The organism is Mucilaginibacter sp. cycad4, assembly GCF_034263275.1.
In the GTDB taxonomy this organism is placed as follows: domain Bacteria; phylum Bacteroidota; class Bacteroidia; order Sphingobacteriales; family Sphingobacteriaceae; genus Mucilaginibacter.
Genome location: NZ_CP139559.1, coordinates 6,919,409 through 7,034,751, shown reverse-complemented (window position 1 = coordinate 7,034,751; position 115,343 = coordinate 6,919,409). Strand labels below are relative to the sequence as shown.

The 115,343-nt window shown below is 42.8% G+C and carries 123 protein-coding genes (2 of these 123 running past the window's edge); 41 read left to right on the top strand and 82 right to left on the bottom strand.

The window, feature by feature from the left end:
- On the bottom strand, positions 1-523 hold the start of the coding sequence (gcvP, locus tag SNE26_RS29145) for an aminomethyl-transferring glycine dehydrogenase (RefSeq protein ID WP_321557312.1). It extends 2,369 nt beyond the left edge of the window; only the first 523 of its 2,892 coding nucleotides appear in the window; its start codon is at positions 521-523; the stop codon falls past the left edge of the window.
- A gap of 128 nt (positions 524-651) precedes the next feature.
- Here gcvP and SNE26_RS29140 point away from each other — a divergent pair, with 128 nt between their 5' ends.
- On the top strand, positions 652-4,143 hold the full coding sequence (locus SNE26_RS29140; protein ID WP_321557311.1) for a gliding motility-associated C-terminal domain-containing protein: 3,492 nt from the start codon (positions 652-654) through the stop codon (positions 4,141-4,143).
- A gap of 162 nt (positions 4,144-4,305) precedes the next feature.
- On the opposite strand, the gene SNE26_RS29135 is transcribed toward SNE26_RS29140, so the two are convergent.
- From SNE26_RS29135 to SNE26_RS29120, 4 genes are all read right to left on the bottom strand, one after another.
- Entirely contained in the window at positions 4,306-5,037 is a 732-nt protein-coding gene (locus tag SNE26_RS29135; protein ID WP_321557310.1) for a pyridoxine 5'-phosphate synthase, read from the bottom strand.
- A gap of 70 nt (positions 5,038-5,107) precedes the next feature.
- Positions 5,108-5,470 carry a hypothetical protein gene (locus SNE26_RS29130; RefSeq protein ID WP_321557309.1) on the bottom strand — a complete coding sequence of 121 codons (363 nt, stop codon included), beginning with the start codon at positions 5,468-5,470 and terminating at the stop codon, positions 5,108-5,110.
- Complete coding sequence (locus SNE26_RS29125; protein ID WP_321557308.1) at positions 5,461-5,694, bottom strand: hypothetical protein; 234 nt, start codon at positions 5,692-5,694, stop codon at positions 5,461-5,463. The genes SNE26_RS29130 and SNE26_RS29125 overlap by 10 nt, the downstream gene beginning before the upstream one ends.
- A 379-nt stretch (positions 5,695-6,073) precedes the next feature.
- On the bottom strand, positions 6,074-6,985 hold the full coding sequence (locus SNE26_RS29120; RefSeq protein WP_321557307.1) for a serine hydrolase: 912 nt from the start codon (positions 6,983-6,985) through the stop codon (positions 6,074-6,076).
- A 325-nt stretch (positions 6,986-7,310) separates the two neighbouring features.
- Here SNE26_RS29120 and SNE26_RS29115 point away from each other — a divergent pair, with 325 nt between their 5' ends.
- The 4 genes from SNE26_RS29115 (at position 7,311) to SNE26_RS29100 (ending at position 11,867) form a co-directional block, all read left to right on the top strand.
- Complete coding sequence (locus SNE26_RS29115; protein WP_321557306.1) at positions 7,311-7,769, top strand: hypothetical protein; 459 nt, start codon at positions 7,311-7,313, stop codon at positions 7,767-7,769.
- Positions 7,770-7,925: 156 nt separating this feature from the next.
- Complete coding sequence (gene lpxK / locus SNE26_RS29110; protein ID WP_321557305.1) at positions 7,926-8,969, top strand: tetraacyldisaccharide 4'-kinase; 1,044 nt, start codon at positions 7,926-7,928, stop codon at positions 8,967-8,969.
- The gene (locus tag SNE26_RS29105; RefSeq protein WP_274986791.1) at positions 8,953-9,768 is read left to right on the top strand and encodes a purine-nucleoside phosphorylase; all 816 of its coding nucleotides are present in this window, start codon (positions 8,953-8,955) and stop codon (positions 9,766-9,768) included. Before lpxK ends, SNE26_RS29105 begins: the two co-directional genes overlap by 17 nt.
- The gene (locus SNE26_RS29100) at positions 9,768-11,867 is read left to right on the top strand and encodes a putative porin (protein WP_321557304.1); all 2,100 of its coding nucleotides are present in this window, start codon (positions 9,768-9,770) and stop codon (positions 11,865-11,867) included. The genes SNE26_RS29105 and SNE26_RS29100 overlap by 1 nt, the downstream gene beginning before the upstream one ends.
- A 198-nt stretch (positions 11,868-12,065) precedes the next feature.
- Here the strand turns inward: SNE26_RS29100 and SNE26_RS29095 are convergent, their stop codons facing one another.
- The 3 genes from SNE26_RS29095 to SNE26_RS29085 form a co-directional block, all read right to left on the bottom strand.
- The gene (locus SNE26_RS29095; protein ID WP_321554928.1) at positions 12,066-12,941 is read right to left on the bottom strand and encodes an IS3 family transposase; all 876 of its coding nucleotides are present in this window, start codon (positions 12,939-12,941) and stop codon (positions 12,066-12,068) included.
- 29 nt (positions 12,942-12,970) lie between these two features.
- Positions 12,971-13,351, bottom strand: a complete 381-nt coding sequence (locus SNE26_RS29090) for a hypothetical protein (protein WP_321554927.1) — start codon at positions 13,349-13,351, stop codon at positions 12,971-12,973.
- A 122-nt stretch (positions 13,352-13,473) separates the two neighbouring features.
- Positions 13,474-13,842 (bottom strand): glyoxalase superfamily protein, encoded by a 369-nt coding sequence (locus tag SNE26_RS29085; protein WP_321557303.1) that lies wholly within the window; start codon positions 13,840-13,842, stop codon positions 13,474-13,476.
- A 227-nt stretch (positions 13,843-14,069) separates the two neighbouring features.
- Between SNE26_RS29085 and SNE26_RS29080 the strand changes: the two genes are divergently transcribed.
- The 5 genes from SNE26_RS29080 to SNE26_RS29060 all read left to right on the top strand — a co-directional run bounded on the left by SNE26_RS29080 (position 14,070) and on the right by SNE26_RS29060 (position 22,861).
- The gene (locus SNE26_RS29080) at positions 14,070-15,104 is read left to right on the top strand and encodes a histidine kinase (protein ID WP_321557302.1); all 1,035 of its coding nucleotides are present in this window, start codon (positions 14,070-14,072) and stop codon (positions 15,102-15,104) included.
- A complete protein-coding gene (locus tag SNE26_RS29075; protein ID WP_321557301.1) occupies positions 15,101-15,805 on the top strand; it encodes a LytTR family DNA-binding domain-containing protein in 705 nt (234 codons plus the stop codon). Before SNE26_RS29080 ends, SNE26_RS29075 begins: the two co-directional genes overlap by 4 nt.
- Positions 15,806-16,263: 458 nt before the next feature.
- Positions 16,264-19,065, top strand: coding sequence for a TonB-dependent receptor (locus SNE26_RS29070; RefSeq protein WP_321557300.1), 2,802 nt, complete (start codon positions 16,264-16,266; stop codon positions 19,063-19,065).
- A complete protein-coding gene (locus SNE26_RS29065) occupies positions 19,056-19,868 on the top strand; it encodes a DUF4249 family protein (protein WP_321557299.1) in 813 nt (270 codons plus the stop codon). Before SNE26_RS29070 ends, SNE26_RS29065 begins: the two co-directional genes overlap by 10 nt.
- Positions 19,869-20,353: 485 nt before the next feature.
- Complete coding sequence (locus tag SNE26_RS29060; RefSeq protein ID WP_321557298.1) at positions 20,354-22,861, top strand: outer membrane beta-barrel family protein; 2,508 nt, start codon at positions 20,354-20,356, stop codon at positions 22,859-22,861.
- A 202-nt stretch (positions 22,862-23,063) separates the two neighbouring features.
- On the opposite strand, the gene SNE26_RS29055 is transcribed toward SNE26_RS29060, so the two are convergent.
- Positions 23,064-24,872 carry a DNA mismatch repair protein MutS gene (locus SNE26_RS29055; protein ID WP_321557297.1) on the bottom strand — a complete coding sequence of 603 codons (1,809 nt, stop codon included), beginning with the start codon at positions 24,870-24,872 and terminating at the stop codon, positions 23,064-23,066.
- Positions 24,873-24,935: 63 nt separating this feature from the next.
- Between SNE26_RS29055 and rlmH the strand changes: the two genes are divergently transcribed.
- The 8 genes from rlmH (at position 24,936) to SNE26_RS29015 (ending at position 29,254) form a co-directional block, all read left to right on the top strand.
- Positions 24,936-25,409, top strand: coding sequence for a 23S rRNA (pseudouridine(1915)-N(3))-methyltransferase RlmH (gene rlmH, locus SNE26_RS29050; protein ID WP_321557296.1), 474 nt, complete (start codon positions 24,936-24,938; stop codon positions 25,407-25,409).
- A 150-nt stretch (positions 25,410-25,559) separates the two neighbouring features.
- On the top strand, positions 25,560-26,498 hold the full coding sequence (locus SNE26_RS29045; RefSeq protein ID WP_321557295.1) for a cation diffusion facilitator family transporter: 939 nt from the start codon (positions 25,560-25,562) through the stop codon (positions 26,496-26,498).
- A 66-nt stretch (positions 26,499-26,564) separates the two neighbouring features.
- Positions 26,565-26,846 (top strand): hypothetical protein, encoded by a 282-nt coding sequence (locus SNE26_RS29040; protein WP_321557294.1) that lies wholly within the window; start codon positions 26,565-26,567, stop codon positions 26,844-26,846.
- 24 nt (positions 26,847-26,870) lie between these two features.
- A complete protein-coding gene (locus SNE26_RS29035; RefSeq protein WP_321557293.1) occupies positions 26,871-27,149 on the top strand; it encodes a hypothetical protein in 279 nt (92 codons plus the stop codon).
- A gap of 35 nt (positions 27,150-27,184) precedes the next feature.
- Positions 27,185-27,592 carry a Dabb family protein gene (locus SNE26_RS29030; RefSeq protein WP_321557292.1) on the top strand — a complete coding sequence of 136 codons (408 nt, stop codon included), beginning with the start codon at positions 27,185-27,187 and terminating at the stop codon, positions 27,590-27,592.
- Complete coding sequence (locus SNE26_RS29025; protein WP_321557291.1) at positions 27,585-27,866, top strand: hypothetical protein; 282 nt, start codon at positions 27,585-27,587, stop codon at positions 27,864-27,866. Before SNE26_RS29030 ends, SNE26_RS29025 begins: the two co-directional genes overlap by 8 nt.
- Before the next feature lie 122 nt (positions 27,867-27,988).
- Positions 27,989-28,447, top strand: coding sequence for a hypothetical protein (locus tag SNE26_RS29020; RefSeq protein ID WP_321557290.1), 459 nt, complete (start codon positions 27,989-27,991; stop codon positions 28,445-28,447).
- 87 nt (positions 28,448-28,534) lie between these two features.
- Complete coding sequence (locus tag SNE26_RS29015) at positions 28,535-29,254, top strand: hypothetical protein (RefSeq protein WP_321557289.1); 720 nt, start codon at positions 28,535-28,537, stop codon at positions 29,252-29,254.
- Positions 29,255-29,303: 49 nt separating this feature from the next.
- On the opposite strand, the gene SNE26_RS29010 is transcribed toward SNE26_RS29015, so the two are convergent.
- The 5 genes from SNE26_RS29010 to SNE26_RS28990 all read right to left on the bottom strand — a co-directional run bounded on the left by SNE26_RS29010 (position 29,304) and on the right by SNE26_RS28990 (position 31,752).
- A complete protein-coding gene (locus tag SNE26_RS29010) occupies positions 29,304-29,696 on the bottom strand; it encodes a type II toxin-antitoxin system HicB family antitoxin (RefSeq protein ID WP_321557288.1) in 393 nt (130 codons plus the stop codon).
- Positions 29,689-29,952: a type II toxin-antitoxin system HicA family toxin gene (locus SNE26_RS29005; protein ID WP_321557287.1), complete on the bottom strand. Its 264-nt coding sequence runs from the start codon at positions 29,950-29,952 to the stop codon at positions 29,689-29,691. Before SNE26_RS29005 ends, SNE26_RS29010 begins: the two co-directional genes overlap by 8 nt.
- Positions 29,953-30,118: 166 nt before the next feature.
- Positions 30,119-30,625 (bottom strand): DUF5606 domain-containing protein, encoded by a 507-nt coding sequence (locus SNE26_RS29000; RefSeq protein WP_321557286.1) that lies wholly within the window; start codon positions 30,623-30,625, stop codon positions 30,119-30,121.
- Positions 30,626-30,705: 80 nt separating this feature from the next.
- Entirely contained in the window at positions 30,706-31,143 is a 438-nt protein-coding gene (locus SNE26_RS28995) for a peptidylprolyl isomerase (protein WP_112575798.1), read from the bottom strand.
- A gap of 297 nt (positions 31,144-31,440) precedes the next feature.
- Positions 31,441-31,752 carry a hypothetical protein gene (locus SNE26_RS28990; protein ID WP_321557285.1) on the bottom strand — a complete coding sequence of 104 codons (312 nt, stop codon included), beginning with the start codon at positions 31,750-31,752 and terminating at the stop codon, positions 31,441-31,443.
- Between the two features lie 279 nt (positions 31,753-32,031).
- On the opposite strand from SNE26_RS28990, the gene SNE26_RS28985 reads away from it, so the two are divergent.
- Positions 32,032-33,213: an asparagine synthetase B gene (locus tag SNE26_RS28985; RefSeq protein ID WP_321560062.1), complete on the top strand. Its 1,182-nt coding sequence runs from the start codon at positions 32,032-32,034 to the stop codon at positions 33,211-33,213.
- A gap of 31 nt (positions 33,214-33,244) precedes the next feature.
- Here the strand turns inward: SNE26_RS28985 and SNE26_RS28980 are convergent, their stop codons facing one another.
- The 5 genes from SNE26_RS28980 to SNE26_RS28960 form a co-directional block, all read right to left on the bottom strand.
- Positions 33,245-34,783 carry a serine hydrolase domain-containing protein gene (locus SNE26_RS28980; RefSeq protein WP_321557284.1) on the bottom strand — a complete coding sequence of 513 codons (1,539 nt, stop codon included), beginning with the start codon at positions 34,781-34,783 and terminating at the stop codon, positions 33,245-33,247.
- 192 nt (positions 34,784-34,975) lie between these two features.
- Positions 34,976-35,851: a succinate--CoA ligase subunit alpha gene (gene sucD / locus SNE26_RS28975; RefSeq protein ID WP_321557283.1), complete on the bottom strand. Its 876-nt coding sequence runs from the start codon at positions 35,849-35,851 to the stop codon at positions 34,976-34,978.
- 463 nt (positions 35,852-36,314) lie between these two features.
- Positions 36,315-37,541: a C4-dicarboxylate transporter DctA gene (gene dctA / locus SNE26_RS28970; RefSeq protein ID WP_321557282.1), complete on the bottom strand. Its 1,227-nt coding sequence runs from the start codon at positions 37,539-37,541 to the stop codon at positions 36,315-36,317.
- Positions 37,542-37,672: 131 nt separating this feature from the next.
- Complete coding sequence (locus tag SNE26_RS28965; RefSeq protein WP_321557281.1) at positions 37,673-38,452, bottom strand: hypothetical protein; 780 nt, start codon at positions 38,450-38,452, stop codon at positions 37,673-37,675.
- 338 nt (positions 38,453-38,790) lie between these two features.
- Positions 38,791-39,591, bottom strand: a complete 801-nt coding sequence (locus tag SNE26_RS28960; protein WP_321557280.1) for a hypothetical protein — start codon at positions 39,589-39,591, stop codon at positions 38,791-38,793.
- Between the two features lie 422 nt (positions 39,592-40,013).
- Between SNE26_RS28960 and SNE26_RS28955 the strand changes: the two genes are divergently transcribed.
- Positions 40,014-42,956, top strand: a complete 2,943-nt coding sequence (locus tag SNE26_RS28955) for a class I tRNA ligase family protein (RefSeq protein ID WP_321557279.1) — start codon at positions 40,014-40,016, stop codon at positions 42,954-42,956.
- Between the two features lie 154 nt (positions 42,957-43,110).
- Here SNE26_RS28955 and SNE26_RS28950 read toward each other — a convergent pair whose 3' ends face one another.
- The 5 genes from SNE26_RS28950 to SNE26_RS28930 form a co-directional block, all read right to left on the bottom strand.
- Positions 43,111-43,464 carry a VOC family protein gene (locus tag SNE26_RS28950; protein ID WP_321557278.1) on the bottom strand — a complete coding sequence of 118 codons (354 nt, stop codon included), beginning with the start codon at positions 43,462-43,464 and terminating at the stop codon, positions 43,111-43,113.
- 10 nt (positions 43,465-43,474) lie between these two features.
- Complete coding sequence (locus SNE26_RS28945) at positions 43,475-43,825, bottom strand: MmcQ/YjbR family DNA-binding protein (protein ID WP_321557277.1); 351 nt, start codon at positions 43,823-43,825, stop codon at positions 43,475-43,477.
- Between the two features lie 136 nt (positions 43,826-43,961).
- Positions 43,962-44,342 carry a DUF1801 domain-containing protein gene (locus tag SNE26_RS28940; RefSeq protein WP_321557276.1) on the bottom strand — a complete coding sequence of 127 codons (381 nt, stop codon included), beginning with the start codon at positions 44,340-44,342 and terminating at the stop codon, positions 43,962-43,964.
- 99 nt (positions 44,343-44,441) lie between these two features.
- Positions 44,442-44,990 (bottom strand): hypothetical protein, encoded by a 549-nt coding sequence (locus tag SNE26_RS28935; RefSeq protein ID WP_321557275.1) that lies wholly within the window; start codon positions 44,988-44,990, stop codon positions 44,442-44,444.
- On the bottom strand, positions 44,980-45,546 hold the full coding sequence (locus SNE26_RS28930; protein WP_321557274.1) for a hypothetical protein: 567 nt from the start codon (positions 45,544-45,546) through the stop codon (positions 44,980-44,982). The genes SNE26_RS28935 and SNE26_RS28930 overlap by 11 nt, the downstream gene beginning before the upstream one ends.
- 145 nt (positions 45,547-45,691) lie before the next feature.
- On the opposite strand from SNE26_RS28930, the gene pruA reads away from it, so the two are divergent.
- Entirely contained in the window at positions 45,692-47,329 is a 1,638-nt protein-coding gene (pruA, locus tag SNE26_RS28925) for an L-glutamate gamma-semialdehyde dehydrogenase (RefSeq protein ID WP_321557273.1), read from the top strand.
- Positions 47,330-47,587: 258 nt separating this feature from the next.
- Here the strand turns inward: pruA and can (SNE26_RS28920) are convergent, their stop codons facing one another.
- From can (SNE26_RS28920) to SNE26_RS28900, 5 genes are all read right to left on the bottom strand, one after another.
- Positions 47,588-48,244: a carbonate dehydratase gene (gene can, locus SNE26_RS28920; RefSeq protein WP_321557272.1), complete on the bottom strand. Its 657-nt coding sequence runs from the start codon at positions 48,242-48,244 to the stop codon at positions 47,588-47,590.
- A gap of 20 nt (positions 48,245-48,264) precedes the next feature.
- A complete protein-coding gene (locus SNE26_RS28915) occupies positions 48,265-49,017 on the bottom strand; it encodes a YoaK family protein (RefSeq protein ID WP_321557271.1) in 753 nt (250 codons plus the stop codon).
- Between the two features lie 266 nt (positions 49,018-49,283).
- Entirely contained in the window at positions 49,284-50,000 is a 717-nt protein-coding gene (can, locus tag SNE26_RS28910) for a carbonate dehydratase (RefSeq protein WP_321557270.1), read from the bottom strand.
- A 13-nt stretch (positions 50,001-50,013) separates the two neighbouring features.
- Complete coding sequence (locus SNE26_RS28905; RefSeq protein WP_321557269.1) at positions 50,014-51,618, bottom strand: SulP family inorganic anion transporter; 1,605 nt, start codon at positions 51,616-51,618, stop codon at positions 50,014-50,016.
- An 80-nt stretch (positions 51,619-51,698) separates the two neighbouring features.
- Positions 51,699-52,031, bottom strand: coding sequence for a hypothetical protein (locus SNE26_RS28900; RefSeq protein ID WP_321557268.1), 333 nt, complete (start codon positions 52,029-52,031; stop codon positions 51,699-51,701).
- 151 nt (positions 52,032-52,182) lie between these two features.
- Here SNE26_RS28900 and SNE26_RS28895 point away from each other — a divergent pair, with 151 nt between their 5' ends.
- The gene (locus SNE26_RS28895) at positions 52,183-53,679 is read left to right on the top strand and encodes an acyl-CoA carboxylase subunit beta (protein WP_373695608.1); all 1,497 of its coding nucleotides are present in this window, start codon (positions 52,183-52,185) and stop codon (positions 53,677-53,679) included.
- A gap of 265 nt (positions 53,680-53,944) precedes the next feature.
- Positions 53,945-54,379 carry a GNAT family N-acetyltransferase gene (locus SNE26_RS28890; RefSeq protein WP_321557266.1) on the top strand — a complete coding sequence of 145 codons (435 nt, stop codon included), beginning with the start codon at positions 53,945-53,947 and terminating at the stop codon, positions 54,377-54,379.
- On the opposite strand, the gene SNE26_RS28885 is transcribed toward SNE26_RS28890, so the two are convergent.
- The gene (locus tag SNE26_RS28885) at positions 54,354-55,250 is read right to left on the bottom strand and encodes a DUF6340 family protein (RefSeq protein WP_321557265.1); all 897 of its coding nucleotides are present in this window, start codon (positions 55,248-55,250) and stop codon (positions 54,354-54,356) included. The two genes, SNE26_RS28890 and SNE26_RS28885, sit on opposite strands and share 26 nt — an antisense overlap.
- A 312-nt stretch (positions 55,251-55,562) precedes the next feature.
- Between SNE26_RS28885 and SNE26_RS28880 the strand changes: the two genes are divergently transcribed.
- Together SNE26_RS28880 and SNE26_RS28875 are read left to right on the top strand one after the other, a co-directional pair.
- Positions 55,563-56,678, top strand: coding sequence for a M42 family metallopeptidase (locus SNE26_RS28880; RefSeq protein WP_090534250.1), 1,116 nt, complete (start codon positions 55,563-55,565; stop codon positions 56,676-56,678).
- Between the two features lie 103 nt (positions 56,679-56,781).
- Positions 56,782-57,684 carry a sugar phosphate nucleotidyltransferase gene (locus SNE26_RS28875; protein ID WP_321557264.1) on the top strand — a complete coding sequence of 301 codons (903 nt, stop codon included), beginning with the start codon at positions 56,782-56,784 and terminating at the stop codon, positions 57,682-57,684.
- 74 nt (positions 57,685-57,758) lie between these two features.
- Here SNE26_RS28875 and SNE26_RS28870 read toward each other — a convergent pair whose 3' ends face one another.
- Positions 57,759-58,145, bottom strand: a complete 387-nt coding sequence (locus SNE26_RS28870; RefSeq protein WP_090534246.1) for a hypothetical protein — start codon at positions 58,143-58,145, stop codon at positions 57,759-57,761.
- An 883-nt stretch (positions 58,146-59,028) separates the two neighbouring features.
- On the opposite strand from SNE26_RS28870, the gene SNE26_RS28865 reads away from it, so the two are divergent.
- Both SNE26_RS28865 and tnpA read left to right on the top strand, forming a co-directional pair.
- On the top strand, positions 59,029-61,293 hold the full coding sequence (locus SNE26_RS28865; protein ID WP_321557263.1) for a glycoside hydrolase family 31 protein: 2,265 nt from the start codon (positions 59,029-59,031) through the stop codon (positions 61,291-61,293).
- A 55-nt stretch (positions 61,294-61,348) separates the two neighbouring features.
- On the top strand, positions 61,349-61,810 hold the full coding sequence (gene tnpA / locus SNE26_RS28860) for an IS200/IS605 family transposase (protein ID WP_321557262.1): 462 nt from the start codon (positions 61,349-61,351) through the stop codon (positions 61,808-61,810).
- A 217-nt stretch (positions 61,811-62,027) separates the two neighbouring features.
- Here tnpA and SNE26_RS28855 read toward each other — a convergent pair whose 3' ends face one another.
- The 3 genes from SNE26_RS28855 to dnaK all read right to left on the bottom strand — a co-directional run bounded on the left by SNE26_RS28855 (position 62,028) and on the right by dnaK (position 65,481).
- Positions 62,028-62,963, bottom strand: a complete 936-nt coding sequence (locus tag SNE26_RS28855; RefSeq protein WP_321554647.1) for an IS3 family transposase — start codon at positions 62,961-62,963, stop codon at positions 62,028-62,030.
- An 8-nt stretch (positions 62,964-62,971) separates the two neighbouring features.
- Positions 62,972-63,373, bottom strand: coding sequence for a hypothetical protein (locus tag SNE26_RS28850; RefSeq protein WP_321555051.1), 402 nt, complete (start codon positions 63,371-63,373; stop codon positions 62,972-62,974).
- Positions 63,374-63,585: 212 nt separating this feature from the next.
- Positions 63,586-65,481 carry a molecular chaperone DnaK gene (gene dnaK, locus SNE26_RS28845; protein WP_321557261.1) on the bottom strand — a complete coding sequence of 632 codons (1,896 nt, stop codon included), beginning with the start codon at positions 65,479-65,481 and terminating at the stop codon, positions 63,586-63,588.
- A gap of 261 nt (positions 65,482-65,742) precedes the next feature.
- Here dnaK and SNE26_RS28840 point away from each other — a divergent pair, with 261 nt between their 5' ends.
- The 4 genes from SNE26_RS28840 (at position 65,743) to SNE26_RS28825 (ending at position 67,541) form a co-directional block, all read left to right on the top strand.
- Entirely contained in the window at positions 65,743-66,033 is a 291-nt protein-coding gene (locus SNE26_RS28840; protein WP_321557260.1) for a hypothetical protein, read from the top strand.
- A gap of 81 nt (positions 66,034-66,114) precedes the next feature.
- The gene (locus SNE26_RS28835; protein WP_321557259.1) at positions 66,115-66,321 is read left to right on the top strand and encodes a DUF2683 family protein; all 207 of its coding nucleotides are present in this window, start codon (positions 66,115-66,117) and stop codon (positions 66,319-66,321) included.
- Positions 66,309-66,569, top strand: coding sequence for a Txe/YoeB family addiction module toxin (locus SNE26_RS28830; protein ID WP_321557258.1), 261 nt, complete (start codon positions 66,309-66,311; stop codon positions 66,567-66,569). Before SNE26_RS28835 ends, SNE26_RS28830 begins: the two co-directional genes overlap by 13 nt.
- A gap of 474 nt (positions 66,570-67,043) precedes the next feature.
- The gene (locus SNE26_RS28825) at positions 67,044-67,541 is read left to right on the top strand and encodes a GNAT family N-acetyltransferase (RefSeq protein ID WP_321557257.1); all 498 of its coding nucleotides are present in this window, start codon (positions 67,044-67,046) and stop codon (positions 67,539-67,541) included.
- 190 nt (positions 67,542-67,731) lie between these two features.
- Here SNE26_RS28825 and rplQ read toward each other — a convergent pair whose 3' ends face one another.
- The 35 genes from rplQ to SNE26_RS28650 form a co-directional block, all read right to left on the bottom strand.
- Positions 67,732-68,283, bottom strand: coding sequence for a 50S ribosomal protein L17 (rplQ, locus tag SNE26_RS28820; RefSeq protein WP_176627929.1), 552 nt, complete (start codon positions 68,281-68,283; stop codon positions 67,732-67,734).
- A gap of 161 nt (positions 68,284-68,444) precedes the next feature.
- Positions 68,445-69,437: a DNA-directed RNA polymerase subunit alpha gene (locus tag SNE26_RS28815; protein WP_321557256.1), complete on the bottom strand. Its 993-nt coding sequence runs from the start codon at positions 69,435-69,437 to the stop codon at positions 68,445-68,447.
- Between the two features lie 192 nt (positions 69,438-69,629).
- Positions 69,630-70,238: a 30S ribosomal protein S4 gene (gene rpsD, locus SNE26_RS28810; protein WP_321557255.1), complete on the bottom strand. Its 609-nt coding sequence runs from the start codon at positions 70,236-70,238 to the stop codon at positions 69,630-69,632.
- A gap of 67 nt (positions 70,239-70,305) precedes the next feature.
- A complete protein-coding gene (gene rpsK, locus SNE26_RS28805) occupies positions 70,306-70,695 on the bottom strand; it encodes a 30S ribosomal protein S11 (RefSeq protein WP_090529224.1) in 390 nt (129 codons plus the stop codon).
- 134 nt (positions 70,696-70,829) lie between these two features.
- Positions 70,830-71,207, bottom strand: coding sequence for a 30S ribosomal protein S13 (rpsM, locus tag SNE26_RS28800; RefSeq protein WP_090529226.1), 378 nt, complete (start codon positions 71,205-71,207; stop codon positions 70,830-70,832).
- 90 nt (positions 71,208-71,297) lie between these two features.
- Entirely contained in the window at positions 71,298-71,414 is a 117-nt protein-coding gene (gene ykgO / locus SNE26_RS28795) for a type B 50S ribosomal protein L36 (RefSeq protein ID WP_022833269.1), read from the bottom strand.
- A 4-nt stretch (positions 71,415-71,418) separates the two neighbouring features.
- Positions 71,419-71,637, bottom strand: a complete 219-nt coding sequence (infA, locus tag SNE26_RS28790) for a translation initiation factor IF-1 (protein ID WP_022833270.1) — start codon at positions 71,635-71,637, stop codon at positions 71,419-71,421.
- A gap of 64 nt (positions 71,638-71,701) precedes the next feature.
- Entirely contained in the window at positions 71,702-72,493 is a 792-nt protein-coding gene (gene map, locus SNE26_RS28785; RefSeq protein ID WP_121233547.1) for a type I methionyl aminopeptidase, read from the bottom strand.
- A 6-nt stretch (positions 72,494-72,499) separates the two neighbouring features.
- Positions 72,500-73,843 (bottom strand): preprotein translocase subunit SecY, encoded by a 1,344-nt coding sequence (gene secY, locus SNE26_RS28780; protein WP_321557254.1) that lies wholly within the window; start codon positions 73,841-73,843, stop codon positions 72,500-72,502.
- Positions 73,844-73,848: 5 nt separating this feature from the next.
- Positions 73,849-74,295, bottom strand: a complete 447-nt coding sequence (gene rplO, locus SNE26_RS28775; RefSeq protein ID WP_090529235.1) for a 50S ribosomal protein L15 — start codon at positions 74,293-74,295, stop codon at positions 73,849-73,851.
- 4 nt (positions 74,296-74,299) lie between these two features.
- Positions 74,300-74,479: a 50S ribosomal protein L30 gene (gene rpmD / locus SNE26_RS28770; protein ID WP_022833274.1), complete on the bottom strand. Its 180-nt coding sequence runs from the start codon at positions 74,477-74,479 to the stop codon at positions 74,300-74,302.
- 6 nt (positions 74,480-74,485) lie between these two features.
- Positions 74,486-75,004, bottom strand: a complete 519-nt coding sequence (gene rpsE / locus SNE26_RS28765) for a 30S ribosomal protein S5 (RefSeq protein WP_090529238.1) — start codon at positions 75,002-75,004, stop codon at positions 74,486-74,488.
- Positions 75,005-75,016: 12 nt separating this feature from the next.
- Positions 75,017-75,367 (bottom strand): 50S ribosomal protein L18, encoded by a 351-nt coding sequence (gene rplR, locus SNE26_RS28760; RefSeq protein ID WP_090529241.1) that lies wholly within the window; start codon positions 75,365-75,367, stop codon positions 75,017-75,019.
- Between the two features lie 5 nt (positions 75,368-75,372).
- Positions 75,373-75,930, bottom strand: coding sequence for a 50S ribosomal protein L6 (rplF, locus tag SNE26_RS28755; protein ID WP_321557253.1), 558 nt, complete (start codon positions 75,928-75,930; stop codon positions 75,373-75,375).
- A 17-nt stretch (positions 75,931-75,947) separates the two neighbouring features.
- Complete coding sequence (gene rpsH, locus SNE26_RS28750; protein WP_121233544.1) at positions 75,948-76,346, bottom strand: 30S ribosomal protein S8; 399 nt, start codon at positions 76,344-76,346, stop codon at positions 75,948-75,950.
- A gap of 144 nt (positions 76,347-76,490) precedes the next feature.
- Entirely contained in the window at positions 76,491-76,760 is a 270-nt protein-coding gene (rpsN, locus tag SNE26_RS28745; protein WP_091215973.1) for a 30S ribosomal protein S14, read from the bottom strand.
- A complete protein-coding gene (gene rplE / locus SNE26_RS28740; protein ID WP_091215970.1) occupies positions 76,753-77,316 on the bottom strand; it encodes a 50S ribosomal protein L5 in 564 nt (187 codons plus the stop codon). Before rplE ends, rpsN begins: the two co-directional genes overlap by 8 nt.
- On the bottom strand, positions 77,316-77,645 hold the full coding sequence (gene rplX / locus SNE26_RS28735) for a 50S ribosomal protein L24 (RefSeq protein ID WP_090529257.1): 330 nt from the start codon (positions 77,643-77,645) through the stop codon (positions 77,316-77,318). Before rplX ends, rplE begins: the two co-directional genes overlap by 1 nt.
- Before the next feature lies 1 nt (position 77,646).
- Entirely contained in the window at positions 77,647-78,015 is a 369-nt protein-coding gene (rplN, locus tag SNE26_RS28730) for a 50S ribosomal protein L14 (protein WP_090529260.1), read from the bottom strand.
- A gap of 1 nt (position 78,016) precedes the next feature.
- Complete coding sequence (gene rpsQ / locus SNE26_RS28725) at positions 78,017-78,277, bottom strand: 30S ribosomal protein S17 (protein ID WP_321557252.1); 261 nt, start codon at positions 78,275-78,277, stop codon at positions 78,017-78,019.
- A 19-nt stretch (positions 78,278-78,296) separates the two neighbouring features.
- Positions 78,297-78,506 carry a 50S ribosomal protein L29 gene (rpmC, locus tag SNE26_RS28720; RefSeq protein WP_090529266.1) on the bottom strand — a complete coding sequence of 70 codons (210 nt, stop codon included), beginning with the start codon at positions 78,504-78,506 and terminating at the stop codon, positions 78,297-78,299.
- A 124-nt stretch (positions 78,507-78,630) separates the two neighbouring features.
- Positions 78,631-79,053, bottom strand: a complete 423-nt coding sequence (gene rplP / locus SNE26_RS28715; protein WP_090529269.1) for a 50S ribosomal protein L16 — start codon at positions 79,051-79,053, stop codon at positions 78,631-78,633.
- Between the two features lie 50 nt (positions 79,054-79,103).
- Positions 79,104-79,976: a 30S ribosomal protein S3 gene (gene rpsC / locus SNE26_RS28710; protein WP_090529273.1), complete on the bottom strand. Its 873-nt coding sequence runs from the start codon at positions 79,974-79,976 to the stop codon at positions 79,104-79,106.
- 6 nt (positions 79,977-79,982) lie between these two features.
- Positions 79,983-80,411: a 50S ribosomal protein L22 gene (gene rplV / locus SNE26_RS28705; RefSeq protein WP_321557251.1), complete on the bottom strand. Its 429-nt coding sequence runs from the start codon at positions 80,409-80,411 to the stop codon at positions 79,983-79,985.
- A gap of 6 nt (positions 80,412-80,417) precedes the next feature.
- Positions 80,418-80,684 (bottom strand): 30S ribosomal protein S19, encoded by a 267-nt coding sequence (gene rpsS, locus SNE26_RS28700; protein WP_022832979.1) that lies wholly within the window; start codon positions 80,682-80,684, stop codon positions 80,418-80,420.
- On the bottom strand, positions 80,684-81,511 hold the full coding sequence (gene rplB / locus SNE26_RS28695) for a 50S ribosomal protein L2 (protein ID WP_321557250.1): 828 nt from the start codon (positions 81,509-81,511) through the stop codon (positions 80,684-80,686). The genes rpsS and rplB overlap by 1 nt, the downstream gene beginning before the upstream one ends.
- Positions 81,512-81,519: 8 nt before the next feature.
- Positions 81,520-81,810: a 50S ribosomal protein L23 gene (rplW, locus tag SNE26_RS28690; RefSeq protein ID WP_090529282.1), complete on the bottom strand. Its 291-nt coding sequence runs from the start codon at positions 81,808-81,810 to the stop codon at positions 81,520-81,522.
- Between the two features lie 2 nt (positions 81,811-81,812).
- Positions 81,813-82,445: a 50S ribosomal protein L4 gene (gene rplD, locus SNE26_RS28685; protein WP_321557249.1), complete on the bottom strand. Its 633-nt coding sequence runs from the start codon at positions 82,443-82,445 to the stop codon at positions 81,813-81,815.
- A gap of 1 nt (position 82,446) precedes the next feature.
- A complete protein-coding gene (gene rplC / locus SNE26_RS28680) occupies positions 82,447-83,064 on the bottom strand; it encodes a 50S ribosomal protein L3 (RefSeq protein ID WP_121233538.1) in 618 nt (205 codons plus the stop codon).
- Positions 83,065-83,456: 392 nt separating this feature from the next.
- The gene (locus SNE26_RS28675; RefSeq protein WP_321557248.1) at positions 83,457-84,023 is read right to left on the bottom strand and encodes a hypothetical protein; all 567 of its coding nucleotides are present in this window, start codon (positions 84,021-84,023) and stop codon (positions 83,457-83,459) included.
- Positions 84,024-84,107: 84 nt separating this feature from the next.
- The gene (locus SNE26_RS28670) at positions 84,108-84,338 is read right to left on the bottom strand and encodes a hypothetical protein (RefSeq protein WP_321557247.1); all 231 of its coding nucleotides are present in this window, start codon (positions 84,336-84,338) and stop codon (positions 84,108-84,110) included.
- A gap of 161 nt (positions 84,339-84,499) precedes the next feature.
- Complete coding sequence (locus SNE26_RS28665; protein WP_321557246.1) at positions 84,500-85,966, bottom strand: hypothetical protein; 1,467 nt, start codon at positions 85,964-85,966, stop codon at positions 84,500-84,502.
- Positions 85,967-86,087: 121 nt separating this feature from the next.
- Positions 86,088-87,800, bottom strand: coding sequence for a hypothetical protein (locus tag SNE26_RS28660; protein WP_321557245.1), 1,713 nt, complete (start codon positions 87,798-87,800; stop codon positions 86,088-86,090).
- 404 nt (positions 87,801-88,204) lie between these two features.
- Positions 88,205-89,656 carry a glycosyltransferase family 39 protein gene (locus SNE26_RS28655; RefSeq protein ID WP_321557244.1) on the bottom strand — a complete coding sequence of 484 codons (1,452 nt, stop codon included), beginning with the start codon at positions 89,654-89,656 and terminating at the stop codon, positions 88,205-88,207.
- A 526-nt stretch (positions 89,657-90,182) separates the two neighbouring features.
- Positions 90,183-92,192, bottom strand: a complete 2,010-nt coding sequence (locus tag SNE26_RS28650; RefSeq protein ID WP_321557243.1) for a hypothetical protein — start codon at positions 92,190-92,192, stop codon at positions 90,183-90,185.
- Positions 92,193-92,339: 147 nt separating this feature from the next.
- Between SNE26_RS28650 and SNE26_RS28645 the strand changes: the two genes are divergently transcribed.
- Positions 92,340-92,561, top strand: a complete 222-nt coding sequence (locus SNE26_RS28645; protein WP_321557242.1) for a hypothetical protein — start codon at positions 92,340-92,342, stop codon at positions 92,559-92,561.
- A 646-nt stretch (positions 92,562-93,207) separates the two neighbouring features.
- Here the strand turns inward: SNE26_RS28645 and SNE26_RS28640 are convergent.
- The gene (locus SNE26_RS28640) at positions 93,208-93,627 is read right to left on the bottom strand and encodes an OsmC family protein (protein WP_321557241.1); all 420 of its coding nucleotides are present in this window, start codon (positions 93,625-93,627) and stop codon (positions 93,208-93,210) included.
- Positions 93,628-93,766: 139 nt separating this feature from the next.
- Positions 93,767-94,138, bottom strand: coding sequence for a hypothetical protein (locus SNE26_RS28635; RefSeq protein WP_321557240.1), 372 nt, complete (start codon positions 94,136-94,138; stop codon positions 93,767-93,769).
- Positions 94,139-94,477: 339 nt separating this feature from the next.
- Between SNE26_RS28635 and SNE26_RS28630 the strand changes: the two genes are divergently transcribed.
- Together SNE26_RS28630 and SNE26_RS28625 are read left to right on the top strand one after the other, a co-directional pair.
- Complete coding sequence (locus tag SNE26_RS28630; RefSeq protein ID WP_321557239.1) at positions 94,478-94,945, top strand: SRPBCC domain-containing protein; 468 nt, start codon at positions 94,478-94,480, stop codon at positions 94,943-94,945.
- 263 nt (positions 94,946-95,208) lie between these two features.
- Positions 95,209-95,766, top strand: coding sequence for a hypothetical protein (locus SNE26_RS28625; protein ID WP_321557238.1), 558 nt, complete (start codon positions 95,209-95,211; stop codon positions 95,764-95,766).
- A 272-nt stretch (positions 95,767-96,038) separates the two neighbouring features.
- On the opposite strand, the gene SNE26_RS28620 is transcribed toward SNE26_RS28625, so the two are convergent.
- Positions 96,039-97,298, bottom strand: a complete 1,260-nt coding sequence (locus SNE26_RS28620; protein WP_321557237.1) for a prephenate dehydrogenase — start codon at positions 97,296-97,298, stop codon at positions 96,039-96,041.
- A gap of 130 nt (positions 97,299-97,428) precedes the next feature.
- Here SNE26_RS28620 and SNE26_RS28615 point away from each other — a divergent pair, with 130 nt between their 5' ends.
- Entirely contained in the window at positions 97,429-98,175 is a 747-nt protein-coding gene (locus tag SNE26_RS28615; protein ID WP_321557236.1) for a hypothetical protein, read from the top strand.
- Positions 98,176-98,404: 229 nt separating this feature from the next.
- A complete protein-coding gene (locus tag SNE26_RS28610; protein WP_321557235.1) occupies positions 98,405-99,028 on the top strand; it encodes an NUDIX hydrolase in 624 nt (207 codons plus the stop codon).
- 457 nt (positions 99,029-99,485) lie between these two features.
- On the opposite strand, the gene SNE26_RS28605 is transcribed toward SNE26_RS28610, so the two are convergent.
- The 4 genes from SNE26_RS28605 to SNE26_RS28590 all read right to left on the bottom strand — a co-directional run bounded on the left by SNE26_RS28605 (position 99,486) and on the right by SNE26_RS28590 (position 102,708).
- The gene (locus SNE26_RS28605; RefSeq protein WP_321557234.1) at positions 99,486-100,169 is read right to left on the bottom strand and encodes a carboxypeptidase-like regulatory domain-containing protein; all 684 of its coding nucleotides are present in this window, start codon (positions 100,167-100,169) and stop codon (positions 99,486-99,488) included.
- A gap of 210 nt (positions 100,170-100,379) precedes the next feature.
- A complete protein-coding gene (locus tag SNE26_RS28600; protein ID WP_321557233.1) occupies positions 100,380-101,366 on the bottom strand; it encodes a LiaI-LiaF-like domain-containing protein in 987 nt (328 codons plus the stop codon).
- Positions 101,367-101,370: 4 nt separating this feature from the next.
- A complete protein-coding gene (locus tag SNE26_RS28595) occupies positions 101,371-101,970 on the bottom strand; it encodes a PspC domain-containing protein (protein WP_321557232.1) in 600 nt (199 codons plus the stop codon).
- Between the two features lie 33 nt (positions 101,971-102,003).
- A complete protein-coding gene (locus SNE26_RS28590; RefSeq protein ID WP_321557231.1) occupies positions 102,004-102,708 on the bottom strand; it encodes an SDR family oxidoreductase in 705 nt (234 codons plus the stop codon).
- 167 nt (positions 102,709-102,875) lie between these two features.
- On the opposite strand from SNE26_RS28590, the gene SNE26_RS28585 reads away from it, so the two are divergent.
- The 5 genes from SNE26_RS28585 to SNE26_RS28565 all read left to right on the top strand — a co-directional run bounded on the left by SNE26_RS28585 (position 102,876) and on the right by SNE26_RS28565 (position 107,771).
- Positions 102,876-103,607, top strand: coding sequence for an ABC transporter permease (locus SNE26_RS28585; RefSeq protein ID WP_321557230.1), 732 nt, complete (start codon positions 102,876-102,878; stop codon positions 103,605-103,607).
- Positions 103,604-104,356: an ATP-binding cassette domain-containing protein gene (locus tag SNE26_RS28580; protein ID WP_321557229.1), complete on the top strand. Its 753-nt coding sequence runs from the start codon at positions 103,604-103,606 to the stop codon at positions 104,354-104,356. Before SNE26_RS28585 ends, SNE26_RS28580 begins: the two co-directional genes overlap by 4 nt.
- A 135-nt stretch (positions 104,357-104,491) precedes the next feature.
- Positions 104,492-105,382 (top strand): class I SAM-dependent methyltransferase, encoded by an 891-nt coding sequence (locus tag SNE26_RS28575; RefSeq protein WP_321557228.1) that lies wholly within the window; start codon positions 104,492-104,494, stop codon positions 105,380-105,382.
- A gap of 119 nt (positions 105,383-105,501) precedes the next feature.
- Positions 105,502-106,575 carry a hypothetical protein gene (locus SNE26_RS28570; RefSeq protein WP_321557227.1) on the top strand — a complete coding sequence of 358 codons (1,074 nt, stop codon included), beginning with the start codon at positions 105,502-105,504 and terminating at the stop codon, positions 106,573-106,575.
- Between the two features lie 182 nt (positions 106,576-106,757).
- Positions 106,758-107,771 carry a Gfo/Idh/MocA family oxidoreductase gene (locus SNE26_RS28565; protein WP_321557226.1) on the top strand — a complete coding sequence of 338 codons (1,014 nt, stop codon included), beginning with the start codon at positions 106,758-106,760 and terminating at the stop codon, positions 107,769-107,771.
- 233 nt (positions 107,772-108,004) lie between these two features.
- Here the strand turns inward: SNE26_RS28565 and SNE26_RS28560 are convergent, their stop codons facing one another.
- The 6 genes from SNE26_RS28560 to SNE26_RS28535 form a co-directional block, all read right to left on the bottom strand.
- Entirely contained in the window at positions 108,005-108,850 is an 846-nt protein-coding gene (locus SNE26_RS28560) for a metallophosphoesterase (RefSeq protein ID WP_321557225.1), read from the bottom strand.
- 95 nt (positions 108,851-108,945) lie between these two features.
- On the bottom strand, positions 108,946-109,512 hold the full coding sequence (locus SNE26_RS28555) for a cupin domain-containing protein (RefSeq protein ID WP_321557224.1): 567 nt from the start codon (positions 109,510-109,512) through the stop codon (positions 108,946-108,948).
- 361 nt (positions 109,513-109,873) lie between these two features.
- The gene (locus SNE26_RS28550; RefSeq protein ID WP_321557223.1) at positions 109,874-110,695 is read right to left on the bottom strand and encodes a glycerophosphodiester phosphodiesterase family protein; all 822 of its coding nucleotides are present in this window, start codon (positions 110,693-110,695) and stop codon (positions 109,874-109,876) included.
- A 6-nt stretch (positions 110,696-110,701) separates the two neighbouring features.
- A complete protein-coding gene (locus tag SNE26_RS28545) occupies positions 110,702-111,799 on the bottom strand; it encodes an alkaline phosphatase family protein (protein ID WP_321557222.1) in 1,098 nt (365 codons plus the stop codon).
- Positions 111,800-111,865: 66 nt separating this feature from the next.
- Positions 111,866-113,476, bottom strand: a complete 1,611-nt coding sequence (locus tag SNE26_RS28540; protein WP_321557221.1) for a SusD/RagB family nutrient-binding outer membrane lipoprotein — start codon at positions 113,474-113,476, stop codon at positions 111,866-111,868.
- 17 nt (positions 113,477-113,493) lie between these two features.
- Positions 113,494-115,343, bottom strand: partial view of a SusC/RagA family TonB-linked outer membrane protein gene (locus SNE26_RS28535; protein ID WP_321557220.1) — the 3' portion only. The gene runs 1,447 nt beyond the window's last position; only the last 1,850 of its 3,297 coding nucleotides appear in the window; its start codon lies off the right edge, out of view; it ends in the stop codon at positions 113,494-113,496.

The window sequence follows — 115,343 nt, the reverse complement described above, 5'->3', positions numbered from 1 at the left end:
CCTCCGAAACGAAGAAAACGTTGGCATTGCTGTTTTTACGCAGGCTGTATTGCATAAACATCGCTTCGGCTGCGGCTGTACCTTCGTCGAGCAAGGATGCGTTGGCAATCTCCATACCGGTAAGGTCAATAACCATGGTTTGGAAATTTAGCAAAGCCTGCAGGCGGCCCTGTGCAATTTCGGCCTGGTATGGGGTATATTGCGTGTACCATCCCGGGTTTTCAAGAATGTTGCGCTGAATAACGCCCGGTACAATTACATCATAGTAGCCTTTACCGATAAAAGACTTAAAAACTTTGTTTTTTGAAGCCGTTTGTTTCAAGGTGTTCAGGTAATCGAACTCGCTTTTTGCCGCGGGCAGGTTAAGCGGTTTGGTAAGCCTGATCTTTTGCGGTATGGTTTGCCCTATTAATTCATCAAGTGAGTTTACACCGATGGTTTTTAACATTTTGGCCGTGTCGGCCGCACTTGGAGCAATGTGCCTCGACTGAAACTGCTCCTGATAGGTTGTATTCAACTTCATGAATTAATCGTCCCTCTTAAATTTACCGCAAAGGTACGATTTTGCAACATGAGTAACAATTAGCTAATATGATATTGACAGTGTATTTACAGGAAAAAAATGTATTTTGCAGCTGATTACCTAAATCAATGTTTATTAATAAATTATCACTTTTAGTACTACTAATATCGATCTTGTTTTGCAATGTGGCCTTAGGTGCTACATTTACAGTAACCAGCAATGCCGATACCGGCCCTGGAACCCTGCGTGAGGCTTTAACAAACGCCGCGGCCAATGGCACCGCAACGCCTGACATCATTCAGTTTAAATTACCGGGAACACTTGTATCTGACCGAACCATCAGGTTGAAAAGCCAGTTGCCTGCAGTAACTTCAAATTTAGTAATTGATGGTACAAGTCAGCCCGGTATAGCCTTCGGCGTATCTGATGCAAGGGTTATTATCGAACCTGAGACTTCCCCAGCCTACTTTAACTGCCTTTTCATTAACGGTGATATTAACAGCGGCGGGGTAACTGCAAAAAGCATCGGGATTTATGGATTATATATCCGCAATTTTGCCCGCGTTACCAGCTTTGCCAATCCCGATCTTGGGCAGGGATCAGGCATTGTGATCCAGGGCGATGCTTCGGCTATTATAATAGGCGCGCCGGGTAAAGGCAATGTAATATGCGGCAACATCAACGGCATTGTTAACAACTCTTATTATTATAGTACCGGGCTTGCCGACATTCTCATTCAAAGCAATATCATAGGTTTATTGGATGATGGTTATACCGCCGCAAGCAATATCAACGGTGTTAGCCTGGTATTGAGTAAAACAGCAACTATAGGCGGTACAAACGCTAACATGGGCAATATTATATCGGCCAACGTTACTAACATTAATATCATTCGCGGATATAATTTCAATGTTACCCCAAGCGTTGTTGACATTCAAAACAATAAAATAGGTACGGATTATACCGGGAAAAAAGATTTTAAAAACATCCTGCTGTTTCAGCAGAGCGCCTTTATCAAAGCATACGGCATTAATGTAACCACCGATTATACCACCGTGAACATCAATGCCAATATTATTTCCGGGCAGCGTTATTGCGGCATTTATATTGAACGGGCCACATTCAATATCACCGGCAACAAAATTGGTACAGATATCACTGGTACCGCCAACCTCGGGAATGGCGAAGGCATCAGGGCCGGCGAGAGCTCATCGGGTACCATTGGCGGCCCGCTCGCTACCGATAAAAATTACATTGGCTATAATCAGTACGGCATCGAAGCCCTTAACAGTGCTCATACATTAATAACCCGCAACAGCATTTTTTGCAACAGCGACTATGGCATAAGTGCCATCAGTAATTATTATACGGTTCCGTTTGTACAGGTACTTAATTTTGGCAGCACAGCGGTATCGGGTATAGCGACGCCAAACTCGGCCATCGAGCTTTTCTTTTCGGACGATTGCGGAACGATATGCCAGGGTAAAACCTATATTACTACCGTACAGGCTGACGGGAGCGGTAAGTGGTCTTACTCGGGGGCTATCAGCAAGGCTGTGATAGCCACGGCTACCGATGCCAATAAAAACACCTCCCCGTTTTCATCCTTAGTGATTAGGGAAAGTGACATTGTAATAAAAAATTACACCTGTGCGTACCAGGGCAGCATTGCCATACAGCAAAACCGGAGCGGCCTGTTATATCATTGGGATAAAAAGGAGCAAAACGGCAGCCTTACATCGGTTGGTGATGGCCAGAGTATCAAAAACCTTTTACCAGGCACTTACCAGTTAACAGCACAATATCCTGGCGGCTGCCAAAAAGTTACGCAGCTTTTTGAGGTAAAAGATTCAAGGATCAAAATACAGAATGTAATTGTGCCGGTACCGGAATGCCGCCAGAAACAATTTCCGTTTGATGTGAACTTTACAGGAGGTACAGGTAATATCACTTTCGCGTGGAAAGATAAGAATGGCAACATTGCAGCAACAACCAAGTCGGCTTCTTTACCCGAAGGCACGTACACCGTAACCATTTATGACGAGGCCAGCTGTGCTGTAACCTCAAGCCCGGCTGTAACTATTAAAGCCAAACCAGGTCCTGATTATGACCTTTCAACCATGGCGGTAAAGCCTGCCCGATGCGGGGTGGCCGACGGGAGCATAAAAAACATTACAACTATAGTAGGTATTGGTACACTTACCTACAAATGGCTTGATGCTGCGGGCAAAACCGTTAGTACTTCAAAAGATCTGACAGGCGTGAGAGGCGGTACCTATACCCTCGTACTGATGGATCAAAGTGAGTGCAGCCCATATTCCACCCCGCCGATATATATTTCGGAAACAAATTCGGTAATAATTTATGACGGCTTTATTACTCCGGCTAAATGTGGTGAAAATAATGGTTCGATAACCGGTGTTGGATATCAAAATGCAAATCAATTGCAATGGTACGATCCGCAAGGTAATCCGATACCTACCAACCCGGCAAACCTGGATATATTTAACCTCGCCGATGGCACATACCGGCTGAACGCGTTAAATACTAACACACAATGCAGTAATGATAAATATTTTATTGTTAACCGTTTGGCACCAGAGGTATTTACCATTAAAAATCTTATTAACACACCTACTACCTGCGGGCTCAACAATGGCAGTCTGCATATTGATTTTGAGGGAACTATAAAGCCAGGTTCTTATCAATGGGTTGATGCAGCCGGCACAACACTAAGTTACGGTACTGATGTTCCAAACGCCGCCCCCGGTTCATATACGCTTCATGTAACTGATAAAAATGGATGTGCTTCTGTGCTCGGTACCTGGGCAATACAGGCAACCCCTTTGTTACAATTTTCGGCAAATAATGCCCCGGTAGCCAAAACAGATGAGTGCGATCAGCTATTGGGCAGCATCACAGGCATTGATGTTTCCGGCGGTGTGCCTCCATATAAATTTATCTGGACGGACGCCACGGGCAATACCGTGGGGAACGATAAAGATTTAATAAATGTTGGCAAAGGAACTTATTCATTGACAGTTACAGATAACACTACCTGTGCAATACCGTTGCCATACACCAAGGAGATAGGCAACCAAAAATTTATTCCCGACGCACCGGTATTAAACGACCAAAGGATCTGCCTGCCCGGAAAAGTGGGCCTGTCTGTTTTAAACAAAACTCCAGGCATGTATAACTTATATGCCGAGGCTACATCAACAACGCCGCTTCAAACCAGCAATACCGGTAATTTTGAAGTATTAACAACCGAAACCAGCGATTATTATATCTCATACAGCATAGGGTCATGCGAAAGCCCGCGCACCAAAACACATATTGAAGTTGTATTGGTCGACGTAAGATTCCCCAATACCATAACCCCTAACGGTGATGGTATAAATGATTACTGGAAGATAGAAGGCCTTGAAAAATTCCCAGGCACCTTAGTTCAGATCTTTAACCGTTACGGAAAAAAGGTATTCGAGTCAAGAGAGTACGCCACGCCATTTTCCGGGCAGTTGAATGGCTGGCTGCTGCCTTCCGGGGTGTATTATTATATCATTAACCTCAATACACCTTGTAAATTACTATCGGGCAACCTTACATTGATCAGGTAGTTTTTAATAGCCCGCTGCTTCTAATTGTAACAGGCTATTATATTATTAAAAAAAGGATATGCTCATCCTTTCAATGGTACGCAAAACGGACGTGAATTGCCAGGCGGCAACTATTATTATATCATTAATCTAAGCTCCGGTTGTGGCTTATTATCAGGCAGTTTAAGCATTATCCGTTAGCGATAATTGCCTTAGGTACATTTGTATTGTGTTTTCCAGACCATAATACAAGGCATCGCTTACCAATGCATGGCCAATACTTACTTCCAGCAGGCCCGGTATATTTTCGGCAAAATATTTCAGGTTATGCAAATCAAGATCATGCCCGGCATTAATGCCTAAACCGGCTTGCTGTGCGGCTTTTGCAGCCTCAATGTAAGGAGCAATAGCTAATTCTCTGCCCTGGTGATAATGGGTGGCGTAACCTTCGGTATAAAGCTCAATACGGTCGGTACCGGTTTTAGCGGCGCCTTCAATCATTTCGGGCAGCGGGTCAACAAAAATAGAAACCCGGATCCCGGTGTTTTTAAATACTGCTATCATATCCTTTAAATAATGATAGTTGGTGATGGTATCCCAGCCATGATTTGAGGTGATCTGGCCCAACACATCGGGCACCAGGGTAACCTGTTCGGGCTTGTTAGCCAGCACCAGGTCAATAAATTTTTGTTCCTGGCAATTACCTTCAATATTAAATTCGGTGGTAACAATTTTTTTGAGCTCAAACACATCATTATAGCGAATGTGGCGCTCATCGGGACGCGGGTGCACGGTGATTCCCTGTGCGCCAAAACGTTCACAATCTTTAGCAACCTGGATCAGGTCGGGGTTATTACCACCGCGCGAATTACGCAAAGTGGCTATTTTGTTGATATTGACAGATAGACGGGTCATATTTCAAAGTTATATATCATTTAGATAAAATGCCCGATATATTTAACTTTAGGCTATGTTTTTAACCTTGTTATAAACCTTTATCAAGTGCGTCCAGCTGCGCCCAAATTTTATGCTTATAGGGCTGCGGGGACGCTTCAAAATAAACTGCAGCAATATCACTACCGGGTTTTACTTTTTTAACATGAATACGGAAGTTAAGAATCAGCGGATTTTGTGTCATATAATCAGTCATTTCGGCTTTACCTTCAAAAGCCTGGGTATCGGTATCACCTGCTTTAATATTTTGAAGTTTTACCTTTACAGGTGTGGCAACTGCGGTATCAATTTTTGCCTGTTTTAAATTGCTTTTTACCAGGCCGCTATAATAATCATGCAGGTATTTTTCAAGCTGTGCCCTGGTAAAAGTAGTCTTATCAGTAATTATCCACAAAAAAGCATACGTCCAATAACCATCAGCTCCCTTTTTAGCCCATTCAGGTGAAAAGCGGATATCTTCAGTACCCTTACAGTTGCAAATTGCGGAGGCAACGCAAATGTTTCGGTATGCCAGTTTTCAGGAACCAGCAATGGATATACCGGCGCAATTTGCTGACCATAACCGGCGCATTTCAATAATATAATTAACAAGCAGGTAAAGAGTATTTTAACACGCATAACAGTTTAGATTTTACAATTAAAGTTACGCTAAAGAAACCCGGTTATCTGTTAAAAAAGGTTAAGGTTATTGCGGGAAAATAAAAGCCCCATAGCACTCGCTGCATGGGGCTTTAAACCTAAACCTTATCACAAATCCGGGTTTGGACACCCGTAATTGAACTGTAAATGTAAACATGATTTTTTATAACTGTATCGCGTTTGTTACAATTTAATTCTTTTGCATCATATAGCATCCATTTATATAAATCTCATATTTTTTTACATTAATTTAACGGTATATTCACAATAGAAACCTGCGTCAATCTTATTTGAATACGGAACACATCTCTCTCAGGACTTGCACGATAAGAACAAGCTATGACCTGTTAAATATTTTTTACTCATTCAACATAAACTTGTCAACCCCATCTGCCGGCTGCCATTTATCCGCAGGTTCAAAATAATGCCAAAGCAGGGCCGATATCTTTTTGATCAGTAATCCGGCCTCGTTATTGGGAGTCCAGCTGGTATCTGTATTGTGATTAGTGATGATCGAAAACACATAATCGCCATGCGGGGCATTAACAAGTACCGTTTCTGAGCGCGATTCATCAACTGCACCCTGTTTAGATATGGTATGCACATAAGGTGGAATTTGCGATAACGCATGCTCATCCCAATAAATGCGGCCCATGTTCCGGTACATCCTTTCGCTGGCTGCCGGGCTTACAGCCTTGCCTTCGCGGATCATGGTGAACAGGCGGCACATTTCGCGCGGGGTGCTTACCCCCCAGCCGTAGATCTTACGAATGGCCTCCCTGCCCGGCACACGCGAATTTACCCGCATTACCTTAAAGCCATTTTGATTGAGCCAGTTGTTGATATAATCACTTCCCACCAGCTTTTGCAGCCACAGGCTTGCCGTGTTATCGCTCATGGTGATCATGAGCATAGCCACCTTACTTAGCTGCACGGTGTCTTTATCTTTGAATGAGCCCAGCAAGTCTTCACCTGCATAAAGCAATGAATCGCGGTAAACTAATTTTTGATTATACTTCAGCTCACCCTTCTCTATTTTATCCATTACTCCGCATTGAATGCTCACTTTGATCATGCTGGCCGTAGGGAATAAGGTGTCGGCATTGATCTCTGCTGTTTTACCTGTTTTTAGGTTATGTACATAGACGCCAACCTGGCCCCGAAAATCTTTGACAGCTTCTTTCAATTTAGCGGTAAGTTTACTATCGGTTTGTGCAAACGCCGGTGCAGCTAACATTATCAACAACAATAAGGTAAGTTTATGTTTCATGGAATGTGTGATCTAAAAAATGAAAATACGAATTTTAATATAACAGGCATCATCCGTTATTGATGCCACAGGGAAATCGCGTAAAAAACATTATAGAAGAATTAAAAGCAGATAAGCGAAAAATTTACACACTAATTTTTCCGAATTATCCGAATTACACGAATCTTTAATATAGAAAGAATTTTAATTCGATTAATTGTGGCATACCTGCAAGGCAATTCGTGTCAAAATTTTCCTCCGCAATTTCTTCGAATAACCACAATTATTTAAAAGCAATTTCCCAAATTGATGGCATTTCTATATTTGCTAAAACATCAGTCAACCCATGAACCAGTTTGTTGATATTACCAATCGCAAAGTGCTGTACCGCTTACTGCTTAACCTTCAGCCCGAAGCAGCACCGCTTTGGGGCAAAATGAAACCACAGCAAATGATTGAACACCTTATTGACCAGGTTCAGTATACCAACGGTGTAAAAATGCCAACCTGGGATGGCCCGGATGATAACACAGCTGCGCGTAAACAGGCTGCCATTTATACCGATGCCGAAATACCCCGTAATATCTTTTTAGAACAATTGGCTGATACCTTAATCTACCCCAACCTCGAAACAGCCATTAATCAATTAATGAAAGAGCTGGATACTTTCGACAGGTATTTCAACACGAATGATGTTAAAGTAATTCATGGCGCCTTTGGCCCTATGGATTATTATGAGTGGATCATATGGCACGGCAAGCATTTTACACATCATTTAAAACAGTTTGGGGTGATAGGCTCGTAGTAAATTGGTATCAAATATTAACTTTGCTGTTCTTCAGAAAATTAAAAGAAGAAATGCGTCATTGCGAGGTACGAAGCAATCGCGAACTCTACAGAGCGGACCTGTAATTTGGGGATTGCTTCGTACCTCGCAATGACGGGTTGAGAAAAATCATATATGAAATTCCTCCGCTGGCTTTTAATACCTTTTTCGCTGATTTACGGCCTGGTTGTGGGTATCCGTAACTGGTGTTATAACCGGAGAATCTTTAAAAGTACCGGGTTTGATATGCCGATAATTGTAGTCGGCAATCTTGATGTGGGTGGAGCGGGCAAAAGCCCTATGACCGAATATTTGATCCGGTTATTGAAGGATAGTTATAAAATAACTACACTTAGCCGGGGCTACGGCCGTGCAACCAAAGGTTTTTTATTAGCTTCTGCCGAAAGCAAAGCATCCGATATAGGTGATGAGCCTACACAGTTCAAACATAAATTCCCGAATCTTGATGTAGCCGTTTGCGAAAAGCGGGTGGAGGGTGTAGAACAGTTGAAAGACGATCATGATGTTATTATTTTAGATGATGCCTACCAGCACCGCGCACTTGAACCGGGCATGAGCATTTTGCTTTTTGATTACAGCCGGGTTAACGAACCTCACTTCCTGCTGCCGGCAGGTAACCTGCGCGAATCGTTCGGCGGGCGTAAAAGAGCTGATGTGATCATCATTAGTAAATGTCCTGCTTCGCTTAGTGACCTGGAACAGGGCCGGGCGATTAAACGGATCAAACCGTATCCGCACCAGTCGCTGTTTTTCACCACCATAAACTATCTGCCTGCGCAAACTATGGATGGGACACCGGTTATAAATACTATTGATAATCAAACCACGGTTTTCCTGCTTACGGGGATAGCTAATCCAAAACCATTATTAGCCTATCTCAAAAAGCAAACGCAACTGGTTGTTCATCATAATTATCCCGACCATCACCGTTTTAGCTTAAAAAATATCAGTAAACTTGCCGATGAATTTTCGGCCTGTTCATCACAAAAAAAAGTGATCATCACAACAGAAAAGGATGCGCAGCGTTTAGGGGAACAGGACCTGCTTCCGATGGTTAAAAAACTGCCCATCCTGGTGCTGCCTATAGGCGTTAGTTTTTTAAATAACGGGCAACAACAATTTGACGAATTAGTACAAACATATGTTAGACAATATTGAAGGCACCGCCCGGTACATCAAAAACCGGATAGGCGATTTTGAACCCGAAGTGGGTATAATTTTAGGTACCGGCCTTGGCGGCCTGGTAAAAGAAATTGAGGTTGAAAAACAGCTGATGTATTCTAACATTCCTGATTTTCCTATCTCAACGCTTGAGTTTCACTCGGGCAAGCTTATTTTTGGTACCCTTGCAGGCGTTAAAGTTGTGGCCATGCAGGGCCGTTTGCATTATTACGAAGGCTACAACATGCAGCAGATCACTTTCCCGGTTAGGGTGATGAAATACCTGGGCATTAAAACGCTGTACGTATCAAATGCCAGCGGCTCGCTTAACCCCGATTTTAAAAAGGGCGACCTGATGATCATTGAAGACCATATTAACCTGCAGCCTCAAAACCCGCTGGTTGGCCGCAATTATGAAGAGCTTGGCCCACGGTTCCCGGATATGAGCGAGCCTTACCGTCATGATATGATCGAAAAGGGCTTAGCCATCGCTCAGAAAAATAACATCACCTGCCATAAAGGCGTTTATGTAGCGGTAACCGGCCCTAACCTGGAAACCCGTGCCGAGTACAAATACCTGCGCATCATTGGCGGCGACGCCGTTGGTATGAGCACTGTGCCCGAAGTTATTGTTGCTAACCACATGGGCATCCCAACGTTTGCTATTTCGGTATTAACCGATGAGGGCTTCCCTGAAATATTGAAGCCGATAACGTTAGAAGAAATCCTTGCCATTGCTCAGGAAGCCGAACCTAAAATGACCCTCATACTTAAAGAACTGATAGCCGGTAATTAATGCGCCAAAAGCTCAAATATATTTTTTTATTGCTGATGTGCTTATCGGTACACACTGCTTTTGCGCAGTATGGTAACCGTACCAATCCGCGTAACCTGCCTACCCGTGATACAGCCCGCCGACAGGAAAAACAACTGACCGACGATCAGCTCTTGGACAGTTTGCGCCGTAAAGAAGAAAACAAAAAGGACTCGGTGGTTTTTAGTTCTAAATTTATCCGTGTTACCAATGAGCGTTTGCTGAACGACAGCACGCAACTGTTTCCGATTGATACCGGCATAACCAGCTTTGAAATCTACAGTCCGCTTATTGATCCGCGCAGCCCACGGATCCATTTAGGTAATATCGGCCTGTCACAACGGCCTTTGCTTTTTGAGCCCAGCAGGACCATAGGCTTTGACCTGGGTTTACATGCACTGGATATTTATGCACTGAAGCCGCAGGATATCAATTACTATAATACGCGGGTACCTTATACCAAGCTTACGTTGTACAACGCCTTTGGCGGTTCGGCCATCCAGTTGTTTAATATCGTCCATACCCAAAATATAAAGCCTAACTGGAACATCGGCTTTAATCTTAATTTCAACGGGTCGAAAGGCTTTTACAACTTTAATAATGTACTGGGGCAAAACGTGAGCGATTTGAATGCCTCCATTTTTACCTGGTACGAATCAAAAAGCAAACGGTACAACCTGTTAGCCAACCTGTTATTTAATAACCTTAAAGCTCCCGAAACAGGCAGCATCCTCAACGATTCGGTATTTACCAGCACCAATGTAAACAATGCATTTTCAAAAGACAGGGCGGCTGTGCGCCTCCCTTACAGCTACGAAAACTGGAACGATAAAGGGCTTTACATTAAACAATTTTACTACTTAGGCCGGATAGATAGCTTGAATAAGGGAAAGGATAATTCAAAGATCCTGCCTACCCAGCGCGTATCACATACCCTTCATGTATCAAATAGCAGGTACCTGTATAAACAAAGCGGTGTTGACACCTATAACGTATTTCCCGATTATTATTACAGTAATAACCGGTCGCGCGATTCAACAGTCGTGACACATATTCAAAATGAGTTTTCCTATAGCTTTTACCTCCGCAGTAAATCTGTAAAATTTGTTAAGAATGAGTTGAAGCTTGATCTGGGCCTTGTGCATGATTTTTATTCATACAACCAATATGTTAGCGACACCACCCTTAACGAGTATGGCGCAAAATATGTTCACCAGGACAAAGTGCAGCACAATACTTTCCAGGATATTACACTTAAAGCTAAACTTGGTTACCGCTTTAGCGACCGTATTGCGCTCGACGCCGATTTCAGGCAGATTGCCCAGGGCCGGGATTTTGGCAACTACCTTTATGATGCCAAACTTACCCTGGCAGGCGGTAAAAAAACCGGAAAGATCATTTTAGAAGCTTATTCGCAAAACAGCTCTCCGCCGCTGGTTTATAACAACTGGATCTCCAATCATTATATTTTTCATAATGATTTCAGTAATCAAAAAACAACCAGCGCATCGTTTAACTACATTAACAATGCCCTGCAAATTGATTTAAAGGCCGAATACTTTTTGATCAGCAATTACCTGTATTTTACAGCGCAGGATGGCGGTACTGATGTCCGTCCGGCTCAACTTAACAACTCTATCAACCTGTTAAAAGTAAGTTTGGGTAAAAACTTTACTTACCGGAGCCTGCATTTTGACAACTACGTGGTATATCAAAAAACCGATTATCAAAACACGCTTCGCACGCCGGAAGTATATGCTTACAGCAGCTTATATGTTAACAGGGTTTTGCTTAATGTACTGCATGCCAGTATGGGTATAAATGGAAGGTACAATACAGAATATGTTGCCTCTTCATATGCCCCAGGCCTGGGCCAGTTTTATAATGGCGCAAACGTTACGTTTTCATCCTATCCGATATTTGGTGTATTTTTCAAAGCAACCTTGCAGCGTACCAACCTGTTTGTTGCTTATGATTATATCAACCAGCGCGCCTGGAGCAAAGGCTATTACACGGTTAACCGTTACCCACAACAGGATGCCATCTTGAAATTCGGCGTTTCATGGACATTTTATAATTAATAAAGAATCCTATCCAGTTCAAAAAAAATGTCATTTCCTTTGGTCTAACAAGAGAACCTTTTCTGGCGCAAGTCTTGTGCGGCAGGAATGCGGGTAGATGACTTGTGCCTTTGGGACTGTATCGTCCTAAAATAAGTTTACAGTTTAATTGATTAATCCTGCTATAGGTTTACATTATTGATTAGTCCTAAAATAGGTTTACAGATTGACATTTTTTGAATTATAATAACTTTTCCAATTTCGCTGTACAGATAGGTTATTTTGATGTACGATCTCAGGTGTAAGCATATTGCAACTCATGTGAGGCCTTAGCTTATTATAAGTGTTTACAGACTTAGCTAAAAGTTCCATAACCTGGTTTTTATCATTAAGTATATGATGTTCCAGGTACTCCTGTTTCATTATTCCATTTATCCGTTCCGCTACTGCGTTCTCTAAAGGGTCTCCGTTTTCGGTCATGCTGATGATTATTTCATTGTCCTGTAATAGCTTTACATAATCATAGCTACAGTACTGAACACCTCTGTCTGAATGATGTATTAAGCCAGTCAAAGGCTGGTCACTTTCTTTAATGGCCATTTGTAAAGCACTAAGTGTGTGAACTGCATCCAGTGTATCAGCGGCATGATAGCCGACGATCTTTTTACTATAGGCATCCGTTATAAAACTGATATAAACGAATCCCTTCTTTGTCCTGTAGTAAGTGATATCTGACACCCATATTTCGTTCACTTTAGTCGGAATAATTTCTCTTATGCAATTAGGATATTTTCTTAGCCAATGAAAAGATTGAGTAGTATGTATGCGCCGCCTTTTCTTTCTAACTAACAAGTAGTGAGCAGCAAGCAGATCAAAAAGCGCATCCCTGCCCATTTTTATCCGGTGCTCAAGCAAAAAAGGCTGCAGCAAAACATAGAGTTTTTTACCGCCAATAATCGGATGTATGGCCCTTATTGCCCGGACCTCATTTAATAATATTTCCTGCTCAAAGCTTATCGCTTCTGTCTCCCAAAAATGCTGGTAATAGGCCTGCCGGGTAACTCCAAGTAAACAACAGCACTTCACCAGGCTCATCCCAGGGTAGCTGTCTTTAATCTCACGGATTACTTGGTATCGGACTTTTTTCGGATATTGATCTTAAGATCTCTTTCGGCCACTTCTATCATTTTACGATAAAGCTCCTTCTCCAGCAATGCATCTTCAAGTTGCTTTTTTAATAACTTAATTGATGCGCTGTTTTCGGCCGGGACATCCTGATCTTTCTTGGTTGGCATATCATTCGAAGATACATAAATTGTTTTCTTCATCTCCAATCCGAATGATTTGAGCCAAAACGCAATACGGCTATTGCCTAATTTGTATTTCCTTTCAATCGTTGTTCGGCTTTCCTGACCTTCTAAATATTCTTGACAAACTTTACGCTTAAACTCCTCGCTGTACTGGCTTTGCCATTTGCTGCCATACACTTTTGAATATCTTTCCATTTTTGTTTACTGTTGTGTAAACCTATTTTAGGACAAGACAGACTAACGAAAGCACAAGTCACCCGCCCTCTAACCACTACACAAGACTTGCGCTAAAAAAAAGGATAAAAAGAAAAATCAACCTACCCCTTCAATTCCTCACTAAATGTTAGCCTGTTGCCAAAAGGATCATGAACGGTCATGGTGATAGCCTTGTCATTCCATTCAGGCACTTCCAAACCCGGGCGATTGTATTTGTATTTTTTGGCGATGAGATGGGCGTGATAATCCCTTAGCTCGCTAAAGTCATCAATAGCTATGTGGCTGCCGGGACTGGCATCGCCATGATGTTCGGAGAGGTAAAGCACAACATCGCGCAGGGAAATTTGGATGTATACCGGCACACCTTCGGGTTTGTGTTCCCAATCGGTTTTAAAGCCAAGCCAGTTGATATAAAATTCAATGGCTTTATCGTAATCAAAAATTCGGAGGATGGGTTTTGTTATCGACATAGGTAATTAATTGTTAAACAAATTTAACGGAAAATGCTGCCGTTTTTATACGGCGAACGTGCTTGTTTTCAATCAAAGCCCTCAAATGTTAACAGATGTTAAATATGCCCTGAAAAGCTTAGCAAATTAGGTTTCCATACAACAGATACCGTACTTTCGTCGGCACATTTTACCCCCTCGTCTATTATATTAAGTGGGGGTTTAAAATGAGGCTACCTTAGCATGATATGTTTAAACGGATAAAGCCGGCGCTGATTATCGAAGTTTGTATCCATCTGTTATTTTGGGCGTTGATCATTTTTACGCCCATCATTTCCAGGCCGGATATGCGCGGCTTTCCGCAGCCTGCTTTTTCGCTGGGGCACATTATCAGTTTTAATCTCGTGCTCGCGGCCGAATTTTATCTGAACGCTTTTTTCCTTATTCCCAGGATCTTAAAAAACAACATCTGGTTTTACTTTTTTGCCTTGCTTGCCTCCTTTGTGGCGTTTAATATAATACTGATGGAAGTACGGCATTATTTCCCCGTGCCTCATTTCCCGTGGATGGGGCAACATCATCGTCCTCCGGGGCCGTTCCTGGTTATTTTCCCCTTATTATCAGTTACCGCCGGAAGCTTTGCCTATCACTACCTGGCCGACCAGTTTAAGGCTATCAATAAAAAAAAGGATATAGACAATGCTTCGCTGATCTCTGAACTGGCATTTTTACGTTCGCAGATCAGTCCGCATTTCATTTTTAATGTGATCAACAGCGCGGTAGCGCTTTCGCGTTTAAACCCTTCGGCAGTTGAGCCTACATTGATCCAGCTTTCCAGGCTGCTCCGGTATATGCTTTATGTAACCGATGCCGAAAAAGTTACGCTGTGCCAAAAGGAAGACTACCTGCGCAGCTATATCGAATTGCAGCAACTCCGTTTCCGCGACCAGGTGAAGATCAGTTTCAGCTCTGATATTAAAGCTCCTGAAAAAAGCATTGAACCCATGCTGCTGATCCCGTTTGTGGAAAATGCCTTTAAGCATGGCACGGGCGATATTGAGTCGCCGGCCATAGCCATCACACTTTTTACCGATGAAAAGAACCTTCGCTTCAGCGTACAAAATGTATACAACCCAACTGAAGGCAGTAAGGATAATGCCTCGGGTATTGGCCTGGCTAATGTTAAACGCCGGCTTGAACTATTATACCCTGGCAAACACAACCTATATATCAATAAAAACGAGCAGGCTTATATAGTTATGCTGCAATTGGAACTTAAATGATGCGATGTTTAATAATTGACGATGAGCCGCTTGCGCTCGACCTGCTGGAAGACAACCTCAAACATGTGAACACCATACAGGTAGTAGCCCGGTGCCGTAACGCAGGTGAAGCGATCATAGCCATGCAAAAGGAACAGATCGACCTTATTTTCAGCGATATATACATGCCCGGCATCAATGGGTTACAGTTGGTCAGGAGTTTGACACAGAAGCCCATGGTGATATTTGTTACTGCCTACGAAAAATTTGCGGTGGAAGGCTTTGAGCTTGATGTGGTTGACTACCTGGTTAAGCCTGTACCCTTAGACCGCTTTTTAAAGGCCTGCCACAAAGCGCTCGATTTGTACGAGCTTCGCCGCAGTTATGTACCGCAGCCTACAACAAAAAACCATTTCTTTTTGCATGCTGATTATAACCTCGTTAAGATCAGTTTTGACCAGGTTGAATACATTGAGGGCTTGAAAGATTATATTAAAGTACATCTCATCAATCAGCAAAAACCGGTATTATCCCGTATCAGCCTCAAAGCTATCGAGCTGCAATTACCCCCGGACCAATTTTTCAGGGTACATAAGTCATACCTCGTAAACCTCGACCATGTATCGCAGATGCGCCGCGCCCGCATCAAACTCATCAATACGGAGATACCGTTAAGTGATGGTTATCGTGATGTGATCAACAGGATGATCGGGAAGGTGTAAGCAAACAGGTGTGAGTGTTTAAATCCCTGGACTCAGAAGTTGAAATAACATCTCCATGCCGTCATGCTGAACTTGTTTCAGCACCCCACAAGAAAGGTAGGCGATTTGCTTAGCATGTGGCTTAGCGAGTGAGGTGTTGAAACAAGTTCAACACGACGATAATTTTTTTATTATGTAATTAGGTAGCGCGGTGTGGCAATCGCATACTATACGGGGCGGCTCTGCTTCCGTGCGATTGCCGCGCTGCGCTCGCAATGACATTCTTTATAAGCATTTTCCCATATCGCTGCGTCAAAACCTGCCACTATCACTAACAACTGTCATTTATCTCTGCTAACCACCAATCCCCCTACCACACATCCTGCCGTCTGGTCGACACAAAGCCTCCCATGGTCGATTTTATTTGAGGCACATCAAAACAAGGTGCAATTTCGGCGCTGAAGAAAATATACCCCTACATGAAGAAATTTTCCTTATTGTTAATATCCACCCTTGTATTGTGCGGTACGGTGGCCCATAGTCAGCAAACGCAGCAAAAACTTAAAAAGATTGTGGTTAACCATTTTTTTTCATGTCCGCTTGATGAGCTCTTTGATACACTGGCCATGAATTACAAGGTCCGCATCGTGTTTGAACGTGAGCCCTTGCATGAAATGGATATTGTTGAGCATTTTTTTGAAGAGCCGCTGAAAGAAGTAATTGCCAAAGTTTGCAATGAGAACAGTTTACATTACTGGATAGAATCAAGCGGCACCATCTATATCCTTCAAAACACCGACGACCTGGCGCGGCTTCAAAAACTCAACAAACTCTCATTGCAGGCAGCCAATGCAGTAAAGGCCAAAGAGATTGAGGCCCCCAAAGCTAAGCCCAAACATTTCCTGGTCAGTATTAACGGCCGGGTGATTGACCAGCAAACGGGCGAGTCGCTACCCTCCGCAACGGTGAAGATCAGGGGGACCGACCTGAATGTGATGACCAACGCCGACGGCTATTTTACCATGTTCAGGGTACCTTCAGATACATCGGTAGTGGAGGTTTCATATACGGGATATCAAACCGACTATTTCAGGCTGAGCAGCGAAAAGCTGAATTCGCCGCTGATCTGTGGTTTGTACTCATCGCTCAACAGCTTAAACGAGGTTACCATTACCGGTAAAAAAAGCGGCGTTATGAATACCGATAGCAGGCAGGTTGGCGTGTTACAGCTTTCGCCGGCCAATTTAGATAAGCTGCCAACTATGGGCGATAAAGATGTACTGCGGGCCTTCCAGCTGATGCCCGGCGTAAGTGGCACCAACGAGTCATCATCAGGTGCATACGTACGCGGCGGTACGCCCGACCAAAATTTGGTTGTGCTGGATGGTTTTACCATTTACCAGGTTGATCACCTGTACGGCTTTTTTAGTGCTTTTAATGCCAGTGCAATTAAAGATGTGCAGTTGTATAAAGGCGGCTTTACGGCTAAGTATGGCGGCAGGCTTTCGAGCGTTACCGAACTTAACGGCAAGGAAGGGAACAAGAACGAAACCAATATCGGCACCGATTTGAGTTTACTAAGCGCCAGCGGTTACCTGGAAACGCCGCTGTCGGATAAGTCGACCTTGCTGTTAGCGGTAAGGCGCTCGTACCAGGGGCCATTTTATAATAAGATCTTTAACCAGTTTAATCAAACTACTACCACACAGGGCGGCGGTCCGGGAGGTGGCGGTGGCCGGGGTGGCTTTGGCGGCGGAGGTTTTGCCAATCAAATTACCCCAAGCTCCTACTTTTACGATTTTGATGCCAAGTACACGTACAGCATCAGTCAAAAAGATAAGGTATCATGGACCTTATACACAGGTACCGATAAAACAGATAACAGCAGGGAACTGGGCCTGCCATCATTCCTGTCGTCGGGCAGCAGCGGCATTAACATAACCGACTATACCAAGTACGGCAACCTGGGCAGCAGTATCAAATGGTTCAGGCAATGGAATAAGAAGTTATATTCAAACAACTACATTACTTACTCATCGTACTTTAATGACAGGAACAGGAGCACCTCGGGCTTTTCACAGATCGACACCAACGGGATCTCGCATACGCTGAGCAACGGCACGCTTGAAACCAACAACCTGAAGGATGTGAGCTATAAATCTGAATGGGAATGGACAGTCAGTAACAAATATAAGCTGCTCTTCGGTGGTTTTGCATCCTACAAAAAAATAGATTACGAGTATACCCAAAACGATACCAGCAAGCTCATTAACCAGCATAATAATGCCATGCTGGCCGGCTTTTATACCGAGCTGGCAATCGACCCAAACAATAAATTCCATATTCAGCCGGGTTTGCGCACCAGTTATTTTGGCCCTACATCCAAGCCTTACTTTGAACCAAGGCTCTCGGCAAGTTATAACCTTACCGATAAATTTACCATAAAAGGCGCAACCGGGCAGTTTTACCAGTTTGAGAACCAGGTGATCCGCGAGGATATTTTAGCCGGGAACCGTAATTTCTGGGTACTATCCAACAACAGCAATATCCCCGTTGGCATGGCAAGGCATTTTATATTAGGCACCAGCTATGAAACTGATGAGCTTTTGTTCAGCGTTGAAGGATACTACAAAACACTCAGCGGTCTCACGCAGTACACCGTAAGGCAAACGCAGCCTGCCGGTGGTTTCAGGATGGATCCAAACCAAAATCAAACACAAAGTGTGACCGAAGATTTTTACCAGGGAACGGGCCGTGCTAAAGGCGTTGAGTTTTTGGTGCAGAAAAAAATGGGACGTTATACCGGATGGATCAGCTATACCCTTGCACAGGCTCAAAATAAATTCTCAGCTTTTGGCACTGATTATTACGCCGCAGACCAGGATGTACGCCATGAGTTTAAATCCATCAATATGTACCATTACGAGCGCTGGAACTTCGCCGCTACCTTCCTGTTCAGTACCGGGCACCCTTACACGGCCCCGCTATCCAGCTACACCATTAAAACGGTTGATGGCAACAGCATCACTTACCTCAACATCAGCGACAAAAATGCCGAACGTTTGCCGGCCTATCACCGGCTGGACATGTCGGTATCATATGATCTGCTGAAGATAGACGGGCATAAAATAGGATCGATAGGCTTGTCGCTGTTTAACGTTTACAATCATACCAATACCTGGTACCGCGAATACCAGATGCAAAACAACCAGGTTATCACCACCGATGTTAACTACCTCGGCTTTACCCCTAACGTTACATTAAGCTTAAGATGGAAATAAAAACACACATACGATATATATGCCTCGCATTAATAGCCGGCTGCCTGATGATGGCATCGGCCTGCAAAAAAAACTCTTCTGATACAGATGCGGTAAACAAACCGGTTGTTGAAGCTTACCTTGTTGCGGGGCAACCACTGTCGCTAAAAGTCTATCAGCAAAAAGACCTTACCGATACAGCTACTTACGGATCCGCCATTACCGGGTTGACAATCAATGTAAGCAACGGTATACAGACGGTAAAACTTACCGAAGGAACAAACGGTACTTACACATATGCTGATGCCTCATTCATAACTGCAGGTAAAACCTATTCCATGCAGTTTACCTACAACAACAGCAATGTGAGTGCGTCAACAGTGATGCCCGGCAAACCAATTGGGTTTAAACTGACCGACACCGTGTTCCATGAGCCTAATACGCTTGACCAGGCTTATAATGATAAGGTGCGTGCTACCATCACCTGGACCAACCCCGATTCGTTACAGCATATGTTGCTTTTCAAAAACACCGACAGTAATCCTTTTGAGATCATAGCGGTAAGGAACAACAGGAACCCAAGCTTCGAAATCAATACCGAACGGGCCTCGACATACAGCATAACACAAACCACTTTCAAATACTACGGGGCTTATAAAGTAATATTGCTGAGGGTAAACGATGAATACATTAATATATTAACCAGCAATACCCGTGGCAGCTCGCAAAACCTGGTAAATACCCCAACCAATGTTGTTAACGGGCTTGGCATTTTTACCGCTATGCAGGCAGATACATTGAATTTGAAGGTAACAACGGAGTAAAATCCCACGTTTCATCTGCTGGCGCAAGTTTTGTGTGGTTGCCCGGGCCGGGGCCCACTTATGCCTTCTCCTAAAAAAAGCGTTGAATCCAGCCCTACGAAATTCTAAAAACTGCGTAGGGCTTCAACCGCTTTGTCATTTCCCCTTACTCTGCTGGCGCAAGTCTTGTGTAGCTGCCCCGGGCCAGGCTGACTTGTGCCTTCTCCTAAAAAACGACGTTGAATCCAGATTTACGAAATTTCGAAACTTCGTAAATCTTCCCTGGCGTTGTCATTTATTTCCCTAAGTTGTATCACTCGCAATTGACATGATTCTTATCATTGTCACCCATCGCAAATCCCTCTTTTTAATCCCCCATTGTAAAATCCGCGGTTACATCATGGTAGTGTAACTTATACATTACAAATGCACTATTTGTAAAAAAATAAAAATTCAGCATGTAACATTTAAAGTATTTTCGCCTCCAATTACCAAAATAATACTAAATGAAACGTTTTTACATACTTATTGCATTGTTCTGCTTCGCGTTATCGGCCCGGGCCCAGTTTGGTGTGGGGGGCGGGGGAGCTACCACAACCGGCAGAATATCAGGCACTATCATTGACTCACTTACCAAAAAACCAATGGACTATGCTTCGGTTGGTTTATATCGCAGCGGAGGCAAATCGCCAATTACCGGTGTTGTAACTGATGATAAGGGTAACTTTAAATTAGACAATATAAAGCCGGGCGTATATAAGCTGGCTATCTCATTTATTGGTTATCCAACTAAATATATCGATCAGGTAACCACTACCCCATCAAAACCCGATGCTAAACTTGGCCAGGTACTATTGGCCCCAAGCTCACACGCGCTTAAAGAAGTTTCCGTAGTTGGCCAGGCCGCATTAATCGAAAATAAGATCGATAAGATAGTTTATAACGCGGAGAAAGATCTTACTGCTGCTGGCGGTAACGCTACCGATGTGTTACAAAAAGTGCCTTTGGTTGCCGTCGACCTTAACGGTAACGTATCTATTCGCGGTGACCAGAATGTACGCGTATTGATCAATGGCAAGCCATCCGGCGCTACATCGGCCAGCTTATCAGATGTGTTAAAAACCATCCCTGCCGATCAGATCAAGAGCATCGAGGTGGTAACTTCGCCATCGGCAAAATATGATGCCGAAGGTTCGGCCGGTATTTTGAACATTATCACCAAGCAAAAAAATGTTTCGGGTATCAGCGGCTCAATCAGCGGTGGTGTTGGTACACGTCAAAACAACGGCAACGCCAATATCAACTACAACCACAACAGGTTAAGCTTATCGGCAAACGTAGGTGGTAATGCTACATGGCCGCAAACATCCCTTACATCAAGCGATCAGGACTTTTTCTTTAACGACCCAACGCAGCACCGTTCACAAACTTCAACAGGTACCAGCCGTGTTAAACGCCATGGTATCATTGGTTCAGCATCGGCCGGGTATGATTTTAACGCGTTTAACAATTTGCGTACGTCAATCCGTTTAAACCAGGGCGGTTTTGATCCTAACAGCAAAACCGACTATACCCGTACTTATTATTATGATCCAACGCTTAATAACGCTTATCAAAGCAATAATATAGGACATAACTCATTTGGCGGCTTTGACTGGAATGTTGATTATACGCACAAGTTTAAAAAAGAAGGCCATGAGTTAAGCTTATCTACCCAATGGAGCCACAGCAAAATTGTGACAGATTACACCACCTATTTTTTCAATACCGATGAATTTCAAAACCTGAAGAATAATATCGACGGAAAGAATAATGAGTACACCATACAGGCCGATTACGTTTTGCCAATTAACAAAGTACTGAAGCTGGAAGCCGGCGGTAAAAACATTATCCGGAGGATAAAAAGCGTTTCGGATTATTTCAATCCCGGCGGTGATAGTTTTGTTTATGACCCTGTAAATTCAAATAAATATAACTATAATCAAACTGTTTGGGCCGGTTACTCGGTATTAACGGTTACCCTGCCTAAAGGTTATTCAATACTTGCCGGTGCAAGGCTCGAAAATACCGATATCCATGGTGAACCGATAAACGATTTACAGAGCCTGCAACCGTTTGATCAAAACTATAATACTTTTATACCAAGCTTAACCTTGCAAAAAGCGCTTACCCCAACCCAAACCATCAAACTGGCATACAGTAAACGTATAACAAGGCCAAGCCTGCAATTTTTGAACCCGTTTGTGAACAAGAGCAATATTACTGCACAAACAGTAGGTAACCCGTTACTTGCGCCCGAGGTTTCACAAACTGTTGAATTAGGCTATAACACATTCATTAAATCGTCGGTAATTAACTTATCGGCATATTATAAACATACAACAGGTTTAATTGAAGGTTTAGTAACTAACCTGCCCGAAGACCAGGAGGGTACCATAACTACCTATCAAAACATAGGTACTAACAACTCTATAGGTGCAAGTTTCTTCGGTTCGGTTACTCCGTTTAAAATCCTGACCATTCGCGGTAGTATCAACGCTTATACTTATAAGCCAACTGCTATTAACCAGTTAACTCATGAGCAAACACAAACCTCAACCTATTTTCAGTACAATGCGTTTTTGAGCGCCCAGGTTACTTTGCCAAGTGGTTTTATTGCCGAGAGCTTTGCAGTTCAAAACTCGGCACGCCGTACCATCCAGGGTTCAAACCCATCGTTCAGCATATTTGGTGTGGGAGTTAAAAAACAATTCATGCAGAAGAAAGCTTCTATCGGTATTAACGCCATTGAGCCGTTCAGTACCTATAAAAACTTCAATACCGATTTAAAAACGCCAACATTTACACAAAGCAGCAAATTTGCGTTCCCATTCCGTTCGTTTGGTGTAACGTTTAGCTACAGCTTCGGTAAATTAAGTTTCAGCAACCCGCAACAGCAAAAAAAAGGCATCAACAATGATGACATGAAACAAGGCGACCAGGGTGCCGGCGGTTCACCTACAGGAGGCCGATAGTTTTGTTTAGAAATCAAGTATAGAAGTCAAGACTTTTAGAATAAAGAATCAAGATAAAAGAGCCGGGGGCGTAAATGCTTCCGGCTCTTTTTCTGAACCGGGATTTTTTGGGGGGGGGATTTTTTTGATTCCGGGGATTTTGTCTGAAACTGACAAAGGAAAATCCTATAATCAAAAAAGTCCCCCCAAATCCCTGTTCAGGTTACTCTTCCCCTACCTCAATCCCTATCTGCCTAAGCAACAACGAGGCATTAAAAGTTTTACACTCGCCATGTTTGATCTTGTAATCAAACAGCATTTCGCCGTTCACTACCTGGATATCAAAATAAAAGTTACGTACGTAATCAGGATATTTGGTTTCGAGCTGAGCTATCTGCAAATCGTGAGTAGCTACCATACCCACTGCATTTTTGCGGATGAGTTGCTCGATAACCGCCTTTGAGCCGAGGTATTTATCAACCGAATTGGTACCCCGCAGCATTTCATCTATCAGGAAAAATACTTTCGGCTCATTTTCAACGGCAGCCAGCAGCATTTGCAGGCGGTCGAGCTCGGCTTTAAAGGTTGAAGTACTTTCATTGAGCGAATCTTTAATGCGCATGTAGCTGATCATGGTGATCACCGAAACCTGCATACTTTTGGCGCAAACAGGTGCACCGCTTAAGGCCAGCACGGTATTAATACCCACCGTACGCAAAAAAGTACTCTTACCGGCCATATTTGATCCGGTGATGATATCAACTTTAAAAGTATCATCCAGCTCGTAATCATTTTCGATGCGCTTAGCGGCATCAATAAGCGGATGGGCGATGGCATTGGCAGTAAGGGTATAGCCGGGCCTGTCGTCAATTACAGGAAAACTCCAATCCGGGTAGTTTACGGCTAAACCCGCCAGGCTCAGGAGTGATTCAAATTCGGCGATGACATCAAAAGCGGCTTCAAGGCTGTCCTGGTTTTGCCGTTTCCAGTTTTCGATGGCGATGATCTGGCGGATATCCCACAAAAAAAACAAGTTGAGTACAAAGCCAATCAATAGGTTAAGATGATAATTAAGCTTGTTGATCAACTCCCCCAGTTCTTTTATTTTGGCTGATGTTTTATCCGTTTTTAGCTGTTGTGCTAATACACTGCTATAGGTAGCCTGCCATTGCTGGTCTTCGATACACTTAAATACACCGGCATAGTTGGCTAAAGTATCGCCAATTTTACCGGCAATAAGATCGGCTTTGCGGATGTAGGCTGCTTTTGAAAACACCACACCCATATTAAACAAGCCAACCACAATGGCCGCAAGTTTTGCCGGGGAATAAAAATAAGCAACTACCAACAATGCCGTAAACAGGTAAGGAGCTATTTTGGTATAAGCGGCAAGCCATTTTTCGCCGGGCATATCAAGCGGGATGTGCAGGTATCTGAACAGGTTTTTAAGCTGGTTCACATCCTGCTTTATGGCAAAAATGAGCCGGGTTTGCAGATCGAGCTTCCAGCTGTTTTTGGCGGCTATTTCTTTAACGGCTTCCTGCCTTTGCAATACGGCTTGTTTGCATGCCGGGGCATTAAGCCAGCCGGCCAGTTTATTATTACCCGGTGTGGTAGCTGCACGGTTAATGAGCTGATACAAGGATGCATTACCGTAAATGTCCAGGTCGGAAGTATAAAAGTGTTTATCGTTGCCATAGCGTGCGCCATTGTTGTAGATATTGCCGTGGGTTTGGATACTGGCTATTTCGTTTTCATTCACCTGTTGCAGGTCGTCATAATACTGTTTCTGCTTTTCAAAAGTACTTTGGCGGGCTACCAGCCAGGCAAAGGCAAAAACCAGCAGTACAAAGGCTATAGCAATAATGCTGAAATTGTCGAAATGAATGGCGAAGGCTATAGTTATAGCCACCATGGCAAAAATGCCAAGCCTCAGCAGCGAATAGGTATTGGCGAGCTTTTTATGTTTGGCGGCTTCGGTGGCGGCGAGGCTTGCTCTTTGGGTATAATCGTTTATAATTGTTTGTTCCATGTGCAGATAAATTCAACCAAAATAAACACATATATTTTAAATAAACGTTTATTTGTTTCAGATATGAAGATCACGTTCCTTACCGTTGGAAAAACTGAGGATGCCTACCTGAAGGAAGGCATTGATAAATATGTAAAACGGCTAAAACACTATACCAAACTGGAGCTTGCCGAAATTCCCGAGCTTAAGAACACCAAAGCCCTGAGCCCCGAACAGCAAAAGGCCAAAGAGGCCGAGCTGATCCTCAAGAAAATCACCCCGCTTGATTTTGTGATCCTGATGGATGAGAAAGGCTCCGAATTTACTTCAACCCAGTTTGCGGCTTATATCAACAAAAAGGAAGTTACCACATCGGCCAACTTAATATTTATCATAGGCGGGCCTTATGGTTTTGATGCTTCGGTTTACCAGCGGGCCAATGATAAGATCTCCCTTTCGCGCATGACATTTTCGCACCAGATGGTACGCCTGTTTTTTGTAGAACAACTGTACAGGGCTTATACCATTATGAAGGGGGAGCCTTACCATCATGAATAGAAGCCCCTCTAAATCTCCCCTGAAGGGGAGACTTTAAAAAGCCTTTTAAGCCCTCTCCCTTTAGGGGAGGGTTTGGGTGGGTTTATGAACAACACATGAATCCGCACATCTAAAATCTGCACATCTAAAATCTTTCCCTACCTTTGCTAAATGTCAGCAGGTCACGATCATTCGCACTCACATTCGCACGGGCATCATCACCATGACCATGCCCCTAAGCTTGATCATTTAAATTCGGCTTTTATTTGGGGAATTGTGCTTAACTCGGTGTTTGTGGTGGTTGAGGCTATTACAGGTTTTGTTACCCACTCTTTGTCCCTGTTAACCGACGCCGGCCATAACCTGAGCGATGTGGCCTCGCTTGCGCTGGCTTTGCTTGCCTTTAAGCTCACCAAAGTGAGCGCCAACAGTAAGTATACTTACGGCTATAAGCGGTCGACCATCATCGTATCTTTTTTTAACGCGGTAATATTATTTGCAGCCGTTGGTTTTATTATTTATGAGGCTATTACGCGCTTCATGAACCCCGAAACGGTATCGGGCGGTACCATGGCATGGGTTGCTTTTATAGGCATTGGCATTAACGCTTTTACGGCCTGGCTTTTTGTTAAAGATAAAGATACCGACCTCAATATTAAAGGCGCTTACCTGCACATGGCTGTTGATGCTATAGTATCCTTTGGAGTTGTGATATCAGGTATTATCATATACTTTACCAAACTGTACTGGATTGACAGCGCAGTGAGCCTTGTAATAGGTTTTGTGATATTACGCGGCACCTGGAGCCTGCTTACAGCCAGCCTGCGTTTGGAAATGGACGGCGTGCCTGCCGAAATGGACCTGGATAAGATCAAAGCCGAACTTAAAAAAGCCAAAGGCGTGGTTGATGTGCACCATATGCACGTTTGGGCACTCAGCACTACTGAAAATGCGCTCACTGCCCACCTGGTGATCAACCCCGATTCAATGGCCAATTTTGATAACATCAAGCATGATCTCCGTCACCGGTTGGAGCATCTGGATATCAGCCACAGCACTTTTGAACCCGAATTTTCGGAAGAAGAATGTAAGCAGCCGGAGTGCTTGTAGGTTACTTCTTCCTATTTCATAAAATCCCCCATTTTCTTATTTTTAAGGTAAAACAATTACCTGAAAATGTGCAAAGCCAAAACCTTAAAAGTACTTTCCGTTATCACCTTTCTTGAAATCATCGGGATGTTAATATGGCCAATTATATTGGGATGGGGCCAGCTTATGAGTTCTGCCGGGCTGCTGCTTTCTGTAATATTTATTTTTCCGCTTATTTACTATGTTGTTTTTATCATATTCCTGTCCCGCTATGCACAAAGAGAAGCGCAAGATCAGAACATCGGACTTGTGATATTTTTAAATGTGCTGCCTGTTATGGTGCTTCTTTATGTTTTGGATGTGTTTTGATATACTATAATAACTATCTGTGAAATGACTGCGACGAAGTTTACGAGATATTGGTTTGAGTTTGAATTTAGCCACAATATTCCGCCTGGATTAGGGTATGGATGTGGTATAACCGCATACAGTTATGACGATGCGCTTGGGATACTTAGCCGTGACGTATTTAAAGGCGGTATCCCTACTATAAAAAACCTAACCGAAAATATTGATGTTTCTACGCTTGACGCCGGGCATGTTTTACCAAATATCCTGCCGCCCACTTCGAGGGGAGTTTGGTTTCCATATGGATATAAAAATTTTAAATAATTCTTGCTACCTTGAAAGCGATTATTTAACCTGTCATGAAATCAACCCGAAGAAAATTCATAACCACTACAGCGGCACTGGCCGCAGGTACAGTTACTGCCTCGGCAATATCCCTGAAAGAACAAAAAGAAGAATGGCCGATAGTCCACCATGTATTTTTCTGGCTTAAAAACCCCAGCTCGGTAGAAGACCGGGATAAATTAGCAGCAGGCGTTAAAACCCTTGCCAAAATTGAAACCGTTCGTAAACTGCGCGTAGGCATTGTGGCCAGTACAGAAAAACGCGATGTAGTTGATAATTCATGGGCAGTGTCTGAACTGATGTTTTTCAGCGACCTGGCCGGGCAAGCCACGTATCAAACCCACCCTATCCACCTGGAGTTTATCAAAAACTGCAGCCACCTTTGGGAAAAGGTTATTGTTTATGATGCGATGGATGTGTAATTTCAAAAAACTATTTACCGCGAAACAAGTCCTTACCGACATTATTGCTCCGGAGGAAACGCCACTTTTAAAAAGAAGGCCAGCGCCCGGCGCAATAAAAGAAGCGTTGAATCATCCTAACGGTTGGGTGTATGAAATAGACGCCACCTTTGAGCATGATGCAAACGTGCCGTCGCAAGCTATTAAAGGTGCGTGGAAGGTGGATTCAAAAGGAATAATTGAAGGCGATTTTATTCCCAATCCTAATTATTTAGATCTAAAGCCAGGTATTTGAATTTCATCATGAAAACAAAATACTTAGTTTATTTCATAAACATTTTTTTGATACCGGGTGGGTGTAACTTTATTTTAAGCTGCTCCAATCCTAAACCTATTGCTTTACAACGGCTAAAAAGTATGAATAGGGCCAAGCTTGATAGTATTAAAGGCGAGGTATTAAGAAGTTATAGGGATACCATTAAAGTGGATAGCACAGAAATAGCAGATAATGGTGATACTATATCGGTAAAATTCAGGCATTACTGTAGTTATGATAATAAAATAAGCATACCACAGGAATATCTGGATATTTATGGAATCTCGAAATTTCAAACTCACGACTTTATATCGGAAGTAGAATTTAAGATCAATTCCAGAATAATTTATAAAGGTGTTATAAGTAAAAGTGATTTTAGCAGGACTATCACCGGCGAGCTAAAAAAATATGGTGTGCTCTATTACTCTCCCGATCTGAGTATATCGGGAAAACAACTATCCATAGATTATAATATAAGCATGCCTTTATCCGGAGAAGGTTGGGGGTATACCATTAGTATAGACTCAACCGGCAAAAAGCTTACTGGCGCGCTTGATTAAGATGCTTAACACATTCTTAACCAAATTTTCCAAACCAATCATTTATGTTTTAGTTAATTAATACAGTTAACCAAAACACTAAATGATATGAAAGTTAAACACCTGGCCATTTGCCTTGCTATTTGGGGCTTCACATTCCATTTAAGTACTACCGCCGATGCAAAAAACGGAGGCGCGCATCACAAATCAATTATTGCGGCCCCGGCCGTTGAAGGATGGTATTTCAGAGCTGTAAGTGGTTATCCTGCTGCCATTGCCTTTGAACCCGTAGTATTATTCAAAAACGGTGAGTACTTTGATGTTGGCGATGAGCCAATTGAAACGCTGGATGTTTCAGCCGCCAAAAGCAGCCGCCCCAAAGCCTGGGGAACCTGGAAAAAAACGGGCGCAACTTTTTATCTCACTAATAACGAAGGAAAAACGTATGACTATAAATTAGGCGCCGGCAATTGGTTTCCGGCCTATCCATATACAGGCAATATCAAGCTGAAAAAAGGATATGAAAAAGTGAGCGGTGGCGATTATGGCAACGGCACAAATGCCCTGGTCATCAAAAAGATCAATTTTATTGATGATACCCATTTTACCCAAGGATCAAACGGAGGCATCATGACACCTGCTGCCAGTGCCTGGAAAAAGACCGGGGGAAAAGGCGGCACCTATAAAATATACGGCAACACCATCGAATTGAATTACGGTAGTAAAGTGATCAAAAAATCATTCGCACTTGGTGCTTCGGGCTCACCTGCACACCCAACCAATACCATGATATTTATTGGGGGCGATGCTTATACTGACACTGAATAGGAGAAGAAGTTATCTAAAACAAAAAAGCCGATTACCCGGCTTTTTTGTTTTAGACCATCTCAATTATCTCTTTATCTCCTTCAGCAGATCTTTTGATTACCTGTTCCTTGCGTTGCAACGCAAAATGCATAGCCATTTTAACAAATTCATTTAAGGTGATATTATTAATAGCTGCAAATATTGATGCCTCTTTATGCAATACTGAAGGAACACGGACATTAAATGTACCTTTATATGTTTTGTCTGGTGATTTACCAATAGTGCTACAGGTATCGATATAGTCTTCAACAGCCTCTTCAAATGCAGCTTTAAGTTCTTTTACAGATGTGCCTTCAAAGTTAACCAAATCATTGATACCTAAAATTTTACCATGAAACACCTCGTCATCGGCACTAAAATGTACCGATGCGTAGTAGCTTTTATACTGTATGATATCATTCATCTTTTAAATGCCCTTTCACCTTTAAATGTTCAATAATTTCCTTTATTGCGTAGCCCTTTACGATGTTGGCGGGGTGAGGTTTATGAAGCGTTATAATATTCTTGTTTTCGTCAACAAATCTTCTTCTTGATCCTCCGGTTTTCCCACCCTTTAACTCTTCGTACCCAAAAGAATTTAATACTTTGACCAATTCATCCCATGTAAAATCTTTAGGGACAGATAATAGACGAATGATTAGTTTTTCGTGTCTTGACATTGTCTTTTGATAATGCTTTTTTATTTATCATAATAATCCCCTTTCTACATATCTATAGGTAATTCCTTCAACAGTTGAAGTAAAATATAAAGTTAATAATAACGCCGCTTTTTTGCAACTAATTTTTAGTTGCAAAAAAGCGGCGTTATTTCACAAAAAAAGCCGATTATTCGGCTTTTTTTGTGGCTTTTTTAGCTTTTGCTTTTGGGGCAGCAGGTTCGGCTTCCGGTTCAGCACTTACTGCTTCGGCAACCGGCTCTTCTGCAACCGGGGCAGGTGCCTGGGTTGGATCGGCCTCTTCAAAAATCGGAAGCGGCTTTAATATCTGGAACCAGGCTATTACCTTTTTAATATCCGATGAGTAAACCTTTTCTTCATCATGATCTGGTGCTACTTCGTAAAAGAAGGTGCGTAATGCTTTGCCGTCGGCTTTAACATCAGGTATGTTTGATGCCGATTTCATACGCTCAAGCACATCAGTTAACCTGATATCATCCTCAACACCAAAAATGGTGATCTCACTTAAAGCAGCTAATTTGGCTGTAGAAAGGTTGGCTATCAGCTTTGTTTTCTGTGCATCTAAACTTTCCAGCACGTAGCCGGTTTTGTTTTGTGCCAAAGCTTTCCATAAACCCGGTTTTCCTGATACTGATACAATTCCCTGTAAATTCATATATTTTTTGTTGGTCGGATTGATGAAGCGGATGACTTACCATAATAACAGGCAAATCATCCGCCCTATCAACTATTCACTTAATCCTCTATAACTTCGATAGTTAAAATCTTGTCTCCCTGGCGAATAGCGTCAACTACCTCAACATTTTCAATCACTTTACCAAAAACGGTGTGGTTACGGTCAAGATGAGCAGTGTTGTCGCGGCTGTGACAAATGAAAAACTGCGAACCGCCTGTGTTGCGGCCTGCATGAGCCATTGAAAGCACACCACGGTCATGGTATTGATTGTTGCCGGTAAGCTCGCAATCAATTTTGTAGCCTGGGCCACCTGCACCGGTACCGGTTGGGTCGCCGCCCTGAATCACAAAATTAGGGATAACACGGTGAAAGATCACGTTATCATAAAAGTTTGATTTTGCTAATTTTTTAAAGTTAGCAACGGTATTAGGGGCATCCTGATCGTAAAATTCTACGGTCATGTCGCCTTTTTCGGTTTTGATTATTGCTTTGCTCATGTTTTTGTTTTTTAGAAAACAGTTGGCAAAGGTAATAAAATTGAGGATTAAAGAAAAAGGTAAAAACTGAAAGGTAAAAGGCGAAAAGAGGTGCAACAACATTGACTACCACGGTGTAAATGTCATGGTAAGCGTTTTCTCTTTAGGCGAGTAACTGATCTCGCCTTTCCTTTTTGAATCAAACATTTTGATCTCCGAAATTGGCTTTTTATAATCTTTGCCAAGTTCGGCTAATTGGGCAAAAAACCAATCGAGCCCCTCCGGGTCGCTCAGCGTATTGGCAAACCAGGCCAGTTTTTACAGTTCTATCAGGTTTACCTTTTCATCAGGTTTGAAAACATAAGTCCACTTTACTATCATAAGTTCATCAGGCTTGCCAATTAGCTGGGCCTGGCTTCCGTTGGCATCAACAGCAACAAAATTGGGCAGCAGGCTGATATCTGTGTCTTGTTTAAAAACAAGGTCTTTATCAGCTTCTGTGAGCTTTTTTATTAGCACATCGCGGTTAAGCCGCATTCCTGCATTGCTACTTTGAGCATGCACAGGCAAACAGGATATTAACACAACAACGGCAAGGAAGATATTTTTAATAATAACAGATAAGCTCATTTAAGGCAAGGATTTTAACAGCACCATAAAACTAAAACAACCCGCCCGATACCAGAAGCCCCGATGTGTTAAAATTGGTTAAAATACATTAGCCGTTTATTCGTTACATTTGATAACCCGGCAGTAAACAAATCATCAAGGATCGTGAATAACCAATCAGGCAACAAACACTTTTCACCTCTTACCTTTCGTCTTTTACTTATAAAGCTAAAGTTCCTTTTACCCTTCGCCTTTTACCTTTTACCTTTTACCTCAAGGGCCGCTTCTATATTAATCCCTATGGATGATGAGCAGAAAGACCATCTCAAATCATACGGAATAGCTTTTTGGGTGCTCAAAAACGGCGAAGAAGTTGATTGGCTGCTTAACTATCGTGGTGGCAGCTTCATGATGAAGTACGGGCAAAAAGTTGAGGAAGAATGCAAGATCCGCGGGGTGAGCTACGAAGTTATTGCCGACGCCAAAGCAAACGAAATTATTACCGAAGTAAGCGATCCATCAGTAAATATGGACCTGGTTAAACTGGAGAAAGCCCCACGGATGGCGGTTTATTCGCCAAAAAACAAACTGCCCTGGGATGATGCCGTTACGCTGGTTTTGAAATACGCCGAAATTCCGTACGACGTAGTTTACGACGAAGAGGTGATCCACGGCGAACTGCCTAAGTATGATTGGCTGCACCTGCACCATGAGGATTTTACGGGGCAGTACAGTAAGTTTTACGGAGCCTTCCGTTATGCGCAATGGTATACTGATGATATCAAGATCCAGGAGGCTATGACCCATAAGCTGGGCTTCAGCAAGGTATCAAAAATGAAACTGGCCGTAGCCCAAAACATCCGCGATTTTTGTGCCGGCGGTGGCTTCCTGTTTGCCATGTGCTCAGGTACCGATACCTTTGATATCGCCCTATCCGCTGCAAATACCGATATCTGCGAGCGCATGTTCGACGGTGATGCCGCCGACCAGGACGCGCAATCCAAACTCGACTTTAGCCAGACTTTCGCTTTCCAGAATTTTACACTGGACATGAACCCCATTTCGCACTCTTTCAGCAATATCGATGTTACCACAACCCGCCAGGTTGACCGTACCCGTGATTTCTTTACGCTGTTTGATTTCTCGGCCAAATGGGATGTAGTGCCCAGTATGCTTACGCAGGATCATGATAAGGTGATTAAAGGATTTATGGGCTTAACTACGGCCTATAACAAAAGCATGCTCAAACCCGGCGTTACCATCATGGGCGAAATGAAAACCGGCAACGAAGCCCGCTATATTCACGGTGAATATGGCAAAGGTCAATGGACATTTTACGGCGGCCATGATCCTGAAGATTACCAGCATGCTGTAAATGACCCACCGACGGATTTAAAGCTCCATCCCAATTCACCCGGCTACAGGCTGATATTGAACAATGTACTTTTCCCGGCAGCTAAAAAGAAAAAACAGAAAACCTGATTTTAATTCACTCACATTTCGAAGGATAATCTTATTGTGCTACATCAAAATGAAACTCCTGCACCAACGGCGGGTTTTCAGGTGTAAGGGTAAAACTCACCCTGATGTTGCCATTTTCGCATTTGATAATAAAATATCCGCGTAACTGGTTTTCGGCAACTACATTGCCCGTGCTTATTATTTTACCTTTTTTGGCGAAGGTTTCGGCGGCGGTAGCTTTCAGTTTATCCGGGAAATAATCCATGAAAAAATTATCAGCAAAAATGCCGCTTTCCTTAGCTTTGCTCCAGTCAGCTATAACCTTAAGCAGGTCGTTTTTACGTTGCTCCAATATGGCAGAAGCCGGAAGCTGCCTTGGTTTTATGCCCGAAAGCGCGAGTAAGGTATCCAGCGCCTGGGTATTAGGGTAACCTGCGCGGGCATAGGTAAGGTTAGCGAATGATACTATTCCTATCCCATACTCCGGCAAAATGTTCCATTGGCTACCAAAACCAGGCAAGCCACCGGTGTGGCCAATGTATACCCGGTTATCACAATCCTTAGCCCAGCGCAACCCATAAGCATAGGCACTTACATTGGGACAAGGCCTGCCGGTAGTGGTTTTGGCATTCACGGTTAAATAATTCACATCCCATGGATATTGCATTTCGCGGATAGAGCTGCGCTTTACCGGCAGGGTTTCGGCATCGTTGCGGGGTGGCCAAGCATCCATATGTATGGCCATGTATTTGCTAAAGTCCTCAATGGTTGTGATGAGGCCGCCCATAGCTCCGTACGCGCCATCATGCAGCAAAGGTTGCTCAATCCACCGGCCGTCAAGCCAGCGGTAACCATGGGCCAGTTTGTTTTCGGGCACTTTAGTATATTCCCAGTAGGTATGGCTCATACCCAAAGGCTTCAGGATATTATCCGCAATGTATTGTTCATATGTTTTACCCGATACTTTTTTGATGATATATCCCAGTGTAGCAAAACCAAGATTACTGTACTCATAGCCCTGCCCCGGATTATTGGAAAAGGATATGCCTTTTTTATATAGCGCCAGCAGTTCGTTGTCAGTTACGGCAAGCTGTCTGTCTCCCCAGGGGTTATCTTCGGGGTATCCTGCCGTATGGGTAAGCAGATGCTTTATGGTAACCGGAATGGCATCCCTGGTCAAATATTTCAATCCCTTCATTTCAGGGATGTACAGGTAAGCCGGATCATCCAGTTTAAGTTTGCCTTCATCCCTGAGTTTGAGGATAGCCATAGCGGTGAGGCTTTTGGTCATGGAAGCGATCCTGAAATCGGAGGTGGAATCCGCTTTTATCTTAGCGTCGATATCGGTATACCCCAAGCCCCCCGTATGCACCAGCTTACCATCAACCACAATGCCATAAACCAGCGCAGGCCAGTGATTGTCTTCAGCGTACTTCTTATACAATTGATCAATGACCGGAAAGGTAGCCTGGATCTTTTTCAACCTTTCGGGATCGGTGAAGGTTGCAGGTTTGTAGGGTTGGGCAGAGGCTATAAAGCCTATTGCAACTAACAGGATGGTATTAGCAAGCTTAGGTAAATTGTTGACCATATACATAGGTACGAAAAAATTGCCTGAACCTGAATTTGCAGGACCAAAGAATCTACAGATTTATCCTACCTGCTATTCAATTTACGCTTGTTTGTAATGAGCCCAAAAGTTTTTCCAAAACAAAAAATCCCGGCCAATCATAACCGGGATTTTAATATATTTTCTTGCCTCCCCCTTTAGGGGGCCGGGGGGCTATAACTTAGCCAATTCTTCTGCCATGGCAGCACCAATTTCGGCTGGTGATTCAACCACGCGGATGCCGCATTCGGTCATGATCTTCATTTTAGCAGCAGCAGTATCGTCAGCACCGCCAACAATAGCACCAGCGTGGCCCATACGGCGGCCCGGAGGCGCTGTTTGGCCAGCAATGAAACCGACAACCGGTTTAGTACCGTTTGCTTTGATCCAGCGGGCAGCATCAGCTTCCATGTTTCCGCCAATTTCACCAATCATGATAATGCCATGAGTTTCCGGATCGTTCATTAATAATTCAACAGCTTCTTTGGTTGGCGTACCAATAATCGGGTCGCCGCCAATACCGATAGCAGTAGTGATACCCAAACCGGCTTTAACCACCTGGTCAACCGCTTCATAAGTTAAAGTACCAGATTTTGAAACCACGCCAACATTACCTTTTTTGAAGATAAAGCCAGGCATGATACCAATTTTGCTCTCATCAGCAGTGATGATGCCAGGGCAGTTAGGACCAATCAGGCGTGCATCCTTATCGGTAAGATATTCTTTAACCGCAATCATATCCTTTGTAGGGATACCTTCAGTAATACAAACAATAACCTTAATGCCGGCTTCGGCAGCTTCCATAATGGCATCCGCACCAAAAGCAGGAGGTACAAATATGATCGATACATCGGCACCGGTTGCAACAACGGCATCTTTAACCGTGTTAAAAACCGGCCTGTCTAAATGGGTTTGACCGCCTTTACCCGGTGTAACACCACCAACTAACTGAGTGCCATAAGCAATCATTTGCTCAGCGTGGTATGAACCCTCTTTACCGGTGAAACCTTGTACAATAACTTTTGAATCTTTATTTACGAGTACACTCATTGGTTTTTTCGTTTTAGTACGGCAAAGCTAAAGTTTTTGCCCGAATGTCAAACCCTATTGTAATCTAAATTTATATGTTAACATAAAAGTGACTTTAGAGGTGATTGAGGAGGTAGCAGGTTGCAGGAATAAGCGCTGTTAAATAGTTCCTGACATGGCCGGCAAAGATGATATTGTAAGGTACCTGCTTAAGATTTCTTTTACGACTTAGTGCCTTTGCGGGGGCTAAATCATCTTCGATATTGATCCGGGCGTTGCCTTCGGCCCAGGCTATCCGCTCATACGCCTGCGGGCATTACGCTCATTGGCCGGTATCCGCTACTATCCTTAACGCTGTCTGAACCAGGATTTATGAGATTTGCCGGATTTTGAGATTGAACAGGAAGGGAAATCCCGAAAATCAAAAAAATCCGTCAAATCCCGGTTCAGACAAAATCCGAAATTGAAAATCCGAAATCCGAAATCATTCCCTTGGGGCAAACTCTCCCTCACTCTTCGCAATCACAATCGTGGCCACGCCATTGCCAATTACATTGGTAATAGCCCGTGCTTCCGACATAAACCTGTCAACTCCTATCAATATCGCCAAACCCTCAACCGGGATTATTTTAATGGCAGTAAGCGTACTGGTAAGCACAATAAAACCGCTCCCCGTTACGCCTGCAGCTCCTTTGGAGGTGATCATCAGGATGCCGATAATAGTGAGCTCCTGCCCCAGCGAAAGCGGGATATTAAACACCTGCGCCAAAAATATCACGCACATGGAAAGGTAAATGGTAGTGCCATCCAAATTAAAAGAATAACCTGTAGGGATCACCAGCCCTACTACCGATTTGGAACAGCCAAATTTTTCCAACTTCTCCATCATGGCCGGCAAAGCCGATTCGGACGAGGATGTCCCCAGCACGATCAGGACCTCCTGCCTGATATACTTCAGGTACTCCCAAAGACTGAATTTAAACAGCCTGCAAATAATATTCAATACCACAAATATGAACAGGAACATGGTCAGATAAACCGATCCCATCAACAGGGCCAGCGGCTTCAATGTTTGGATGCCATATTTGCTCACCGTAAAAGCCATCCCTGCAAAGGCCCCTATCGGCGCCACCTTCATCACTATCTTCATGATATTAAAAAACACTTTCGAAAGCTTATCAAATAGCTGGATAACCGCTTCGCCGTTTTTACCCATCCTGCTTAACCCGAAGCCAAACAGTATCGCAAAAAACAGGATCTGCAAAATATCCCCCTTGGCAAAAGCCTCAAACATGTTTGAGGGAACAATATGGGCAATAAAATCGCCCCAGTGCATTTCGGCGGCAGCTTTTTCGTACACGGCTAATTTGCCGGTATCCATTTTTGCTGCATGGTTTTCAAAGCCGGCGCCGGGTTTAATAATATTGGCTACGGTAACGCCGATGATAAGTGCAAAGGTGGTTACGATCTCGAAATATAACAAAGCTTTACCACCTACCCTGCCCACTTTTTTCATATCGCTCATGCCGGCAATACCCAGTACAATGGTTAAAAATATGATAGGAGCAATGAGCATGGTTATGAGACTGATGAATGTTTTGCTGATGAGTTCGGCAGTTGGGGCAAATCCTTTGACGTATAAGCCGGCCACTACCCCAAGGGCAATGGCAATAAGTACCTGGAAAGTTAGGTTTGATAAGAGGCGTTTCATAATTCCCCCCGGCCCCCTAAAGGGGGAGCAACAGGTTGGGACGGCAATATAATAAGTTATTGTTTCAGGCACAAAAAAGCCCCGTACCGGAAACCGGCACAGGGCATAATTGATTGATTGAAAGATCGTGATTATGCAGGTGTTGATTTACCGGTCAGTAAATCAATTAAGAAAATTTTATTAAGGAAAGTTAACTTAGCCTTGTGGTTGCCCAAAAAAACAATGGTGCCGCTATAATCCCAGCCCCCGCCGTTTGTTTTTCCTTCCGAACGGAAAGTAGCTGTACCGCTGCTGATATCAAAGTTATCATTGCCGTGTACATAAAGGTTAGTGAACACGTAAGTATTGTGCACCCTGCTAAAGGTTTTGTATTTAGTATACTCGTTATCAACATAGGCTTTCATTGGGCCATCAAGCGAGAAGTTTGAGTTATTGGTGTTAAGGCCCCTAACTTTATATTTCTGCACAATATTATAAACGAATGAATAACCCGGGCCGCTGCCTACCGTGTTTAGTGAATCAACCGAATCGTAACCAACAGTTTTGTTTCCGTCGCAAATAAAATAATATTTGGTACCGCCTGTTTTGGTAGCTTTTAAAGTATCGCCCTGGTTAAATACACGGTTCAGGCTGGTATCAATATAAAAACCACAACTATAAGTACTCTGTACTTTAAGCTTCGATGTTGAAGCATTGGTTGAGGGGGTAACACCGTCGTTAAGGCTGGCCCCTCCAAATGAACCGGCTAATGATTTTGCAAGGTTATCTGCAATTGCCGAGCTGGCTACATTATCGCTTGCTTTTACAGTTGACGGATCGGATTTTACATTGATTCCTGTTTTTGTACAGGCCGAATAAAGAACAGCCACACCTGCTAATAAAGGTAATATACTGCGTAGTTTTAGTTTCATAAACGTGATATCAGATAAAGTTTAGATCTCTTTGCCTCATTGGGCAACAAGCATACCACAGGCAAAATAATTCGCCAAAAAATGCCGTGATCTCTGCTTTAAGGCTCATTTTCCATGTTTTTAATAAAGCACTTTCGGTTTAATAATGCCGATAACCATGCAAAACAAAAAATACCCATCACTGGCTTTCCCCGTTTCGAGGAACGGACATGTAGAAAATATTCCCCATTTTCATCAAATAGGCAGATTATAAAAACCATGCCGTATTTAAAAATGCAACATAAAAAAGCCCTGCATCCGGTTAAGGAGCAGGGCTCTTCATATATTTTAAAACCGGGTTAGTTAACTTCACCGGTCATCAGATCGGCAGTATAAACAGTACCGTCGATAGTGATCTTAGCTTTATGACCGCCCAAAAACGTTATCGTCCCTTTATAGTTCCAGGTATTTTTTCCTATATTTCCTTTACTCGAAAAGGCAGCACTTCCGCTTAAAATAAAATCAGGGTCTTTTGTAGGATCAACAACAATTGATTTAAAATTGTAGTTAAACGTGCCTTCAACATTTGGCTGGTCTGTTGTAGGCTTGGTATAGTTAACCCTGGCATAATAATTCACGGGGCCATCAAAAGAGTATTGCGCGTGTTCAACGCCCGGATTAAGGCTTCTAAGTATCAGGTTTTCACCCATTCTTAAAACCATTGTAAAATCGCTGCCTGCCATAGTCATATTTAAACTATCGTTAGCGGTAACACCCGAAGGTACTCCGTTAGTGCAGGTAAGCTCATATTTTACCTTAGCCCAGATATCAATTTTTGAAGTATCGCTTTGATCCAGGTTAAATGTTATCGTGGTATCCATTTTAGCGCCGCACTGTGGCTGAGGGTCAACAGACTGTACTTTGATCTTACCTTTTTTGTTCAGGGAAAGATCGGTTGGCATACTTAACCCGCTCTTAAAATCAAACCCGCCGTTTTCGGGGTTAAAAATACCGACAAGGCTTTGCGCTATCTGCACACTCGCTTCTTTTTTACTTACTGTACTTTGATTGGTAGGCGCCATATTAAGCTTATGGCACGAGGTGTAAACGGCAGTAATGCCGGCAAGCAGCAATACTATAATTTTGTACTTGTGTTTCATGTTTAGGATTTTAATTCCGCACAAATTTAACTTATTATCAATCAATTAAAGAAATTTTGAAAATATTTAGGAACAGAAGGTTATAATGTAGTTTATGCCTATTTGTATGGTGGGTACTGGCAAAAAGTTAGCCAATTGCCTTGTCTTGGCATTCGGCCTCAGAGAGGCCTCGTGTTTATAGAAAAAAATTAAAGAAATATGGACTCCAGCGGAGTCTCGTAATCGTAAAAATGCTTTCCGCCGCTGTTTAGTTCACATTTAGGTTTTGTGGGTTAACTAAAATCTCTGAAAGACCCTGATGGGACAAACGCCAAAACAAATCCTTTAAAAAGATTGCCATTAAGCCTCAACTAATCCATTAATAACTACTAAACTAATAGGGAAATGCTTAATTTCGCAACCTCATACGCGTAAAACATCAAATGGACTACCAATTTAAAGAGATAGAGCAAAAGTGGCAGCAGTTTTGGGCACAAAACCAAACTTTCAAAGCCGAAGACAAAAGCAGTAAACCCAAATATTATGTGCTGGATATGTTTCCTTACCCATCAGGAGCTGGTCTGCATGTTGGGCACCCGCTGGGCTATATCGCTTCTGATATTTTTGCACGTTACAAACGTTTAAAAGGTTTTAACGTATTGCACCCTATGGGTTACGACAGCTTTGGCTTACCGGCCGAACAGTACGCCATACAAACCGGCCAGCACCCTGCTATAACTACCGAAGATAATATTGCAACCTATCGCCGCCAGCTTGACCAGATCGGTTTTTCGTTCGACTGGAGCCGCGAGGTGCGTACCAGCTCGCCCGATTATTATAAATGGACCCAGTGGATCTTTATGCAGCTGTTTAACAGCTGGTATAATAAGGATGCCGACAAGGCCCAGTCAATTGATAAGCTTGTTGCCCATTTTGAAGCCAAAGGCTCGGCAGGCATCAATGCTGTTTGCGATGAGGAAATATTAAGTTTTACTGCTGATGAATGGAAAGCTTTAAGCAACCAGGAACAGCAGGCCGAACTGTTAAAATACCGCCTTACCTACCTGCGCGAAAGTACCGTAAACTGGTGCCCCGCTCTTGGTACTGTATTGGCAAACGACGAGGTAAAAGACGGCTTTAGCGAACGCGGCGGTTACCCCGTTGAACAAAAAAAGATGACCCAGTGGAGCATGCGCATTACAGCCTATGCCGAAAGGTTGTTGCAAGGCCTTGATACTATCGACTGGCCCGAGCCTTTGAAAGAAATGCAAAGGAACTGGATTGGTAAAAGTACAGGAGCTTCTGTGAAGTTCCCGATAGATAAATCGGGGCACAACGCCGCTTTGGATACCGAATTTATTGAAGTTTTCACCACCCGTGTTGATACCATTTTCGGTGTTACCTTTTTAGTGATTGCACCAGAGCATGAGCTGGTGGCTTCGCTTACTACACCAGAGCAAAAAGCCGATATTGAGGCTTATATCGCCCAAACCAAAAAGAAATCGGAACTGGACAGGATGGCTGATGCTAAAACTGTATCCGGCGCTTTCACCGGCAGCTATGTGCTTAACCCGCTGAACGGTCAGCAGATCCCAATCTGGATTGCAGACTATGTATTGGCCGGTTACGGAACCGGAGCGGTTATGGCCGTACCATCGGGCGATCAGCGCGATTTCCTGTTTGCAAAACATTTTAATTTGCCGATAGTGCAGATCCTCGATATTCAAAACATCGAAACCGAGGCCGATCCAACTAAAGAAGGTACCTATATCAATTCCGACTTTATTAATGGTTTAGCTTACAAAGAAGCAACCGCTGCTGTGGTTGCCAAACTGGAAGAGATCAACGCCGGAAAAGCCAAAGTTAACTTCAGGATGCGTGATGCCATTTTCGGCCGTCAGCGTTACTGGGGCGAACCGGTGCCGGTTTACTTTAAAGATGGTTTGCCTCATCTGATTAATGAAAGCCACCTGCCGTTGTTATTGCCGGAAGTAGATAAATATCTACCGACTGAAACCGGCGAACCACCATTGGGCCGTGCTACCAATTGGCGCCATCCGGAGGGCGAATACGAACTTTCGACCATGCCGGGCTGGGCTGGTTCAAGCTGGTACTGGTACCGCTATATGGATGCCCAAAATGATAAAGAATTTGCATCGCGCGAGGCCATTGAGTACTGGAAAGATGTTGATTTGTACATCGGCGGCAGCGAACATGCTACCGGTCACCTGTTGTACAGTCGTTTCTGGAATAAATTTCTGAAGGATCTTGACCTTGTTGTTGAAGAAGAGCCATTCAAAAAGCTGATTAACCAGGGCATGATCCAGGGAATATCTCAAAAAATTCATGTTTCGCAATCTGCGTCAAACATTTATTTCATGCCAGGCAATCATAAGCAATTTGCTTTTGGAGAAAAAACGGTCAAGCTATTGATAAGTGACGATGTAAAAAATGACTTCGATAAATATGCAAATATAACTGAGGTTACATCCGACTATTCCACATATTCAATAAATGTAGACGTAAATCTTGTTGACTTTAAGAACAATCAATTGGACATTGAGCGATTTAAAACTTGGCGCCCTGAATTCAAAGATGCTATATACTGGTGTTCCGCTGGATGGTATCATGAAGGTAAACTCTACCCTTTTGAAGACAAAAATCAAGAAATCAAGTTTTTCACCAAGGCAGAAGTTGAAAAAATGTCAAAATCGAAGTTCAATGTTGTAAATCCAGACGACATTGTTACCCGCTTCGGTGCCGATACCCTGCGTATGTACGAAATGTTCTTAGGTCCGCTGGAGCAGAGCAAACCATGGAATACCAATGGTATTGAGGGTGTGTTCAAGTTTCTGCGCAAGTTCTGGAGGCTATTCCACAATGATGCCTGGGAATTTGGCGTTAGCAATGCCGCACCGTCAAAAGCCGAATTGAAATCGCTGCACAAGATCATTAAAAAGGTGGAGGAAGATATTGAGCGCTTCTCGTTCAATACATCAGTTTCCAGCTTTATGATCGCCGTGAATGAACTAACTGACTTGAAATGTAACAACCGCGCTATTTTGCAGGATATGGCGATCATCCTGTCATCATATGCGCCGCATATCTGCGAGGAGCTTTGGTCGTTATTGGGTAATGCAGAGGGTACACTATCATATGCACCATTCCCTAAGTTTAACAGCGAATATTTGATTGAAGATGAGTTTGCTTACCCGATCTCCATCAACGGTAAAATGAAAATGAATTTAAGCCTTTCGTTAAGCCTTGATGTAAAAGAAATAGAGGCCGCCGTTTTAGCCAGCCCCGACGTACAAAAATACCTCGACGGCAAAGCACCTAAAAAGGTGATTGTGGTAAAAGGCCGAATTGTGAATATGGTGGTTTAGTCGCCCCTCCGCCCCCTAAAGGGGGGCTTTTTATTTCCTTCCGTCGTCCCGAACTTGTTTCGGGATCCCATAGGACCAGTCACAGATTGCTAAGCAAAAGGACACTTAGCGCGTGGGGTGCTGAAACAAGTTCAGCATGACGGGGATGATATTTTTACCATTTCTTATACAACTCCATCCTTCTGCCATCCGGATCAACAACTACTACCATAAAACCAAAATCAGTTTGTGTAGGTTCAGACGCGAACAACACTTCTGCTTTCTTTAATAATTCAATTACCGTATCAAAATCATCTAACTCAAAACCTAAGCGAAGATTTTTATCAGCCTCAGTTTGAGTTTTTGTAAGCGGATATATCTCAATCACCATTTCATCAATAGTGGCAGAATAATGATAAGGGGAATTTCCATGTTTATGATATTCAAAGCTAACACCAAGTAGCTGATAAAAATCAACCAGCTTCTGCATATCGGCAGTTCTTATAACCAATAGTTTAAGTTTGATCATGGCTTTATCGCTATAACAAACCCAATTCCTTTTTAACCTTACCTGGTAGCTTATCAGCGATAAGCCGGTACGATTGCCTGATATAATGCTCCCATTCCTTTTCACTCAAACTACTGATATCACGCGCAAGTACCCATTTATACCGGGCTATATAAGGCTGAGGTTCCAAACCTTCTTTGGAAATGATCTCTTCAAAATCTTCGGCAGTCACTTTAAACGAGGCCGATGGCGGTACACCATCGGGATGGGTAAACAGGAATGATTTACCGCCAACATTAAAGCACAGGTGTTCGTCCAGTTTAATATCTTCGGTTACGCCGGGTAGCTTATGGCAAATGGATTGAAGGGTTTCGATGGTCATGGTTATGGTTTTATAAACGCCTCATTGTAGAGACGCATAATTGCGTCTCCAGCATGCAAATTACGTTTGATTTTCCATATCCTCAACAAGGCGGCTCATCCTGCGGGAGACGCAATTATGCGTCTCTACGGAAAAACTACCGTTTCTTCTTTGGCAGCTTGATCAACCCCGACCTGTACAGATCAATAGCTTCATTCAAAATAAACCGGATAGTATCAACCGGCAAATCCTCTTCAGGATTAAAAACCATGATCTTGATACGGGCACGGTCTTCAAACGTTAGTTCGGGATGGTGCAGGTGTTTCCCTTCAACCATACCTAAAAATGGCCATTGTTTTTTGGAGTGCACCCACAGGTAGCAAAACATTTTGCCTTTATAATAAAAGAACGGCATGTTGTATTTCCACTCGGCGGTGATATCAGGATCGAACGCCAAAACAATATCGCGCAAAGCCAACAAGCAGCCTTTATTGGGCTCATCTTTGGTGAGGTAGAAGGAATCTATTGGGGTAAGCATGGAACAGTTGATTTTCAAGGATAATTAAATGCGAAAACTTAAACCTCTATAAACATTATAACAACTAATCAACTCCATATCAATTTATTAAACTTACAATTATGTCCTTCTGATTGACCATAATTCCCTCATGCTTCTAATATGTTTATTTGTGGCTGCTGTCAGGTCATTTTTTGGATATCTAAGCTTTTTATATTTAGATCTTATTATTGCTATTAATATTTCATCCCATTTTTTATCGAATCCCATCTCTGGCACTTCCAAAAGAATTCTGTCGGAGAACAAAGTTGATGGCTTGTCACCCTCTCTTCCAACTTGAAGGAAAAATCCTCTTGATTGGATAATCCCATCAATGAGTGTATTTTGAGTCGGCAGGTTGAATTCTATTCCGAATTCGATGATCATGGGTTTTTTAAAAGCGACATTTAAGATAATTTTACTTCTATCCCACAATGGCCTGGTCCATAAGAATATTGCATCCCCTGGTGGAGTTTCCTGATGAATAGAAATCAAATCGACCAATTCTTGATCTTCTATCCCATTAACTATCAAAGATGGAATAAATCTGCCCTCCCCTATTCCTGGCGCTGATAAAACACCATCTGCAATAACTTGAAAAACTTTAATGGAATAAGTTTTAATTTTCATCTTTAATATCTTTAATTAAGAAAACATCTACCGTTTCAACGTTTCCATCAATGTCTCTGATTTTTATAACATATTTTGATATTCTATATGATTTCAAAATATTGGGAAACTCGTAAAGAAGCCATTTAGATTCACTATCTTTTTCGTCGAGTCGGATTTCATTTGAAAAAAAAGTTAACTTTTGAACCAAAGGTGATTCAAGATCAGCAGAAACATAATCAAGAATTATAGATTCTTTAGAATTATCATCTCTTATATATTCTATTTCCAAAGTTGACACATAAGTATATTTCGCTGTAGCTTTATTGCTAATTGTTATGTTAAAAAACAGATATTTCTTACTGCTCTTTTTTATTGTTAATCGAAATGCGTTGATTAAATAAACGCTGAAATTTGAAAGCTTCTTATCGTAATCGCTTTTTGATATCTTGTAGGTTTTTTTAAAAATCAAATTGTATACTATACTGCAAATAAGCGTCAACACAGCAATAATTCCTAAGACGATTACCGAATGATGATTAAAAAAGTCTTCGAGTTTAGTGAGGCTTTCCTTCATAATAAAAGCTAAATTTAAAATTTATGAATATAATACCATTAATAATATATAAAATCTTCATACAACACATTCCTGCAATTTCTATTCCCCTACCCAACCTTCCCCCTCAAAATCCTTATCTTTGCGGCAACATAAATTACCATCTATGCTTAAAGGATTTTTTAATGTTCCGGCACCGGTGAATGAGCCCGTTTTAAATTACGGTCCGCGGAGTTTGGAGCGTGTGGCGCTTAAGGCAGCTTTAGAAGCCGGCCGTGCCCAACAATTAGATATACCTATGTACATTGGCGGCAAGGAAGTACGTACCGGCACTAAGCTGGAGATCCGTCCGCCGCATGATCATAAACATTTGCTGGCTACCTTCAGCGAAGGTGATGCAAGCCACGTTACCGCCGCTATTGATGCTGCCCTTGCAGCCAAAGCCGACTGGGAAAACCTGGCCTGGGAACAACGCGCCGCCATATTCCTGAAAGCTGCCGAACTGATTGCCGGGCCATACCGTGCCGAGATCAATGCAGCAACGATGCTTGGCCAGTCGAAAAACGCTTACCAGGCCGAGATCGATTCGGCATGTGAGCTGATCGACTTCCTGCGTTTCAACGTAGAATACATGACCGAGATTTACAAACAACAGCCGCCTGTATCAGGCAAAGGTGTTTGGAACCGGGTGGAGCAACGCCCGCTGGAAGGTTTTGTATTTGCATTAACGCCGTTCAACTTTACTGCTATTGCCGGCAACCTGCCTGCATCAGCAGCCATGATGGGTAACGTGGTAGTTTGGAAACCTGCCTATCCGCAAATCTATGCTGCCAATGTGATCATGAAGATCTTTAAAGAAGCCGGTGTACCTGATGGCGTCATCAACCTCATCTACGTTGATGGCCCGGTTGCAGGCGAGGTGATCTTTAACCATCCCGATTTTGCCGGGATCCACTTTACCGGTTCAACCAAAGTATTCCAGAACATCTGGCAAACTATCGGCACCAATATCCACAAATACAAAACCTACCCGCGCATTGTGGGCGAAACCGGTGGTAAAGACTTTGTACTTGCCCACCCAAGTGCTAATGCCGATGTAGTGAGCACCGCTCTTGTTCGCGGCGCGTTTGAGTACCAGGGACAAAAATGTTCGGCTGCATCAAGGGCTTATATCCCCGCTTCATTATGGCCGGCGGTAAAAGCAAACATGCAGCGTGACATTACTTCTTTTAAAATTGGTCCGGTAGAGGATTTTGAAAACTTCATCAATGCCGTGATCACCGAAGTATCGTTTGATAAACTGGCCAAATACATCGACGCCGCCAAAACCGACGAGAGCGTTGAGATTGTTGCCGGCGGCAACTACGATAAAAGCAAAGGCTGGTTCATTGAGCCAACCGTGTTAAAAGTTGAAGACCCATATTATGTAACCATGTGCGAGGAGCTTTTTGGCCCCGTATTAACCGTTTACGTTTACGAAGACGATAAATTTGATGAGATCCTTGAGGTTGTAGACAAAACATCTATCTACGCGCTTACAGGCTCAATCATCTCGCAGGACAGGTATGCTATTGAAAAAGCTACCACCCGTTTACGCAACGCGGCAGGTAACTTCTATATTAATGATAAGCCTACAGGTGCGGTAGTTGGTCAGCAGCCATTTGGCGGCGCCAGGGGATCGGGCACTAACGATAAAGCCGGATCGATGATCAACCTGCTTCGCTGGGTATCGCCACGCACCATCAAAGAAACCTTTGATCCGCCGAAGGATTACAGGTATCCTTTTTTGGCAAAGGAAGTATAGAGGAATAGATTTAAGAAGTCAAGATTCAGGAAGCAAGAATTGGCTTCATTGAATCGATAACCTCAAATAAAAACGTCATTGCGAGGTATGAAGCAATCCCCGACCTACAGAGCCGATCTGTATAGTTTGGGATTGCTTCATACCTTGCAATGACGTTTTGCGTATATTCTTTTTTTAGTCTTTCTCTCTTGATTCCTGAATCTTGGATTCTTGACTTCTTTCTTCTTGTCTCTTGAATCTTGACTTCTTGATTCTCTCTTACTTGAACTTAAACACATTATCCATATTGGCATTGTCATAAGTGCTTACCTTCATATCGTTAATCAGGCCGGTGCTGAGGCTGTAAACCCAGCCGTGTACGGCAAGTTCCTGTCCCTGCGCCCAGGCATTTTGCACAATGGATGTTTTGCAGAGGTTATATACATTCTCAATCACGTTAAGCTCAACCAGGCGGTTACTGCGTTCGGTTTCGTTCTCAATGGCGTCGAGCTCATCGGCATGTAAGCGGTAAACATCTTTAATATGGCGCAGCCAGTTATCTATCAGGCCAAACTGGGTGTTGCTCATGGCCGCATTAACACCGCCGCAGCCATAGTGGCCGGTCACTATCACATGTTTTACTTTCAATACGTTCACAGCGTAATCGAGCACACTCAGCATGTTCATGTCCGAGTGGATAACCATATTGGCAATGTTACGGTGTACAAAGATCTCGCCCGGGGCGGTATTGGTGATCTGGTTGGCAGGTACGCGGCTGTCGGCGCAACCTATCCAAAGTATAGGGGGCTTTTGCCCGTTAGCCAGTTTATCAAAATATTGAGGGTCTTCGGCCAAAGCACCTTCAATAAATTTTTTGTTTCCTTCCAGTAAGCCCTCGTAGGTAATATGACTGGTATCATGAATTTGAGCACACATATATTTTTAAGATTGATGTTTTAAGATGCGGTTTGACGTTTCCTGCCCCATGCAAACATACGGCTAAGTTTATGCAAAGCAAGCGGCGAAACGTCATAATACATAATGGTTAGCAAAATAACCGGGATAAAATAAAATATGGCAAACTCATACAGGTTAAAAAAATATCCGCCTGCCAGTGCACCAAACAGGTAAAAACCAAGCACTGTAAACCTGATCAGTAGTTTATTACCGGCGGCTTCGGTATTTTTGGTACGCGGATGGAACCATTCGGCCACTTCGCTGCCCAGGTCGGTAAATAAACCCGTTAAATGGCTCGATTTGATCAGTCCGCCCGAGATATTAGAAACCAGGCTGTTTTGCAATCCCATCGAAAACAAAATAGCGCTGATCACAATTTCGCGTTCCAGCTGCGTTTCCCGGTAAAAATTATGCCCGTAAATGGCAACCGCCAGTAAAATGACAGCTTCAATCACCATTGGGGTAGAGTTTGCCCGCCACCTGCTTTTATCCTCAAATGAACGTACAATAAAGCTGGATACAAATGCCCCCGCAAAGAACATCATCAGCCAAACTAAAAAGATGATCATCTGGCGATAGTTTTGCTCAATAATGTGCTTGGCGAGATTAGCCACATGCCCGGTAATATTTGAGGTAAAAGCCAAAAAAGCCAGCATGCCCGCCACATTGGTAACGCCTGCTACAAATGCCGTTGATGAGGCCAGCATCAGGTTTTCTTTAAGGGTACGTTGTTCTTTTATTGCTTTGAGCATAGATATTTCGCGGCAGATATTTTAATTTAAATTACAAAAAACTTAACCGAACTGATGCCTGCTTGTTTGATACAATTAATAATATTTTAATAAGCCCCCTCTAAATCTCCCCCGGAAGGGGAGACTTTTTTTTAGCCTTCCCTTCCGGGGAGGGTTTGGGTGGGGCTGAAAAAAAATCCCGGCCACTTCCTAAGAGCCGGGATCAACTTAACAATCAAACCTCCCTCCGCCCCTTACAGCGTCGGAAGCTCCAATCAAATTATATTTTAATGCGCTGCCACTGCCTCAACACCGTCAAGCTCATATACATAACCTAAATTATGCGGACTGCTGCTGGATACTTTCAGGTCTTTAACCAGGCCGCTGGCCAGGTCTATAACCCAACCGTGCACCTCAAGGTCATGACGTTCCATCCAGGCGTTTTGGATGATGGTGGTTTTGCACAGGTTATAAACCTGCTCGGTAACATTCAGCTCAACCAGGCGGTTAACTTTAGTAGTATTGTCGGTAATACGGTCAAGCTCATGGCTGTGCAGGCGGTACACATCTTTAATATGACGCAGCCAGTTATCAATTAAACCAAATTGCTTGTTGCTTAAAGCCGCCGCTACGCCGCCGCAGCCGTAATGGCCGGCAACAATAACGTGTTTTACTTTAAGCACATTCACTGCATAGTCAAGCACGCTCAGCATGTTCATGTCTGAGTGTACGCATACATTGGCAATATTGCGGTGCACAAACACTTCGCCGGGTTTGGTGCCTGTCACCTCGTTGGCCGGTACGCGGCTGTCTGAGCAGCCTATCCACAGCACTTCGGGGCTTTGACCTTTGGCCAGGTTTTTGAAAAACTCGCCATCCTCGGCCAGTTTACGCTCAACCCAGGCGGCGTTATTTTTAATTAAAGTATTATAGCTGCTTGATTGTGCAAGTTTAAGGTTGTTGGTATCTATTACGGCTTTGCCGTTTGTTTTTTCTGTTGACATTGTTTTTCGATTTTTAGTTAGGGTTATAAACCAGTTCTTTTAAAGGAGGTACGTCATACTTCTCCTTTACTTCGTTCAGTTGCACAATAATGCCCTTGGTGTAGGCATTGTGCTTGTAATTGTGGATAATCTCCAGTACATCCGGATCGATGTACCTTGAGTTCGATCCGTCAATTACCACTTCGGCGCCTTGCGGTAAGCTGGTAAGCGTTACCTGTATGGCAGCCTTGTTCAGGAAGGATACTTCCTCGGCCAGCTTAATCTTAATAACTTTTTTGCTGCCATTTTTTTCAATGTGATAGAAGTAGGGATTACGCAGGTTGGTACGCAGAATATAAAAGATCCCCACCAGCATACCTATACCCACACCAATAAGCAGGTCGGTCATAACAACGGCCACAATGGTAACCACGAAAGGGATAAACTGGCTCAAGCCCTGGTGCCACATGTGCTTGAAAAGACTTATCCGGGCCAGTTTATACCCAGTCATGAGCAGGATCGCTGCCAAACACGACAGCGGGATATGGTTAATTAAAGACGGTATGGCCAATAAAGCAACCAATAACCATATACCATGTATGATAGCGCTCATTTTGGTACGCGCACCGGCATTTACGTTGGCCGATGAACGCACAATTACCGCCGTCATGGGTAAGCCGCCAAGCATACCACTTACAATATTGGCCGTTCCCTGCGCAAGCAGTTCGCGGTTGGTGGGCGAAATACGTTTGATAGGATCTATTTTATCTACAGCCTCCAGGCTCAGCAATGTTTCCAAACTGGCAACCACTGCAATGGTGAAAGCCGTTATCCAAACCTGCTTGTTGCCTAACTGGCTAAAATCGGCCGATTTAAACAGCGCAAAAAATTCGGCACTGCTGTTTACCAGCGGTATGCGTACAAACTGCTTATCAAGCAAGGCGAAGCTTGTGCCGTTAAAGGCGAGGCTTAAGCCAATACCGGCCAATACCACCAGCAAAGGTGCCGGAACAATAGCCAGCTTTTTAAACTTAGGCCAGTAGATCATGAATGCCAGGGACACCACGCTAATGATCACTGCGCCGTAGTTGATCCGGGCAAAGGCACGGGTTATACCCGAAAAAGTATTATGATCATCAATTTGTCTAAAGCCCTCATCGCCCTCAAAATCGGCATCATAGCCAACCGCGTGCGGAAACTGCTTCATGATCAAAATAATACCTATCGCTGCCAGCATGCCTTCAATAACCGATGATGGAAAGTAGTTGGCTATAGTACCGGCTTTTACAATACCTAATATGATCTGAAAAACACCGGCCAGTACAAGTGCTAATAAAAAGGTTTCATAAGCGCCAAGTGAGGTAATGGCATTTAGCACAATTACTGTTAATCCGGCTGCAGGCCCGGCCACACTTAATTGCGAGCCGCTAAGTGTGCCTACTACTATCCCGCCAATAATACCTGTTAATACGCCTGAAAAAAGCGGCGCGCCTGATGCCAGCGCTATACCTAAACACAGCGGCAAAGCCACCAGGAAAACAACGACACTTGAAGGAATATCCCTTTTTAAATTTTTTGGCAGAAAATATTTTTTTAGGTTGAGATTGCCCATAGCAGCCTCACCTTGCTTGATTTGCATAAGAATGAAAGATTGAGTAAAACTTTAAAATGAATTAAATAGCGTTGCTATCCGGATAGGGAAGTATCCGGTTAATCATTTTAAACGTTGGGCGGCGGCGTGGGGACCACAGGATGATATACCTGCTTATATAAGGCGTTTTCCTGGTTGTGGAGAACTTTGGTTTCGGTAATAAATGTGATGAAGTTTATGGTATGAAGATCATACTCATCGAAGATTTTTTTCTCCTTCACAAGGTCTTTTTCGGGGCTGTCTTTTTCAGTTTTGCTTTCCTGCTCCAGCTGAAGGATCACCGCACTTACCGTTTTATTATCAAGATATAAAAAAACAGGTGCAAGCGAAATGCCCATCTTTATTACAAAAACGGTCATGAACAGCGCCACTACCCATATTTTATTATTCCTGATCTTCATCAACACAAATATATAAAAATCCGTTATTAAACCACCAGAATAAGTAAGCAAAAGCTATTCTTACAATATAATTACTATTTTTAGACAATTACTAACAACCTGAATTGTGGATAAAAAGCTTGATCTGTTAAGGCTAAAACGTCATGAAGCCATGCAGGGCGGAGGCCCGGTACGTATTGAAAGTCAGCATAAAAAAGGGAAATTAACGGCACGTGAGCGTTTGCATTTTTTATTGGATGAAGGCTCGTTCCAGGAGATAGGAATGCTGGTTACCCACCGCTCCATTGATTTTGGCATGGAGAAAGAAAAATATCCCGGCGATGGTGTTGTTACAGGTTATGGCACCATAAACGGCCGGCTCACTTATGTATTTTCACAGGATTTTACCGTTTTTGGCGGCTCACTTTCCGAAACCCATGCCGAAAAGATCTGCAAGATCATGGATCTCGCCCTTAAGAACGGCGCCCCGCTTATCGGCCTCAACGACTCGGGCGGTGCACGCATCCAGGAAGGCGTGGTATCCCTTGGCGGTTATGCCGATATTTTTTACCGCAATACCATGGCATCGGGCGTTATCCCGCAAATCTCGGCCATTATGGGGCCATGTGCCGGCGGTGCCGTTTACTCGCCCGCCATTACCGACTTTATTTTAATGGTTGAGCATACCTCATACATGTTTGTTACCGGGCCCAACGTAGTAAAAACGGTTACTCATGAAGTGGTAACCTCCGAAGAGCTGGGCGGCGCTAACACCCACGCCGGCAAATCGGGCGTTACCCATTTTGCCTGTGCCAATGAAATAGCGGCCATTCAGCATATCAAAAGCCTGCTAAGCTATATGCCTCAAAATTGTGAGGATAAAGCTCCCGCAGTTCCATACGAAAACGGCGACGAGCTGAGGCCCGAGCTAAACACCATTCTGCCGTCCATTGCATCGCAACCGTATGATATCCGCGAGGTTATTGATCATATTATTGACAAAGCTTCCTTTTTGGAAGTCCACAAAGATTTTGCCGAAAACATTGTGGTTGGTTTTGCACGCCTGGCAGGCCGCAGTATTGGCATAGTTGCCAATCAGCCTGCTTTTTTGGCCGGAGTATTGGATATTCATTCATCAACCAAAGCTGCCCGCTTTGTGCGTTTTTGCGATTGCTTTAATATTCCGCTGTTGGTGTTTGAAGATGTCCCCGGATTTTTGCCGGGAACCGACCAGGAATGGAATGCCATCATCACCAATGGCGCTAAACTATTGTATGCTTTTTGTGAGGCCACCGTTCCGCGCGTTACGGTGATCACCCGCAAGGCATATGGCGGTGCCTATGATGTGATGAACTCCAAACACATCGGGGCCGACCTTAATTTTGCCTGGCCTTCGGCCGAAATTGCGGTGATGGGCGCCAAAGGTGCTGCCGAGATCATTTTTAAGCGCGAGATCATGAAGGCCGAAGACCATGAAGCCAAATGGCTGGAGATGGAACAACTGTATTCCGATACCTTTGCCAACCCCTATCGCGCTGCCGAACGTGGCTTTATCGATGAAGTAATTGAACCCGCTGAAACCCGCATTAAACTGATTGCAGCATTTACAATGCTGGAAAATAAAGTAGTGAACAACCCGAGGAAAAAGCACGGGAATATCCCATTGTGATTTGAGATATCGGATGTTCGATTTCGGATTTATTTTCCTTTTTATTGTAGATGCCATAATTACCTTTTCTGGCGCAAGTATTGTGCGGCGGCACGTGCAGGGATTACTTGTGCCTTCTGCCTTTTCTGGCGCAAGTATTGTGCGGCTGCCGGTGCCGGGATTACTTGTGCCTTCCGCTTTTGTTTATAAGATTTGAGGTTGTTCCGCCAGCAAATTTGAAAAAAACCTTTTACCTTTCGCCTTTTACCTTTCGCCTCAAAAAAGAATGACAAATATCTCTATCGAACAAATCCGTCCCGAACTTACCTGGCGGTTAAGGCAGCGTATATTATACCCCGAAAGCAAGCTTTATGAAATGGAGATGGAGGAGGATAACCATGGATATCACTTTGCTGCTTTTAAAGATAATAATATCATAGCGGTAGTATCCCTCTTTAATAAAGGTAACGACTGGCAGTTTCGCAAATTTGCCGTTGATGAAACAGTTCAGAAAATGGGGATCGGTAAAGCGATGCTGGAGCATATAACCGATTTTGCCCTTACCAATGGAGGTGCGTTATTATGGTGTAATGCCCGGGTATCGGCCATCGGTTTTTATTTAAAACATGGCTTCACGCATACCGGCCGGCTTTTCTCAAAAAACGGCTTCGATTACGAAATCCTCGAAAAAGAGCTTACTCTTTCATCAGATCAACAATAATAGCCTTGGCAAAATCATTCGGTTGTTTTTGGTTCGATATTTTGGCCACGTCAAGTGCGGCTTCAATATCACCCTGGGCCTCATAAACTACCGCAAGGTTATAAGCAGCCCTGCTGGCAAGTTTTGGATCGGGGCCATCAATAAGCGGGTTCAATAATTGGAAAGCTTTATCAAACTTACCAGCCTTGATCAACTCTACCGAGCTGCTCAGCTGATCGCCATTGGCATACAGGGGCCTGTCGTGATAATCAGTATACGGCAGGTAATCCTTAAGCGCATCCAATGCGGAGTTACGGATAGCATCAAATAAAGGCCCGCCATGGGCAAGCAGGCTGGACGCATTGCCATACGGATTGTTGTCATTTATTTCAGCCTCGCCGTTTAGCCTTTTAAAGTAGATGCCATTGGCTTCATAAAGGGTGAAACTGGTTTTAACTACCGATACCCGGTAAACGGATGGCACACCGTTGTAATAATCCTGCTGCAATTTGGTTTCGCCTTTAAAATCCTCAAACGCCAGCACATAGGATGCCTTATATTTGTTAGCCAGAAATTTCACCGAATCTGTATTGGCGGTAAAATTAACTGAATCCACCAGTTGTACAACTTTTACGCCGGGCAGCGCATGCAGCTGTACAGCGGCATTGTTTATAGCGGTATAAGCGGCGGCTTTAAATGTGGCGAGTACCCGTTTATTACGGTTACGGGCCGAATCGGGCATGTAGTGGTTAATGACCACTATAGTTGTTTTTGCCCTGTTAAAATTCAGCTTTGGTGCATAATCAACCGGAACGTTTACATATTGAGGTACGCTGCATGCTGCTAAAAAACATGCTGCAAATAAGATACAAGTTAGCCTGAATAGTTTCACCTTATTAAAAATTAAATATCGCGGAAAGGTATAACATAAGCATGAAAGCATAATGAAATAACCGGTCATTTTTGTATCAAAACAAACCAGCGCCTTCATTGTGACTAAATATTTAAAAAAACGTTTAACGATACGGCAAATTTTGTTGTCATACTTTAAGAATTTAATATCAGATTGTTAAAATCCAATTTATTAATAGCTCCTATCAGACATTTTAATAAAAAAACACTTTAATTAATATGAAATTGCTATTTTAGCTACCAATTAAGCTGTTGAAACTTACAGCATCATTTAATTAGGTTCAATGTAAATATGGCTAAAAAGAAATCTGACGCCCCACAGCATACTTCCGTTGTAAACGAAACTTCACTCGCGTTTTTTGAAAAATATATTAACAACCCCTCACCTACCGGTTTTGAGTGGAAAGGCCAGGAGCTCTGGCTCGAATATCTGAAGCCTTATATTGATACCCATTACGTTGATAACTATGGCACTGCGGTTGGCATCATCAATCCCAAAGCCGATTACAAAGTAGTTATTGAAGCCCATGCCGACGAAATTTCATGGTTTGTGAACTATATCACTAACGATGGCTTAATATATGTTATCCGCAATGGCGGCTCCGATCATCAGATAGCGCCTTCAAAACGTGTAAATATCCATACCGATAATGGCGTGGTTAAAGCTGTTTTCGGCTGGCCCGCTATCCACACCCGCCTGGGCGGCGATAAGGAAGAAGCCCCTACCCTAAAAAATATCTTTTTAGATTGCGGCTGCACCTCAAAGGAAGAAGTTGAAAAGCTGGGCATCCATGTAGGTTGTGTTATCACCTATGAGGATGAATTTATGGTTCTTAACGACCGCTATTATGTTGGCCGCGCACTTGATAACCGTGCAGGCGGCTTCATGATTGCCGAGGTAGCCCGTTTACTTAAAGAAAACAACGTAAAACTTCCTTTCGGCCTGTATATTGTTAATGCTGTGCAGGAAGAGATAGGCTTACGCGGCGCCGAAATGATAGCGCACAAAATTAAACCTAACGTAGCTATTGTTACCGATGTTACGCATGATACTCAAACGCCAATGATCAACAAAATTACCCAGGGCGACTTAGCCTGCGGTAAAGGCCCCGTTGTATCATATGCGCCGGCAGTACAAAACAACCTGAATAAGCTGCTTATTGAAAGTGCCCAAAAAGCCGGCATACCGTTTCAGCGCCAGGCATCATCACGATCAACCGGTACCGATACAGATGCTTTTGCTTACTCAAACGACGGTGTACCATCAGCGTTGATCTCATTACCACTGCGTTATATGCACACTACTGTAGAGATGATCCACAAAGAAGATGTTGACAACGTGATCCGTTTGATATACGAGTCTCTGCTAAATATTCAGGCCGGTCAGGATTTCAGGTATATCAAATAACAAAAAGTTTATATAGTATATAAAACAATCCGGGCAAAAATCCATTCCCTATAAATATTAATCATAAAACAGCTTTTAAAATAAAATCTCCCAAATACTATCTATGAAACCCACCTTACTGATATTGGCCGCAGGGATGGCCAGCCGTTATGGCAGCATGAAACAAGTTGATGGCTTTGGCCCCAATGGCGAAACAATTATTGATTATTCGATATACGATGCAATAAAAGCTGGCTTTGGTAAAGTTACATTTATCATCCGCGAAGAATTTGTTGATAGCTTTAAGGCTATTTTTGAGCCTAAACTGGCAGGTCGTGTTGAAACAGATTATGTTTTTCAGAGCTTTGACCTTAAGCCATTCGGTATTGATAAAGAAATTGAACGCGCTAAACCATGGGGAACAGCCCATGCAGTGCTTGCTGCACGCAACCAGGTAAACGAGCCTTTTTGCGTGATCAATGCCGATGATTATTATGGTTATGATGCATTTGAAAAAATGGCTAAATTTTTAACCACCGAAGTTAAAGACGATTTGTACTCGCTGGTAGGTTACCAGATTGACCGTACCCTGTCTGACTATGGCTCGGTATCACGCGGTGTTTGTAAAGTTGATGACAATGGCAACATGGTTGAAATTAACGAGCGTACCGAGGTATATTTTAAAGAAGATGGCAGCGTAGCGTACAAGGACGCAACCGGTGAGCACGCACTTCCTAACGATACCCGTGTATCAATGAATTTCTGGGGCTTTACACCGGCTATCTTTAAACAAAGCGAGCAAATGTTTGTAGATTTTGTAGCGGCTAACGAAAACAACCCTAAAGCCGAATTCTTTATTCCACTTGCTGCAGATAAACTGATCAAAGATGGTACAGCTGCATTTAAAGTGATCCCAACCGGCTCAAAATGGTTTGGTGTTACTTATAAAGAAGATAAACCTATCGTTCAAAAAAGCATATCTGACCTGGTAGCTAACGGTGTTTATCCCGAAAAGCTTTGGGAATAAAATACTTGTTCCTCAAACAAAAAAGCTCCCGTTCCAACCGAACGGGAGCTTTTGTTTTTATATGGCTTCCTAAATTAGTCCTGGTAAATAAAGAATGTTTTTTGATCACCATCTTCGTAAACGTGCAGGGTTTTCTTAACCACCTGGTTATTAGTTTTAACTTCCATAATGTAATCGCCATCTTCAAGGTTGGTTAAAACATAGCCTCTTTCAACATCTGTTTTGGTTGATACAACGTCTTTCAGCAAAAGTTCATTTTGTTTGCTGTAAACGCGTACAAATGAACGGCCATTTTCTGATTTTGCAAGCGTTAATTTAACACCGCGGTCGTGGTCAAGGGCTTTAAAGGTAACAACCTCTTTAGCTTTAGGAGTTACATCGGCGGCCTTGGCTGCTGTGGTAGCAAATACACCTGCGCTTAATAAGAAGAATAATGCTGATAATTTTATTGAAGTTTTCATGATTTTGAGCTTTTAAGTATTGTTAATATTTTGTGTTTGTTATTTTCAATGATCAAATGAACAACATTAATTTTAACTGCTAAAAAGTGTTATACCAGCACCGAAAAGATATAGACCAATACCCAAAAGCATTCGGCAAACGCTTAAAACGTACTAATTATCAGCATTTTACAAGTTGGTCGAAAATTACGAGGCGTTGATCGGGCAGGAAAGCGGGTTTGTCGTTTTTGGGGGTGGAAAAGGAAAATCCATGCAACGTTTTGAATGTGGTGTTTAAAGAATCAACAGCTTTTTAATGCCGTACTTTTTAATCTTGCGCAGGTTAGTAACCACAGGTGTTGGGAAGATTTTTTAATTCCCTCCTTGGGGAGGGGTGCGGCAGGGTTGTGGAGTTGCAGGGAGGGGTTTATGCATCATTAAAGTAGATAAGTCTGCCGTCGAAACCCCTCCCTACACCCTCCCAGGGCTACAGTGTGTACACATCTTTTAAATAAAAGAAAATGTCATTTCGATTGAGCAGGGGCGGGCTAAGAAGTGGGGCGAAAGAGAAATCTTCTACATCAGGCTCTACAATCATACTTATAAAAGCAGGGCGTAGAAGATTTCTCCTCACCCCCTGCGCGCGAATTCTCCCACCAGGTTCGTTCGAAATGACATTTTTTTCAATTATTGATAGAATTTAAAAGATGTGTACACACAGTAGCTCCCAGGGGGAGGGAATCGCACAATCCCGAACTTTTTGTTCTTCCCAACGCCTGTGGTTTGTAACGAGCGCAAGCCGATAAAAATCTACGCAACGTTTTCAAAATCCACATTTAACAAAACCAACCCAACCAAACAACGTTGCCTTTAAGTACGCTATCTATCAGGGTACACCACAGGTATGAATTTAGAAATAGCAGGCAACGTACAGGGCTTTAAACAACAGGATGGCGTTTTAATAATTAAAACCTCCGAAGCAGAAGCAAGGGTTTACATTTACAGTCCAACTATTATCAGGGTAAACATCAGTAAAAATTTCAACCCGGATGATGCTTCCTTCGCGGTGATCAGGCAACCGATGGCCGATTTTGAGTTTGATGAATCACCGGCTAATATTGACATTACCACATCGGCCCTGAAGCTCAGCATCCAGAAATCACCTTTGCGGTTCAACTTTTTCACAGCCGGTGGCATTTCACTGAGTGAGGATGACGCGCGCTTTGGCACTAACTGGCAGGGCGAACGTGTAACTTGTTATCGCCGCTTGTTTGAAGGGGAGCGGTTTATTGGTTTGGGCGAAAAAACCGGCAACTTTGACAGGCGTAGCGCGGCCTATGTAAACTGGAACACCGATGCCCCTAACCACACACCCGAGTCCGATCCTCTGTATAAAACCTTCCCGTTCTTTATAAGCCTGCACAGCGGATTAACCTATGGCTTGTTCCTGGACAATACCCATAAAAGCTATTTCGATTTCGGTGCATCTACAGATGAAGAAACAAGCTGGTTTGGTGCTGATGGTGGTGACCTTAATTACTATTTTTTCGGGGCTCAGGGCGTTGCTAAAATCATCGAAGATTATACCTGGCTTACCGGCCGCATGGAAATGCCTCCACTCTGGAGCCTCGGCTACCAGCAATGCCGCTGGAGTTATATGAGTGCTGCTGAGGTGCTGAACATCGCCCAAACCTTCCGCAAAAAACAAATTCCGGCCGATGTAATGTATTGCGATATCGACTACATGGACGATTTCAAGATCTTCACCTGGAACAAAAAAAACTTTCCCAAACCCAAGCAGATGCTTGATAAACTAAAGGCGATGGACTTTAGGCTGGTTACCATTGTTGATCCGGGTATAAAAGTTGAAGAGGGTTACAAAGAATATGATGAAGGCATTGAACGCGATTATTTTGCCAAATATCCCGATGGAGAAAATTATACCGGCTATGTATGGCCGGGCCGTTGTCACTTTCCCGATTTTTTCAGGGAGGATGTTCGCGAGTGGTGGGGTGCAGCTTTCACGGCCCTTACCAATCCCGGTGTTGAAGGTTTCTGGAATGATATGAACGAACCCGCCGCCTGGGGGCAAAATATTCCCTGGATAGTAAAATTTGGTGATAAGTTTATGCCCGAAGTTCGTAATGCCTACGGCATGCAAATGGCCCGCGCAACCTATGATGGCACCCGGAAGATTCTCGGCAATAAACGTCCTTTCGTACTTACCCGAGCCGCCTATTCGGGTACACAGCGCTACTCGGCCGTGTGGACTGGCGATAATACCGGCACCGATGCCCACATGCTTTTAGGGCAACGACTGGTAAATAGTTTGGGGATTACAGGTATGAGTTTTGTCGGGGTTGATATCGGCGGCTTCAGCGGCAACCCTACGCCCGAGCTGATGGTGCGCTGGAACTCACTGGGCACTTATACCCCGATGTTCCGCAATCATGCCATACAGGGCAGCAAAATGCGCGAGCCCTGGGAATGGGGAAAGGATAATGAACGGATCATTAAAAAAGATATCGAACAACGGTATAAACTCCTGCCCTACCTGTACAGCAGCTTTTATCTGTCAACACAAACAGGCATGCCGGTAAGCCGCACATTGGCCATTGAGCACAGCTTTGACGAAAACGTTTTTGATGAGCGTTTTCAAAATGAATTTATGTTTGGCGATGCGATGCTGGTTATCCCCGTTGAGAGCACAAAATTTATGGAAGATGCTTACTTACCCGAAGGTTCATGGTACCGGTTAAGCAGCAATGAATTTTATGAAGGTGAACAGATTGTCAATGTGCCGGCGCCATTAACAGATCTGCCTGTGTTTGTAAAAGCCGGCAGTATTATCCCCATGCAAAGTGTTGTGCAAAGTACCAATGATAAAGGCGATGGATTATTGCAGATCCACATCTGGAATGGAAACGAGGCTAATTGTTTTGTTTATTATGAAGATGATGGTATATCGTACGATTATGAGCGGGGTGTTTATTATAAACGTGTGATCCGTTTTGATCCGGTAAATAAAAGCATCAGTTTATCAGCAGTTGAAGGGGCGTTTAAATCAAGGTTTACGCAGTTGAAATTTGTTTTGCATGGATTTGGGGGAGTTAAGCTGAAAGATGAGGTTGTTGGGAATGAGCGTGGAGAGATTGAAGTAAAGTTATAATTGTCATTTTGAAATTCTTGTGATACTAATTACATTCGGTCAAGTATCATTCAGAATGGCCAATACCTTTTCACAAATCTATCTTCAATTTGTTTTCGCGGTAAAAGACAGATACAATCTCATATCAAAAAATAACAAAGAAGAGTTGCATAAATACATTACGGCCCTAATTCAAAATCGGGGAATAAAATTACTGGCTATTAATTGCATGCCTGATCATATCCACATTTTTGTTGGTTTCAAGCCAAGTCTTTTGATTTCGGATTTTGCAAAAGAAATTAAAGTTGAAAGTAATGAGTTTATCAATAGCAAAGGTTGGGTCAAGGGAAAATTTAAATGGCAGGAAGGTTACGGAGTTTTCTCGTACTCACAATCACATATCGACTCTGTGATAAAATATATTCAAAACCAGGAAATCCATCATCAGAAAAAGACATTCAAGCAAGAATATATAACGTTGTTGGAAAAATTTGAAGTTCCGTTTGAAGAGAGGTATTTATTTGACTTTATTGAGTAGTGATTGCCCCGATCGCATGATTTGTATGACGCAGCAGGAGGCGCCTACGGAGCCAAAACAGCCTGTTATTTTGGCTACAAACATGGTACTCCTCCGGAGTTCTATTTTAATTGGTTTCTCTCATCCTAAAAAAGTTTACCGATTTTGAGATAATCGTGTTATGTATTTATAGTATGTCTCGTCCTAAAAAAAGTTTACATTTTATGAGATAGTCCTGTTATGTATTTACAAGTGTAGTGATGTCCTGTGATACGTTTACAATGTTAGTGTTTTTGCGATAATAGTTCTTCCACAATTTTTGAGGTAGCAAGCTTTTATCATGCACATGTTGGGGCGTTAGCAGACCGATACTGAAGTGTGGCCGGTGTTTGTTATACAACTCGATAGCTCTATCCAGTAATTGTTTTGCTTGTTGCTTATTCTCAGGCCGGTGATGCTTAAGATATTCTTCTTTAAGAATGCCGTTCATTCGTTCAGCAACGGCATTCTCTAATGGGTCACCGTTCTCGGTCATACTGATCTTGATGTATCTGTCCTGTAATAGCTTTACATAGCTTTCTGTGCAATATTGCACTCCCCGGTCCGAGTGATGTATAAGTGCCTCCGGCAATTGTTCAGGCAGGTCTTTTAAAGCCATTTTCAAGGCCTGTATCGTTTCGATCGTTTCTAAGGTATCAGCCAAATGATAGCCAACTACTTTGTGCGAATAAGCGTCCGTTATCAAACTGATGTACAAATGTTCTTCTTTTACTTTCCAGTAGGTGATATCGCTTACCCACAGTTGGTTAGGCCTGACGACCTCCAGGCTGCGTATGATATTCGGCCATCTGTTGAACCGGTGACCCGACCAGGTCGTCACATGCCGCCTGCGGCGTTTCTTTACTAACAGTCCATTAGCTGACAACAGGTCGAACAGTGCATCCCGTCCCATTTTAATGCCATGATCAAGCAAAAAAGGGTGCAGCTTTTCATAAAGCTTCCTGCCACCCATTGCCCGGTGGTCTTGGCGAATGCTGACAACCTCCTGCAATATAAGTGTATCCTCTATTCCAGATGCTTCTTGTTGCCAAAAGTGCTGATAATAGGCCTGACGGGTAATACCAAGTAACCGACATAATCGTACAAGGCTGATCCTTGTATACATGTCTTTCATCTCATGGATCACTTGGTATCCGACTTTTTTCGGATAGGAATATTAAGATCACGTTCAGCAATCTCGATCATACGCTTGTACATTTCACTGCGAAGCTGCTCATCTTCAAGCTGACGTTCGAGTTCTTTGATGCGTTGTTGTTCTTGCGACAAGGCACCTGTAGGCGGATCTTTATGGGGCTTCTTTGCGGGCAAGGATAGTGGTTTTACTGATGACAAATATCTGTCTTTTTCCGAAACTTCTGCATAACCTAACTTCTGCATCCAACGCGTTATGCCACTATGTATCTTGATATCATATTTCCTCAACAACGCCTTTTGACTAACACTGCCAGCCAAATACTCTTTGATAACTGAATGCTTAAATTCAAGTGAATAATGTCCTTTTCCATCAATAATGATCTTTTCCATGTAGTTTATTTTTGTGTAAACTCATTTCAGGACAAGACAGTATGCATACTTTTTTAAACTCCGTAGGAGTAACATGTTTATAGTCGGTTCAAAAAGGCGGCTTATGGCTCCGTAGGCGCCTCCTATATTCGCTATCACCACGCTTCCTACTCCACAAAAAAAGCCCGGTCTGGAATTAACCAAACCGGGCTTCTGTTATAAAACAAAATTAATTATTTCACTTCTTCAAAATCAACATCTGTTACAGTGTCAGAGTTGTCTTGCGGAGCTCCGGCATCGCCAGCTGGTGCACCTTGAGCACCTTCGGCAGAAGCTTTGTACATATCTTCAGATGCAGCAGTCCAGGCAGTGTTAAGCTCGGTTTGTGCAACGTCGATAGCATCAAAGTCTTTAGCTGAATAAGCTTCCTTCAATTTAGCTAAACCAGCTTCGATAGGTGCTTTTTTATCAGCAGGAACCTTATCGCCATACTCTTTCAGTTGTTTTTCAGTCGAGAAGATCAGGGCATCGGCAGCATTCAGTTTTTCAACTTCTTCTTTTGCCTTTTTGTCAGCATCAGCGTTTGCTTCAGCTTCGTCCTTCATCTTTTTGATCTCAGCATCAGTTAAGCCTGAAGAAGCTTCGATACGGATCTTTTGCTCTTTACCTGTAGCTTTATCTTTTGCAGATACATGCAGGATACCGTTAGCGTCGATATCGAAAGTAACTTCAATTTGTGGTACACCGCGAGGTGCAGGTGGGATACCATCCAGGTGGAAACGACCTATAGTACGGTTACCCGCAGCCATTGGGCGCTCACCCTGTAATATGTGGATCTCAACTGAAGGCTGGCTGTCGCTGGCGGTTGAGAAAGTTTCAGATTTTTTAGTAGGGATAGTAGTGTTTGACTCAATCAGTTTGGTCATTACACCACCCATGGTTTCGATACCTAATGAAAGTGGGGTAACGTCAAGCAGCAACACATCCTTAACCTCACCGGTTAATACACCACCCTGGATAGCAGCACCAATGGCCACAACCTCATCAGGGTTAACACCTTTTGAAGGAGCTTTACCAAAGAATTTTTGTACAGCTTCCTGGATAGCAGGGATACGGGTTGAACCACCTACCAAAATCACTTCGTCGATATCAGAAGTGCTTAAACCGGCATTTTTCAAAGCAGATTTACAAGGCTCAATAGTACGTTTAATCAGGTTATCTGCCAGTTGCTCAAATTTAGCACGGGTTAAAGTTTTAACCAGGTGCTTAGGCATGCCATCAGCAGCGGTGATGTATGGCAGGTTAATTTCAGTTTGTGCTGAGCTTGATAATTCAATTTTAGCTTTCTCGGCCGATTCTTTTAAACGTTGTAAAGCCATTGGGTCTTTACGCAGGTCAATACCTTCGTCGCTTTTAAATTCTTCTGCCAGCCAGTCAATAATTACCTGGTCAAAGTCGTCACCACCTAAGTGAGTATCACCATCGGTTGATTTTACTTCAAAAACGCCGTCGCCCAACTCCAGGATAGATACGTCATGCGTACCACCACCGCAGTCAAACACAGCAATTTTCATATCCTTGTGCGCTTTATCAAAGCCGTAAGCTAAGGCAGCAGCAGTAGGTTCGTTAATGATACGGCGTACTTTTAAACCGGCAATTTCACCGGCTTCTTTAGTAGCCTGGCGCTGAGCATCGTTAAAGTAAGCAGGAACGGTAATAACTGCTTCAGTTACTTCAGTACCTAAGAAATCTTCGGCAGTTTTCTTCATTTTCTGAAGGATCATTGCAGAAATTTCTTGCGGGGTATATTTACGGTCGCCAATTTCAACACGAGGGGTGTTGTTGTCACCTTTAACTACTTTATAAGGTACACGTGCCGCTTCACTTGTAACTTCACTAAACTGGTTACCCATAAAGCGTTTGATTGACGAAATGGTTTTTGTTGGGTTTGTGATAGCCTGACGTTTTGCAGGATCACCAACTTTACGTTCGCCATTATCAATAAAAGCTACTACAGACGGCGTAGTACGTTTACCCTCGCTGTTAGCTATAACTACAGGCTCGTTACCTTCCATTACAGCAACGCAGGAGTTTGTTGTTCCTAAGTCGATTCCAATTATTTTAGACATATATGATTGTTTTTTCTTTTTGATTTATTGTTTACTTACCACTGCTGTTTATCAATGCCTGTGCCAATATGCCAATGGCAGTAAAAATTGCCTGTAATTGTCAGTTCATGAACAAGGCGGCAGGATACCTTACTTTGTGATGACAGGTTGGCAGGATCTTTTGAGGTTAAAGGCGAAAGGTTAAAGGCAAAAGGTTGTTATCAGGCTTGCTAATTGTCAGTATTTCGCTTAACTTAAAACCCGCAATTATAAGCAACGATTATGAAATATATCAGAGAGGGAAATAACAGGTATGGAACAGTGCTTTACACTATCGACGATAGTTATGTTAGAAAAGGACGGGGCCGGTTCGGGGATATTCTATATACCATTGATGGCAAAGTGGTAAAAAAAGGCCGGGGAATGTTTGGCGATGTGGTTTGTAACATTGATAACAATATGATCAGGAAAGGCCGGAGCCTCTTTGGCGATATACTATACAATATCGACGGCAAATTTGTGCGGGAAGGCCGCAGCCGGATTGGGGATATCAAGTTTTATATTGATGAGTGATGGTCCTTTGCTACAATACTTCCTGGCAACAAATCGATAATTGTCTTTCAAAATTTAATTTAATAAAGCGTAAATTTGAGTATGGAGACATTAATTATACAGCCAAAAGATAAAGAGCAGTTGGCAGCATTAAAAGCTGTTATGAAAGCTCTTAAGATTGATTACAAAACCGAAAAAGATTCAAAAAATTATAATGCCGATTTTGTAATCAAAATAAAACAAAGTGAAGACGATTTAAAGGCAGGCAGAACTACGCAAATAAACCCTGCCGATATATGGAACTTGTAATAACCGATACGGCTAAGGAAGACATCAGGTTTTTCTTAAAAAGCGGACAAACATCCATAGTAAAGAAAATCGAAAAGTTACTTGTTTCCATACAATCATCTCCATTTATCGGCATAGGTAAGCCTGAGCCATTAAAATATGAATTTTCGGGTAAATGGTCAAGGCGAATCGACAATCAACATCGTATCATTTACGAAGTAATCGAGAATAACATAATTATATATTCTGTAAAAGGCCATTATAACTAATATATTCACCTGCCTTTGCAGATATTGCCATCCGTACTTTCCAGGTACAGCGGGCACTTGAATTTTCTATAAGTAGCATTAAAGAAAACTATGTTCAGCCTGACCAACAAAACGAAGAATAGCAATATCCTGATGGGCGTTCCCGTTAGCTAACGGGCCGGGCTATCCGCTCATACGCCTGCAGGCATTACGCTCTTGGCCGGTATCCGCTACTAACGCACTCCGCGTTTTATAACTTACTACAGGTTCCTAATTAAAATCCTTACTTTTATATTAACAAAACAAAACGCCTCTGTTACTTAACACACTTAACAGGCTAATCTCATTGCCTGGAATTGCATAACAAACAGCCATAGCACACCGGCTGTACATTCACTTTAAAAAAGCGAACTGGTTTCTTATTGTTATTTAAATTCCAAACATCCAATAAATTCCAAACATCCAATGTTTTTTATCCAATCACAACGGTTAAAGATGATACCGTTAACACACGCACAATTATTATTGCTCAAACAAGACCGCAGGCTACTGGAAGCAGCGTTGGGTTTAAACCCTTCAGCTATGCTGATCGATCCGCTGTATATCAAAGAAATTGATGATGCCTTCGATAATTTCTGGCTGCCCAATACGCTCTCCTTTCCTGATAAATATCTTTGGTATACCGGCTGGGAAATTGTTCTTAAAAGCAGCAACACCGTTATCGGCGGCATGGGCTTTGCCGGCTATCCCAACTCCGATGGAGAAGCAGAAATAGGTTACATGATCGATGCAAACCAGCATAACAAAGGCTATGCTACCGAAGCTTTGCAGTTGCTTTCGCAATGGGCATTTACGCATGAATTTGTGAAAGCTATCATAGTGAACACCTATGCCGATAACCTGCCATCAAAAAGGATCCTGGATAAATGTGGGTTTAGTTTGATGAGGGAAGCAGAAGGTTTATTGACCTATCGTCTGAAAAAAAACCAATAGGGTCAATATGAGGAGGAGCAGCGGGGCGGATAAGAGCCCTGGAGCAACGTGGCAATCGCGGGTGGTGCACCCGCCCTGTATAGCATGCCATTGCCACGCTACACTCGTGACATCATATAAAACCATTAAACAAAAGCGGCCCACTCAATTGAGTGGGCCGCTTTCAGTATTTGTAAAGTGAATAATTAAATTATTCGCCTTTTTCAGCGTTTTCTTCGTTTTCAGAAGGTGCAGGTGCTTCAGCAGCTGGTTCTTCTTTAACGTCTTCAACTACTACAGCTTCTTCTGCAGCTACGGGAGCAGCAGTTTTAGCTTTTGCACCGGAACCACCACGACGACGGGTTGATTTCTTAGCAGGAGCAGCAGCGTCAGCACCGTAAACAGTGTTGTAATCAACAAGCTCGATGATTGCCATTTCAGCGTTATCGCCTAAACGGTTTTCTAACTTGATGATACGGGTATAACCACCCGGACGGTTAGCAATCTTTTCTGCGATTTCGCGGAAAACGATTGAAGTAGCGTCTTTATCCTGCAGGTAGCTAAACACTGTACGACGAGAGTGTGTAGTATCGTTTTTTGATTTTGTTAAAAGTGGCTCAACATAACCGCGTAAAACTTTTGCTTTTGCTAATGTTGTAGTAATACGCTTGTGTAAAATAAGCGAAGATGCCATGTTAGCCAGCATCGCTTTGCGGTGGCTGGTAGTACGGCCTAAGTGATTGTTTTTGTTTCCGTGTCTCATTGTTTTATTTATTTCACGTGCATACCGTTGGGCGATTGGCTCAAGCCCTCGGAATTATGCTTTCGCTTAAATGTTTGTAACAAGAACCAAGAGTCAAGAAATCAAGAGGCAAGATCTAAAATCTATCTTGCCTCTTGCTTCTCACAGTCTTGCTTCTTTTTTTATTCTTCGTCTAACTTAAATTTAGACAGGTTCATACCAAAAGATAAACCTTTTGATTTAACCAGGTCCTGGATTTCAGTTAACGATTTTTTACCAAAGTTCCTGAATTTTAACATGTCAGCAACATCGTACGATACTAAGTCGGCCAGGCTACGGATATCCGCAGCTTTAAGGCAGTTAAGGGCACGTACAGAAAGGTCAAGATCAACCAGTTCGGTTTTAAGGATCTTGCGCATGTGCAGGATCTCTTCGTCAACTTCTTTGGTTTCTTCTTTAGCCTGTGCTTCAAGCATCATGTTTTCATCGCTGAACAGCATAAAGTGCTGGATCAGGATCTTAGCTGCTTCTTTCAAAGCATCTTCAGGATGGATAGAACCATCGGTAGCAATATCCAGTACTAATTTTTCATAGTCGGTTTTTTGCTCAACACGATAGTTTTCGATGGTATATTTTACGTTTTTGATCGGCGTATAGATCGAGTCGATAGCTATAACACCTACGTTAGCGTCAGGATTCTTATTTTCCTCGCTTGGTACGTAACCACGGCCTTTGCCAACAGTAAGCTCAACTTCAAGCGTTACAGCCGGGTCCATATTGCAAAGTACCAAATCAGGATTTAATACAGTAAAGTTGTTAGAGAATTTGGTGATATCTCCTGCTCTAAATGCATCCTGGCCATTTACAATAACAAATATTTTCTCGCTGTCGCCAGATTCACCTGTTTTCTTAAAACGAACTTGTTTAAGGTTCAGGATGATCTCGGTTACGTCTTCAACAACACCTTTGATGGTCGAAAATTCATGCGTTACTCCCGAAAAACGTACAGAAGTAATTGCATAACCCTCAAGTGATGAAAGTAAGATACGACGCAGAGCATTACCAATGGTTACACCAAAGCCTGGTTCTAACGGACGAAATTCAAACGTACCATCAAAATCATTTGCTTTTTGCATGATAACCTTGTCTGGTTTTTGAAATGCTAAAATTGCCATTTATATCCTTTATTTATTGTTTACTAATTAATAGATCTGAGATTTGAGATATTAGATTTAAGACATTTTGCACGCCTGTATTCAACTATCTGGTACCTAAGAACATTCTTATAATTGATTTGTTTACGTATGTAACCAGAAATGAGATTTGAGAACAAGTCCCAAATCTCACATCTAATATCCAATATCTTATTATTTTGAGTACAACTCGACGATCAGGTTTTCCTTGATGTTTTCAGGGATCTCATCGCGGTTAGGATAGTTAAGGAATTTACCTGTTAAGGCACTTGCATCCCACTCTAACCAGCTGTATTTGTTGATTCTTCTTCCGGCTACTGAAGTAGTGATAGCTTCTAATGATTTAGATTTTTCACGTACTGCAACCACGTCACCAGCTTTCAATGCATATGAAGCGATGTTTACAACAGCACCGTTAACAGTGATGTGTTTGTGGTTAACCAATTGACGTGCTGCCGAACGTGTAGGAGCAATTCCTAAACGGAAAACAGCGTTGTCTAAACGTGCTTCCAGGAATTTCAACAGGTTTTCGCCTGTGATACCTTCTTTAGCAGAAGCGCGGTGAAATAAGTTTTCGAACTGACGTTCCAATACACCGTAAGTGTATTTAACTTTTTGTTTCTCTTGCAACTGAGTTGAATACTCTGATTGCTTTCCACGGCGTTTTGACGCGCCATGTTGGCCCGGTGGATAGTTTTTACGATCTAACGCTTTGTCCGGACCGAAGATCGGCTCACGGAAACGACGGGCAATTTTGGATTTTGGTCCTGTATATCTGGCCATTTTTGTGTGTTCTTAAAGTATCATGCAGCCTGCAGCTGCCGAATCTTAGCTTTAAAAAATATGTTAATTAAACTCTTCTTCTTTTTGAAGGACGGCAACCGTTGTGCGGAAGCGGTGTAATATCTTTAATCGTAGTTACTTCGATACCTGCAGTTTGCAAAGTACGGATAGCAGATTCACGACCGGCACCAGGGCCTTTTACAAATACTTCAACTTTACGCAAGCCTAAGTCATAAGCAACTTTACCGCAATCGGCAGCAGCTTGTGAAGCAGCGTAAGGAGTATTCTTTTTTGAACCTTTGAAACCCATTTTACCAGCTGATGACCATGAAACTGCCTGGCCGGTTTTGTTGGTAAGGGTGATGATGATGTTGTTGAAAGTAGCATTGATGTGTGCTTCGCCAACCGGCTCAACAATCACAATGCGTTTCTTGGTTACTTTTTTAGCTTTAGCCATTTTTTTAATTTTTGAATTAATGAATTACTGAATTAGCGAATAATCCGGACCCATTAATTATACTGTAAAATGAGGTAATCCTAATGATCTGCGAAGCGACAACTACTCACCGCCCACCAATCACTATTCACTTACTATTTAGTAGCTTTTTTCTTGTTAGCAACTGTTTTACGTTTTCCTTTACGGGTACGTGAGTTGTTTTTAGTACGCTGACCACGTAATGGTAAACCTTTACGGTGACGTGTACCACGGTAACAACCAATATCCATCAAACGTTTAATGTTAAGCTGCACTTCTGAACGTAATGCACCTTCAACCTTAATCTGGTCGTTAATAATTCCGCGTATAGAAGATAATTGCTCATCGGTCCAGTCTTGTACTTTGATGTTAAAATCAATACCAGCCTCAGTCAAAATTCTTTGAGCTGTTGAGCGGCCAATACCGAAAATGTAAGTAAGTCCGATTTCTCCTCTTTTATTCTTTGGTAAATCAATACCTGATATCCTTGCCATATTTCTTGTAATTTATTGAGTTATCGAATTATTGAATTATCGAATCGCTATCATCAGTAATTCAATCATTCTCCAATTCAGTAATTGTTCTTAGCCCTGGCGTTGTTTAAACTTCGGGTTCTTCTTGTTAATAACGTAAAGTTTCCCGTTACGGCGGATGATCTTGCAATCAGCGCTGCGCTTTTTGATGGATGCTCTAACTTTCATCTTTTTATTTATATCTATAGGTTATTCTACCCTTTGTTAAATCATATGGACTCATTTCCAGTTTCACCCTGTCGCCAGGAAGAATTTTAATGTAGTGCATACGCATTTTGCCCGATATGTGCGCTATAATCTCATGACCATTTTCAAGTTCAACTCTGAACATTGCATTTGACAATGCCTCTCTAATTGTACCGTCTTGCTCAATCGAAGATTGTTTAGCCATATTTTGTTGATTATTACTTAATTATCCGCCCTAAAACCGGGATGCAAAATTAATAAAAAATTATTTAATTATTATTTTTTTCTTTTAAAACATTTTCTACGTAATCAAACGTCGATAAAATGTCTGGTGTACCTTTGCGTACTGCTACTGTATGCTCGTAATGTGCCGAAGGTTTCTTGTCGGATGTTGAAACTGTCCAGCCATCATCCCAAAACTTAACACCGGCACGGCCGGCATTGATCATGGGCTCAATGGCTATAACCATCCCTTCTTCCAGTTTGATACCGGCACCGCGTTTGCCATAGTTAGGTACTTCGGGCTTTTCGTGCAGTTTTAACCCTACACCATGGCCCACCAGCTCCTTTACTACACCAAAGCCGTTCTTTTCGGCATGTTCCTGTACCGCGTATCCTATATCACCTATACGCATCCCTACAACCGCTTTTTCAACACCCAGCTTTAAGCATTCCTGCGTAACACGCATCAGCTTTTTAACCTGGTCGCTTACTTCGCCAATGGCAAAGGTATAAGCCGAATCGCCGTAGTATTTATTTAAAACAACACCGCAATCAACCGATACCAGGTCGCCTTCAGTTAAAACATGCGATCCGGGGAAACCGTGTACAACCTGGTCATTCAGCGAAATACACAGTGAGTAAGGAAATCCGTGATAGTTTAAAAAGGCAGGAACCCCGCCGTTGTCCCGTATAAAGGTTTCGGCAAGTTTATCCAGTTCAATTGTTTTAACACCCGGAGCAATAACCTTAGCTATCTCTCCGAGTGTTTTTGAAACAAGTAAAGAACTTTCTCTTATGAGTTCTATCTCTTCGACAGACTTATAATTGATTTTTGACATTACTAATTAAATCGCTGTCGGACTGGTACCGGCAGCGGCAGGCATAGCTGTACGTCCCTTAATCCGTCCGGTTTTCATTAAACCATCATAATGGCGCATCAACAGGTGACTTTCTATTTGCTGTAATGTATCCAGCACAACACCCACCAGGATGATCAGCGATGTACCGCCGAAGAACCTTGCAAATATTGGAGATACACCAACCAAACTGGCCAATGCCGGGATGATTGCTATAATAGCCAGGAATACTGATCCTGGTAAAGTTATCTTTGAAATTACACCATCAATAAACTCGGCAGTAGTACGGCCTGGTTTGATGCCCGGGATAAAACCACCGTTCTTCTTCATATCATCGGCCATTTGGTTAGGATTAACCGTAATAGCCGTATAGAAGTAAGTGAACAGGATGATCAGGATCCCAAACAACAGGTTATGCTCCCATGAGTTATAGTTAGCTAAAGCTATCAATATACCGTTTGATGATACATTAGGGAAAAACTGCGATACTGTTTGCGGGATAAACATCAATGCCTGCGCAAAGATGATTGGCATTACACCGGCAGCATTTACCTTTAAAGGTATGTACTGGCGCACACCGCCATATTGTTTGTTACCCACAATACGTTTAGCGTACTGTACCGAAATTTTACGTGTTCCCTGTACTATCAGTATAGTGAACATTACCACACCAATAAGACCTACGATCTCCACAATGAAAGCGATCAAACCACCGGCACCGCCATTACGCGAAATGAACTCGGTTGTAAAAGCGCCTGGTAACTGAGCAATGATACCCACCATAATGATGAGCGATATACCATTACCGATACCTTTATCCGTGATCTTTTCACCTAACCACATTACAAATAATGTACCTGCCGTTAACACGAAAGTGTTAAGGAAGATGAAGGTGAAAGGATCGGCAATAGTCCTTGCATCGGCAGCAACCTGCGATTTAAGGTAACCTATAGCCTGTAAAAAGGTAATACCTATGGTTAGGTAGCGGGTCCATTGGTTAAGCTTGTTGCGTCCGCTTTCACCTTCTTTTTGCAATTTGGTAAAATACGGAACGGCAATACCCAGCAGTTGCACCACAATTGAAGCCGAAATGTAAGGCATAACACCTAACGCGAAAATAGAGGAACGTGAAAACGATCCTCCTGCAAACATATTCAGCAATCCTACTAATCCTTCTGCCTTTTGGGTTGATGCTACCGCAGCGTTAACGCCCGGTAAAACCACGAATGAGCCTACACGATATATTAAAAGAAATAAGAGTGTGTTAATAATACGCACTCTCAGATCTTCGATTTTCCAGATATTGGATAATGTGGTGAAAAATTTCTTCATCGAAATTATAACTTAACTATGGTACCACCTGCAGCTTCAATAGCTTTTTGAGCTGTAGCAGTAAATGCATGTGCTTTAACTTCTAATTTGGCAGTAAGCTCACCACGGCCCAGGATCTTAACCAGGTCGTTACGTGATACCAAACCGTGCTCTTTCAAAGTATCAAAATCAACAGCAGTAAGCGAAAATTTTGTTACTAATTCCTGAAGTACGTCAAGGTTTACACCTGTGTACTCAACACGGTTAGGGTTTTTAAAGCCTACCTTAGGCACACGGCGCTGTAAAGGCATCTGACCGCCTTCAAAGCCTACCTTGGTGCTGGTACCTGAACGTGAACCGGCGCCTTTGTGGCCACGGGTTGACGTACCGCCACGGCCAGAACCTGTACCACGGCCAATTCTTTTTCTATTTTTGGTTGAACCTTCTGCAGGTTTTAAATTACTTAAATTCATGATATTAAATATTTTCAACCGCTACCAGGTGGTTCACTTTCCTAACCATCCCAACTATAGCAGGTGTAGCCTCAACTTCCACACTGTGGTTAATTTTACGCAAGCCTAAAGCCTCGATTGTTTTTTTCTGGCGTTCCGTTCTGTCGATCACGCTCTTAATCTGTGTTATTTTGATCTTAGCCATGACTGATTATCCGTTAAATACTTTACCTAAACTAATTCCGCGCTGTTGTGCTACAGTATTTGCATCACGTAACTGGGCTAATGCCGATACGGTTGCTTTTACCACGTTGTGCGGGTTTGATGAACCTTTTGATTTTGCCAATACGTTGTGTACACCTGCCGACTCTAATACGGCACGCATAGCACCACCGGCAATTACACCTGTACCGTTAGCTGCTGGTTTAATGAAAACAAAACCACCGCTAAATTTACCAATTTGCTCATGAGGCACAGTTCCGTTAATGATCGGAACTTTTACCAGGTTCTTTTTAGCATCATCAATGCCTTTAGCAATAGCTTCAGTTACCTCCTTAGCTTTACCTAAACCGTAACCCACAACACCGTTTTCATCACCTACTACCACAATGGCAGAGAAGCTGAAAGTACGGCCGCCTTTGGTTACTTTGGCAACACGCTGTATGCTTACCAAGCGGTCTTTTAATTCGATCTCGCTTGTTTTTACTCTTTTTATGTTGATTGTTGACATTTCTCTGTTCGATTAAAAGTTTAAACCACCTTCACGTGCACCTTCGGCCAATGACTTAACACGGCCATGGTACAGGTAACCGTTCCTGTCGAAAACCACATCTTTAATACCTGCAGCGATAGCTTTTGAAGCTACCAGCTTGCCTACAGCTACTGATTGATCTGATTTTGTACCTTCAGCGGCAAAATCTTTTGATAAAGATGATGCTGAAACTAAAGTTTTACCGGTTACATCGTCAATGATCTGCGCATAAATACCTTTATTACTTCTAAATACTGACAGGCGGGGACGTTCTGTTGACCCTGAAAGGCGTTTCCTGATGCCTTTTTTAATCCTGTCTCTTCTTGATAGTTTAGCTCCCATGACGATTATTTTTTAGATGCTGATTTACCTGCTTTTCTTCTCAATATCTCGCCCTGGAACTTGATACCTTTACCTTTGTAAGGCTCCGGAGCACGTAATGAACGGATTTTGGCTGCAACCTGACCAATTAACTGTTTGTCGATAGACTCAAGTATGATGGTTGGGTTTTTACCCTTATCAGCAGTGGTTGTAACTTTAATTTCCTGCGGTAATTCAAATACATAGTGGTGAGAGAAACCCAACACTAAATCTAATGTATTACCTGTATTGGTGGCACGGTAACCTACACCCACTAATTCCTGGGTCACTTTGTAACCTTCAGTTACACCAATTACCATGTTATTTAAAAGCGCACGGTATAAACCATGTAATGCTTTGTGACGTTTTTGTTCGGACGGACGTTGAACCAGTAACTGGCCGTCTTCCTGTGCAATAGTGATATCGCTATCAATTGCCTGTTGCAACTGGCCTTTAGGACCTTTAACAGTAACAACATTCTCTGCTGATACGGTAACGGTAACTCCCTGTGGCAGTGCTATCGGTGCTTTTCCTACTCTTGACATTGCTTAAATTTCTTCTATTAATAAACGTAGCATAAAACCTCACCACCAACATTTTGCTGACGTGCCTCTTTATCAGACATAACGCCTTTTGAAGTTGACAGGATGGCGATTCCTAAACCATTTAATACACGCGGCATATTGCTTGTACCTGCGTATTTCCTCAAACCTGGTTTACTGATACGCGAAATGCTGCGGATAGCAGAAATTTTAGTTATCGGGTGGTACTTTAAAGCAACTTTAATGCTGCCCTGAGGACCATTGTCTTCAAACTTGTAATTTGCGATGTAACCTTTGTCGAAAAGCACCTTAGTGATTTCCTTTTTCAGATTTGATGCAGGAATTTCAACAACCCGGTGGTTGGCTTTAATAGCATTCCTTACTCTTGTAAGATAATCTGCGATTGGATCTGTATTCATTTTATTGTGTTATGACGGTGGTTTCCTTCCCGTAACATCCGGGGCGACCTTCCATCGGTTAATTCATGAGATTAGAGATTAGAGATTGGAGGTTAGCGAACCTAATCACTAACCTCCAACCTCTAATCTCTGATATTAGCTTGCTTACCAGCTTGCTTTTTTCACTCCCGGGATCTTGCCTTCAAGAGCCATTTCACGGAATGTAACACGTGAAATGCCAAACTGACGCATATAACCACGAGGGCGGCCGGTTAATTTGCAACGGTTGTGCAGTTTTACCGGTGATGATGCTTTTGGTAATTTATCTAAAGCAGCGTAATCGCCTGCTTCTTTCAAAGCAGCTCTTTTTTCAGCGAATTTAGCTACTAATTTTGCGCGCTTTACTTCACGTGCTTTTACACCTTCTTTAGCCATTGCTATTTTGATTTTTAAATGGTAAACCAAATTGTTTCAACAACTCCAATGCTTCAACATCGTTTGTTGCGGAGGTTACAAAGGTAATATCCATACCTTGGATTTTATTGATTTTGTCAATATTTATCTCAGGGAAGATAATTTGCTCAGTAATACCTAATGTATAGTTGCCGCGGCCATCAAAACCTTTATCGTTGATGCCTTTGAAGTCACGGATACGTGGCAGGGCTACAGCGATTAAACGATCCAAAAACTCGTACATTGTGTTGTCACGCAGGGTAACACGTACGCCAACCGGCATATTTTTACGCAATTTAAAGTTTGAGATATCTTTTTTAGATTTTGAAGATACTGCTTGCTGACCAGTGATGGTAGTTAACTCAGTGATGGTGTTTTCGATCAATTTCTTGTCGGTAGTTGCACCACCTACACCCTGGTTAATGGCAATTTTCTCCAGTTTAGGAACCTGCATTACGCTTTTGTACTGAAATTTATCTTTCAGTGCGGTGCGGATTTCTTCTTTGTATTTTGATTTTAATCTTGGTACGTAAGTCATTACTTAATTTCCTCCCCTGATTTTTTTGCTACCCTTACTAATTTGCCGGCGTCATTTTTTTGACGGCCAACACGGGTTGTATTACCTGTTTTAGGATCAACCAGCATTAGGTTTGAAATATGTATAGCAGCTTCTTGTTTAACAATTCCGCCGTTAGGGTTAGCAGCATTAGGTTTAGTATGTTTTGATACCATATTGGCACCTTCAACAATAGCCCTGTTCTTATCTACCAAAACCTCAACGATTTTGCCTTGTGATCCTTTTGAATCGCCGGCGATAACTTTAACCAGGTCGCCTTTACGGATCTTTAATTTTACTTTCTTTTCCATGTTACAATACCTCCGGTGCTAATGATACAATTTTCATAAATTGTTTCTCGCGCAGTTCCCTTGCAACAGGGCCAAAGATACGTGTACCTCTTGGCTCGTCCTGGTTGTTTAACAACACAGCTGCGTTATCGTCGAAACGGATATATGAACCGTCTTTTCTGCGGATCTCTTTTTTAGTGCGCACAACTACGGCTTTTGATACGGTACCTTTTTTCACGTTACCTGATGGTAAAGCGCTTTTTACGGTAACCACAATTTTATCGCCGATTGATGCATACCTTTTACCGGTACCACCCAATACACGGATCACTAAAACTTCTTTAGCGCCGCTATTGTCGGCTACTGTTAATCTTGATTCCTGTTGTACCATCTTATTTAGCCCTTTCTAAAATTTCAACTAATCGCCAGTTTTTGGTTTTGCTCAGCGGGCGGGTTTCCATGATCAATACTGTATCGCCTACGCCACAGGTATTGTTTTCATCATGAGCCTTGAATTTGGTAGTTTTTTTCACGAACTTACCATAGATAGGGTGTTTCACCTTACGTTCAACGGCCACAACTATAGATTTCTCCATTTTGTTGCTTACTACAAGGCCGGTACGTGTTTTTCTTAAATTTCTTTCCAATTCCATTTTGTGAATGTTTAAAAAATTAATTCTTTTCAGAAGCGGCCGCCGCTTTACGTTTTGTTAATTCAGTATTTAACTGAGCAATTCCTTTGCGTACTTTGGTTATACGGGACGGGTTCTCAATAGCTGAAACAGCGTGAGCGAATTTCAACTTGGTAAGGGTAGCCCTTTCCTCGCTGATCTTTGCAACAATCTCTTCAGTTGATAGGCCCAAAATTTCTGAGTTCTTCATTTTTCTTTGTTATTTGTTGTCTGTTGGCAAGTTTAAACGTTGTATTGTTTTCTTTTGATGGGTGAAATTCGGCATCTAACTTCACAACATTAAAACTTTACAACTTTTCAACTAACTCCTCAATTTATGCTTCTACGTAATCCCTACGTACAATAAATTTAGTTTGCACTGGTAATTTCTGTGCTGCAAGGCGTAAAGCCTCTTTAGCAACTTCCAAAGGCACACCTTCGGCTTCAAAAATGATCCTTCCGGGGCGTACTACCGCAACCCAGTATTCAGGAGCACCTTTACCTTTACCCATACGTACCTCTGCAGGTTTCTTGGTTACAGGTTTGTCAGGGAATATCCTGATCCAAACCTGTCCTTCACGTTTCATAAAACGTGTTACAGCGATACGTGCAGCCTCGATCTGACGGCTGGTGATCCATGCCGCTTCGAGTGATTTAACACCAAAAGATCCAAATGAAAGTTCAGCACCACGGGTGGCTAAACCTTTCATCCTGCCTTTTTGCATCTTTCTGAACTTCGTTCTTTTTGGCTGTAGCATTTTCTTAAGCTTTTATATCGTTATTCGATATTTGTCTTGTACTTTAATTATTATCTCTTACCCGGGCCACCTGGACGGTTTCCACCTTGTCCACCCGGACGGTTTCCACCTTGTCCGCCTGGACGGTTACCACCGCCACGACGATCGCCACCTGGTTTCCTGTCGCCACGACGCTCACCGCCGCGCTCGCCGCCTCTTTCGTTACCACGGCCACCAAAGCCTGGCGCACCGCCTTCTGGCCTGCCACCTTTGCCGCTTGCGCTGCTGGTACCGCCAATGTTTGGAGAAAGATCGCGTTTGCCATAAACTTCGCCTTTGCAGATCCAAACTTTAACACCTATTTTACCATAGGTAGTTAACGCTTCTGCTAATGCGTAATCAATGTCAGCACGGAAAGTGTGCAAAGGAATCCTGCCTTCTTTATATTGCTCGCTACGTGCCATCTCAGCGCCACCTAAACGGCCTGAAGTCATTACCTTGATACCTTCGGCACCCATACGCATGGTTGCAGCGATTGTGGTTTTCATGGCACGACGGAAAGAGATACGTGCTTCTAATTGTTTTGCAATGCCTTCTGCTACTAATTGTGCATCAAGCTCAGGGCGTTTGATCTCGAAAATGTTGATCTGAACTTCCTTTTTGGTAAGTTTTTTCAACTCTTCTTTGATCTTGTCAACTTCCTGGCCGCCTTTACCGATCACAATACCCGGACGGGCAGTGTGGATAGTTACGGTAATGCGTTTTAAAGTACGCTCGATAACTACTTTAGATACACCACCTTTAGCAATACGAGCTGAAAGGTATTTGCGGATTTTTTCGTCTTCAACTAATTTGTCGGAGTAGTTGTTACCACCGAACCAGTTAGAATCCCAACCTCTGATGATTCCTAACCTGTTACCTATTGGATGTGCTTTCTGTCCCATTTCAAATTAATTGTTATCGTTTTTACTATCCACAACAAGTGTTACGTGGTTTGAGCGTTTGCGGATACGGTATCCCCTTCCTTGCGGAGCAGGGCGTAACCTCTTTAACTGACGGCCACCGCCTACAGATACTTCTTTAACATATAAAGCGCTGTCTTCAACACGTTTGCCTTCGTTTTTTGCTTCCCAGTTTTTGATGGCTGATAACAAAAGTTTCTCTACACGAATAGCAGCTTCTTTGTTAGTAAATTTTAATATGTATAACGCTTTCTCTACGTTTTCACCGCGGATCAAGTCAACCACCAAACGCATTTTGCGTGGTGAAGTTGGGCAGTCCTGTAACTTAGCAACAGAAGCGCCGCCTACAAGAGCTTTCGCAGCTTCTTTTTGTTGCCTGATCAGTACAGACTTTTTAATTTTTGTTGTTGCTTCCATTGCCTGTTATTTTTTCTTTTCTGCGTGTCCGCGGAATGTACGGGTTGGTGCAAACTCTCCCAGCTTGTGTCCAACCATGTTTTCTGTTACGTACACAGGGATAAACTTGTTACCGTTGTGTACTGCGAATGTATGACCAACGAAATCAGGAGAGATCATGGAACGACGTGACCATGTTTTTACAACTGATTTTTTATTTGCATCATTCAGCACCATAACTTTTTTGTCTAAGTTATGATCGATGTAAGGTCCTTTTTTTATTGAACGAGCCATTATTTCTTCCTTCTTTCAATGATGTAACGATCCGATGTTTTCTTCTTGTCACGGGTTTTGTAGCCTTTAGCCAATAAACCTTTACGTGAACGTGGATGACCACCTGAGGCACGGCCTTCACCACCACCCATAGGGTGATCTACCGGGTTCATAGCTACACCACGTACCCTTGGCCTGCGGCCTAACCAGCGTTTGCGGCCGGCTTTACCTAACACAGCATTTGCTCTTTCGCCATTTGAAACCGTACCGATAGTTGCCAAGCAAGTTGACAGGATCATGCGGGTTTCGCCTGAAGGCAATTTGATGATGGCATATTTGCCATCACGTGCTGATAATTGAGCATAAGTACCGGCGCTGCGGGCAATTACACCACCCTGGCCAGGGTTTAACTCAATGTTGTGAATGATCGAACCAAGAGGGATATTCTTTAATGGTAAGGTGTTACCTACTTCGGGAGCTGCTGTTTCGCCTGCTGTTACTATTGTACCAACGGTTAAGCCTTCCGGAGCAATCATGTATCTTTTTTCACCATCAGCAAAGTGTAGCAGGGCTATACGTGCCGAACGGTTAGGATCGTACTCGATAGTTGCAACTTTTGCAGGGATGTCAAATTTATTACGTTTGAAATCAATTAATCTGTATGCTTGTTTATGGCCACCACCCAGGTAGCGCATAGTCATTTTACCGCTGTTGTTACGACCGCCCGATCTGGTGTTAGCTGCTACAACCAACGATTTTTCAGGAACGTTTGTTGTGATATCTGAGTTAGATACATCAACTCTGAAGCGGGTGCCCGGGGTAACCGGTTTAAATCTCTTTACTGCCATTTCTATAATTATATATTGCTGTAAAAATCAATTACTTCTCCGTCCTTCAACGTAATGATCGCTTTTTTGTAAGTAGCTGAACGGCCCTGAACGGCGCCTGCCTTAGTATTGCGAGTTTTAAGTTTGCCGACGTATTTCATGGTGTTTACCGCCGTAACGTTCACACCGTACATTGCCTCAATGGCACTCTTGATCTGAATTTTGTTAGCCCTGTGATCAACTTTGAAAGCATAACGGTTAAGCTTGTCAGTTAACTGAGTAACTTTTTCAGTAAGTAGGGGTTGTTTTAAAATTTCCATAATTACTTAGCTAATGCTTCCTCCAAAGTTTTAACAGCACCTGTAGTTAACAACAGCTTGCCTGCGTTTAACACATCATAAGTGTTAAGCTGCTCAACTGAAATTACTTTGCTTTTCTTCAGGTTCCTGCTTGATAAATACACATTGTTATTTTCGGCAGCTGCAATTACCAATAAAGTTTTTTCGTTGGTAACATTCAGATCGGCCTCCATTTTAATGTAGTTTTTAGTTTTGATGCTATCGAAGCTAAAATCTTCTAATACTAAAATGTTGTTATCTTTTGCTTTGTATGATAAAGCGGAGTTACGGGCCAGTGATTTAAGCTTTTTGTTTAATTTGAAGCTATAATCGCGTGGTTGCGGACCGAATACACGGCCACCACCGTTAAATAATGGTGATTTAATACCACCGGCACGGGCACCGCCTGTACCTTTTTGTTTATATAATTTGCGGGTTGAACCTGCAATTTCATTACGCTGTTTTGATTTGTGTGTACCCTGACGCTGGTTAGCAAGATATTGCTTAACATCAAGATAGATAGCGTGATCATTTGGCTCAATACCGAAAACCGACTCAGGAAGCTGCACCTTGGCACCTGTTTCTTTACCTGATACGTTTAATACGTTAACTTCCATCTTATTTATCCACTATTACGAATGAACCCTTAGCTCCGGGGATGGAACCTTTAACTACTAACAGATTCTGCTCCGCGAAAACCTTAACTACTTCAAGGTTTTGTACTTTAACACGGGCGTTTCCGGTTTGACCTGCCATGCGCATACCTTTAAATACACGCGAAGGCCATGATGACGCACCCAAAGAACCCGGCGCACGTAAACGGTTATGCTGACCGTGGGTTTGCATACCCACACCACCAAAACCATGACGTTTTACCACACCCTGAAAACCCTTACCTTTTGAGGTACCTACCACGTCAACAAAATCTCCCGCAGCAAAAATGTCGACAGTAACGGTGTCGCCTAATGTTTTTTGATCTTCGAAAGTTTTGAATTCAACCAGTTTACGCTTTGGAGCGCTACCGGCTTTCTGGAAGTGTCCTTTTAAAGGGGCAGAAGTGTTTTTTTCCTTTTTGTCGCCATATGCCAGCTGTACAGCAGCATATCCGTCTGTATCCACAGACTTAACTTGTGTTACCACGCAAGGGCCAGCTTCGATTACTGTGCAGGGAATGTTTTTCCCTGTTTCGTCGAAAATGCTGGTCATTCCTACTTTTTTACCAATAATTCCTGACATTTTTTTAATTGTTTTTGTGCCCATCGAAGCAGTAGGGCTTCGTTCAAGGCATATTTCTCCCCCGAAAGGGACGGCAAAGATAGAAACTTTGTATTAATTATCAAATAGTTAGTAAGTTATTTTTTTATAATTTTTGCATCCGCGTTTTAACATATGTTTGAAAGGTATTTGGCTAAGCATTAGCCGGTTCGATTTTTTGACTTTTCGGCGCCATTTTGAAAGACATGTTACTGCATCACCAGGTTGACGGCGTAAAATTGGAGATGGGTTGGGGAAATTTTTAAAGATTGGGGGATTGGGGGAGCGATTAGCGTAGTGTATTACACTTTATTTAGATACATAGGCTAAATCAAAGATCAAATGGGATCTTATAATTATGGGCAATTCAAAACCTATTGGCACTCTGAGAGCTTTCTTATCAAATCGAAATCACTTGGATTAAAAACAGTAAAGCCAAGATCCGAGATTTTTCTTCCTAAAACTTCACACCATAAGAAATTAAAAACATTAAAGGCCAGTTCAAACAATAGCTTTATATTTCTAAAGAGCTCATGAAAATTTATTTCCGGAAAAACATGTATTTCTGTGTGAGCATACGCTTTATCTCTAAATTCTTTCAATAAATTGATCGAGTTATTATTGTCATTAATTTTCTCAATCCATGATTCGATAACAATTGAGTCTATTTCAATCGGATACTTTCCATTTTTTAATGCATTTAACATAGACAAAAAATTGAAGATCTTAGCGTAACTTCCATTTTTCCTGACAATATCGTTCTTAGGGTTATGGTCGTAAAGTTTGGCAAGATCTATACAACAGTTGCACCACAAAGCATCTTTTATTGTGGTAAAGTATTTTGAATTTTCAATATATTCCTGTTCAGATTCTGTCGGAGGATTTTCTAAATATTCGCATAAATCAAAAGATTCTTTAGCGAGATTTAGTGTACCTCCCATAAGTTTGAGTTCAAGGAATAGTGGGGTAGTAAAATAATTCATAACTACTTAAGTTCACGGACAAACGCCGGAGTTAGCAGAATCTTAAAGCTCATTAAGTAATTCTTCTATCGTTTTTGCTTCAACCTTACCCTGCTGATGCAACCTGACAAACTTTACAGACTCTTCCAGATCATCTAATACCTGTTTTTTCTTCTTCCCGCCTTTTGTCTCTTTGTCTTTCTTTACAGAAATAACCTTCCCTCCTAACTGCTCAACCAGGTCGGCCAGCGTTTTCCCTGCTTTTTCGGGTATTTCGATTGTTAACGTTGTCATATAACAAATTTAAACATTTATAATAACAATTAAACAGCAACGGTATAACGCCCCTAATGCGGGCCTAATCATGAAAGCCCCCATCCGGCGCGGGCATACAGCGCCGGCAAAAGTGTGTTTTACTCGCGATTGTACAGTAATTCGGTTCCATATTATGGACACTATTTTTTTTGAACAAGTGCATTGCCTTGCGCAAACAAACTAAAGCGTACACCGCCCCGGGTTTCAAAACTGTCTTTTTTGATTAATTGCCTGTTTTTCAACAGTTCCGATAGCTCCCGCGGTTGATCTTCAACGGAATATGTAAGTACCCACAAACGCTTAATGGCATAGGGAGGATGCGTATTTATAAGGCTATCCTTGTAAACTACATCGAGCCGTCCATTTATAATACCTAAGTCTTTATAATATTTTACCGGTAACCCTGTTAAGTTGCCGGTATAAAGGGCATCGCCTTTTTCAAATTTTTTATTGATCGTTTCAATCCCTCTTTTAACATCATCATGCTGTGTGTAAGGCGGTTGGTGTATCAATACCACCCTGGCAGTTAGTGCAGGCAGCAGTAAAAAGATAAAACCGATAACCGTTCCAAATCTCAGATGAGATAGCTTAGTGACTAAAAACTCATAGCTAAACACGCATGTAATGACCAGCCCGGGGGTTAAGTACAAATATAAACGGGTTTCGAATGGATATAATTTAAGCCCGGATAAAATGAGATGAATACAAACCGGCAGCAATGTTAATATCATGAGATCGTATCTTCTGTACCTTATCAGCAGTATAATACCTAAGCCGAACAATACCATAACACAGCTCCCGATAAGTTGCCCGAAATAAAAAAGAAAATAAAAAATTCCGTGAAAGCGACCTGCTATCCACCCCCCAAACGACGAATCAAAAGGCATAAAAGCACCCGCATTTGACCAGTACCCAACCATTTTATGTTGTGTTGGATGGCTGTAGATAAACACAAAATAATATAAAGCAAAGAAAACACCCCAACATAAATTGGTGATTACAAAATGCCTGCCCAGGGGCCTATTTTCCGATCTCGATTTATAAAACAGGTATATATCAACTGTAAGCAGGATAATTGGTGTGATGCTGGAAAGATATATGCTGATTAAGCCCAGTACCAAAAGCTTATAATAAAACCCCTTTAGTGCTTTTTCTTCGATCAACAGATAATAGAATATGGTAATCACCAGGAGATCGACAATATACTGCTTGGCCTCGCTTGAGTAATAAATTATAGTTTGATTAAAAACAACCAGGCTCAATCCCAAAATAATGCTGTAAATGCTTTTGAAAAGCCTGGTTAGTATCCGGGCAAACAAGGGCAGGAACGCCAAATAGCAGATAAGGGGAAATACCTTAAGGGCATAATCTGATTTGGGCGCCAACGATATAAATGCTTTTTGAATAAGCAGGAACAACACAGGCGCAACTCCATTATAATCAAGAGGCCGGAACAGATCCGCAGCATTACGGTGTATTAAATTAAGGGTTAATACAGCTTCATCAAGCCATACGCCCCGGTCATTTAAAAATTGAATCGCCGCTAATGTCACGGCAACTATACAAAGGGCGCATAAAACAAATCTTTGAGTTAGGTATCTGTTCACTTATATTTGAAGTTAAGGCTTTTTAGATTTGAGCCTAAAACTACAAAAGTATTGGATTGTTTTCCCGAAAGCTAACCAACAAAAATCGGCATCTGAACCGTGATGCCCCGGAACATTAACACTAATTCATAATCACCGAGCTTGTGGGCGCCTCATCAGCATGCGAAAACGAGCGCGTAAAGCCCGCCTTGTAATAAACCAGTTTTTCGGTATGGTTTTGTGCTTTTAAACTTTGGTACATCCCCAGCATTGACCAGCCGTTGCCCGGGTTACGTTCCAGGTCTTCGCGGTAAACCTGTTCGGCTTGCGGGTTATAGTCGCTTTTGAGCAGGTAAGCGCCCAGGAACTGCCGGGCCGGGATAGGCCATTCGGCGGGTTCGGAGTAAATCATGTTATCTTCTGTCAGTACCGCTTTTTTAAGGCAGGCCATACCTTCATCGTATTTATTACGTCCTAATAATATAGCCCCATCCAAAATATTTTCGGCAATGGTGGCGCCTTCCAAAGCAGCATTAAAAGGGATGCGCCGCTGTTTTAAGGCCGGATTATCCAATTGGGTGCGCAACAAGGCAAGCTGGGCCACGGCCGAATCCTGCCCGCCGGTGTACAGGAATGCCATTCCGCGGGCAAAATGGTGCAGCACCCGGGCGTAAGTCCATTGCGGGTTGGGCCCAACGCTGTCTTTCAGCAGCTCGTGCCATTTGCCAAGGCGCATCATGGTAAATACAGGCATCATGTACAGGTATTGCGAATAAGTATCGCCCGCCGAAGGTTTTACAGCATTACGGCAGCGCAACGCCGCTTCCATCCCCCTTTCATACATGGCCCCGTTAAAAGCACAAAGCGTTTCGACAGCGTAAAAGTGCGAGTTGATTTTTGTGAGCCTTAAATTTTTCTCCATATTGGCGTATACCGTAATGCACCTGGCCGCCTTTTCATTGGCGTCAACACCCTGAAAATACAAACCGTTACGCTGGTACACGTGGCTTGACATATGCACCATATGCCCGATACCGGGGAACAGTTTTTTTAAAGCCCCCGCATTAGCCAGTGCGGCGCCGGGGTTGCGCGAAGCTTCGGTTAAGTGGATATAATAATGCAGCGCCGCCGGATGTTCCGGGCTGGTATTTAAAACACCTTTACATAATGTAACCAGTTCGGCAGTCCAGGGTTTGTCGGTACCGTCGGGCGCCCAAAAATCCCAGGGGTGGATGAGCATCACCGCATCAATGTACAACATTTTAAGGTCGGCATCGGTTGGGTAGGCCAGCATCAGTTTCTTCATATCCTGTGCGTAAGCTTCGTTGTTGCTTGCGTTGGTGCCTCCCTGCGGGTAACGAAGGTTCATCGCTGCTATCAGCGCTTTTTCCTTTTCGGGGGCCTTGCCGGCAACGGCATTCATTTGTTTCAAAACAGCAGGCAAACCGGCGGGGGCAGCATACGGTGCGCCGGCATTGTAGTAAGGGCCCAAACTCAGGGCCTGCCCCCAGTAAGTCATGGCTGCCGAGGGGTCAAAGCGCGATGCTTCTTTAAACGATGCAAATGCCTCCTTCATATGGTAGCTGTAATACATAGTTAAGCCCTGGTTAAAATAAAACCGGGCGCTGTCATTACGGGCAGCAATGGCGTAGCTGTAATGCCCCCAGCCGGGTAAACGCTGTATAAATTTGCCGTTCCCCGCCGTATCCACATCGGTAACCGCACCCGAACCGCACATTACCGGGGTTGAAATTTTCTGTTTGCCCGGCAATGCCGAACGTTTGCCCTGGAACGCGAACAAATATGTAGCGAACAATACCACGGGGAATACAAATAACAGCGATACCTTTTTCATCTTCGGTCTTTTTAAATAACAAACAGGAAACCGCGAATATAATTGGCTGGTTATGAAAACCTATACTAATATAAGGTATTGTAAGCGGATTTGGATGGGGAATTGAATTGGCTGGATAGAATATTGTTTAAGTTGAAGGCTGGTAAACGTAAGCTGAGCAGAAAAGGCGGAGCAGTTTTATTATGGTGTTCAGATCCTGACCAGGTATTCAGTCATCAAAAAAAAACAGATCATGGCGTTGCCTGCGGCCCGGTCCGCCAGCTGGCTGATGCAAATCCTCGCCCTGCCCATACACAAACACCAACCCGCACTGTGGGTTTTCTGCCGCAATCCCTAACGTGGAAATACGATAAACTGCCGCCTCCGGTGCATTTGATAAGAACAATTACATCAAAACCAATAACTTACATTTTACGCACACGATAAATCTTATAGTTGTACATACACCTCTCCAGGTAATAATCCCGGCTTACCATCCGGCTTACAAATAACCTTAGGTCGGCATCTACCAGGTTGTAATACTCGGGGAACATTGGGATAAGGATCATTGCAGGCTTGTTCCGCTCCAGATCGTGCATAAAGCGGGCTTTGGCAACCGGCGTTTGTGTAATATTAAAATAGGTGCTGGGCGATATCCGTTCAGAATAAGCCTGTACCTGTGTGCCAAAGCTGTGTACAAGTACCAGGTTATGCGGCTGGGTATTATCCCTCACCCATTTTCCTAATAGCTTCCTATCACCTTCGGTGGGGTTTATGTACGGGGCCTTTCCATAGGTTAATTTTGCCGGAGCTTTGCCCAGTAAGATTTCTGCGTTGTCCAGCACTTCAGACATCCCCGGAAATAACAGTACACAAATTATTAAAAGCACAGGCTTAAGCGGCAGTTGGTATCTTTCAAGCAGCCAGGCAATGGCGCAACCATTCAAAACAGCCAAAGGAGGCAAAATTTCCTTCAGGTGTACCACATCATAAATACCGATAAAATTAATAACTACGAAAACAGCCAATAACCATAAGATGATCAAACCCAATTGCTTCCTTGCAAAAAGTCCCGCTATAGCCAGCGGATATAACAGCGCCAAAGGCGACAAAACAAACCGGTTGAGCAAACTTTGCAGCTTGTAAGCAATGGTATGATCAGTTGCGCTGCCCCGGCTAAAATTATCAGTCAGCATGTTCAAGGTCAGTTCGCGAAGGCTTATTCCCGATAGCATACAAACAGCCACTAACAGCAGTACGCCTGAAACTACCCCAATGGCAAACCACAGGACGTTTAAAAATTTTTTTTGACTAAGCATATGAACCATTATAGCGAGGGCCACAAAAGCTGCCGACAGCCGGAAATCCAACGCTAAACCTGCTAAGATGCCGCTCAGTAAAAGATCAGTATTTTTCAGCCCTTGCAAATACCGGTTAATGGCCATCAGCAAAAACATGGTCTCGTACGTTTCGGTAAAGGCCACGTATTTGCTCCCCGTGGCATGCCATAGCAAAGCCATACCGTAACAAAAGGCTGCCGGTACCGCGGCCTTTTCACCGGCTGTTTTTTGGGCAATCCTGAACAGGTAGTAAATGCCCGCGGTTTGACATAAGGTTGCCACCACCCGCGCGAACCAGTAATTTACACCAAACAGCAGATCAGATACCCCAAAAATGGCAAATACAAACGGCGATTTGTTGTCGGCCCCGCCGGCGTACGGCACAAGCCCATTCCTGAACCAATTGCGACCGATATAATGCCAGATAGATTCATCAAACGATAACACAAAGCCATCACTAAGCAGTGTAATAGCCAGCTGCCAAAGGGTAAATAAAACAAGAAGGTACCAAAGCTTATTTGTTTGGTTGGTGTGCATATCGGTTTGGTAAATTTATTGCCGGGCAGGCGGATGAATCCCTGCCCGCAATTGTTGATTAGTACGGGTAAAAACAGTGGCGGGTTGCCTGGGTTATATTGTTTTGAAGTTTGATACATTGCTGTAGACCAGGGCTCTCCACCGGTCGAGGTTTAGCGATAGCGTAACTTCGTCCTAAAATGAGTTAAGCTTTCAGCTTAACTGTGCTGCTATTCTTATCTTAGAATCTGTTTAAAAACGAATGGCATTTTTTTTTGTAGAGACGCATCACATGCGTCCCCCAGCGGACAAGCCAATTTAAAGGCTTCTAATTCCGTCGGAAATTGCATGCTGGAGACGCATGTGATGCGTCTCTACATTTAAAAACAAAAAGGCGTTATTGCGGGAAGGGATGACAAAGCCTATTGCTGCCGCAAGCGTTTTTCCGAGTAGGCTACATAATTTTTGAATAAACTTAGATACTACCTATCCCTGATAAATCTGAGCATTAAATCTGCCGGACTATCTTTTTTCATTATTCCGATGTCTAATTGGTAGGTAAGTTCAGCTTATCAAAAAGAATTTTGTTGCGCTGTTTTGAATCTTTTATTAATTTATCGAAGCTGATAATTTCTATGTACAGGTTATAATTGTCATTGAACGCAAAAAAACCGTCATTATCAGGCAGTGGTTTGTAACCCGCATCACGGGCGAATTTTCGCAAGTTTTTAGTAAGGTCGCAGACAATATAGGCGTAGATAGGTGTGTTCGATTTGATATCCAGCGTACGGTTGTCCTTATCTTTCGCCTCGTTTTCTGCAATTTCACCCGCATATCTATTGATCTGATTGATGGGGTTCTCATTTTCGGAATAATCGTCCCGCATGGGTCTTTTAAATTCAATCAAAACCACCGAGGAATACGGCTTTTCGTCATTGGTGAACGCAAATGGTTTATTGAATACTATAATATCGGGCCGGTCAGCCGATGCGGAGTTGAGCAGTTTGATATCCTTGAATTTCTTATCGGATGCTAAATATTTGTGGTATGCTAACCGTTCATCAATTACCCATAAATTATGATCTTCGAAACCTATATCATCAGAAAGTGTCTTTAAGGGGAATATCAAACGGTGAACGGCATCTTCTTTTGCAAAAGCGCCGTCTTTCTTTGGCTTAATATGTTTATCTAATAAATCCAATACGAGTTTGCGATGAATAATATATTGCGATAGTTTGGAATTGCCAACCTCTATGATCTTATCGTATATCTCCGAATGCTGTTTCTGAAATTCTTCCTTATCATCAGAATTGTCTATAAATTTAAGAATCTCTTTAGCATCGTTTTTTGTTTCATAATCGAGTTCCTGCTGGATTTTGAACAGCTCCACCTCCATTTCATCTTCGGTTAGATTAGACTTAATACGACGCAATGAATCTCTCTTATATTTTAATAGCTGCTTATATTGTGGGTGGCGATGAATTGTATTCACGACTTTTTCGAGCCTTACTTCTGATAACTGTTCCAAATATGGGGTAAGTTCAGACCTAACCAGTTCACATGCTGCATCTCTGATTTCCTCCTGGGTTACCTCATTTGGATAGGGAATATCGGAGTCTGTTTTCTTCATGAAGTTAATCTGGGTACGTTCTTCGTTCACGTATCTGTCAAGATAATCTCCCATTACATAAACAGCGATAGAAAATCTGTCTCCATTTTCATCTGTGATTAATGTATCGAGTTCTGGAATTTCTCCACTCATTTTCTCATTTTGAACTTCCCTTGTATTGGCGCAATAGTGAATTTTGTTATCGATACGTGCATTATAAATTTTAACCAAATCGATGGTGAATGATTCATCCCGAACTTTAAAAGTCTTTTCTGACACCTGCCCTCTTGTAAACAAGGAAAAACGATCATTCACAACAATTTCGGTTTGCTCATCTGATATAATAATACGTGGGCAGTCCGGTCTCAGGAAGTAAATAAAACAGTGTTCTATGATCTTGTAAGCGATATCTTCGATATTAGTATTGCACCATTTTTGATAATTCTCCCTTAAACCGATAAGCTTTACCGTAGTGGTCCTTTGGGGAGATTGATCAACTAATAGATCACATACTGGTTTCTCGATGCCGTTCTTAGTCGGTTCAAAATTAAATTTGCGATGAAACCACTGTTCGTTTTCCAAGAACATACTTTCAATTTCGGCTTTTTGAAAAGCACGCAACCAAACGAACCGACCAATACCCTTACCACCGCGTTTTTCTTTATATGTGGAATGAGCGAAATTAAATGATTCATAATTTCTTTCTGTAAAACCTATCCCATTATCCTGAATAATAAAATCTCTAAATGGCGGAAGCGAGTTATTTTCTCCTAAGTTGGCTACAACTTGTTTCGAACGAATAAGCTTTATCTTGATTATACCAGGTTTGGTGGCGCTGTCTTCCTCTATCGCATGTATAGAATTTACTATCGCTTCAAATAAGGGCAGCAAAGTATTATTGTACGCTAATTTCTTTTCGTTTATCTTTCCTTTAATATCAACTAACATAGTATTTTGCAGATAAGGATTCATCAAATATAATTGAAATTTTGACTTATATATTATGTTATGATTTCCCTATACAAATCACACAATTCAAAAATACTAAAAATATTAGTAAATCTTTAATTTAAAACCATTTATATGCTTATGAGAATGAGTAACAAAAGAAAAAGGCACACAATTACCGTCGGCGAATTGAAACAACACTTATCTGTTTTTTCAAATAGCGACGAGCTCGATTTCGGTGGCCTTGAATTTTACCGCACCAAGTTGCGCGGTCCCGGCCTCGTAAAAATTGAATTTGCACAAAATGTATATGTTGATGATCAAGATAGAGTAGTAGTGGAAAATTTTGAAGAGAGTAGCGAAACTTGATGAGGTATTAAAAATAACCTTGCTTATTTTATATACTTCTACTCGTCGAAGCTATGCTACGATAAACTTCATCCTAAAATAGGTTAAGCTTTCAGCTTAATTCCCTTCGCTGAAACACAAGCGTCATTCATGAGACCAAGGCTCTCCACCGGTCGAAGTTTAGCGATAGCGTAACTTCGTCCTAAAATGAGTTAAGCTTTCAGCTGTGCTGCTATTCTTAAAAGCTGTTTAAAACAAAAGGCGTTATTGCGGGGAAGGGATGGCAAAGCAATCACCAATTTGTAGCTACGTCGTATACACATCGTGCCGGGGGATGCACCGTTAGGTGCTGCCTGTTTGTACAATACCATCCCGAAAGCCTTTTTGCGCCGTCAGGTGCTACCCAAGTGCGTGCAATGCATCCTGTTTAAGAGCAGATAGCACCTAACGGCGCAAAAATTATTATCTGTTATTTTGCTACAAACGGGTATCCCCTACGGGGAGTTAGAACCCTAAAAATGTGTCCCCCCATGCGTTTGCGGTAGCAGTGAGAAACTACGACCTTCCCAAATTTCGACCGGCGGGAAGTATTAAAACGAGAGGATCATCATAAAAACAAAGGACCGGCATCACCGGTCCTCTGAATAGCTTACCAATGAAAATTTACTTAAGCGTAAATTACATTCAGTGAAACAGGCACATTCAAAGCTTTGGAGATGATACAATTTGCTTTTGCACCTTCAGCAATTTCTTTAAACTGTTGCTCACTAACGCCTTCAATGGCAGTGGCTTTCAGGTTTAAAGCGATAGCTGTTATACTTAATGCCTGCATATCCAGGTCAAGGATAGCGTCGGTAGTCAGATCGCCGGGGGTGAAACCGGCCTGTGTTAATGCAGCGCCAACGGCCATCGTAAAACAACCGGCATGTGCCGCTGCAATCAGTTCTTCAGGATTAGTGCCTACACCCTCGGCAAAACGGGTTTTGAAAGAATATTGTGTTTTATTTAATACGGTGCTTTGAGTAGTGATCTCGCCTTTACCTTCCTGTAAAGTACCGTTCCAATGCGCATTTGCTGTACGTTTCATGATTTTGTTTTTTAGTTTTTGTGTCTTCCGACAGAACAAAAGTACGGTTGTCAATAGCATGAAATTTTAACTTGGGTTAAAATTGGAATGGCGGATTATCAGGGGATTGTCAAGTGTTTTGAAGCGACTTGCAGTGCGTTTATTTAACTAAAGCGAAGTTATAACTTGAATCTTCCCAACGATTTATGGTTGACATTTCCTTTCTTATAAAGAGAACAGTTTCTTCGTTCTCAAATTCAACTCTGGCAACCGTTTTGTATCCCATTGGAATAAAATCAAAAGGAATCCCCCATTGTTGTGTAACGTCAATTAATACAGCTCGTGTTTTAACAGACAAACCCGTTTTAAGGTTACGAAAAACATTAAAAGTAGAGCCGACAGGAATTTCAAATTCTGAGTACAGGCAAAAAAAATCTAACGACAAAGTACGATCGTAATGCCTTTTCAATCCTTTTTCAACAAGACGAATACTACTTGCCGACACGATGCCCGACATAACTATTTCAAACATGCTTATTGAATCAATTTAATAATGCTTTCCATCGCTGCCGCAAACGTCCCCGCTTGTGGCCTGGATTTAGGCCTGCAATGTAAAAAATCACTCGCACAACTTAGCATGAAAAGACGTTTGCAGTAGCGATGTGTTATGCACGATTGCCAGGAGATCGGCCTAATCAGTGAAACAACAATTAAATAAGACCAGGCGACACCCGCAAAAACGGGGGAATCAAAAAACTTTTAAAAAAAATTGCGTAACTCAGAAGTTACTTACACATTTACGTAACTTTAAAGTTACCTATTTTAACAAGGCCTGTTAAATAATGAATTATTCAATTTAAAGATCAAAAAAATGACAACAACAGATTTCACAACAACCTTATTGGTAAACCAAAGCCCGGAAGAAGTTTTTGATGCGCTGAAAAATGTGCATGGATGGTGGTCCGGCCTGCATTCAGAGACATTCGAGGGTAAGTCGGATAAACCTGGTGACGAGTTTTCATTCTGGGCTGGCGACGGGGCGCACTACACCAAACAAAAACTTGTTGAATTGATTCCCGCAAAAAAAATAGCCTGGCTGGTTACCGATAGCAGGCTAACTTTTACGCAAAACCAAACCGAATGGACCGGCACAAAACTTTGCTTTGACATTTCTGCCGAGGGCGATGCAACAAAAATTGTATTCACGCATGTTGGCCTGGTTCCGGAGTTTGAATGTTATCACGCCTGCGCACCGGCCTGGACACAATACATCCAGGAGCGATTATTGAACTGGATAAATACAGCTACGGCAAGCAAAACAATGTCGGCAGCGCAATGATGCGTAAGCGGGCACTAATCGACTAAAGCCATCTTTAGAAGCAAGGTATTACATTACTTTGCTTCTAAAATTTTTTTTGCTAATCTTCCCGTCTTCCACTGGTCGAAGTTTAGCGATAGCGTAAATCGACCCAAAATCAGTTAAGCTTTCAGCTTAACCGGCCTTGCTGATTCATGCATATGATGGCCAATGGTAGTACCAACAACCCGTCCCGATGGCAGAACCTACATTAGTTTATATATCTTTGAGAAACAAATGACCTTATGACAATAAAGTTAAGCGACTTCTTCCCTAAGAAGTCAGTAGATGAACCAGTATTGGAACTCGACGATCCAAGGTGGTCGACCTTAGAAGGTGGTTACAGAGGAACACTATATGATGCTTCAATAGCTTTGAAGAAACTTGAGCTTGCAGACAATAAACAAACTGTTAACCAAATCTATCAGGAACTATGGAACGAATTACACCATCAGGGAGATGTTGGCTTAGCATCATATTATTCGGTTCCTCATTTGGTTAGGATATCGTTACAAAAACAAATCGTAGATTACAATATACTTGGACTGATTTCGATGATTGATATACAAAGGCACAAGGATAATCCGCAAATACCAAACTCTCTAAAACCAAACTATAACAAAGCAATTGAAAATTTAGCAGATCTTGCAAAGCTTGTTATGAGCCAATATTGGGATTTAGATTTAGCAACAACAGCATTAACAGCTATTGCATTAGCTAAAGGACAAACAAAGTTAGCTAATGCTATTCTGAATATGGATAGTGAAGATACTATAGATGAGTTCCTCCAATCCTATAGCTAACTTTTCATCGGCTATCTACTGACACCATCCTGTCAGTGTTCAATTTTTGAAAAACAGGTGTTCAATGTTTTACGAGTCAAAATCATAAACAATTGATTATCAAGACCAACCAGTTCACGGCAGCGAATAAGCGATTTTGCCAATTTGATAACCACTTGATTATCAATAACAATCAAATTACAAAAAACAACAAGTGTTTACACTTTAAAAAGTTGAACACTTGCTAATCAAACCTAAATCCGAAATCGAACATCCGAATTCCCAAACCCAAACTACTCCATCATCAACCTGCGGATCAGTTCGGCGCTTTGAGCTTTGCCCTCTTCCAGTCGGTGACTAAAGAACGCCTGGGTATCGTTAAAGTGTTTTTTATACCCTTCCATATCCCCATACCCAATAATTGACGACCATTCCCTCACCGCCGAGTGGAACTCCAGGTCGTCGCCGCGGATAGTTTTATCGTACAGAGCTGTTTCCAGTGATTCGTCCAGCAGTTCTTCGTTCTTAAACAGGTATTCGGCAATACCGAGGCGCAGGCGGAAGGGCGGGGTTTGGCAAATGAGGTTATCATAAGGGTTAACGCCCAGGTGGTACCAGGCATCAACCATACTCAGGATACTGAGGTGCGAGTTGGGCTTTTGATGATCGGCATGCTGGGAGAGCGAAAACTCCTTCATCACGGTATCGTTGAGCATAATAGGCTTGCGGCTTTCGTGAAAAACAAAGTCGCGCGCGCGGTAAATACGTTGCTTAAATGCATCAGCCTCCTCTTTGATCATGAGCTTAAACAACTCCGACTCTGATTCGGCATAGCGCTTCACCTGCTGGCGGGCATAAGGGTTAAGGATGGCCAGCCCGGCATAAACGTGGGCCTTGTAGCTGAAGATCCGGAGCGTGGTCAGGATCTTCACATTATCTATGCCCCCAATATATGAGGCGTTTTCCCATGGGAAAAACCCTGCCGATTTCCAGGCTGTGCCCATACTCTCAAACCCTACGTGGGTTACGGCCTGGGTATCGGCTACAATACGGTCGTGCTCGTGGTAGTCGGCAATTTCAACTATATTGCTGCCAATGGCGGTAAACAGGTCGTACATGCGCTGGTAGGCGTCGGGCGTTGAGCGGTGCGGGATCAGGATGAGGGTTTGGCCGGCAGGTTCAAAACCCGGGCCGTGCATCCCGTGAAAGGTAACTATCTGGGCATCGGCGGGCAGGTGCTTTTCGAAGGTAGCAATCTCCGGGTGCTTTACCGAAGTTTGCCCGGCCACAATAGCACCGTACTTGGTTGAAGGGCCATACTCGGCTACCACCCGCTCCATGCTTTCGGCCTCAACCGAATAGATGATCAGGTCGTTGATGCGTGCAACATCGCTGCCATGATCCATAACGGTGATGCCGTGGGGTGTAAGTTCCTCTTCAAGCTTTTCACGGTTGGCGGGCAGGTCGCAGCCCGAAACGGTGTAACCCGCTTTTGCGAACGCCTTTGCGTACAGGCGGCCCATATCGCCCAAACCAATAATACCTATATTCATGGCGCTAATATAACTATGAGTAGGTTAATTACGTACGAAAGCTTATTTTAGCCTCAAAAACGCAGGGTGCATATAATAAAAACCGAATATATCCTGTTTTGTTAATAGCATATACCTAATTTTACACTTGATGAACAAGCATTTACTACTTACGATAACGGTTTTAATAGCGATGATAACGGGCAGCGTTATGGCAACTTTTGCACAGGACAGCACCAAAAAGAAACCCGCTACCTTAAAACCCAATGCTATTCCGCCCATTGTAAGATCGAGCCCGGCAGCGCTTAAAAATCCGGCTGTAGCATCGCAACAACCGGCTAAATCTGCTTATGCCCTGCCCAAAATCAGTGCTGCTGCCGATTCGGCCCTGCAAAAAGATAAAAGCCTTAACGGCCAGTACAAATACCTGCTCAGCAAACTATACCACTATCAGCAGCCGCTGGTTGCCGCCCTTTGGAAAAACATGAAGGATACCCTAAACACCGAGCGCCACCAGCTTAAAGAAGCCCAGGCTAAACTCGCCGAACAGGGTAAAAATGTTGAAAGCCTCAAATCTGACGCGAGCAATAAGGAACAAGCCCTCAACGAATCAAACGCTAAACGCGACGAGATCAGCCTGCTGGGAATTCCCTTCACCAAAGCAACATACAACCTGATAATGTGGGGACTGGTTATTGTTTTTGGCGTGGTTGCCGTTATAGTAATAGCCCGCTCGGGAGCTCACAGCCGCGAAGCCAGGTACCGCATTAAACTATACGAAGAGCTTGACGAAGAGTACAAAGCCTTCAAAGCCAAAGCCAACGAAAAAGAAAAGAAACTCGCCCGCGAGCTCCAAACCGAACGCAATAAGCTTGACGAGTTGTTAGGCAGAGGGTAATTTTGATTTCAGAGTTCGGATTTTCGATTTCGGATTTGTTAAGTTTCTAAAACGCGGTCATCCCGAACTTGTTTCGGGCCCCTACAGGACAGGTATTGCACATGACGCAGACTTAGCTGATGGGCTGCCGAAACAAATTCGGCATGACGTGGGGATTAACTCGCTTGTTATTCCCCTCTTTTATAATCAACCTGATTTAATTTTCAAAATCACAAAATCTCCCCCTGCTATGCCCAATACAAATCTCCTTTCCCTCATAACCCAATTACGTTCCATTGCTGATACAGGTCTGCTGTATGCCAAAAACGAATATGACATTGAACGCTACCAGGAACTGCAGCACCTGAGCACTCAGATGTTTGATGAAGTAAGCGGGTATGGCGTCGAAACCATTAACCTGCTATTTCCGCAGTCCAGGGACTACCCTACTGCCAAGGTTGATTTACGGGGGATCCTGCTTTCGCCGGATAATAAGATCCTGCTGGCACAGGAAAGCGGGGATGGCAAATGGTCGTTACCCGGTGGATGGGGCGACATTGGCTATACACCTAAGGAAACCATTATTAAAGAATTTTGGGAAGAAACCGGTCTGCAGGTTACTGCCGACAGGCTGCTGGCCGTATTTGATAAAAAAATGCACCCGCACCCGCCACAGCCTTTTTATGTGTATAAAATGGTTTTCTACTGCAAAGCGGTCACTACCGAAATTAATAAAGGCTTTGATGTACTGGACGTGCAGTATTTTGATATCGATAACCTGCCCCCGCTATCGGAAGACCGGATCCTGAAAAGCCAGATTCAATTGCTTTATCAAAAGATCGTCAACAACGATATCAGCGTTTGGGCGGATTGATAACCTACTGCTGTTGACAGTACATTATTAAAAAGCGTCATTGCAAGGTACGAAGACAACCGACCGAAGGGAGCTCATTAATACCTATAGAAAACAAATTATAGCTATTAATAATCCCCGACAAGCAGAGCCACTTTGTATAGTTCGCGATTACTTCTCGCAATGACGTGATTGTAAGCGACTGACTATTAAGAGTGTGTTTTTTGACCAATTTATAATATGGGCGTTCCCGTTAGCTAACGGGCCGGGCTTTCCGTTCCAAGTCCTCGCTTTCCTGGCGCGCAATGGCCCCCGCCACGCTCCGGGCTTTACGCTTCCCTAACGCAGCCCTACGCACAATCGCTAATACTTTCTACCTCATCACATTTTTTCCGGGGTTTCCCTGGTGGTTACTCTCAGTGATGTTTAATATATAATTAATTATATCAGGCTTTTAAAACACCCCTATCATCAAAAACTACTCCTTCAAATCAGGCAGCGTACGTTTATCAGCAGGCAGTGCCAGGTACTTTTTGTACGAATCATTGATATAAACCGCCAGCGACGGGCCATTGTTACTTTTGATAAACGCGTATGAAGGCCTGTAAAGCGTCATGAAATTTTCAAGCTCCTGGCCGCGTAGCGGGATAATGCTTTGTACGTAGTTCATGGTAAATACCTCGTCAACGTGGCGTTCTTCTTCCTCATGTTTAAAGTATTTTTTCAGGCGGCGGGCATCTTTTGCCTCCTTACTAAACCACGAAGTCGGCGACAAGGGATAAACCTTGCTCCGGGTGTATACCTCGGGATATTCTTTATGAGCATCAAAGGTTTCACGTTTGGCGCTGATATTAACCTGCCTTAAAGCTATGGTTTGAGCAACTAACTCTATTTTTTTGTTGGTAAAATCGGTAACATATAACGTATCTGATACATACCCCGGAGAACTGAAAATAAGCGTGTGCCCTGTTTCGGTACGGATACTGAAATTACCTTTGCTATCGGTAATGGTCATCTGCCTGTTCTGGTTATCACGCACAAAAACATTCCCCATTTTATTGTTTTTGCCCAACTCAAAAACAGTGCCTTTTACCACAGTTTGAGCATTTACGGTACAGGCTAAAAATAGCAATGCAGATAATATAAGGTATTGGTATTTCATAGTAGATTATTTGTGCTGTAAATTAAACTTATTTTTTGTACCAAAGGTTTTCAATTTAACACTTTTTACCCCCTCCCTTATCTTAAATGACAAAACCCTGAACCAGCACTACAATATGGTGCAAAAAAAACGCTCCATCAAATTGATGGAGCGGATGGCAAGTCATTATTGTTGTATTATGTCCCGGTATCGTTTTACTCAGGATTTAGGTTAATATCGGTTAACTTTAAAATCAGAGATACCGCCACTCATATGGATCAGGATCCTGTTTTTTGCGGCATCAAAGCCATCGGTTTCGTAGTCATTATCACTCTTTTTACTAAAGCCCTCAAACTCGTTTGATGAGAGGCCTGTATTGGATGTGATACGGCATGCAGCGCCTTTGGGTACCCTTATAGTAACTTCAGACGCACCGGTTGAAACCTCTATATTTGTGTTGGTAAGAGGGGCTCCAAGCTTCACATCAAACGATGCTGCACCGCCCTTTAAAGATAGGCTTTTTATTTTGAATTTTGAAAGGTCAAAATTTAAATCTGTTGCACCTGTAGTTACGTCAATATCCCATACCGGATTGGTGTTTAATTTAATGTCGGCCTTATTGTTTTTGCGGTCGTCGGAGTCAAAATGAAAGCCTTTATTATTTTTCAAATTAAGGTTAAGCACATATACCGAATCGTCCTTACTGTGGTTAAAGGTATACTTACCGTAAAGTTCCTGCGTTTGGGCGTTAAACAAATCAGTGGTACTATCACTTAAGTTGTAAATGGTACCGCCGCCGCTGATGTTAAGACGGGCATGTTTAATATCGGCAGTATACTCCTGTTTAAAAGTTTTATCGCCGCCTATTTTAACAACACCCTGATCGGTGTTGGTGGTATCACTGTCGTCGTCATCATTGTCATTGTTATAATCATCGCTATGGAAGGTCCATGCATTTGGCCAAAAATGATAGCGCTTACCAAAGTTGCCAAATACCAGCAATGCAAAGCAGCCTACTACAACCGCCAGCTTCAGGATAGTAGCCAATGGCGACCGGTTGCCTGCAAACACCAGGCTGATACCGCCCATTATTAAAAATATAGGCCACAGGTACAGGAGGTTCATCCAGTCGAAATTTATTACGTGAAAGTTATCCAGCAGGAATACCACTCCCAACAACACCAGGATCGCGCCCGGAACAAGTTTATCGCTTTTCATAATATTATATAGTTGGAGGTGTATCTTTAGTTTCTGTTTCGTCTTTAGCAGGCCCTGTTTCGGAGGTATCGGTTACCTCGTTGGCATGCCAGCTTTGTTTTTCCCATGGTTGTTTCTTAACCCCTGAAATGATCAGCGCTATACCTGCACCCACCAGCATTACCGGCCAAAGGTTTTCAAAATCCCAGTCGGGCATCAGGTTAAGCTCGTTGAGCAGGAATATCGAACCCAAAAAAATCATCGCCACGCCAAATATTAGCCCAACTGTTGAAGCTTGCTTTTTAGGGGGATTTACAAAGGGCGGAGGATTAAAAGGCCGGTTACTAAACTTGGGGTCGTAAAATGGCCCTGATTGCGATGCATCTGTAAAAGGATTATCCTGAGGAGGTACCCTGTAATCAACACCGGGGGTAAAGTCAAAGCCTTTTTTGGGCAGTACTATCCACAGTACTATATATATAGGTAAGCTAAAGCCTTTTAAAATAAGGGTTACTAAAAATATAGCCCTGATAACTGCTACATCCGTGCCGAAATGCTCGGCAAGGCCCGCGCAAACACCGCCTATTACCTTTCGGTGCTCGTCACGATGAAGTTTCTTTTCCATAATTTATGTTCGTTTATGTTTAAAGTTGATTTATCATAACTGGCCCGGCGCAGGTTTGATGATGATTTCGTCGACATTTGCGCCGGTGCTCATCCTGTAAATATTGATGATTGCCGATGCTATATCTTCGGGCAGCACCATGGTATTTTTGTCAACAACCGCGTCTTTCCATGAATCCGTCAACGTCGATCCCGGTATTACGGCGGTAACTTTTACACCATGCTCCTGCATCTCGAGCCTCATTACTTTTGTTAGACCTAATAGCGCGTACTTTGTTACACTGTAACTACCGGCTTGTGGAATAGGATTTAACGACGCTACCGAACATATATTAAAGAAGTGCCCTTTACGTGCATTTGCCATGGCTTTACCAAAATAACGGTACAGCTCATAGGCCGGCATCAGGTTAGTATTCATCTGGATCTGAAAGGTATCTTCGGTATCATCCAGTATGCTTGAAGGTATAAACGTGCCCAGATTATTAACCACAACATCAATAAAACCAAGCTCGGCTTCGGCAGCAGCTGCAAATTTCAGCAACTCAGCTTTTTTGCTGCCATCAGCTTTCATCGCAAAAACTTTTACCCCGGGGTCAATTTGTTCCAGTTCATCTTTAAAATTCAATAATTCTTGCTCATTCCGCGAACAAATTGCCACGTTTAATCCTTCATTAGCAAAAGCAATTGCAATTGAGCGGCCCATGCCTTTAGTTGAACCGGTAATGAGTACGTTTTTCATATTGTTAAAATTAATTTTTATTGTTAGTGAAGCTTTATGCCCGCAATTTACGTAAGCATAATAATTGATACGCTTATAAAATTGAATTTAAAATGACTTGTTTTAACACCTGACCATTTAGGCTTAAAGGTAAAAAGCGTATTTTTAACCGATTTTTATACATATAGATGTTTCATAGCTTAGGAAAATATATACTCTTACTGCGTTTAAGTTTCAGAAAGCCCGAAAAATTCAGTGTGTACTGGAGCGAGATCATGCGTGAAATGGTTTCGGTGGGTATTGGCTCGCTGGGTATTATTGCCATTATATCGTTGTTCATCGGCGCGGTAGCTACTATTCAGACAGCATTCCAGCTTATCAGCGATTTTATTCCAAAATCAATAGTAGGAGGCATCACCCGCGATTCAACCATATTGGAGTTTAGCCCAACCATTTCGGCACTGGTTTTGGCCGGTCGTGTGGGTTCAAGTATGGCATCGCAAATTGGTACCATGCGGGTTACCGAACAGATAGATGCCCTTGAAATTATGGGCGTAAATGCCCCGGGCTACCTGATCTCCCCTAAAGTTATTGCCGGCATAACCATGATCCCCTTATTGGTCATCGTATCTGTTGGCCTGGGTTTAACCGGCGGCTATATAGCCTGTCTTGCATCAAATGATGTATCAACAACCGATTATATTTCCGGTTTAACAGATGGCTTTAACCCGGTTATTGTTACCGTATGTGCTGTTAAAGCTATATTTTTCGGGTTCGTTATTACATCCATCTGTTCGTACCAGGGCTTTTATGTTAACGGCGGCTCGCTTGAAGTTGGGCAATCGGCAACGCGTGGAGTTGTTTGGAGCTGTATCATGATCCTGTTTTGTGACCTTATCATTTCACGCCTGTTACTATGATCGAAATACAAGACGTATATAAAACCTTCGGCGAAAACGAAGTTTTGAAAGGGATTACTGCAACTTTCCAGGCCGGAAAAAACAACCTGATCATCGGCGGGTCCGGATCAGGAAAAACCACTTTGCTGAAATGTATTGTAGGCCTGCATGAACCTACAAAAGGTAATGTGATTTTCGACGGCGAAAACTTTACCAACATGAACTTTGAACAACGCGTGCCTATCCGTACCCAAATAGGGATGCTTTTTCAAAACTCGGCCCTTTTTGATTCCATGACCGTTGAGCAAAATATCATGTTTCCGCTTAACCTGTTCACCAACCAATCAAAAGCCGAAAAACTCGACCGTGCCAACTTTTGCCTGGAAAGGGTTAACCTTGCCGGTAAAAATAAATTATACCCTTCCGAATTATCGGGCGGTATGAAAAAGCGGGTGGGTATTGCCCGTGCCATTTCCATGCAGCCCAAATATTTATTTGTCGATGAACCCAACTCAGGACTCGACCCGCTAACATCTATCCTGATAGATGAACTAATCTCTGAACTTACACAGGAATACAGTATCACTACCGTAGTAGTTACCCATGATATGAACTCGGTAATGGGCATAGGCGATAATATCATTTTCCTGTACCAGGGCAAAAAATGGTGGGAAGGATCAAACAAGGAGATAGCCAAAACCGACAACAAAGAACTTAACGACTTTGTATTTGCCAGTCCGTTTATGCGGGCGGCGAAGGCAACGCTATAGCGAGTCGGAAAGTCGGAGGCCCGAAAGTCCGAAAGAAATATCTTAGATTTGCGCAATTAATTAACGCAAGATTTCCGGCAATAGACTTCTCTATCTTTCGGACATCCCACTTACGGACTTTCGGACTTCAAAAAAATGATCCAACTACTTACCCCAACGCACTGGAAAGATTACGAGCTGATTGATTGCGGCGATTTTGAAAAGCTGGAACGCTTTGGGAACACCATACTCATCCGCCCCGAACCACAGGCGGTTTGGAACAAAACCCTGCCCGCTTCTGAGTGGCAGCGCTTACATCATATTAAATTTAAAGGCCGTTCGGCCACGTCAGGCGAGTGGTTAAAAAAAGACCCTAAAACACCCGATCGCTGGCATATCGAATATAAAAACAAGGAAGCAGCCATTAAGTTCAGGCTGGGACTTACTTCATTTAAACATGTGGGCATCTTCCCGGAGCAGGCTGTAAACTGGGACTATATCAGCCAAAATGTAAAACGCTTTAAAACACCCGAACCCAAAGTACTTAACCTGTTTGCCTATACCGGCGGCGCTTCGCTGATTGCGCGGGCAGCAGGTGCCGATACCACCCATGTTGATTCGATAAAACAGGTAGTAACCTGGGCCAATGAAAACCAGGAGATCTCGGGTTTAAACAATATACGCTGGGTTGTTGAAGACGCTTTAAAATTTGTAAAGCGCGAGCTGAAACGCGGCAAAAAATATAATGGTATCATCCTTGATCCACCTGCTTACGGCAACGGCCCTAACGGCGAAAAATGGAAACTGGAAGATAATATCACCGAAATGATGCGTGATGTAACCCAATTGCTCGACCCTGAAGAGCACTTCCTCATCCTGAATACTTACTCACTTGGCTTCTCCTCCGTAATAGTTGAAAACCTCATCAAAAGTTCGTTCCCGCAGGTGCAAAACCTCGAAATAGGCGAGCTTTACCTGCAGGCCACAGCCGGGCCAAAATTACCGCTGGGCGTTTTTGGAAAGTTTCATAAAATTAAAAGTAATTAATTTCCAATATCTATCTTTGGCGGCGACCGAACCGACACAATTGCTGCTTATAAGTGGCTGGAAATTAAATTAATTAAACACGCCTTACATACACCTGCATTATATTGAACGTTAAAACAATGAAATTAAAAACGCTTGTACTATCCGCTACATTTGTGGCATCGGCAGCTTTGCTTTTAAACAGCTGCTCCCAAAATGGCAATAATGCCAAAACCGACGGTAAAAAGACCGCCGCTGCAGTTAAAGGTGATTCGGCCGAGGCTGAAACAGCAGATACCTTAAGCGTTAAAAAATCCGACTATCCTCCTATTGATAAAAAGCTGTACGACTCGTTGATGAAATTCAACGCGCATGGCGATACTACCGGCAGGTGGCCTGTTAAAAATACCCCGTACCCAATAGGCGGTGCCATTTTACCATTTAAACGTGTAGTTGCTTTTTACGGCAACCTTTACTCGAAAAGAATGGGCATTTTAGGTGAGTTACCTCCCAATGAAATGCTTGCTAAACTTAAGGGCGAGGTAAAACACTGGGAAAAGGCCGATCCTAAAACCCCGGTTCAACCTGCATTGCATTATATTGCGGTTGTAGCCCAGGGCGACGGCGGTAAAGACGGCAAATTCCGTTACCGTATGCCATTTAAACAAATTGACAGCGTGTTGGTACTGGCTAAAAAAGCGCATGCCATCGTATTTTTAGATGTACAGGTAGCTTTAAGTAACATCCGTGCAGAATTACCACTGCTTGAAAAATACCTGGAATTACCGCAGGTGCATTTTGGTATGGATCCTGAGTTTTCGATGAAAGACGGAACCCATCCGGGCAAAAAGATAGGCACTTATGATGCTGATGATATCAACTATGTATCAGACTACCTGACCAATATTGTTAAGAAAAACGGCCTGCCGCCAAAAATCCTGGTAGTTCACCGCTTTACTAAAAAAATGGTGACCAACTATAAAAACATCAAGCTGCACCCCGAGATCCAATTGGTAATGGATATGGACGGTTGGGGCGAACCTGACCTGAAAACCGGCACCTACCGTTATTTTATTAACCAGGAGCCGGTTCAGTTTACAGGTTTTAAATTGTTTTACAAAAACGATATCAAAAAACCACCTCACCACATGTTAACACCGGAGGAAGTTTTATCAAGATACAAACCATACCCGATTTATATTCAGTATCAATAAGTCGAGAGTCTTAAGTTTTAAGTCAGAAGTCCTGAGTAAGTAATAAAATTTATTTACCCGGGACTTTTGCTTTTAAAGCTATATTTTCGAGACCTAACAAAAAAGGCGTCATTGCGAGGCACGAAGCAATCGCGAACTATACAGGGCAGCTCTGCTAATAGGGGATTGCTTCGTTCCTCGCAATGACGATCATAACAGACTTCTACATTTTAGAAAAAGAATTTATGATAAAATGGGGCATTATTGGCTGCGGGCGTATTGCGCACAGGTTTATGCAGGGATTTACAGCGGTGCCAGATGTTGAACTGGTAGCTTCCTACTCGCGCCGGCCCGAAACCGTTGATGCCTTTGTTGCACAATATGGCGGCAAAGCCTGCCGTAGTGTTGAAGAATTACTTGCCAGTGATATCGACGCGGTTTATATAGCTACGCTACCTGATAGCCATGCAGCCTATAGTATTGCTGCTCTTAAAGCCGGGAAGCAGGTACTCTGCGAAAAGCCGGTAACTGTTAACCTTGCCGAATTGGATGAGGTGCTTGCTGTTGCCAAACAAACGGGCTTGCTTTTCATGGAAGGCATGAAGCCTCCCTTTTTTCCGCTATATGGTAAGCTTAAAGAATACCTGGTCAATGATCCGATTGGCCCGGTGGGTTATGTAAGGGCTGGTTCTGCTGTGGCTGATTGCCCGCCCGATCACCCGAATTATAACCTCGAGCTTGTTGGCGGCAGCCTGATGGGGATCGCTATTTATGAAGCCTTTTTAGCCCTCGACTGGCTTGGCCCCATGCAGGATATCCAAACCATGGGCAGGTTTAGCGAAACCGGGATCGACATGTTCGCCATTTTTCAAACGCTTCATCAAAATGGTTATGCACAGTTGTATTGCGGTTTTGATATGCATGGTAAGGGCGATGCGCTGATAGTAGGAACTCTTGGGAATATCACCATCCACAAAAACTGGTGGAACCCTGCAAAAGCAACCATCAGCTATCTTGATGGTCGCAATGTAGAATTGAATAAACCATTTACCGCAGGGGGACTTAATTATGAGATCATTCATTTTTGCGACCTCATAAAGCAGGGCAAAACCGAAAGCCCGGTACTGCCACATGAACTATCCCGGCAAATGATAGCTATGATAGATCAAGCGAGGGAGCAGATAGGTTTAAAATTTCCCGTGGAGCGTTACAAATAATTATCTCCCAACTGGCGCAAGTTTTGTGTGATTGCCTGTGCCGGGCTAACTTGTGCCTTCGACGCTATGTAAACGTATAGCAGGATTTAGCATTTAATCTGTAAACCTTTTTAGGACTATACAGGCATTCGGACCGGCACAAGTGAGCATACCCGCAACCATTCGCACAACACTTGCGCCAAAAAAGGCATAAACAAATAACTATCTCCGAAATCGAAATTCCGAAATCTTATTTACAGCTTAGCTGAATTAAGCACCGGATTTTGGCTGGCGTTTACCTGGTAGGTGTAGATGGCATTTTGCTCATCAACTTCAACTATGCGGTAACCTTTGTAATCGGTACCCCAGTCGCCGCCTATATGCGAATCAAAAAAATGCGGGAGTTTATCGGTGTAGCGTACGCCATCCAAAAGATGATCATGACCGTGAAAAACAGCTTTTATATTGGGATACGAATGCAGCAATTGGATGGTTTCGGGGCAATCAACAAATACATCATTCTTAACCCATTTGGTAGGCGGGATGTGCAGTATCACAAAAACGATCCTTTTATCGGCAAATTTATCTAATGACGCTTTGAGGAAAGCATTATTAGGGCAGGTGTAAACGCCTTTTGTATCGGCGGTATGAGCCAGTACAAAACCTATATCGCCAAACTCCACCGTGTATTTATCCTCATAACCAAAGGCATTCTTCCAAACGGTGGCATCCGCAAAATCATGATTGCCGGGGATGGTATGGTAGGGAACATTTAACTTATCAAGGTATTTGGTTTTGATCTCCGGCAGCAGGTCCGGGCGATTATGTACCAGGTCGCCGTTTACAATCACAAAATCAAGGTGATTTTTGCTATGGTCTTCGTTAAGCCATTTAATCATATTCCCAGTATGCAGGGGAAAATCGGTTTTCGGCTGGCCATAATGGATATCGGACGCCAGTGCAAACCTCAATTTAAGTTTAGCATTGGTAGTGCGGTTATACCGGTTATTTTCGGCAGCAAAACTGTTAACAGCAGGTAAAAGACTTAAAGCGGCTACACCTGTTAAGGCGGTGCCGAAAAATTCGCGGCGCGAGGTCATAGGATCTTATTTGCTGGCGAAGGTAGTTTTGGGGTGTTAAATAAAGGTTAAGAAAATACCTAATTTAACCTATCCTGATATAGACTATATGAATTTTATTCCAGTTTTAACGGCGGACCTACAATTTGCATCTCATGATCGTTGAAAATCTTGGCAAGTTCTTGTTTTGTTGGCTCATGATCCAGTGCCTGCATGGTTACAAAAAAACTTTCAAGTTTGCCGGCCGGCTGAAGCATAACCGTCATTTTTCCTTTTTCAGATACTTGTGTCCATGCGTGTGGCACATTTCGGGGTAAAAAAACACTATCGCCTGTACTTAAATGAAACTTATCTTCACCAACCTGGAAGTAGTAGGCGCCATCTAAAACGTAAAATATTTCATCCTGTAAGGGATGCACATGCAAGGGGGTACCCCGGCCTTGCGATAAACTTGTTTGCTCAAAAATAGCCAGGTCGCCGTCGGTATCACTGCCGGATACTTTCACATCCAGTATATTTGAATTGACACCTTTTAATTTAATATGCCCATGTACGCGGCCTTCTCCTGCGCTTATTTTAAATCCTTTGTTTACGCGCAGCGATCTCTTTAAATCAATTGCAAAAGACGCTAAAGGCGTTGCGGCAAAAGCGAGTACAGCAGCAATGAAATTATTTCTTTTCATGGCAAAGCGATTTATATTGGTTTATAAACCCGTTAATTTATTACCTCATTGATATAAAAGTAGTTATAATTATTTAGTTATGTTAATCCTTAAGTATTCCTGCATGATCGGGATTATTGTTTTGATTAAAATATTATGTATTTCGAAGCGGAATGTTGTCGGGCCAACCTTTTACATGGTTGTAGGCTGCACATACCAAAAAATTCGCGACATGAGGGCATTGAAGGTTATTTTGTTAGCAAGGGTAGTTTGGGGTATTGAAAAGATTAAGAAATTGTCTGAATCAGAATTTAAAAATATCCGGAATGCAAAGTTTTAATTCTGAAAATTCGGGCATTCTGAAAATTCTGATTCAGACAAGTTACCTCAGCTCCTTCTCTTTCAAAAATTTCACTAAGGCCGCCGGGTGATCGGTCTGTAAGCCTTTTAAACCCACAGCCAAGGCTTTGTTCCAATCTGCCGGGCCTTCACCTGCACTTTGGATATCAGGCCAAACCGGGATATGATATTCACTGGCTAATGCGACCATATCTACGGTATATTGATTGTATGATCCGTCAAGAATATCAGGATGATACTGATTGATAAAACTCTTCATCCCGGCAGTACTTTTAACACTATCGGGCAGGCTCAGCATCAACGGCATTTTGGGAGCAGCTTTACGCCAGCCTGTAAACTGGACAGCACTGTTAATATAAACCAGCACTTGTTTCTCCATGCCGTATTCTTTGATCATCTGATAAGCTTGTTCCGGATCGGCAGCCTTAAAGTCAAGGTAAATTCCTATCCGGTTTTTGCATACTTTTAGGATTTGCTTAAAGGTTGGGATCCGGAATATTTGTTTACTTGCGGTATCCTTACTTTTCACCTTTAGCTGCAGCAATTCGGCAAGCGTAAAATCTTTTAACTGGCCTTTGCCATCGGTCATGCGGTTGATGCTGCCGTCATGCATGCTTACCAACTCACCGTCTTTAGTGGTACGCAAGTCTATCTCTACATAATCGGCCTCATTTTTTATGGCCTCTTTATATCCTTCAAGTGTGTTTTCAGGATAAATAACATGATCACCACGATGGGCGGCAACAATAAATTTATGTTTTGAAACCGGGGCCGGGTTGGGTTGCCACCCATCAGCGGGCAATAACCATAGTAAACCCAAAATAGTTACTAATTGAAAACGCATCTTGTTTTATTTTTTACCGGTAACACTTCCAATAGCATCGCCAACCTCATGACCGGCAGCAGCCTTAAAATCAAAGCCCAATAAATTGGCTATGGTTTGGGCCAGTTGTTTATGATAGGTTGCCTGGGCCAATTTCATTTCGCCGGAGGGCGGGGTATCCGGGCCGATAACCGCAAACCAGGTTTGTTCCGAGTGTAATACGTCCGATCCGTGGTCATGCCATTTCTTCGTAGGCTCATCGCCCCTACCGTGGTCGCAGGTAATGATCAGGGTAGTTTTGTTTTTATAAGCAGGCTCTGATTGGATATAGTCCCAAAGCTGTTTTATAAAACCATCTTCCTGTTTAATACGGTCAAGGTAAAATTTATAGTTGCCCCCGTGGGCCATATCGTCAGGTTCATCAAATGATACATATAATGCACGCGGTTTGTACTGCATCATATAGTTTTTAGCAAACTCAAAGGTCAGAAAATCGATCCGGGTTGAATCGCTGATATAACGGGGAGCTTCCAGTTGCAGCTCATTCAAGTGTTTCAGGCGGTCGTTCATACCAGGAACATCCAAAGGCATAAAACCCGCATTAACTAAAACACCGGCACGTTTCGGGCTTAAAATCTGTGAAAATCGCTCCCACGATGCAAATGCGGCTACTTTGTTTTCAAAACCTTTTTGCTTGTTCAGAAACTCAAGTACGTTCATGTTAGGATTATAAATACCATCGTTGGTATTCATCCGTTTATCGGGGAAACCGGTAAATATTTCATTGTATCCCGGGTATGAAAAATGATAGGGGTTGGCAACCTCATCTTTGCTGCCCAGATCACGGTTACCGTACAGCTGCCCTTTTTCAACTACCGTACTCCAAAAGAAAGGCATCAGCAGTTTACGGCGATCGGCTGCGGCATCCGTCCAGAAGTTTTTACGAACCTCATTCTTATCCTGGGTATCGTTTGAGTTGATGATAGCCGAATCGGCACCGCGGAAAACTTCCTGCCAGCGTAAACCATCGATAGTGACAATAACTACGTTTTGGGTTTTGTGTGCTTGTGCGAAGAGGGTTGTAAAAGATGCTGAAAACAGCACCATTAAGATTAGCTTTTTCATAGGTTTTGTTTAATCAATAAAGGCCCCTTAATTGGGGCCTTTATATAGTGTTAACTTCAATTTTAATTATTTAAGCAACCACATGATACCATTGATATCATCACTGCCGCCAAACTGGCTTGTTAATGCCGCTTTGTAGTTTGTAGCATTAACGGTGCGCTCTGACTGAGGATATTCAAAACGCGCAGGGATACGGCTGCTATTACCTGTACCAGGACCGGTAGTAAAGGTTGGCACACCTGTACGACGATAAGTGAAATATGACTCAAGTCCTGAGTGACGGAACAATGCAAGATATTTTTGCTGTAATATTTGTGTAAGGCCTGTTGCACCATCGGCATACTTCACAGCCGGTTGTGCATAGTAGGTTGTCCAGTTAACAGTAACCGGGAACACATCATAGCTCGACTGATCGGCAGGGCCTTTTGTTGCACCAGGCCTGTAAAAGTATGCTGAAAATATACTTGCACCGGCAACTGTTGGGATACCATAATACTGGTACGATGCCTGGATACCGTTAATATAATAAGTTTCGGCATTGCCTGTAGCCCAACCACGGTTAATACCTTCGGCAATGTTGAACATCAGCTCCGGATATCCTATCTGGATACTTGGCTCACCTATATAAGTTGAATAAAAGTGCTTACGGTTGATGAATGAATAACGCTGTAAAGTTGCGTTGTTATACATTACACCAAGGTCAAGACCCGGATCGGCCCCTACAAATGAATCAAAACTTGTTGGGCTTTGTTTCAAGGTATCAACCAAATAGCGTGAAGGCTCGGCGGTTACAAAAACCCTTGGATCTTTAAATTTAGTAAGCAAACCTACATAAGTTGCCGATGAGTTTTGCCTTGATCCGTTTTGACCAAAGTTATCCGGGTTTTGAGGATAGTAATTGCTCGGCGCTACAAACTTATATTGCAGGTTATCGTCAGAGCTGGTCATGATAGGATATTTAGTTGGGTTACCAACAATAGCAGCAAACTGTGCTTTCACATCAATATCAGCAGTTTTTTTACTTAATGCAAGTAATAACCTAATATGGAAGCTATTTACAGTTTTTTGCCATTTTGCCAGATCGCTACCAAAATAAATATCGTTTGATAAAGTAGCACCAACACCTGTGCCACCTGAATTTGGATCAGCAATCAGTTTGGTTAAATCGGCATTCGCAGCTTCAAGCCATGCTAACGACTGCACCATAACATCTTTTTGTGAATCATATTTTGGAGTGAGGTTATCCAGACCTTTTAATGCATCGGTCATTGGGATATCACCTTCTTCAAGGCTCATTTTACTAAAGAAATAAGCTCTGAAAAATTTCCCCAAAGCCTCATACGGATTTACAGCAGCACCGCCGGTTGCAGCAGCACGTTGTTCCATTACTACTACGTTTTTTAACGTATTATAATAGTTATCGCCACCATTAGCAAAGGCATCATAACGGTTATTACCATAATAATCATAGTTATAAAGGTAATATTGCGAATAAATTTCGTCTTCAGATTGCGGCAAATCGGCCATTTTATTAAGGATCCCATTAAATAATAATGATGCAGGTACTACACTTGGCACATTATTGTTTTTGGTAAGGTCCTCAAAACTTTTCTTACATCCGGTTACTGTTAGCAAAGCAAACGCCGGCAGTATTAAAATTCTAAATATCTTTTTCATAATCATCGTATGTTTTATTAGAATGATACATTTAAGTTAAAACCATAGCTACGTACTGTAGGCGACTGCAATACAGTTGAAGAAGTAGCATAGTTATACTGATCTAAATCCACATCCTTAAAGCGTTTGTCTCCGTAGAAGTATAGCAGGTTACGGCCATAAACCGATACCGATGCTTTTTTGATGAATGATTTATCAAGCCATGCTTTAGGGAAATCATAACCAAGGGTTACTTCACGAAGTTTTGAGAAGGTTTTGCTCATGAGGTTTGATTCATCAACATTGTAATATTTACTTACATAATCCTGCACCAATGCTGTTTGCTTATTAGGAGCGTACTGCAAAGCGCCATAGTTGGTGATTTTACCGGTAGCAGGGTCGTAGTTGATAGCTGCACCGTTTGACACGGTTACGCCTTCGCCTACGTAACTACCGTTATAACCGGCCTTGCCAAAGTTTTGCCAGTCTTTATAACGGGCATCACCCAAAGCGCCTGTAGCGGTTTCAATGTTTGCACCGCCGCGCATCGTTTTGTTATGCATATAGTCGATGATCACGCCACCAACCGAACCGTCAAACTGGAAACCCATGTTAAAGTTTTTGTAACGCAGTTTGTTGGAAAAGCTCCATGAGTATTTAGCATTCTCGTTACCTAAATATTGCGGAACCGGTAATGCCAACGGTTTACCGGCAGCATCATTGATGATTTGACCTTGCGGAGTTCTTGCAAAAGCGGTACCGTATAATTTATCTACACGATCACCTTTTTTGAAGAATGTTTGGTAAGTATCCTGGTTTGGAGGTAACTCTTCGTAAACGTCTTTAAAGGTACCTACGTTAACCAAAACATTCCAGCTAAAGCCACCAAGGTTTTTGATAGGGGTACCTTCCAGTGAAAACTCGTAACCGGTTTTCTTGGTTTTTAAAGCATTAAGATATAAAGTAGTGTAACCGGTAGCCGTTGATATAGCGTTAGCCAAAATCTGCGGACCGTCAATATATTGGAAAGTAGTAGCCGATAAACCTAAACGGTTTTGTAAGAATTTGATATCGAAACCTTCTTCATAGTTAACACGGGTTGAAGTTTTGATGTTTGACTGATACAAAAAGTCAGATGCAGAAGCTGCAGGCTGGCTGTTATATGGTTTGCTGGTTAAGTAGAATGGGTTAAGCTGATAGCTTGGGCCATTATAAGGTGAGTTATAAGTACTGCCGTAACCAAGCGGGTTTAAGAATAATGGGTTTGAATTAGGGTTGCTGGTAGTTGTTGAACCGCCGTAAACCGAAATCGCATTAAAAGGAGCAGGACCGATTGTTGAGCTTGAAGCATCGGCTTTTACTGTTGAGTAAGATGCCCTTGCTTTTAAGAACGAAATAACTTCGGGCAGTTTAACGTAATCAGAGATCACAGTTGCTGCTGAAACACTTGGATAATAATAAGTAGTTACGTTTTGGAAGGCCGATGATTTATCGATACGGCCGGTGCTTGATAAGGTAGCATATTTACCAAATGTAGCATCAATTGAGTAGTAACCGCTTAATACACGTTCGGCCGATGAGAAGTTGGTTGACTGTACCGCATTTTTTGAATTGCTGAAAGCATAAACTTCAGGTACGTTCAAATAGTCTGTTGATGTCCAGCTTGAGTTGTAGTTAAAGCTGCGCAGGTTTGAACCAACTAAACCTGATAAGTTCACAAAGTTTTTGATAGTGTAGTTGTAGTTTACAAATAACTCGGTGTTATTATCAAACAGGTTACGGCGGTCTTCGCGGTAATCGCCCTGGTTACCTTCACGGCCATAAGGGTGGGCCGAAAAAGGCAGGTCTTCAGTACGCAGGATGTTGTATGTATCAATTTGCGAACGTA

Bases quoted from the DNA above. Each gene is read 5' to 3' on its own strand.
- SNE26_RS29140 (WP_321557311.1), top strand. From the start codon at position 652: ATGTTTATTAATAAATTATCACTTTTAGTACTACTAATATCGATCTTG.
- SNE26_RS29135 (WP_321557310.1), bottom strand. From the start codon at position 5,037: ATGACCCGTCTATCTGTCAATATCAACAAAATAGCCACTTTGCGTAAT.
- SNE26_RS29125 (WP_321557308.1), bottom strand. From the start codon at position 5,694: ATGCGTGTTAAAATACTCTTTACCTGCTTGTTAATTATATTATTGAAA.
- SNE26_RS29120 (WP_321557307.1), bottom strand. From the start codon at position 6,985: ATGAAACATAAACTTACCTTATTGTTGTTGATAATGTTAGCTGCACCG.
- SNE26_RS29115 (WP_321557306.1), top strand. From the start codon at position 7,311: ATGAACCAGTTTGTTGATATTACCAATCGCAAAGTGCTGTACCGCTTA.
- lpxK (WP_321557305.1), top strand. From the start codon at position 7,926: ATGAAATTCCTCCGCTGGCTTTTAATACCTTTTTCGCTGATTTACGGC.
- SNE26_RS29105 (WP_274986791.1), top strand. From the start codon at position 8,953: ATGTTAGACAATATTGAAGGCACCGCCCGGTACATCAAAAACCGGATA.
- SNE26_RS29100 (WP_321557304.1), top strand. From the start codon at position 9,768: ATGCGCCAAAAGCTCAAATATATTTTTTTATTGCTGATGTGCTTATCG.
- SNE26_RS29095 (WP_321554928.1), bottom strand. From the start codon at position 12,941: ATGAGCCTGGTGAAGTGCTGTTGTTTACTTGGAGTTACCCGGCAGGCC.
- SNE26_RS29090 (WP_321554927.1), bottom strand. From the start codon at position 13,351: ATGGAAAGATATTCAAAAGTGTATGGCAGCAAATGGCAAAGCCAGTAC.
- SNE26_RS29085 (WP_321557303.1), bottom strand. From the start codon at position 13,842: ATGTCGATAACAAAACCCATCCTCCGAATTTTTGATTACGATAAAGCC.
- SNE26_RS29080 (WP_321557302.1), top strand. From the start codon at position 14,070: ATGTTTAAACGGATAAAGCCGGCGCTGATTATCGAAGTTTGTATCCAT.
- SNE26_RS29075 (WP_321557301.1), top strand. From the start codon at position 15,101: ATGATGCGATGTTTAATAATTGACGATGAGCCGCTTGCGCTCGACCTG.
- SNE26_RS29070 (WP_321557300.1), top strand. From the start codon at position 16,264: ATGAAGAAATTTTCCTTATTGTTAATATCCACCCTTGTATTGTGCGGT.
- SNE26_RS29065 (WP_321557299.1), top strand. From the start codon at position 19,056: ATGGAAATAAAAACACACATACGATATATATGCCTCGCATTAATAGCC.
- SNE26_RS29060 (WP_321557298.1), top strand. From the start codon at position 20,354: ATGAAACGTTTTTACATACTTATTGCATTGTTCTGCTTCGCGTTATCG.
- SNE26_RS29055 (WP_321557297.1), bottom strand. From the start codon at position 24,872: ATGGAACAAACAATTATAAACGATTATACCCAAAGAGCAAGCCTCGCC.
- rlmH (WP_321557296.1), top strand. From the start codon at position 24,936: ATGAAGATCACGTTCCTTACCGTTGGAAAAACTGAGGATGCCTACCTG.
- SNE26_RS29045 (WP_321557295.1), top strand. From the start codon at position 25,560: ATGTCAGCAGGTCACGATCATTCGCACTCACATTCGCACGGGCATCAT.
- SNE26_RS29040 (WP_321557294.1), top strand. From the start codon at position 26,565: ATGTGCAAAGCCAAAACCTTAAAAGTACTTTCCGTTATCACCTTTCTT.
- SNE26_RS29035 (WP_321557293.1), top strand. From the start codon at position 26,871: ATGACTGCGACGAAGTTTACGAGATATTGGTTTGAGTTTGAATTTAGC.
- SNE26_RS29030 (WP_321557292.1), top strand. From the start codon at position 27,185: ATGAAATCAACCCGAAGAAAATTCATAACCACTACAGCGGCACTGGCC.
- SNE26_RS29025 (WP_321557291.1), top strand. From the start codon at position 27,585: ATGTGTAATTTCAAAAAACTATTTACCGCGAAACAAGTCCTTACCGAC.
- SNE26_RS29020 (WP_321557290.1), top strand. From the start codon at position 27,989: ATGAATAGGGCCAAGCTTGATAGTATTAAAGGCGAGGTATTAAGAAGT.
- SNE26_RS29015 (WP_321557289.1), top strand. From the start codon at position 28,535: ATGAAAGTTAAACACCTGGCCATTTGCCTTGCTATTTGGGGCTTCACA.
- SNE26_RS29010 (WP_321557288.1), bottom strand. From the start codon at position 29,696: ATGAATGATATCATACAGTATAAAAGCTACTACGCATCGGTACATTTT.
- SNE26_RS29005 (WP_321557287.1), bottom strand. From the start codon at position 29,952: ATGTCAAGACACGAAAAACTAATCATTCGTCTATTATCTGTCCCTAAA.
- SNE26_RS29000 (WP_321557286.1), bottom strand. From the start codon at position 30,625: ATGAATTTACAGGGAATTGTATCAGTATCAGGAAAACCGGGTTTATGG.
- SNE26_RS28995 (WP_112575798.1), bottom strand. From the start codon at position 31,143: ATGAGCAAAGCAATAATCAAAACCGAAAAAGGCGACATGACCGTAGAA.
- SNE26_RS28990 (WP_321557285.1), bottom strand. From the start codon at position 31,752: ATGAGCTTATCTGTTATTATTAAAAATATCTTCCTTGCCGTTGTTGTG.
- SNE26_RS28985 (WP_321560062.1), top strand. From the start codon at position 32,032: ATGGATGATGAGCAGAAAGACCATCTCAAATCATACGGAATAGCTTTT.
- SNE26_RS28980 (WP_321557284.1), bottom strand. From the start codon at position 34,783: ATGGTCAACAATTTACCTAAGCTTGCTAATACCATCCTGTTAGTTGCA.
- sucD (WP_321557283.1), bottom strand. From the start codon at position 35,851: ATGAGTGTACTCGTAAATAAAGATTCAAAAGTTATTGTACAAGGTTTC.
- dctA (WP_321557282.1), bottom strand. From the start codon at position 37,541: ATGAAACGCCTCTTATCAAACCTAACTTTCCAGGTACTTATTGCCATT.
- SNE26_RS28965 (WP_321557281.1), bottom strand. From the start codon at position 38,452: ATGAAACTAAAACTACGCAGTATATTACCTTTATTAGCAGGTGTGGCT.
- SNE26_RS28960 (WP_321557280.1), bottom strand. From the start codon at position 39,591: ATGAAACACAAGTACAAAATTATAGTATTGCTGCTTGCCGGCATTACT.
- SNE26_RS28955 (WP_321557279.1), top strand. From the start codon at position 40,014: ATGGACTACCAATTTAAAGAGATAGAGCAAAAGTGGCAGCAGTTTTGG.
- SNE26_RS28950 (WP_321557278.1), bottom strand. From the start codon at position 43,464: ATGATCAAACTTAAACTATTGGTTATAAGAACTGCCGATATGCAGAAG.
- SNE26_RS28945 (WP_321557277.1), bottom strand. From the start codon at position 43,825: ATGACCATCGAAACCCTTCAATCCATTTGCCATAAGCTACCCGGCGTA.
- SNE26_RS28940 (WP_321557276.1), bottom strand. From the start codon at position 44,342: ATGCTTACCCCAATAGATTCCTTCTACCTCACCAAAGATGAGCCCAAT.
- SNE26_RS28935 (WP_321557275.1), bottom strand. From the start codon at position 44,990: ATGAAAATTAAAACTTATTCCATTAAAGTTTTTCAAGTTATTGCAGAT.
- SNE26_RS28930 (WP_321557274.1), bottom strand. From the start codon at position 45,546: ATGAAGGAAAGCCTCACTAAACTCGAAGACTTTTTTAATCATCATTCG.
- pruA (WP_321557273.1), top strand. From the start codon at position 45,692: ATGCTTAAAGGATTTTTTAATGTTCCGGCACCGGTGAATGAGCCCGTT.
- can (WP_321557272.1), bottom strand. From the start codon at position 48,244: ATGTGTGCTCAAATTCATGATACCAGTCATATTACCTACGAGGGCTTA.
- SNE26_RS28915 (WP_321557271.1), bottom strand. From the start codon at position 49,017: ATGCTCAAAGCAATAAAAGAACAACGTACCCTTAAAGAAAACCTGATG.
- can (WP_321557270.1), bottom strand. From the start codon at position 50,000: ATGTCAACAGAAAAAACAAACGGCAAAGCCGTAATAGATACCAACAAC.
- SNE26_RS28905 (WP_321557269.1), bottom strand. From the start codon at position 51,618: ATGCAAATCAAGCAAGGTGAGGCTGCTATGGGCAATCTCAACCTAAAA.
- SNE26_RS28900 (WP_321557268.1), bottom strand. From the start codon at position 52,031: ATGAAGATCAGGAATAATAAAATATGGGTAGTGGCGCTGTTCATGACC.
- SNE26_RS28895 (WP_373695608.1), top strand. From the start codon at position 52,183: ATGCAGGGCGGAGGCCCGGTACGTATTGAAAGTCAGCATAAAAAAGGG.
- SNE26_RS28890 (WP_321557266.1), top strand. From the start codon at position 53,945: ATGACAAATATCTCTATCGAACAAATCCGTCCCGAACTTACCTGGCGG.
- SNE26_RS28880 (WP_090534250.1), top strand. From the start codon at position 55,563: ATGGCTAAAAAGAAATCTGACGCCCCACAGCATACTTCCGTTGTAAAC.
- SNE26_RS28875 (WP_321557264.1), top strand. From the start codon at position 56,782: ATGAAACCCACCTTACTGATATTGGCCGCAGGGATGGCCAGCCGTTAT.
- SNE26_RS28870 (WP_090534246.1), bottom strand. From the start codon at position 58,145: ATGAAAACTTCAATAAAATTATCAGCATTATTCTTCTTATTAAGCGCA.
- SNE26_RS28865 (WP_321557263.1), top strand. From the start codon at position 59,029: ATGAATTTAGAAATAGCAGGCAACGTACAGGGCTTTAAACAACAGGAT.
- tnpA (WP_321557262.1), top strand. From the start codon at position 61,349: ATGGCCAATACCTTTTCACAAATCTATCTTCAATTTGTTTTCGCGGTA.
- SNE26_RS28855 (WP_321554647.1), bottom strand. From the start codon at position 62,963: ATGAAAGACATGTATACAAGGATCAGCCTTGTACGATTATGTCGGTTA.
- SNE26_RS28850 (WP_321555051.1), bottom strand. From the start codon at position 63,373: ATGGAAAAGATCATTATTGATGGAAAAGGACATTATTCACTTGAATTT.
- dnaK (WP_321557261.1), bottom strand. From the start codon at position 65,481: ATGTCTAAAATAATTGGAATCGACTTAGGAACAACAAACTCCTGCGTT.
- SNE26_RS28840 (WP_321557260.1), top strand. From the start codon at position 65,743: ATGAAATATATCAGAGAGGGAAATAACAGGTATGGAACAGTGCTTTAC.
- SNE26_RS28835 (WP_321557259.1), top strand. From the start codon at position 66,115: ATGGAGACATTAATTATACAGCCAAAAGATAAAGAGCAGTTGGCAGCA.
- SNE26_RS28830 (WP_321557258.1), top strand. From the start codon at position 66,309: ATGGAACTTGTAATAACCGATACGGCTAAGGAAGACATCAGGTTTTTC.
- SNE26_RS28825 (WP_321557257.1), top strand. From the start codon at position 67,044: ATGATACCGTTAACACACGCACAATTATTATTGCTCAAACAAGACCGC.
- rplQ (WP_176627929.1), bottom strand. From the start codon at position 68,283: ATGAGACACGGAAACAAAAACAATCACTTAGGCCGTACTACCAGCCAC.
- SNE26_RS28815 (WP_321557256.1), bottom strand. From the start codon at position 69,437: ATGGCAATTTTAGCATTTCAAAAACCAGACAAGGTTATCATGCAAAAA.
- rpsD (WP_321557255.1), bottom strand. From the start codon at position 70,238: ATGGCCAGATATACAGGACCAAAATCCAAAATTGCCCGTCGTTTCCGT.
- rpsK (WP_090529224.1), bottom strand. From the start codon at position 70,695: ATGGCTAAAGCTAAAAAAGTAACCAAGAAACGCATTGTGATTGTTGAG.
- rpsM (WP_090529226.1), bottom strand. From the start codon at position 71,207: ATGGCAAGGATATCAGGTATTGATTTACCAAAGAATAAAAGAGGAGAA.
- ykgO (WP_022833269.1), bottom strand. From the start codon at position 71,414: ATGAAAGTTAGAGCATCCATCAAAAAGCGCAGCGCTGATTGCAAGATC.
- infA (WP_022833270.1), bottom strand. From the start codon at position 71,637: ATGGCTAAACAATCTTCGATTGAGCAAGACGGTACAATTAGAGAGGCA.
- map (WP_121233547.1), bottom strand. From the start codon at position 72,493: ATGTCAAAAATCAATTATAAGTCTGTCGAAGAGATAGAACTCATAAGA.
- secY (WP_321557254.1), bottom strand. From the start codon at position 73,843: ATGAAGAAATTTTTCACCACATTATCCAATATCTGGAAAATCGAAGAT.
- rplO (WP_090529235.1), bottom strand. From the start codon at position 74,295: ATGAATTTAAGTAATTTAAAACCTGCAGAAGGTTCAACCAAAAATAGA.
- rpmD (WP_022833274.1), bottom strand. From the start codon at position 74,479: ATGGCTAAGATCAAAATAACACAGATTAAGAGCGTGATCGACAGAACG.
- rpsE (WP_090529238.1), bottom strand. From the start codon at position 75,004: ATGTCAACAATCAACATAAAAAGAGTAAAAACAAGCGAGATCGAATTA.
- rplR (WP_090529241.1), bottom strand. From the start codon at position 75,367: ATGGGAGCTAAACTATCAAGAAGAGACAGGATTAAAAAAGGCATCAGG.
- rplF (WP_321557253.1), bottom strand. From the start codon at position 75,930: ATGTCAAGAGTAGGAAAAGCACCGATAGCACTGCCACAGGGAGTTACC.
- rpsH (WP_121233544.1), bottom strand. From the start codon at position 76,346: ATGAATACAGATCCAATCGCAGATTATCTTACAAGAGTAAGGAATGCT.
- rpsN (WP_091215973.1), bottom strand. From the start codon at position 76,760: ATGGCTAAAGAAGGTGTAAAAGCACGTGAAGTAAAGCGCGCAAAATTA.
- rplE (WP_091215970.1), bottom strand. From the start codon at position 77,316: ATGACTTACGTACCAAGATTAAAATCAAAATACAAAGAAGAAATCCGC.
- rplX (WP_090529257.1), bottom strand. From the start codon at position 77,645: ATGGAAAAGAAAGTAAAATTAAAGATCCGTAAAGGCGACCTGGTTAAA.
- rplN (WP_090529260.1), bottom strand. From the start codon at position 78,015: ATGGTACAACAGGAATCAAGATTAACAGTAGCCGACAATAGCGGCGCT.
- rpsQ (WP_321557252.1), bottom strand. From the start codon at position 78,277: ATGGAATTGGAAAGAAATTTAAGAAAAACACGTACCGGCCTTGTAGTA.
- rpmC (WP_090529266.1), bottom strand. From the start codon at position 78,506: ATGAAGAACTCAGAAATTTTGGGCCTATCAACTGAAGAGATTGTTGCA.
- rplP (WP_090529269.1), bottom strand. From the start codon at position 79,053: ATGCTACAGCCAAAAAGAACGAAGTTCAGAAAGATGCAAAAAGGCAGG.
- rpsC (WP_090529273.1), bottom strand. From the start codon at position 79,976: ATGGGACAGAAAGCACATCCAATAGGTAACAGGTTAGGAATCATCAGA.
- rplV (WP_321557251.1), bottom strand. From the start codon at position 80,411: ATGGAAGCAACAACAAAAATTAAAAAGTCTGTACTGATCAGGCAACAA.
- rpsS (WP_022832979.1), bottom strand. From the start codon at position 80,684: ATGGCTCGTTCAATAAAAAAAGGACCTTACATCGATCATAACTTAGAC.
- rplB (WP_321557250.1), bottom strand. From the start codon at position 81,511: ATGGCAGTAAAGAGATTTAAACCGGTTACCCCGGGCACCCGCTTCAGA.
- rplW (WP_090529282.1), bottom strand. From the start codon at position 81,810: ATGGAAATTTTAAAACAACCCCTACTTACTGAAAAAGTTACTCAGTTA.
- rplD (WP_321557249.1), bottom strand. From the start codon at position 82,445: ATGGAAGTTAACGTATTAAACGTATCAGGTAAAGAAACAGGTGCCAAG.
- rplC (WP_121233538.1), bottom strand. From the start codon at position 83,064: ATGTCAGGAATTATTGGTAAAAAAGTAGGAATGACCAGCATTTTCGAC.
- SNE26_RS28675 (WP_321557248.1), bottom strand. From the start codon at position 84,023: ATGGGAGGTACACTAAATCTCGCTAAAGAATCTTTTGATTTATGCGAA.
- SNE26_RS28670 (WP_321557247.1), bottom strand. From the start codon at position 84,338: ATGACAACGTTAACAATCGAAATACCCGAAAAAGCAGGGAAAACGCTG.
- SNE26_RS28660 (WP_321557245.1), bottom strand. From the start codon at position 87,800: ATGAAAAAGGTATCGCTGTTATTTGTATTCCCCGTGGTATTGTTCGCT.
- SNE26_RS28655 (WP_321557244.1), bottom strand. From the start codon at position 89,656: ATGCACACCAACCAAACAAATAAGCTTTGGTACCTTCTTGTTTTATTT.
- SNE26_RS28650 (WP_321557243.1), bottom strand. From the start codon at position 92,192: ATGTTAGTTGATATTAAAGGAAAGATAAACGAAAAGAAATTAGCGTAC.
- SNE26_RS28645 (WP_321557242.1), top strand. From the start codon at position 92,340: ATGAGTAACAAAAGAAAAAGGCACACAATTACCGTCGGCGAATTGAAA.
- SNE26_RS28640 (WP_321557241.1), bottom strand. From the start codon at position 93,627: ATGAAACGTACAGCAAATGCGCATTGGAACGGTACTTTACAGGAAGGT.
- SNE26_RS28635 (WP_321557240.1), bottom strand. From the start codon at position 94,138: ATGTTTGAAATAGTTATGTCGGGCATCGTGTCGGCAAGTAGTATTCGT.
- SNE26_RS28630 (WP_321557239.1), top strand. From the start codon at position 94,478: ATGACAACAACAGATTTCACAACAACCTTATTGGTAAACCAAAGCCCG.
- SNE26_RS28625 (WP_321557238.1), top strand. From the start codon at position 95,209: ATGACAATAAAGTTAAGCGACTTCTTCCCTAAGAAGTCAGTAGATGAA.
- SNE26_RS28620 (WP_321557237.1), bottom strand. From the start codon at position 97,298: ATGAATATAGGTATTATTGGTTTGGGCGATATGGGCCGCCTGTACGCA.
- SNE26_RS28615 (WP_321557236.1), top strand. From the start codon at position 97,429: ATGAACAAGCATTTACTACTTACGATAACGGTTTTAATAGCGATGATA.
- SNE26_RS28610 (WP_321557235.1), top strand. From the start codon at position 98,405: ATGCCCAATACAAATCTCCTTTCCCTCATAACCCAATTACGTTCCATT.
- SNE26_RS28605 (WP_321557234.1), bottom strand. From the start codon at position 100,169: ATGAAATACCAATACCTTATATTATCTGCATTGCTATTTTTAGCCTGT.
- SNE26_RS28600 (WP_321557233.1), bottom strand. From the start codon at position 101,366: ATGAAAAGCGATAAACTTGTTCCGGGCGCGATCCTGGTGTTGTTGGGA.
- SNE26_RS28595 (WP_321557232.1), bottom strand. From the start codon at position 101,970: ATGGAAAAGAAACTTCATCGTGACGAGCACCGAAAGGTAATAGGCGGT.
- SNE26_RS28590 (WP_321557231.1), bottom strand. From the start codon at position 102,708: ATGAAAAACGTACTCATTACCGGTTCAACTAAAGGCATGGGCCGCTCA.
- SNE26_RS28585 (WP_321557230.1), top strand. From the start codon at position 102,876: ATGTTTCATAGCTTAGGAAAATATATACTCTTACTGCGTTTAAGTTTC.
- SNE26_RS28580 (WP_321557229.1), top strand. From the start codon at position 103,604: ATGATCGAAATACAAGACGTATATAAAACCTTCGGCGAAAACGAAGTT.
- SNE26_RS28575 (WP_321557228.1), top strand. From the start codon at position 104,492: ATGATCCAACTACTTACCCCAACGCACTGGAAAGATTACGAGCTGATT.
- SNE26_RS28570 (WP_321557227.1), top strand. From the start codon at position 105,502: ATGAAATTAAAAACGCTTGTACTATCCGCTACATTTGTGGCATCGGCA.
- SNE26_RS28565 (WP_321557226.1), top strand. From the start codon at position 106,758: ATGACGATCATAACAGACTTCTACATTTTAGAAAAAGAATTTATGATA.
- SNE26_RS28560 (WP_321557225.1), bottom strand. From the start codon at position 108,850: ATGACCTCGCGCCGCGAATTTTTCGGCACCGCCTTAACAGGTGTAGCC.
- SNE26_RS28555 (WP_321557224.1), bottom strand. From the start codon at position 109,512: ATGAAAAGAAATAATTTCATTGCTGCTGTACTCGCTTTTGCCGCAACG.
- SNE26_RS28550 (WP_321557223.1), bottom strand. From the start codon at position 110,695: ATGCGTTTTCAATTAGTAACTATTTTGGGTTTACTATGGTTATTGCCC.
- SNE26_RS28545 (WP_321557222.1), bottom strand. From the start codon at position 111,799: ATGAAAAAGCTAATCTTAATGGTGCTGTTTTCAGCATCTTTTACAACC.
- SNE26_RS28540 (WP_321557221.1), bottom strand. From the start codon at position 113,476: ATGAAAAAGATATTTAGAATTTTAATACTGCCGGCGTTTGCTTTGCTA.